At 66.4% G+C, this 115,343-nt stretch carries 98 protein-coding genes and 3 pseudogenes (2 of these 101 running past the window's edge); 60 read left to right on the top strand and 41 right to left on the bottom strand.

Annotation, left to right across the window (positions count from 1 at the left end; all coding sequences use genetic code 11):
* The 8 genes from dnaB to IPG63_19450 form a co-directional block, all read left to right on the top strand.
* Positions 1-878 carry the end of a replicative DNA helicase gene (gene dnaB, locus IPG63_19485; protein ID MBK6729340.1) on the top strand. Its footprint begins 1,987 nt before the window's first position, so only the last 878 of its 2,865 coding nucleotides appear in the window; its start codon lies off the left edge, out of view; it ends in the stop codon at positions 876-878.
* The gene (alr, locus tag IPG63_19480) at positions 875-1,957 is read left to right on the top strand and encodes an alanine racemase (GenBank protein ID MBK6729339.1); all 1,083 of its coding nucleotides are present in this window, start codon (positions 875-877) and stop codon (positions 1,955-1,957) included. The genes dnaB and alr overlap by 4 nt, the downstream gene beginning before the upstream one ends.
* A gap of 143 nt (positions 1,958-2,100) precedes the next feature.
* A complete protein-coding gene (locus IPG63_19475) occupies positions 2,101-3,408 on the top strand; it encodes an AAA family ATPase (protein MBK6729338.1) in 1,308 nt (435 codons plus the stop codon).
* Between the two features lie 2 nt (positions 3,409-3,410).
* On the top strand, positions 3,411-4,145 hold the full coding sequence (locus IPG63_19470) for a hypothetical protein (protein MBK6729337.1): 735 nt from the start codon (positions 3,411-3,413) through the stop codon (positions 4,143-4,145).
* Positions 4,146-4,189: 44 nt separating this feature from the next.
* Positions 4,190-5,557, top strand: a complete 1,368-nt coding sequence (gene radA / locus IPG63_19465; GenBank protein ID MBK6729336.1) for a DNA repair protein RadA — start codon at positions 4,190-4,192, stop codon at positions 5,555-5,557.
* A gap of 118 nt (positions 5,558-5,675) precedes the next feature.
* Positions 5,676-6,074: a pilus assembly protein PilP gene (locus IPG63_19460; GenBank protein ID MBK6729335.1), complete on the top strand. Its 399-nt coding sequence runs from the start codon at positions 5,676-5,678 to the stop codon at positions 6,072-6,074.
* A 138-nt stretch (positions 6,075-6,212) separates the two neighbouring features.
* Positions 6,213-6,692 (top strand): hypothetical protein, encoded by a 480-nt coding sequence (locus tag IPG63_19455; GenBank protein MBK6729334.1) that lies wholly within the window; start codon positions 6,213-6,215, stop codon positions 6,690-6,692.
* The gene (locus IPG63_19450; GenBank protein ID MBK6729333.1) at positions 6,689-7,645 is read left to right on the top strand and encodes a calcium/sodium antiporter; all 957 of its coding nucleotides are present in this window, start codon (positions 6,689-6,691) and stop codon (positions 7,643-7,645) included. Before IPG63_19455 ends, IPG63_19450 begins: the two co-directional genes overlap by 4 nt.
* Here IPG63_19450 and IPG63_19445 read toward each other — a convergent pair.
* Positions 7,612-8,130, bottom strand: a complete 519-nt coding sequence (locus IPG63_19445; protein MBK6729332.1) for a nuclear transport factor 2 family protein — start codon at positions 8,128-8,130, stop codon at positions 7,612-7,614. The two genes, IPG63_19450 and IPG63_19445, sit on opposite strands and share 34 nt — an antisense overlap.
* A gap of 95 nt (positions 8,131-8,225) precedes the next feature.
* Between IPG63_19445 and IPG63_19440 the strand changes: the two genes are divergently transcribed.
* The 3 genes from IPG63_19440 (at position 8,226) to IPG63_19430 (ending at position 11,750) form a co-directional block, all read left to right on the top strand.
* Positions 8,226-9,347 carry a PQQ-dependent sugar dehydrogenase gene (locus IPG63_19440; protein MBK6729331.1) on the top strand — a complete coding sequence of 374 codons (1,122 nt, stop codon included), beginning with the start codon at positions 8,226-8,228 and terminating at the stop codon, positions 9,345-9,347.
* A 306-nt stretch (positions 9,348-9,653) separates the two neighbouring features.
* Positions 9,654-10,505: a hypothetical protein gene (locus tag IPG63_19435; protein ID MBK6729330.1), complete on the top strand. Its 852-nt coding sequence runs from the start codon at positions 9,654-9,656 to the stop codon at positions 10,503-10,505.
* 15 nt (positions 10,506-10,520) lie between these two features.
* The gene (locus IPG63_19430) at positions 10,521-11,750 is read left to right on the top strand and encodes a DUF4785 family protein (GenBank protein MBK6729329.1); all 1,230 of its coding nucleotides are present in this window, start codon (positions 10,521-10,523) and stop codon (positions 11,748-11,750) included.
* A 92-nt stretch (positions 11,751-11,842) separates the two neighbouring features.
* Here the strand turns inward: IPG63_19430 and folP are convergent, their stop codons facing one another.
* Positions 11,843-12,760 carry a dihydropteroate synthase gene (gene folP / locus IPG63_19425; GenBank protein MBK6729328.1) on the bottom strand — a complete coding sequence of 306 codons (918 nt, stop codon included), beginning with the start codon at positions 12,758-12,760 and terminating at the stop codon, positions 11,843-11,845.
* Positions 12,761-12,889: 129 nt separating this feature from the next.
* Between folP and IPG63_19420 the strand changes: the two genes are divergently transcribed.
* The 21 genes from IPG63_19420 to IPG63_19320 all read left to right on the top strand — a co-directional run bounded on the left by IPG63_19420 (position 12,890) and on the right by IPG63_19320 (position 34,029).
* A complete protein-coding gene (locus IPG63_19420; protein MBK6729327.1) occupies positions 12,890-13,432 on the top strand; it encodes a hypothetical protein in 543 nt (180 codons plus the stop codon).
* 249 nt (positions 13,433-13,681) lie between these two features.
* Positions 13,682-14,623: a 30S ribosomal protein S2 gene (gene rpsB, locus IPG63_19415; protein MBK6729326.1), complete on the top strand. Its 942-nt coding sequence runs from the start codon at positions 13,682-13,684 to the stop codon at positions 14,621-14,623.
* A 93-nt stretch (positions 14,624-14,716) separates the two neighbouring features.
* On the top strand, positions 14,717-15,592 hold the full coding sequence (locus IPG63_19410; GenBank protein ID MBK6729325.1) for an elongation factor Ts: 876 nt from the start codon (positions 14,717-14,719) through the stop codon (positions 15,590-15,592).
* An 85-nt stretch (positions 15,593-15,677) separates the two neighbouring features.
* On the top strand, positions 15,678-16,406 hold the full coding sequence (pyrH, locus tag IPG63_19405; GenBank protein MBK6729324.1) for a UMP kinase: 729 nt from the start codon (positions 15,678-15,680) through the stop codon (positions 16,404-16,406).
* The gene (locus IPG63_19400) at positions 16,403-16,933 is read left to right on the top strand and encodes a GNAT family N-acetyltransferase (protein ID MBK6729323.1); all 531 of its coding nucleotides are present in this window, start codon (positions 16,403-16,405) and stop codon (positions 16,931-16,933) included. The genes pyrH and IPG63_19400 overlap by 4 nt, the downstream gene beginning before the upstream one ends.
* A gap of 53 nt (positions 16,934-16,986) precedes the next feature.
* Positions 16,987-17,544: a ribosome recycling factor gene (gene frr / locus IPG63_19395; protein MBK6729322.1), complete on the top strand. Its 558-nt coding sequence runs from the start codon at positions 16,987-16,989 to the stop codon at positions 17,542-17,544.
* A 19-nt stretch (positions 17,545-17,563) separates the two neighbouring features.
* On the top strand, positions 17,564-18,316 hold the full coding sequence (gene uppS, locus IPG63_19390) for a di-trans,poly-cis-decaprenylcistransferase (protein MBK6729321.1): 753 nt from the start codon (positions 17,564-17,566) through the stop codon (positions 18,314-18,316).
* A gap of 32 nt (positions 18,317-18,348) precedes the next feature.
* A complete protein-coding gene (locus IPG63_19385; GenBank protein MBK6729320.1) occupies positions 18,349-19,161 on the top strand; it encodes a phosphatidate cytidylyltransferase in 813 nt (270 codons plus the stop codon).
* Complete coding sequence (locus tag IPG63_19380; GenBank protein ID MBK6729319.1) at positions 19,158-20,339, top strand: 1-deoxy-D-xylulose-5-phosphate reductoisomerase; 1,182 nt, start codon at positions 19,158-19,160, stop codon at positions 20,337-20,339. The genes IPG63_19385 and IPG63_19380 overlap by 4 nt, the downstream gene beginning before the upstream one ends.
* The gene (gene rseP, locus IPG63_19375; protein MBK6729318.1) at positions 20,336-21,667 is read left to right on the top strand and encodes an RIP metalloprotease RseP; all 1,332 of its coding nucleotides are present in this window, start codon (positions 20,336-20,338) and stop codon (positions 21,665-21,667) included. Before IPG63_19380 ends, rseP begins: the two co-directional genes overlap by 4 nt.
* Before the next feature lie 125 nt (positions 21,668-21,792).
* On the top strand, positions 21,793-24,225 hold the full coding sequence (gene bamA / locus IPG63_19370; protein ID MBK6729317.1) for an outer membrane protein assembly factor BamA: 2,433 nt from the start codon (positions 21,793-21,795) through the stop codon (positions 24,223-24,225).
* Between the two features lie 73 nt (positions 24,226-24,298).
* Positions 24,299-24,793: an OmpH family outer membrane protein gene (locus tag IPG63_19365; protein ID MBK6729316.1), complete on the top strand. Its 495-nt coding sequence runs from the start codon at positions 24,299-24,301 to the stop codon at positions 24,791-24,793.
* The gene (lpxD, locus tag IPG63_19360; protein ID MBK6729315.1) at positions 24,790-25,809 is read left to right on the top strand and encodes a UDP-3-O-(3-hydroxymyristoyl)glucosamine N-acyltransferase; all 1,020 of its coding nucleotides are present in this window, start codon (positions 24,790-24,792) and stop codon (positions 25,807-25,809) included. The genes IPG63_19365 and lpxD overlap by 4 nt, the downstream gene beginning before the upstream one ends.
* Complete coding sequence (gene fabZ / locus IPG63_19355) at positions 25,802-26,275, top strand: 3-hydroxyacyl-ACP dehydratase FabZ (GenBank protein MBK6729314.1); 474 nt, start codon at positions 25,802-25,804, stop codon at positions 26,273-26,275. The genes lpxD and fabZ overlap by 8 nt, the downstream gene beginning before the upstream one ends.
* Entirely contained in the window at positions 26,272-27,042 is a 771-nt protein-coding gene (gene lpxA / locus IPG63_19350; GenBank protein MBK6729313.1) for an acyl-ACP--UDP-N-acetylglucosamine O-acyltransferase, read from the top strand. Before fabZ ends, lpxA begins: the two co-directional genes overlap by 4 nt.
* Positions 27,043-27,052: 10 nt before the next feature.
* Entirely contained in the window at positions 27,053-28,204 is a 1,152-nt protein-coding gene (gene lpxB, locus IPG63_19345) for a lipid-A-disaccharide synthase (GenBank protein ID MBK6729312.1), read from the top strand.
* On the top strand, positions 28,201-28,767 hold the full coding sequence (gene rnhB / locus IPG63_19340) for a ribonuclease HII (GenBank protein MBK6729311.1): 567 nt from the start codon (positions 28,201-28,203) through the stop codon (positions 28,765-28,767). Before lpxB ends, rnhB begins: the two co-directional genes overlap by 4 nt.
* A 47-nt stretch (positions 28,768-28,814) precedes the next feature.
* Positions 28,815-32,291, top strand: a complete 3,477-nt coding sequence (gene dnaE / locus IPG63_19335; protein ID MBK6729310.1) for a DNA polymerase III subunit alpha — start codon at positions 28,815-28,817, stop codon at positions 32,289-32,291.
* Between the two features lie 36 nt (positions 32,292-32,327).
* The gene (locus IPG63_19330; protein ID MBK6729309.1) at positions 32,328-33,287 is read left to right on the top strand and encodes an acetyl-CoA carboxylase carboxyltransferase subunit alpha; all 960 of its coding nucleotides are present in this window, start codon (positions 32,328-32,330) and stop codon (positions 33,285-33,287) included.
* A 98-nt stretch (positions 33,288-33,385) separates the two neighbouring features.
* The gene (locus IPG63_19325) at positions 33,386-33,637 is read left to right on the top strand and encodes an AbrB/MazE/SpoVT family DNA-binding domain-containing protein (GenBank protein MBK6729308.1); all 252 of its coding nucleotides are present in this window, start codon (positions 33,386-33,388) and stop codon (positions 33,635-33,637) included.
* The gene (locus IPG63_19320; protein MBK6729307.1) at positions 33,634-34,029 is read left to right on the top strand and encodes a type II toxin-antitoxin system VapC family toxin; all 396 of its coding nucleotides are present in this window, start codon (positions 33,634-33,636) and stop codon (positions 34,027-34,029) included. Before IPG63_19325 ends, IPG63_19320 begins: the two co-directional genes overlap by 4 nt.
* A 65-nt stretch (positions 34,030-34,094) precedes the next feature.
* On the opposite strand, the gene IPG63_19315 is transcribed toward IPG63_19320, so the two are convergent.
* The 3 genes from IPG63_19315 to alaS form a co-directional block, all read right to left on the bottom strand.
* Positions 34,095-35,204 (bottom strand): OmpA family protein, encoded by a 1,110-nt coding sequence (locus IPG63_19315; protein ID MBK6729306.1) that lies wholly within the window; start codon positions 35,202-35,204, stop codon positions 34,095-34,097.
* A gap of 100 nt (positions 35,205-35,304) precedes the next feature.
* On the bottom strand, positions 35,305-36,201 hold the full coding sequence (locus IPG63_19310) for a LysR family transcriptional regulator (protein MBK6729305.1): 897 nt from the start codon (positions 36,199-36,201) through the stop codon (positions 35,305-35,307).
* Between the two features lie 22 nt (positions 36,202-36,223).
* Positions 36,224-38,857, bottom strand: a complete 2,634-nt coding sequence (gene alaS / locus IPG63_19305; protein MBK6729304.1) for an alanine--tRNA ligase — start codon at positions 38,855-38,857, stop codon at positions 36,224-36,226.
* Between the two features lie 70 nt (positions 38,858-38,927).
* Between alaS and IPG63_19300 the strand changes: the two genes are divergently transcribed.
* Positions 38,928-41,012 (top strand): diguanylate cyclase, encoded by a 2,085-nt coding sequence (locus tag IPG63_19300; GenBank protein ID MBK6729303.1) that lies wholly within the window; start codon positions 38,928-38,930, stop codon positions 41,010-41,012.
* A gap of 50 nt (positions 41,013-41,062) precedes the next feature.
* On the opposite strand, the pseudogene IPG63_19295 reads toward IPG63_19300, so the two are convergent.
* The 7 genes and pseudogenes from IPG63_19295 to IPG63_19265 all read right to left on the bottom strand — a co-directional run bounded on the left by IPG63_19295 (position 41,063) and on the right by IPG63_19265 (position 47,775).
* Positions 41,063-42,710: pseudogene (locus tag IPG63_19295) on the bottom strand (IS1634 family transposase).
* Between the two features lie 192 nt (positions 42,711-42,902).
* A complete protein-coding gene (locus tag IPG63_19290; GenBank protein ID MBK6729302.1) occupies positions 42,903-43,367 on the bottom strand; it encodes a regulatory protein RecX in 465 nt (154 codons plus the stop codon).
* Between the two features lie 22 nt (positions 43,368-43,389).
* Entirely contained in the window at positions 43,390-44,088 is a 699-nt protein-coding gene (locus IPG63_19285; GenBank protein MBK6729301.1) for a type II restriction endonuclease, read from the bottom strand.
* Positions 44,088-45,227 (bottom strand): DNA adenine methylase, encoded by a 1,140-nt coding sequence (locus IPG63_19280; GenBank protein ID MBK6729300.1) that lies wholly within the window; start codon positions 45,225-45,227, stop codon positions 44,088-44,090. Before IPG63_19280 ends, IPG63_19285 begins: the two co-directional genes overlap by 1 nt.
* A gap of 59 nt (positions 45,228-45,286) precedes the next feature.
* A complete protein-coding gene (gene recA / locus IPG63_19275) occupies positions 45,287-46,324 on the bottom strand; it encodes a recombinase RecA (GenBank protein MBK6729299.1) in 1,038 nt (345 codons plus the stop codon).
* A gap of 179 nt (positions 46,325-46,503) precedes the next feature.
* Entirely contained in the window at positions 46,504-47,016 is a 513-nt protein-coding gene (locus IPG63_19270) for a CinA family protein (GenBank protein ID MBK6729298.1), read from the bottom strand.
* Between the two features lie 63 nt (positions 47,017-47,079).
* Positions 47,080-47,775 carry a thioredoxin fold domain-containing protein gene (locus IPG63_19265; GenBank protein ID MBK6729297.1) on the bottom strand — a complete coding sequence of 232 codons (696 nt, stop codon included), beginning with the start codon at positions 47,773-47,775 and terminating at the stop codon, positions 47,080-47,082.
* A 90-nt stretch (positions 47,776-47,865) separates the two neighbouring features.
* Between IPG63_19265 and mutS the strand changes: the two genes are divergently transcribed.
* From mutS to IPG63_19250, 3 genes are all read left to right on the top strand, one after another.
* Positions 47,866-50,487, top strand: a complete 2,622-nt coding sequence (gene mutS, locus IPG63_19260) for a DNA mismatch repair protein MutS (GenBank protein MBK6729296.1) — start codon at positions 47,866-47,868, stop codon at positions 50,485-50,487.
* Positions 50,488-50,513: 26 nt separating this feature from the next.
* Positions 50,514-51,638, top strand: a complete 1,125-nt coding sequence (gene tyrA, locus IPG63_19255; GenBank protein MBK6729295.1) for a bifunctional chorismate mutase/prephenate dehydrogenase — start codon at positions 50,514-50,516, stop codon at positions 51,636-51,638.
* Positions 51,639-51,784: 146 nt separating this feature from the next.
* Positions 51,785-53,473: a cation:proton antiporter gene (locus tag IPG63_19250; GenBank protein ID MBK6729294.1), complete on the top strand. Its 1,689-nt coding sequence runs from the start codon at positions 51,785-51,787 to the stop codon at positions 53,471-53,473.
* Positions 53,474-53,842: 369 nt separating this feature from the next.
* On the opposite strand, the gene IPG63_19245 is transcribed toward IPG63_19250, so the two are convergent.
* Positions 53,843-54,316, bottom strand: coding sequence for a transposase (locus tag IPG63_19245; GenBank protein ID MBK6729293.1), 474 nt, complete (start codon positions 54,314-54,316; stop codon positions 53,843-53,845).
* Here IPG63_19245 and IPG63_19240 point away from each other — a divergent pair.
* Complete coding sequence (locus IPG63_19240; protein ID MBK6729292.1) at positions 54,287-54,490, top strand: hypothetical protein; 204 nt, start codon at positions 54,287-54,289, stop codon at positions 54,488-54,490. The two genes, IPG63_19245 and IPG63_19240, sit on opposite strands and share 30 nt — an antisense overlap.
* A 176-nt stretch (positions 54,491-54,666) precedes the next feature.
* Here the strand turns inward: IPG63_19240 and IPG63_19235 are convergent, their stop codons facing one another.
* The 8 genes from IPG63_19235 to IPG63_19200 all read right to left on the bottom strand — a co-directional run bounded on the left by IPG63_19235 (position 54,667) and on the right by IPG63_19200 (position 68,147).
* Complete coding sequence (locus tag IPG63_19235) at positions 54,667-56,040, bottom strand: PAS domain-containing sensor histidine kinase (protein ID MBK6729291.1); 1,374 nt, start codon at positions 56,038-56,040, stop codon at positions 54,667-54,669.
* Position 56,041: 1 nt separating this feature from the next.
* A complete protein-coding gene (locus tag IPG63_19230; protein MBK6729290.1) occupies positions 56,042-57,418 on the bottom strand; it encodes a sigma-54-dependent Fis family transcriptional regulator in 1,377 nt (458 codons plus the stop codon).
* 435 nt (positions 57,419-57,853) lie between these two features.
* Positions 57,854-60,943: an ABC transporter permease gene (locus IPG63_19225; GenBank protein MBK6729289.1), complete on the bottom strand. Its 3,090-nt coding sequence runs from the start codon at positions 60,941-60,943 to the stop codon at positions 57,854-57,856.
* 14 nt (positions 60,944-60,957) lie between these two features.
* Positions 60,958-63,384, bottom strand: coding sequence for an ABC transporter permease (locus IPG63_19220; protein MBK6729288.1), 2,427 nt, complete (start codon positions 63,382-63,384; stop codon positions 60,958-60,960).
* Positions 63,381-65,828 carry an ABC transporter permease gene (locus IPG63_19215; GenBank protein ID MBK6729287.1) on the bottom strand — a complete coding sequence of 816 codons (2,448 nt, stop codon included), beginning with the start codon at positions 65,826-65,828 and terminating at the stop codon, positions 63,381-63,383. Before IPG63_19215 ends, IPG63_19220 begins: the two co-directional genes overlap by 4 nt.
* 9 nt (positions 65,829-65,837) lie before the next feature.
* Entirely contained in the window at positions 65,838-66,023 is a 186-nt protein-coding gene (locus IPG63_19210) for a hypothetical protein (GenBank protein MBK6729286.1), read from the bottom strand.
* Between the two features lie 11 nt (positions 66,024-66,034).
* Positions 66,035-66,802 (bottom strand): ABC transporter ATP-binding protein, encoded by a 768-nt coding sequence (locus IPG63_19205; GenBank protein ID MBK6729285.1) that lies wholly within the window; start codon positions 66,800-66,802, stop codon positions 66,035-66,037.
* A gap of 91 nt (positions 66,803-66,893) precedes the next feature.
* On the bottom strand, positions 66,894-68,147 hold the full coding sequence (locus IPG63_19200) for an HlyD family efflux transporter periplasmic adaptor subunit (protein ID MBK6729284.1): 1,254 nt from the start codon (positions 68,145-68,147) through the stop codon (positions 66,894-66,896).
* 273 nt (positions 68,148-68,420) lie between these two features.
* On the opposite strand from IPG63_19200, the gene IPG63_19195 reads away from it, so the two are divergent.
* Positions 68,421-70,979: an EAL domain-containing protein gene (locus tag IPG63_19195; protein MBK6729283.1), complete on the top strand. Its 2,559-nt coding sequence runs from the start codon at positions 68,421-68,423 to the stop codon at positions 70,977-70,979.
* A gap of 490 nt (positions 70,980-71,469) precedes the next feature.
* On the opposite strand, the gene IPG63_19190 is transcribed toward IPG63_19195, so the two are convergent.
* Together IPG63_19190 and IPG63_19185 are read right to left on the bottom strand one after the other, a co-directional pair.
* A complete protein-coding gene (locus IPG63_19190; protein ID MBK6729282.1) occupies positions 71,470-72,900 on the bottom strand; it encodes a hypothetical protein in 1,431 nt (476 codons plus the stop codon).
* A gap of 859 nt (positions 72,901-73,759) precedes the next feature.
* A complete protein-coding gene (locus IPG63_19185) occupies positions 73,760-74,266 on the bottom strand; it encodes a hypothetical protein (GenBank protein ID MBK6729281.1) in 507 nt (168 codons plus the stop codon).
* A gap of 142 nt (positions 74,267-74,408) precedes the next feature.
* Between IPG63_19185 and IPG63_19180 the strand changes: the two genes are divergently transcribed.
* From IPG63_19180 to IPG63_19165, 4 genes are all read left to right on the top strand, one after another.
* Positions 74,409-76,670: a hypothetical protein gene (locus tag IPG63_19180; protein ID MBK6729280.1), complete on the top strand. Its 2,262-nt coding sequence runs from the start codon at positions 74,409-74,411 to the stop codon at positions 76,668-76,670.
* A 4-nt stretch (positions 76,671-76,674) separates the two neighbouring features.
* Complete coding sequence (gene sbcB / locus IPG63_19175) at positions 76,675-78,126, top strand: exodeoxyribonuclease I (GenBank protein ID MBK6729279.1); 1,452 nt, start codon at positions 76,675-76,677, stop codon at positions 78,124-78,126.
* 85 nt (positions 78,127-78,211) lie between these two features.
* Positions 78,212-78,541: a type II toxin-antitoxin system PrlF family antitoxin gene (locus IPG63_19170; protein MBK6729278.1), complete on the top strand. Its 330-nt coding sequence runs from the start codon at positions 78,212-78,214 to the stop codon at positions 78,539-78,541.
* Positions 78,538-79,044 (top strand): type II toxin-antitoxin system YhaV family toxin, encoded by a 507-nt coding sequence (locus IPG63_19165; protein ID MBK6729277.1) that lies wholly within the window; start codon positions 78,538-78,540, stop codon positions 79,042-79,044. Before IPG63_19170 ends, IPG63_19165 begins: the two co-directional genes overlap by 4 nt.
* Before the next feature lie 42 nt (positions 79,045-79,086).
* On the opposite strand, the gene IPG63_19160 is transcribed toward IPG63_19165, so the two are convergent.
* The 10 genes and pseudogenes from IPG63_19160 to IPG63_19115 form a co-directional block, all read right to left on the bottom strand.
* Positions 79,087-80,196 (bottom strand): YncE family protein, encoded by a 1,110-nt coding sequence (locus IPG63_19160; GenBank protein ID MBK6729276.1) that lies wholly within the window; start codon positions 80,194-80,196, stop codon positions 79,087-79,089.
* Between the two features lie 267 nt (positions 80,197-80,463).
* Positions 80,464-81,039 (bottom strand): annotated as a pseudogene (locus IPG63_19155) (PIN domain-containing protein).
* The gene (locus IPG63_19150; protein MBK6729275.1) at positions 81,036-81,494 is read right to left on the bottom strand and encodes a helix-turn-helix domain-containing protein; all 459 of its coding nucleotides are present in this window, start codon (positions 81,492-81,494) and stop codon (positions 81,036-81,038) included. Before IPG63_19150 ends, IPG63_19155 begins: the two are co-directional and overlap by 4 nt.
* A 201-nt stretch (positions 81,495-81,695) precedes the next feature.
* Entirely contained in the window at positions 81,696-81,920 is a 225-nt protein-coding gene (locus IPG63_19145) for a hypothetical protein (GenBank protein ID MBK6729274.1), read from the bottom strand.
* A 45-nt stretch (positions 81,921-81,965) separates the two neighbouring features.
* On the bottom strand, positions 81,966-82,502 hold the full coding sequence (locus IPG63_19140) for a nitrous oxide reductase accessory protein NosL (protein ID MBK6729273.1): 537 nt from the start codon (positions 82,500-82,502) through the stop codon (positions 81,966-81,968).
* Positions 82,499-83,314, bottom strand: coding sequence for an ABC transporter permease (locus IPG63_19135; protein MBK6729272.1), 816 nt, complete (start codon positions 83,312-83,314; stop codon positions 82,499-82,501). The genes IPG63_19140 and IPG63_19135 overlap by 4 nt, the downstream gene beginning before the upstream one ends.
* The gene (locus IPG63_19130) at positions 83,311-84,255 is read right to left on the bottom strand and encodes an ABC transporter ATP-binding protein (GenBank protein ID MBK6729271.1); all 945 of its coding nucleotides are present in this window, start codon (positions 84,253-84,255) and stop codon (positions 83,311-83,313) included. The genes IPG63_19135 and IPG63_19130 overlap by 4 nt, the downstream gene beginning before the upstream one ends.
* Complete coding sequence (locus IPG63_19125) at positions 84,230-85,507, bottom strand: nitrous oxide reductase family maturation protein NosD (protein MBK6729270.1); 1,278 nt, start codon at positions 85,505-85,507, stop codon at positions 84,230-84,232. The genes IPG63_19130 and IPG63_19125 overlap by 26 nt, the downstream gene beginning before the upstream one ends.
* Positions 85,492-88,125: a regulatory protein NosR gene (locus IPG63_19120; protein MBK6729269.1), complete on the bottom strand. Its 2,634-nt coding sequence runs from the start codon at positions 88,123-88,125 to the stop codon at positions 85,492-85,494. Before IPG63_19120 ends, IPG63_19125 begins: the two co-directional genes overlap by 16 nt.
* A 91-nt stretch (positions 88,126-88,216) precedes the next feature.
* Entirely contained in the window at positions 88,217-90,136 is a 1,920-nt protein-coding gene (locus tag IPG63_19115) for a nitrous-oxide reductase (GenBank protein MBK6729268.1), read from the bottom strand.
* Between the two features lie 202 nt (positions 90,137-90,338).
* On the opposite strand from IPG63_19115, the gene IPG63_19110 reads away from it, so the two are divergent.
* The 11 genes and pseudogenes from IPG63_19110 (at position 90,339) to IPG63_19060 (ending at position 102,213) form a co-directional block, all read left to right on the top strand.
* Positions 90,339-91,376 carry an FAD:protein FMN transferase gene (locus tag IPG63_19110; protein MBK6729267.1) on the top strand — a complete coding sequence of 346 codons (1,038 nt, stop codon included), beginning with the start codon at positions 90,339-90,341 and terminating at the stop codon, positions 91,374-91,376.
* 122 nt (positions 91,377-91,498) lie between these two features.
* Positions 91,499-91,600: pseudogene (locus IPG63_19105) on the top strand (type II toxin-antitoxin system HigB family toxin).
* Positions 91,600-91,959, top strand: a complete 360-nt coding sequence (locus IPG63_19100; protein MBK6729266.1) for a transcriptional regulator — start codon at positions 91,600-91,602, stop codon at positions 91,957-91,959. Before IPG63_19105 ends, IPG63_19100 begins: the two are co-directional and overlap by 1 nt.
* 88 nt (positions 91,960-92,047) lie before the next feature.
* Positions 92,048-93,775, top strand: coding sequence for an STAS domain-containing protein (locus tag IPG63_19095; protein ID MBK6729265.1), 1,728 nt, complete (start codon positions 92,048-92,050; stop codon positions 93,773-93,775).
* A gap of 70 nt (positions 93,776-93,845) precedes the next feature.
* Positions 93,846-95,210 (top strand): hypothetical protein, encoded by a 1,365-nt coding sequence (locus IPG63_19090; GenBank protein MBK6729264.1) that lies wholly within the window; start codon positions 93,846-93,848, stop codon positions 95,208-95,210.
* Positions 95,211-95,295: 85 nt separating this feature from the next.
* A complete protein-coding gene (cysD, locus tag IPG63_19085; GenBank protein ID MBK6729263.1) occupies positions 95,296-96,195 on the top strand; it encodes a sulfate adenylyltransferase subunit CysD in 900 nt (299 codons plus the stop codon).
* The gene (gene cysN / locus IPG63_19080) at positions 96,195-98,162 is read left to right on the top strand and encodes a sulfate adenylyltransferase subunit CysN (GenBank protein MBK6729262.1); all 1,968 of its coding nucleotides are present in this window, start codon (positions 96,195-96,197) and stop codon (positions 98,160-98,162) included. Before cysD ends, cysN begins: the two co-directional genes overlap by 1 nt.
* Before the next feature lie 218 nt (positions 98,163-98,380).
* Positions 98,381-98,935, top strand: coding sequence for an RNA polymerase sigma factor (locus IPG63_19075; GenBank protein ID MBK6729261.1), 555 nt, complete (start codon positions 98,381-98,383; stop codon positions 98,933-98,935).
* Positions 98,932-99,801, top strand: coding sequence for a hypothetical protein (locus IPG63_19070; protein MBK6729260.1), 870 nt, complete (start codon positions 98,932-98,934; stop codon positions 99,799-99,801). The genes IPG63_19075 and IPG63_19070 overlap by 4 nt, the downstream gene beginning before the upstream one ends.
* A complete protein-coding gene (locus tag IPG63_19065) occupies positions 99,798-100,391 on the top strand; it encodes a YigZ family protein (protein MBK6729259.1) in 594 nt (197 codons plus the stop codon). Before IPG63_19070 ends, IPG63_19065 begins: the two co-directional genes overlap by 4 nt.
* A gap of 49 nt (positions 100,392-100,440) precedes the next feature.
* Entirely contained in the window at positions 100,441-102,213 is a 1,773-nt protein-coding gene (locus IPG63_19060; GenBank protein MBK6729258.1) for an ATP-binding cassette domain-containing protein, read from the top strand.
* A 92-nt stretch (positions 102,214-102,305) separates the two neighbouring features.
* Here IPG63_19060 and IPG63_19055 read toward each other — a convergent pair whose 3' ends face one another.
* The 4 genes from IPG63_19055 to IPG63_19040 form a co-directional block, all read right to left on the bottom strand.
* The gene (locus IPG63_19055; protein MBK6729257.1) at positions 102,306-103,007 is read right to left on the bottom strand and encodes a histidine phosphatase family protein; all 702 of its coding nucleotides are present in this window, start codon (positions 103,005-103,007) and stop codon (positions 102,306-102,308) included.
* Positions 103,008-103,065: 58 nt separating this feature from the next.
* Positions 103,066-104,586 (bottom strand): right-handed parallel beta-helix repeat-containing protein, encoded by a 1,521-nt coding sequence (locus IPG63_19050; GenBank protein ID MBK6729256.1) that lies wholly within the window; start codon positions 104,584-104,586, stop codon positions 103,066-103,068.
* A 107-nt stretch (positions 104,587-104,693) separates the two neighbouring features.
* Positions 104,694-105,011, bottom strand: a complete 318-nt coding sequence (locus tag IPG63_19045) for a BrnA antitoxin family protein (GenBank protein MBK6729255.1) — start codon at positions 105,009-105,011, stop codon at positions 104,694-104,696.
* On the bottom strand, positions 104,974-105,249 hold the full coding sequence (locus IPG63_19040) for a BrnT family toxin (GenBank protein MBK6729254.1): 276 nt from the start codon (positions 105,247-105,249) through the stop codon (positions 104,974-104,976). Before IPG63_19040 ends, IPG63_19045 begins: the two co-directional genes overlap by 38 nt.
* A gap of 200 nt (positions 105,250-105,449) precedes the next feature.
* On the opposite strand from IPG63_19040, the gene IPG63_19035 reads away from it, so the two are divergent.
* The gene (locus IPG63_19035) at positions 105,450-106,190 is read left to right on the top strand and encodes a hypothetical protein (protein MBK6729253.1); all 741 of its coding nucleotides are present in this window, start codon (positions 105,450-105,452) and stop codon (positions 106,188-106,190) included.
* A gap of 146 nt (positions 106,191-106,336) precedes the next feature.
* Here IPG63_19035 and IPG63_19030 read toward each other — a convergent pair whose 3' ends face one another.
* The 3 genes from IPG63_19030 to IPG63_19020 all read right to left on the bottom strand — a co-directional run bounded on the left by IPG63_19030 (position 106,337) and on the right by IPG63_19020 (position 108,410).
* Positions 106,337-106,549 (bottom strand): type II toxin-antitoxin system HicA family toxin, encoded by a 213-nt coding sequence (locus tag IPG63_19030; protein ID MBK6729252.1) that lies wholly within the window; start codon positions 106,547-106,549, stop codon positions 106,337-106,339.
* Positions 106,546-106,755 carry a type II toxin-antitoxin system HicB family antitoxin gene (locus IPG63_19025; protein MBK6729251.1) on the bottom strand — a complete coding sequence of 70 codons (210 nt, stop codon included), beginning with the start codon at positions 106,753-106,755 and terminating at the stop codon, positions 106,546-106,548. The genes IPG63_19030 and IPG63_19025 overlap by 4 nt, the downstream gene beginning before the upstream one ends.
* Before the next feature lie 74 nt (positions 106,756-106,829).
* On the bottom strand, positions 106,830-108,410 hold the full coding sequence (locus IPG63_19020; GenBank protein ID MBK6729250.1) for an MFS transporter: 1,581 nt from the start codon (positions 108,408-108,410) through the stop codon (positions 106,830-106,832).
* Between the two features lie 98 nt (positions 108,411-108,508).
* Between IPG63_19020 and IPG63_19015 the strand changes: the two genes are divergently transcribed.
* Positions 108,509-108,871, top strand: a complete 363-nt coding sequence (locus IPG63_19015) for a DUF861 domain-containing protein (GenBank protein ID MBK6729249.1) — start codon at positions 108,509-108,511, stop codon at positions 108,869-108,871.
* On the opposite strand, the gene IPG63_19010 is transcribed toward IPG63_19015, so the two are convergent.
* Positions 108,868-109,431 (bottom strand): DUF2062 domain-containing protein, encoded by a 564-nt coding sequence (locus tag IPG63_19010; protein MBK6729248.1) that lies wholly within the window; start codon positions 109,429-109,431, stop codon positions 108,868-108,870. The genes IPG63_19015 and IPG63_19010 overlap by 4 nt on opposite strands.
* Before the next feature lie 80 nt (positions 109,432-109,511).
* Here IPG63_19010 and IPG63_19005 point away from each other — a divergent pair, with 80 nt between their 5' ends.
* The 5 genes in view from IPG63_19005 to IPG63_18985 are tightly spaced (at most 9 nt apart) and all read left to right on the top strand, a layout consistent with a single transcriptional unit that may run on beyond the window.
* A complete protein-coding gene (locus IPG63_19005) occupies positions 109,512-112,097 on the top strand; it encodes a serine/threonine protein kinase (protein MBK6729247.1) in 2,586 nt (861 codons plus the stop codon).
* On the top strand, positions 112,069-112,674 hold the full coding sequence (locus IPG63_19000; protein MBK6729246.1) for a rhomboid family intramembrane serine protease: 606 nt from the start codon (positions 112,069-112,071) through the stop codon (positions 112,672-112,674). The genes IPG63_19005 and IPG63_19000 overlap by 29 nt, the downstream gene beginning before the upstream one ends.
* Before the next feature lie 9 nt (positions 112,675-112,683).
* Entirely contained in the window at positions 112,684-113,808 is a 1,125-nt protein-coding gene (locus IPG63_18995) for an ABC transporter permease (GenBank protein ID MBK6729245.1), read from the top strand.
* Positions 113,809-113,810: 2 nt separating this feature from the next.
* Positions 113,811-114,608, top strand: a complete 798-nt coding sequence (locus IPG63_18990) for an ABC transporter ATP-binding protein (protein ID MBK6729244.1) — start codon at positions 113,811-113,813, stop codon at positions 114,606-114,608.
* Between the two features lies 1 nt (position 114,609).
* A protein-coding gene (locus tag IPG63_18985; GenBank protein ID MBK6729243.1) for an MCE family protein crosses the window boundary here: on the top strand, positions 114,610-115,343 show its 5' portion. Its footprint extends 235 nt past the window's final position; the window shows 734 of its 969 coding nt (coding positions 1-734); the start codon lies at positions 114,610-114,612; its stop codon lies beyond the right edge, outside the window.

Raw genomic sequence — 115,343 nt, 5'->3', positions numbered from 1 at the left:
ACCTGGCCGCGATCGCGATGGTCCTCGACGCACCCGAACTGATGGCGCTCGCGCACTCCGACGTGTTCTGGGACCGCATCGAACGGATCACGCCGCTCGGCGACAAGCAGGTGTACGACTTGACCGTACCCGCCACCCACAACTTCGTCGCCAATGACATCTGCGTGCACAACACTGCCCTGGCGCTGAACATGGCCGAGTACGCGGCGATCAAGGGCAAGAAGGCGGTGGCGGTGTTTTCGATGGAAATGTCGGCGTCGCAGCTGGCGTTTCGTCTGATTTCCTCGCTCGGCCGCATCAACCAGCAGCATCTGCGCACCGGCGAACTCGAAGATGCCGACTGGCCACGGGTGAGTTCGGCGATCACCCTGCTCAAGGACGCCAAGATTTTCATCGACGACACGCCGTCGCTGTCGCCGGGCGAGCTGCGCGCCCGCGCGCGGCGCCTCAAGCGCGAACACGACCTCGGCTTGATCGTGATCGACTACCTGCAGCTGATGGCGGTGCCCGGCACGCGTGAAAACCGCGCCACCGAAATCTCGGAGATCTCGCGCAGCCTGAAGGCGCTGGCCAAGGAACTGAACGTGCCGGTGATCGCGCTGTCGCAGCTCAACCGCTCGCTTGAACAGCGCACCGACAAGCGCCCGGTGATGGCCGACCTGCGCGAGTCCGGCGCGATCGAGCAAGACGCCGACGTGATCGTGTTCATCTACCGCGACGATTACTACAACAAGGAATCGCCGGACAAGGGCCTCGCCGAAATCATCATCGGCAAGCAGCGCAACGGCCCTACCGGCAGCGTCAAGCTCACCTTCCTCGGTCACTACACCAAGTTCGAGAACCACGCCTCCGCCGGTTTCGCCGGGAGCTTCGAGTGAGTCGATCGGCCTTCGCGACGATCCACCTCGGCGCGTTGCAGCACAATCTGGCGCGGGTGCGCACACTGGCGCCGCACAGTCGGGTGATGGCCGTGATCAAGGCCGATGGCTACGGCCACGGGCTCGAGCGCGTGGCGCGCGCATTGTCCGGTGCCGATGCCTTCGGCGTCGCCGCCATCGCCGACGGCCAGCGCCTGCGCGCCGCCGGCATCCGCCACCGCATCGTCGTGCTGGCCGGCATCGATGAGGCCGGCGATCTGCTGGAAGTGCGCCGGCTCGACCTCGACATCGTCGTCCACCACGACCACCAACTGGCCCTGCTCCGCGCCGACCGCGACCCGCGTCCGTTGCGCGTCTGGCTCAAGCTCGACACCGGCATGCACCGGCTCGGCTTCGATCCGACGCGCACCGATGCCCTGCTCGCCGAACTGCGCGCGCTGCCGAACGTGCATGCCGAGATCGTGGTGATGAGCCACTTCGCCAGTTCCGACGAACCCGCGCAAGCGGCCACCGCGATCCAGCTCGGACACTTCCGGCTGGCCACCGCACATGCCCACGCGGCACGCTCGATCGCCAATTCCGCCGCCATCGTGCACTGCCCGGACGCGCACGCGGACTGGGTCCGCGCCGGCGGTGCGCTGTACGGACTCAGCGTCGAGCACGAGCGCTGCGGCGCCGACGACGGCCTGCGCCCGGCGATGAGCCTGTCGAGCAAGCTGATCGCGATCAATCGCGTCGGTCGCGGCGAACGCGTCGGCTATGGCGGCAGCTACGAATGCCCGGAAGACATGGACGTAGGCGTGGTCGCGATCGGCTACGGCGACGGCTACCCGCGCAGCGCGCCCGGCGGCACGCCCGTGCTCCTGCACGGCCGCAGCGCGCCGATCATCGGCCGCGTCTCGATGGACCTGATGACGATCGACCTGCGCCAGCACGCGGACGCGAAGATCAACGACCGCGTCCTGCTGTGGGGACCCGAACTCCCGGTCGAACGCATCGCCACCGCCGCCGGCACCATCAGCTATGAACTCACCTGCGGCGTCACCCGCCGCGTGATGTTTCTGGAAGACGAACACTGACCGTTTGCCCGCTCGATTCGTCGCCTTGCGCCGGCCAAATGCCACACTGAAAATTCCAATTTCGCCGCAGGATCAATGTCTGGTGGCGCTACTCTTGGCCCTAACGGCGATCGTTGAACATTGCTCTTCCGGAGGCTCGATCTGTGTACATCAGCAAAGCGACGCTAACGGACATCCGCGGATTCGCGGATCTCAGCTTTGATTTCACGCGCCCGGACGGCAGTTTCGCTGGCTGGACCGTTTTCACCGGCGACAACGGTTCTGGCAAGAGCACCCTGCTCAAGGCGATCGCCATCGGACTGACCGGCCGGGATACGGCGCGCTCGCTGCAGCCGAGCTTTCATCGCTGGATTCGGCATGGCCAGCACGAAGCTGCGGTAGAACTCGGAATCGTCCGCGTCGAGAAGGACGACTATCTGACCGAGGGCGGGCGCCTGCCCGAGAAGGCATTTCATGCCCGAATCGTGTTGAAGAACGGTCAGAAAGAGCCGCAGATCGAGGCTGAAACACCCAGCGGTGTCAGCCGCAAGAACTACTCCACCCCGCAACGCACGGTTTGGTCGCCGGAAGCCAAGGGATGGTTCTCCTGCGGTTATGGCCCGTTCCGGCGCGTATTTGGCGCTTCACCCGAGGCCATGCGCCAGATGGTCGCGCCGGCAACCGAGCGGTTCGTCACGATGTTCCAGGAGGCGGCCTCGCTGGCCGAGGTGGACCAATGGCTGCGCACGATCAGCCACAAGTCGCTGGAAGACCGATCTGGAGCCAAGGAGGCCAGGGAGCAGCGCGACCTCATCCTGGAGGTGCTACGTGATGAACTGATGCCGAACCAGATTACCGTGGACCGCATCGATTCCGATGGACTCTGGCTCAAGGATCGGAACGGGCTCCAGTTGTCCTGGGGCGAGATGAGCGACGGTTACCGCGCCGCGCTTGCCCTGATGGCAGACATCCTGCGCCACCTGATCAGCGTATACGGCCTATCTGACCTCACCGGACGCGACGCCGAAGGCAGACTGTTCTTCAAGCGGAGTGGCGTCGTCCTGATCGACGAAATCGACGCCCACCTGCATCCCGAGTGGCAACGTGAGATCGGCTTCTGGCTCAAGCAGCACTTCCCGAACGTCCAGTTTCTCGTGACTACGCACAGTCCCATCATCTGCCAGGCGGCCGACCCAAACGGGCTGTTCGTGCTGCCTGAACCGGGCAGCACCGACCGTCCACATGCCTTGAGTGATGACGAGTACCGCAAGGTCATTGCCTCACGGCCCGATACCATTCTGCTGACATCGGCATTCGGGCTGCAGAACACGCGCTCACCCCGCGCGGTGCATGCCCGGGCAAAATACGCGAAGCTCAAGTCGAAGGAGCGGTCCGGCGCAAAACTGAGCAAGGTCGAGCGTAACCTGGTGGCACAGCTGCAGCTGTTCGCTCAGGCCGACGAGGATCTGTAGCCGTGCGTCACGTGCAACGCCGTGAGTTGCCCGCTGGCACTCGCGCTTACCTTGAGCGCCGTCAATCGCTGGCAACTGAGCGCGGCGCGAATGCCGAAAACACATGGCGCGCTGCGCGTCAGACGAAAGCCATGGCCACGGTCTTTCGCACACTTCGGGAAATGGCGGGTGCAGGTGAACACTGCATGTATTGCGTGGACTCGCATGGCAGCGACATCGAACACTTCTGGCCCAAGTCCCGCTATCCGGATCGCACGTTCGCCTGGCCCAACATGCTGCTGTGCTGCACCGAGTGCGGGCGATTCAAGGGCGATCGGTTCCCGCTTTCAAGGGCCGGTGAGCCCTTGCTGGTGGACCCCAGTGCCGAAGATCCTTGGCAATGTCTGGACTTCGATCCGGACACGGGCAATCTCACTGCTCGATATGACGCGGCCAGCGGCGCGCCCTCGCCCAAGGGGGAGGTCACGGTGCAGGTGTTGCATCTTGACCGGCGCGAAGGCATGGCGGAAGGTTATCGTCGAGCCTATCGGCGGATCGTGGCATGCGTTCGCCAAGCGCTGGCCGCAGACGACTTCGACAAGCTCGTGATCGAACTGCCGCAGGCGGATACGCACGGCCTGATGGGCTGGTGTTTCGGGCCGATCGGTGCCCGACTTCAGCCCTTTGCGGAGTTGCGTCGCCGAGCATCGTCCACATGGGCGGCATGCATAACGGCAACCGAGCGAGGCCGCCAGTGACGGACGCGATAGCCCGACCCGCGCAACTCGAAGCGAGGTAACTGATGGCCAAAGCCAAGACCGCCTACGTCTGCAACGACTGCGGTGCCGAGTACTCGAAGTGGCAGGGCCAGTGCGGCGAATGCAATGCCTGGAACACGCTGTCCGAATTTCGACTGGCCGCGGGCAAGGCGTCGAAGCAGGAGGCGCGCGGCGGCTATGCGGGGGCAGGCAGCGCGCTGGTCACTGCGCTGGCGAAGGTGTCGGAGTCGGAAGAGCAACGCACCCTGATCGGCATCGGTGAACTCGACCGCGTGCTCGGCGGCGGGCTGGTGCGCGGCTCGGTGGTGCTGATCGGCGGCGATCCCGGCATCGGCAAGTCGACGCTGGTGCTGCAGGCATTGGCCTCGCTCGCCGGGCGCTCAAAGACGCTGTACGTGACCGGCGAGGAGAGCCTGGGCCAGGTCGCTGCACGCGCACGCCGACTTGGCCTGCCGCTCGCAGCGATCGACGCGCTCGCCGATACCGGCATCGAGCGCATCCTCGACACCGCGGTCGCGCAGAAGCCCGACTTCCTGGTGATCGACTCGATCCAGACCATGTACTCGGACCAGGTCGAGTCGGCGCCCGGTTCGGTGTCGCAGGTACGCGAATCGGCGGCACGCCTGGTGCGCTACGCCAAGGAAGTGGGCTGCGCGGTGTTCCTGATCGGCCACGTGACCAAGGAAGGCGGCATCGCCGGCCCGCGCGTGCTCGAGCACATGGTCGATGCGGTGCTGTATTTCGAGGGCGATTCCGGCAGCCGCTTCCGCGTGCTGCGCGCGTTCAAGAACCGCTTCGGCGCGGTCAACGAACTGGGCGTGTTCGCGATGGGCGACAAGGGCCTGCGCGAGGTGCCCAACCCGTCCGCGATCTTCCTCTCGAACCACGGCGAACCGACCCCGGGCAGCGCCATCATGGTCACGCGCGAAGGCACGCGGCCGTTGCTGGTCGAGGTGCAGGCGCTGGTCGACCAGTCGCCGCTCGCGAATCCGCGCCGCGTCGCGCTCGGCCTCGAGCAGAACCGCTTGGCGATGCTGCTCGCGGTGCTGCACAAGCACGGCGGCTTCGCGCTCTACGACCAGGACGTGTTCGTGAACGTGGTCGGCGGCATCCGCGTGCAGGAAACCGCGGCCGATCTGCCGGTGTTGCTGGCGGCGTTGTCGAGCTTCCGCAACCGCCCGCTCGGACCGCACCTCGCCGTCTTCGGCGAAGTCGGCCTCGCCGGCGAAATTCGCCCGGTCCCGAACGGCGAGGAACGCATCCGCGAAGCCGCCTCGCACGGCTTCGAGCGCATCGTCGTGCCGAAAGCCAACGCCCCGAAAAAACCGCCGGCCGGCATCCGCATCATCGCCGTCGAGCGTCTGTCCGAGGCGATCGCGGTGCTCGATTGAACGCGACCCACTCCAGACGGAAACCAAGTGGCCGCGGGCATTCTTGACCAGCTGCCGCGGCTCTCACAGACTCGCCACATCTGTTCCGCAGTTCTCCCCGGGTCGAGGTCAGACGTTCATGAAGGCTGCTGCCGTACTGCTCGCTCTTCTGTTGACCCGGACTTCGGCCGCGTCCGACGAAGCGTGCATGGTCCTGGTCGAGAATCAACCGCCTACGCGTGCAGACATCGATGGTCCCGGCTCTTTCGGGCCCTTGCACGAGACCATGAGCATCGGCTGTCTGGACTACGTGGAGTTCGAGAAGACATCAGACGGTAATCGTGCACGCCTCGTCGACCATACCGGCCGCGTACACATTATTCGCCCAGGCGAGTTCGTCGGCGAGAACTCTGGGCAAGTTGCGGAGATCACGCGGAACAGGATTGCCGTCGTACAGGTCGTGCGAGGTGCATCCGGCGAGTACGCGGAAGTTCGCCGCTATCTGTTCCGCCGAGATCGCGATGACGACTCCGAATGAACTGAAAGCGAACGCTGGAATCGGTCGTGCCGGGGCTGCGGCGAGGTCGGCAGTGCACCCCGTTTCGAGCGGTTGTCCAATGCGTTCGACCTGCCCTGCCGCAACCGCCGCGCGTCGTCACATGAACAAGCTGCTCTCATGACCGAACAGACTTTCCTCCACATGCTGATCATCGGATTGTTTCTCGTCGTGTTTCCGATGTTTTGGTGCGCAATCGTGCTGCTGCTGGCATTCGTCAGCGGCTGGCGGAAACTGGCGGAGAATTACGCAACCGAAAAAGAGCCGCGCGGCACGGTGTTTCGTTGGGTCAATGGTTCGGTCGGCATCGTCTCCTACAAGCACTGCCCGAATGCGCATGTCGCTGACGAGGGCCTCTATCTTTCGGTCCTGTTCTTCTTCCGGATTGGCCATGAGCAACTCCTCATACCGTGGGCAGAGATCCGGAGCGGAGATGCGGTCGCCTTCCTCTGGCATCGCGCCGTCTGCCTCGAAATCGGCAGTCCGCCAGTCGCGCGGATCAAGCTGCCGCAGAACGTAGTCGATGCCGCCGGCGACCGCATTGCGCAACGCGATGCAGCGTTACCGAACACTGACCGCCATCGGATGCGGAGCCCATGACACTGCAACTGTTCCTGTTCGCCATTGGCGTGGCCATCCTCGCGCTCGGCGCCGATTGGTTCGTGCGCGGCGCGTCGGGTCTGGCCGAGCGCTTCGGCATCAGCCATTTCATCATCGGTCTCGTGGTGGTCGGGTTCGGCACCTCGGCACCGGAACTGTCCGTCACGCTGGGTGCGGCGATCAAGGGCAACACCGACATCGCGCTCGGCAACGTGGTCGGTTCCAACATCGCCAACATCGGACTGATCCTCGGGCTGTCGGCGCTGGTCGCACCGCTCGCCATCCGCCTGCGGCTGCTGCAGGTGGAACTGCCGGCGATGATCGTGCTGCACCTGGCGCTGTTCGCAATGGTCTGGAACGGCGTCGTCAGTCGCATGGACGGCTTCGTGCTGCTCGCCGGTTTCGTCGGCTTCATGGCCTTCCTGATCCGCTCGGCGCGTGCCGAACCGGCGCTGGTGCAGCAGGAGTTCGCGGCAAACGAGCCGAAGCTGCCGCACGCACTCTGGCTCACCCTCGCGCTGGTGGTCGGCGGACTGGTCCTGTTGATGCTCGGCGCCAAGGTCGCGGTCGATGCAGCGGTGACACTGGCCAAACTGTGGGGACTGTCCGATCTGGTGATCGGTCTGACCGTGGTCGCCGTCGGCACCTCGGCACCCGAGATCGCTTCCTCGATCGCCGCCGCGCGTCGTGGCCAAAGCGACATCGCGATCGGCAACGTCATCGGCTCGAACCTCTACAACGTGCTGTTCATCCTCGGCGCCACGGCGCTGGTGCAGCCGATCCCGGCCACCGCGCCCACGCTGCGCGTGCTGGATCTGCCGGCGCTGATCGCGCTCTCGGTGCTGCTCTGGCCACTGGCCCTGTGGGACATGCGCCTGACCCGCGGCAATGGCGCCTTTCTGCTCGCCGCCTACGCCGGCTACCTGATCGCGCTGGTCGCGTTCGCGGGCTGAGCGGCGCGGAACCGCGCCAGATTGACGGCCGCCTGCGCGCGCACCTTGTTGCGCAACAGCGGCGACCAGCCGAGCAGCACGCCGGGTACCCCAAGCGCCTGGCGTGACCAGCGCCAGAAATCGAAGCGGTCGCGGTGCTTGAGGATCAGGCCGTCGCGGTCGAACGCGAACTCGGCGTCGATGATGTTGTGCACGATGCGACCGGTGGCACTGAAGCGATAGGTCGGTTCCCAGTGTGCGACGCCGACTTCGTCGTCGCAGTCGATGCCGTTGAACTCGAGCTTCCAGTCAGCGCGGCCCTTGTCGTCCACCGCCGTGCACAACATGCGCCACATCGCGCCGATTTCCTCACGACCGCGCAGCGTGAACACTTCGTCCTCGAACTCGGCATCGGCCGCGTAGGCCGCCTGCATCGCTGCGCCATCGAGATCCCGAAACGCCGCGTAGAAACGCGTGATCCGTTCGTTCTGTGGAAACCCGTTCATCGTCGCCCTCGCCTGATGCGGCGAGCATGGCGAGGCGCGGCGCGCGACGCAATCCGCCGCGGCTATGCTCGACACCTCGCGGAAGGAGACGGCGCATGCGCATTCTGATCCTGCTGTCGCTCGCGTCGCTGTCGGCGCACGCGGCGCCAGCCGAAATGATCGACAGCGAACTCGGCCCGGTCGAGATCCGCACCATCGCGCGCGGCCTGATCAGTCCCTGGGCGTTGGCGTTCCTGCCGGACGGCCGGTTCCTGATCACCGAACGCGGCGGCACGATGCGCATCATCGAGCCGGACGGACGCATCGGCGCGCCGCTGGCCGGTGTACCCGAGGTCTACGCCATCGGCCAGGGCGGCCTGCTCGACGTGGTGCTCGATCCCGACTTCGCCAGCAATCGCACGCTGTATTTCTCCTATGCCGCTCCGGCAGCGGATGGCGCGCACACCGCCATCGCCAGCGCGCGACTGGAACGGGGCACGCTGGCAAACCTGCGCGTACTGTTCCGGCAGCACCCGGGATACGACGGCGGCCAGCACTTCGGCTCGCGCATCGTCATCGGCCGCGATGGCTTCCTCTACGCCAGCGTCGGCGAACGCGGCGACCATCGCGATCGCGCCCAGCAACTCGACAAGACCTACGGCAAGATCATCCGCATCGCCCGCGACGGCACCGTGCCCAAGGACAACCCCTTCGTCGGCCGCGCCGGCGCCGATCCGTCGGTATGGAGCTACGGCCATCGCAACCCGCAGGGCCTGACGCGGCATCCCATCACCGGTGAATTGTTCGAACACGAACACGGCCCGCGCGGCGGCGACGAGATCAACCTCATCCGCAAGGGCGCGAACTACGGCTGGCCGGTGATCACCTACGGCCGCGAATACTACGGCCCGAAAATCGGCGAAGGCACGGCCAAGCCCGGCATGGAACAGCCGCTGCACCAGTGGACGCCCTCGATCGCACCGAGCGGCATGGCCTTCCTCACTACCCCGGCCGCTGGCGCCTGGAACGGCCACCTGTTCGTCGGCGCCCTGAAATTCACCCTGCTCGCCCGCCTCGAACTCAAGCACGGCAAGGTCGTCCACGAAGAACGCCTGCTCGCCAACCGCAAAGACCGCATCCGCGACGTCCGCCAAGGCCCCGACGGCGCCCTCTACCTCCTCACCGAAACCCAAGGCCTGCTGCTGCGCCTGCGCCCGCCCCCAGCACGCGCGCGGTGATGGACCCGGCAATCGTCTGCGATGCGACCACACAAAACGGGATGGGGCTGTTGTGTCATTCTTGCCTGTCTCAAGACAGGCCTGAAAAAAGGGCCGCGATCGCTCGCAGCCCTTCTCTGAAAATGGTGGCCAGGGAGGGAATCGAACCCCCGACACGGGGATTTTGTCTGCTTTCATTCGTGCCGCGGTGACAGGGGGAGGACCTCGCCGCACTCGAATCCGACGAACGCGACCGCGACGGGCGACAGGGACTGCCGACCCGCGACTGGTGACAGCGCGTCCACGCAATTCGAACGGGAGGACATCGTGCGAAAGCTTCTTGCCTGCATCTTGCTGGGCCTGTGCGCGCTCGCCGCGCAAGCCAATACCGGGGTCGCCTTTGTCCATGGCACCGGCAAGCAGACCAATGCGCTGGCCGACTACTGGACCTCGGAGATGGTCAATTCCGTGCGCCAGGGACTGCCGAATACCGCGAACTACACGGTCATCAACTGCGACTTCACCCAGTACATGTGGACTTCGGGTGCCGCTGGCTGCCTGGCCGGCCAGCTCAGCAGCTTCATCAGCAGCAAGGGCATCACCGACATGGTCGTGATCACGCACAGCAACGGCGGCAACGTCATGCGCTGGATCCTGTCGAACCCGACCTACGACAGCCGCTACCCGAACATCATCTCCAAGATCCGCTGGGTCAACGCGCTGGCGCCCTCGTCCGCGGGCACGCCGCTGGCCGACGCGGTGATGGCCGGCAACGTCTTCGAGTCTGCGCTCGGCTGGCTGATGGGCTACAAGAATGACGCAGTGCGCATGCAGCAGAGCAGCTGGATGGCGACTTACAACGCCAACAATTTGTATGGCACCTCGGGCCGTCCGGCGCTGCCGAAAGGCTTCTGGTCGGTGGTTGGCACCGATGTCGACTCCTCGCCCTTCGATGGCGATTCGTACTGCGGCGGCTACACCGAGAACCTCGGGCTGGAAACCACGCAGAACTGGCTGAACTCCTGTTCCGACGGGTTTCTCAACTGCACCAGCCAGGCCGCGGCCGGCCGCGTCTGGTTCTACGACACCAGCCGCATGGCCGGGTCGGAGCCGCTGTCGCACAACCAGAGCCGTCGCAAGTGCTTCGGCCTCGACGTGATCTTGCGCAACGACGTTTGAGCATCGGAGCAGCCCATGAACACCAAGACCATTCTCTCGATTGCCCTCGCCTTCGCGCTCAGCGGTACCGCCGCGGCCGCGCGCATGGAAACCGACCTCACCATCCAACCCGATGCGGGTGACATCATCGCGACCACGCTGGTCACCGCCAAGGCCGCGCCGCTCCCGGGCGCGCAGATGGAGACGCAGCCGGTGCACTTCAGCTGGGTGCTTCCGGCCGACCAGAAAATCGCGCCGCAGCAACCCTTCGTGCGCGAGAGCAAGGAATACTGGACGCGCGTGCCCGGCGCCGAACTGGCCAAGGGCACGACCCTGCACACGACTTCCCGCGGCGCACTGATCCGTCTGTCGCCGGTCGGCGCCGATGCCAAGGCCGCGCACCCGCTCAGCACCGACGACATCGTCATTACCGCAGCCGGCAAAGCGATCCAGGGCCGCGCCGCGATGGCCAATGCCGCCGACGACGCCGAACTGAAGATGGCCGGCACCGACTTCCCGGACGGCACGCTGGCATTCCAGCTCAAGAGCGACATCGCCCCGGGTACGATTTCGCTGTCGCTGCCGAAGGCGGCGCAGGATTACCTGGTGCATGTGTTCGAGCCGGACAGCAGCGAAATGCTGCGCCTCAGCATGGACCGTATCGTCGCCAGCCACGGACAGACCTACAAGGTGTTTGCCAGCCTCAATGCCAACGAGGCAGTCGATTCGATCGACGGCATGGTGACGGCTCCGAACGGTGCTTCGTTCGACCTCGCCTTCAAGCGCGGCAGCGACGGTCGCTATGTCGCCGAAGTCGCCCACGATGCGCTCGCCGGCGCCGGCCCGGGCCTGTGGGAAGTGCATGCCTTCGCCTCGGCCAAGGGCGCAAGCGTGCAGCGCGACGCCACGACCGCATTCGCCTCCAGCGTGCCGCGCGCGCAGTTCGCGGGTGGTGCCAAGGCCGTGCGCAGCGACGACGGATCACTGGCGATGAGCTTTCCGCTGCGCGTCGGTGCCGAGAGCCGCTTCGAGGTCCGCGGCACGCTCTACGGCATGGACGCCGGCAAGCTGCGCCCCGCCGCGCAGGCGAGCAGTGCGGCGGTGCTGAAGCCAGGTGCCGGAGATCTGCAACTGGTGTTCGATGCGGCGACCATGGCCAAGGCCGGGGTGACCGGTCCGTTCCAGATCCGCGACTTGACGCTGGTCGACCAGGCCGACCTGAGCACGGTCGAACTGCGTCGGACTGGGGTGCGGGTGGATCGGTAACCGATCGGTTTCGGTGCGCTACGCCGCTGCGCGGCTAGCGCACCCTACCAAAGCCACGTGAGCGGGGCGTTGCCCGGCTTTTTCGTTCCGGATCAGTCGTCATCCCAGGGCGTTTTCGGCTTGCCGGTAGCGCGTTTCGGCGCCTTCTCGAATGGCCGCAAGGCCTGGTACATCGCCAGCGCATCGCGGGTGGCGGCGACGTCGTGCACGCGCACGATGCACGCGCCGCGCTCGACCGCGAGCAGTGCCGCGGCCGCGGAGCCGGCGGCGCGCTGGTCCATCTCGCGCCCGGTGATGGCGCCGATCAAGCGCTTGCGCGACAGCCCCACCAACAGCGGCGCCTCGATGCTCGCGAATTGACCGAGCTGCGCCAGCAGCGCCAGATTGTGCTCCAGCGACTTGCCGAAACCGAAGCCGGGGTCGATCACGATGCGCTTCTTGTCGATGCCCGCCATCTGGCAAGACAGCACGCGATCGGCGAGGAATCGCTTCACCTCGCCGACCACGTCGTCGTAGTGCGGCGCATCCTGCATCGTGCGCGGCTCGCCCTGCATGTGCATCAGGCAGACTGAAACCTTGAGCGCAGCGGCGGCTTCCAGTGCCCCCTCGGCGCGCAGCGCGTTCACGTCGTTGATCAGGCCGGCGCCGGCCGCGACGGCGGCACGCATCACCTCGGGTTTCGAGGTGTCGATCGAAATCGGAAGATCGAAGCGGCTCGCGATCGCCTCGATGACCGGAACTACGCGCGCAATTTCCGCGTCGACCGAGACCTCGACTGCACCCGGGCGGGTCGACTCACCACCGATGTCGAGCAGATCGGCGCCCTCTTCGACCAGTCGCTGCGCCTGCGTCAGCGCGGCGTCCAGGCCGATGAAGCGACCGCCGTCGGAGAACGAATCCGGGGTCACGTTCAGCACCGCCATGATGCGGGCGCGATCGAGCTGCAGCGTGTGGCGGCCGATCTGCAGCCCGGGCAAGCTGCTGCCGCCGAAGAGTGCGTCGAGAGTCATGTGGTGGTCCGCAGTCGTGAGGCCGACACCATGCCGCGTGTCCGTCACCGGGGCAAGGCGACAGCGACAGGCGACAGCGAACCCTGCAATGCTAGGCTCCGGCAGTCCCCCGTTTGCGTAACCTCCGCCATGTCCGCATTGCGCAATGCCCTGATGCTCGCAGCGTTGACCCTGATCGGCGCCTGCAAACCGCAAACCGCGGCCTCCACGCTGAGCGTTGGCGAACCGTCGTTCAGCGCCCGCGTCGACGACCAGCCCTATCGGGCGCAAACCCGCGACGTCTGCATGCTCAACCACTTCAATCTCGACGAGCGGGCGCAGTTCATGTTCAGCTTCGCCCGCAGCGAGCACGACGATGCCCTGCATCTCGGTCTGGCTCGGGGCGACGACCAACCCGGCCCACGCGACATCACCTACGTGCTCGCCAATCTCGGCGATGCCAGCTTCAGCGGCGTGCGCGAGGGCAGTGCCGAGATCACCGGGCTGACCCGGGTCGCCGATGGCTGGCTCGTCTCTGGCCGCTTCGCGCTCGCGCTCAGCGGTTCCTCGATGGCCTCGGGTCAACCGGAAACCCGGCAACTGGCAGTCACCGACGCGCACTTCGAACACATTCACTGCCTGGACCCGGTCGCGATTGCCCCGCCCACCGGTGCCGGCCCGAGCGAGCACTGATCGGGCAATCGAGGCTTCGGCTTGCGGCGAGCCCTGCGGCGCGGCTAGAATCCCGCGGCTTTGTCGGATCGATCCGACGGCACACGGCAATCCCGCCGAATCCACACACGTTTCGTCACCCGGACTGGGGTGCCTTGGTCGCTCGCGACACAGGGTCGGTCCTGGCGGAAACGTGGAGGTCCAAACCCCGAAACACGATACGCAGGTCTCCCAGTGGAGACGGTTGTGTTTCAAGCAAAGGAGTTCACCATGCCTCAAGTCACCATGCGCCAGATGCTCGAAGCCGGCGTGCATTTCGGCCACCAGACCCGTTACTGGAATCCCAAGATGGCGCCCTACATTTTCGGCGCGCGCGGGAAGATCCACATCATCAATCTCGAAAAAACCATGCCGCTGTTCACGGACGCGATGAACTTCCTGTCCGGCATGGCCCAGAAGCGCGGCAGCGTGATGTTCGTCGGCACCAAGCGCTCGGCGCGCGAAGCGGTGAAGTCCGAAGCGGCGCGCTGCGGCATGCCGTTCGTGACGCACCGCTGGCTCGGCGGCATGCTCACCAATTTCCGCACGGTGCGCCAGTCGGTTGCGCGCCTGAAGGAAATCGAGGCAATGCACACCGACGGCAGCTTCGAGAAGCGCGTCAAGCACGAGGTGCTTTCGCTCAAGCGCGAGCAGGAGAAGCTGGAGCGTTCGCTCGGCGGCATCAAGAACATGAACGCGCTGCCGGACGCATTGTTCGTGATCGATGTCGGCCATGAGGAAATTGCGATCAAGGAAGCGCGCACGCTCGGCATTCCGGTCATCGCCGTGGTCGATACCAACTACGACCCGTCGCTCGCGGACTACATCATTCCCGGCAACGACGACGCGATCCGCGCGGTGCAACTGTACGCCGCCGCCGCTGCCGACGCCGTGCTCGAAGGCAAGGCGGCTGCTCCGGCGATTCCGGCCAATGCCAAGGACGAGTTCGTCGAACTCGATGCGGCTGGCAACCCGGTCGCCAAGGAAGACGCACCGCGCCGCCGCGATGACCGCGGTGGTCGCAATGACCGCAACGACCGTGATCGCAAGCCGGGCGGCCCGAACCGTCGCGGTCCGGGTGGCCCCGGTGGCAAGCCGGGCCCGGGTGGTCCGGGCGCCAAGCGCGCGCCCTCGCGCGGCCCGAAGCCGGCGGCGACACCGAGCGCCGAGTAAGGCAGGCAATGCCGTGGCTGCGGCCACGGCAGCGCAATGGATCCTGCGCGGCGGAGCTCCCGCCGCGCTTTTTTTGAGCATCGAGAGGTAGTCATGGAAATCACCGCAAGCATGGTCAAGGAACTGCGCGAGCGTTCCGGCGTCGGCATGATGGAGTGCAAGAAGGCGCTGACCGAAAACGGCGGCAGCATCGATTCGGCGATGGAATGGCTGCGCAAGCAGGGTCTGGCCAAGGCCGACAAGAAAGCCGGGCGCATCGCCGCCGAAGGTCGCATCTCGATGGCCGCCGGTGCCGGCCGCGCGGTCATGGTCGAGATCAATTCCGAAACCGACTTCGTCGCCAAGGACGAGAACTTCGTGCGTTTTTGCGAACTGGTGGCGCAAGCCGCGCTTGCCTCCGGCGCCAGCGATGTCGAGACGCTCAAGGGCGTCGCGGCGGAAGGCGGCAGCATCGAAGAACTGCGCTCGGCGCTGGTGCTGAAGCTGGGCGAGAACATCCAGCTGCGACGCATGGTCGCGTTGGCCTCGGACGGCAACATCGGCGCCTACGTGCATGGTGGCCGCATCGGCGTGCTGGTTGACTTGAAGGGTGGCAACGTCGAACTGGCGCGCGGCGTGGCCATGCACGTGGCCGCGATGAATCCGCCCTACAACAAGTCGAGCGACGTCCCGGCCGACTTCGTCGCCAAGGAAAAGGAAATCGAACTGGCGAAGATGTCGGACAAGGACAAAGCCAAGCCGGCCGAGATCCTGGAGAAGATCATTGGCGGCAAGGTTGCCAAGATCCTCAATGACAACACGCTGTATGGCCAGCCCTATGTCGTCGACACCAACATGACGGTCGAAGCGGCACTCAAGGCTGCCAAGGCCGACGTCGTCGCCTACCACCGCATCGCGGTCGGCGAAGGCATCGAGAAGGTGGTCGAGGACTACGCCGCCGAAGTGATGAAACAGGCCGGTCTGGCCTGAACCGGGGGGAGCGGCGACGCTCCCCTTTTTTTTGCCCGCGCGCACCGCGCTTGATCCCGCCACCGCATGATTCAAGGAACCGACCATGACTGACGCGCCGATCCGCTATTCCCGCATCCTGCTCAAGCTCAGCGGTGAAGCACTGCTTGGCGAGGAACCCTATGGCATCGACCCGAAGGTGCTTGGTCGGCTCGCCGACGAAATCATCGAAGTCGTCCGCGCTGGCGTCCAGGTCGGCGTGGTGATCGGCGGCGGCAACATCTTCCGCGGCGCCGGCCTCGCCGCCACCGGCATGGACCGGGTCACCGGCGACCACATGGGCATGCTGGCCACGGTAATGAACGCGCTGGCAATGCAGGATGCGATCGAGAAGCGCGGCGTCGTGGCGCGGGTGATGAGCGCGATCAAGATCAACGAAGTGTGCGAGGACTACATTCGTCGTCGCGCCATCCGCCATCTCGAAAAGAGCCGTGTCGCCCTGTTCGCGGCCGGCACCGGCAACCCGTTCTTCACTACCGACTCGGCCGCCGCCCTGCGCGCAGTCGAGGTCGGCGCCGAACTGCTGCTCAAGGGCACCAAGGTCGACGGCGTCTACAGCGCCGATCCGAACAAGGACGCCGCCGCGACCCGCTTTGACACGCTGAGCTACGAGGACGTGATCACGCGCAACCTCGGCGTCATGGACACCGCCGCCATCGCGCTGTGCCGCGACCACGGCATGCCGCTGCGCATTTACGACATGAAGCGACCGGGCAACCTGATGCGCATCGTGCGCGGCGAACCAATCGGCACCCTGGTCACGCGCGGCGGATGAGCGACGCCGTCCGCCTGCGCCCCGCGCGGCCCGCCGACGCGTCGGCGCTGGCCGCGTTCGCGCGCGCCAGCTTTGCCGAAACCTACGCGCCAAGCCACGACGCGGCCCGCATCCAGACCCACTGCCAGACCGTACTCGCGGATGCCGCCGTGCACGCATGGCTGACCGATCCTGCGCAGTCCTTGCTGCTGGCCGAGGATGCCGGGCAGCTGGTCGGATTCGTGCAGTGGCAGCGCGCGCCGGCACCGCTGCCGGCGCGCCATGCGGTGGAGGTCAAGCGCCTGTACGTCGCCGCACGCGCCCATGGCCGCGGTCTCGGGCGGCGCCTGCTCGATGCCGTGCGTGCCACGGCCATCACCGACCGGGCCGACCTGCTCTGGCTCTGCGTCTACGCCGGCAATGCGCGCGCGCTGCGCTTTTATTCCAGCTACGGCTTCACCGAAATCGGGCGCGTGCCCTATACCTTCGTCGACCAGACCGAAGACGATCTGGCGCTGGGCTTGCGGCTGGCGGACGCGCCGCCCTGAAGGCGCGGTGCGCGGCTATACTCAGCGCCGTTCCCACGATTCGAAGCCTGGCCATGATCGCGACCATCAAGACCGAAGCCGAAAGCCGCATGAAGAAGCTGATCGAGTCGCTGCGCGGCGACCTCGCCAAGCTGCGCACCGGGCGCGCCAGCACCGCACTGGTCGAACATCTGAAGGTGAACTACTACGGTTCGGACATGCCGCTGAATCAGTGTGCCGCAGTGGCCGTGGTCGACTCGCGCTCGCTCACCATCACCCCATGGGAGAAGCAGATGGTGGCGCCGATCGAAAAGGCGATCATGACCTCCGACCTCGGCCTGACCCCGAACACCGCCGGCACCGTGATCCGCATCAACCTGCCGCCGCTCACCGAGCAGCGACGCAAGGAACTGGCCAAGCACGTCTCCCACGAAGGCGAGAACTGCAAGGTCGCGATCCGCGGCGCGCGCCGCGACGCCATGCACGAGGTCAAGGAATTGCTCAAGGACAAGCAGATCAGCGAGGACGAGGAGCGCAAGGCCGAGCAGGACGTGCAGAAGCTCACCGACAAGCATGTCGCCGAGGTGGACCACGTCTGCAAGGTCAAGGAACAGGAACTGATGTCGCTGTAAGCGGCCGCAGTCGCGCCGCATGAGCATCATCGACCCGGCGATCAGCGTCCAGCGCCTGCCCCGGCATGTCGCCATCGTCATGGATGGCAACGGCCGCTGGGCCGCAGCCCGGCATCGCCCGCGCAGTTTCGGCCACCACGAAGGCGTCAAGGCCGTGCGCGCCAGCGTCGAGGCCTGCATCCGTCGCCATGTCCCGACGCTGACCCTGTTCGCATTTTCGAGCGAGAACTGGAAGCGGCCCGAAGACGAAGTCGGCACGCTGATGGAGCTGTTCATGAAAGCGATGGACCGCGAGGTCGACGAACTGGTCGCCAACGGCGTCCGTCTGCGCTTCATCGGCGAGCGAGCGGCGTTTGCCGCACCCATCCGCGAGCGCATGGATCGCTGCGAAGCTCGAACCCCGGCGACGACGCGGCTGCATCTGAACATCGCCGCCAACTACGGCGGTCGCTGGGATATCGTACAGGCGGCGCGCAGCATCGCCCGTGATGTCGCGAATGGCGAGCTGGCCATCGACCGCGTCGACGAGTCGGTATTCGATGCCTACACCTGCCTCGCCGACCTGCCACCGCTGGATCTGTTCATCCGCACCGGCGGCGAAACCCGCATCAGCAATTTACTGTTGTGGCAACTGGCCTACGCCGAACTCTGGTTCAGCGATGTACTGTGGCCCGACTTCGACGCCAGCACCCTCGACGCCGCACTGGCCGACTACGCGCGCCGCGAGCGTCGCTTCGGTGGCACCGGCGCCGCAGCGGGACCGCGCGCTTGAACGCCCCGGCCGCACCGAAGCCCGTCGGCGGTCTGCGCGAGCGCGCGCTGACCGCGGTGGTGCTGGCGCCAGCGGCGATCGCCGGAGTGCTGATGCTGCCACCAGTGTGGTTCGCATCCGCGCTCGGCTTGTTGTTCCTGATCGGCGTCTGGGAGTGGAGCCAACTGGCGGGCTGGCAGTCGCCGTTCGCACGCGCGTTGTTGCTCGCGGCCCACATCGCGCTCGGCGTCAGCGTCTGGTTTGCGAGCGACCTGGCGCGCATGCAGACGGTCTGGTGCGGCGTCGCATTCTGGTTGCTCGCGCCGTGGTGGCTGCGTCATTACCACTTCGGCGAACAGGCGCGGAAGCGCTCACTCGCAATCAAGACCATGGCCTGCGCACTGGCCATAGTGCCGGCGTGGTGCGCGGCGATTCTGCTCGACGAGCGCGCCGGCGGGCCGCTGTGGCTGCTGTTCGTGCTGTTGCTGGTCTGGTGCGCAGACTCCTGCGCCTACTTCGCCGGGCGCCGCTTCGGCACCACCAAGCTGGCGCCCAGCATCAGTCCGGGCAAGACCACCGCTGGCGTCTACGGCGCCCTCGCCGGCTGCGCGTTGTTCGCCCTCGCCTTCGGCCATTTCGCCCTGGAGGTACCGGCATCGAACCTGCTCGTGTTCGTCGCACTGTGCATCGTCACCGTAGTCTTCTCGATCATCGGCGATCTGCTCGAGAGCCTGATCAAGCGCCATTCGCATGCGAAAGACTCGGGCACGCTGTTTCCCGGCCATGGCGGCGCGCTCGACCGCTTCGATTCGCTGTTCGCGGCACTGCCGATCTTCGTCGCCGGGCGCCAAGTCCTCGGGCTATGAAGTACGTCGCCATCCTCGGTGCGACCGGCTCGATCGGCGCCAGCACGCTCGATGTCATCGCCCGTCATCCGCAGCACTTCCGCGCCGCGGCGCTGAGCGCCCACCGCGACGTGCCCGCGCTGGTGGAGTTGTGTGCACGATTCCGGCCCGAGGTGGCAGTGATCGCCGACCCGACGCTGCTCGATGCACTCGCCCAGTCGCTGCGCGAACGCGGGCTTTCTACCCAGCCGATGGCGGGCGCCGACGCGCTCGACGCGATTGCCGCCGACGTGCGCTTCGACACTGTGGTCGCCGCCATCGTCGGGGCCGCCGGTCTGGCTTCGACGCTCGCAGCCGCTGCCGCGGGCAAACGCCTGCTGCTCGCGAACAAGGAAGCGGTGGTGATGTCGGGCGAACTGCTGGTGCGCACCGCCAGCGCCCACGGCGCGACCATCATTCCGCTCGACAGCGAACACAACGCCATCTTCCAATGCCTGCCGCGCGGCTATGCGCGCGACCCGGTGGCGCTCGGCATCACGCGACTGATCCTGACCGCTTCCGGCGGCCCGTTCCGAGGTTGGACGCGGAAGCAACTGCGCGATGTATCCGTGGCCCAGGCCTGCGCCCACCCGCGCTGGAAGATGGGCCGCAAGATCTCGGTCGACTCGGCAACGCTGATGAACAAGGGCCTCGAAGTGATCGAAGCCCAGCGTCTGTTCGGCATCGACCCGGAGAAGATCGAGGTGCTGGTGCATGCGCAGAGCGTCGTGCATTCGCTGGTCGAATACGCCGACGGCTCGCAACTGGCGCAGCTCGGGTCACCGGACATGCGCACGCCGATCGCGCACGCATTGGCCTGGCCGCAGCGCATCGGCGCCGGCGTCTCCCGACTCGATCTGGCGGCGATCGCCCAACTCGACTTCGAACTACCCGACCCGATCGCCTTTCCCTGCCTCGGCCATGCCCACGCGGCGTTGCGCGCCGGCGGCAGCGCACCGATCGTGCTGAACGCGGCCAACGAAGTCGCCGTCGCCGGGTTCCTTGCCGGCCGCATCGGCTTTCTCGACATCGAGCGCGTGATCGACCACGGCCTTCAGCATTCTGTTAACGAAGCCGCCGATACACTCGCACACATCATCGAAGTCGATCGCGCCGCGCGTGCCGCTGCCGTCGGCCTGCTGCAGGATTGGAAGGCATGATTGAAGTCGTCGGTTCGCTGTTCTGGTACGTCGTCACCATCGGCCTGCTGGTGACCTTTCACGAGTTTGGCCATTTCTGGGTGGCGCGTCGCTGCGGCGTGAAGGTGCACCGATTCTCGATTGGCTTCGGCAAACCGCTGTGGTCGCGCTTCGGCCGCGACGGCACCGAATACGTGCTCGCCGCGATTCCGCTCGGAGGCTACGTCTCGATGCTCGACGAACGCGCCGAGGAAGTGCCACCGGAACAAATGGGCGCAGCGCTCAACCGCAAACCGATCTGGCAGAAGATCGCCGTCGCCGCAGCCGGCCCGGCCGCCAATGTGCTGCTGGCGCTGCTGGTGTTCTGGATCATGTTCATGGTCGGCAAGCCCGACTACCAGCCGGTCCTGGGCACGACCACCGGCATGGCGGCGGAAGCTGGTCTGAAATCGGGCATGCGGGTCACCGCCATCGACGGCGAGGCGGTGGACGCATGGTCAGCAGTGGGACGCGCCGTGTTCGAAGCTGCACTCTATCGCCGCGACGCGAAACTGAGCACGCGCGATGCCGAAGGCGACGAAAGCGCGCATACGCTGCGCCTCAGCGCAATCGGCCACGACGTCGCCGACGAGGTACTGTGGGAACGGATCGGCCTGCATCGCGTGCAATCGGCATTGGTCGGCCAGATCGTTGCTGAAGGAGCTGGTGCAGCTGCTGGATTGCAACCCGGCGATCTGGTGCTGCGCGTCGATGGCGAGTCGATCGCGGATTTTGAGGGCCTGCGCGCGGCCTTGCAGCGCCACGCTGGCGACGGTGAAGTCGCGCTGCTGGTCGAACGCGACCACGATGAGTTGACGTTGCTCGCCAAGCCACGCGCCGAGCTGGAAGCCGGCAAGACCGTCTACCGTCTCGGCGTCGGCCCGGGCGACCGCTACGACCACATCCGCATCCACGGACCGCTGGCCGCGGTTCCGGAAGCCATCCGTGAGGCCTGGGATGTGTCCACCAAGTCGCTGCAATTCCTGAAAGACATGGTGCTCGGCGCGCTATCGACCAAACACCTGTCCGGCCCTATCACCATCGCCCAGGTCGCGAATCTCAGCGCCAGCGAGGGGCTGCCGTGGTTCCTCGGATTCCTCGGCGCGGTTTCGCTGGGCCTGGCGATCCTGAACCTGCTGCCGATCCCGATCTTGGACGGGGGTCATATCCTGTATTACCTTATCGAGCTGATCAAAGGCAGTCCGGTCAGCGATCGCGGGCTGGTCGCTGGCCAATACGTCGGTCTGGTGATGCTGGCCGGACTGATCGGACTGGCCTTCTTCAACGACCTTTCCGGATTTTTCCGCTGAGGTCCGCTTTTCGGCACGGCGCGCACCAAGCATGTGCGCCGGCCTGCGCCCAAACCCGCCGGGGTCCAAGGACCCGGGCACCGCTGCCGCGCGCAAGCGTCGCTGCGGCCATTGATGGAGTGATGATGAAACGTATTGCTGCGCTGGTCCTGGTTGCTTCGTTGTGCGCGCAGAATGCCGCCGCCTTCGATTCCTTCGTGGTTTCCGACATTCGCCTGGAAGGACTGACGCGCATCCCCGCGGGCACCGTGTTCAGCGCCCTGCCGATCGAGAAAGGGGACGCGATCAACCAGGCCCGCGCCTCGGAAGCGGTGCGCGCCTTGTTCAAGACCGGTTTCTTCAACGACATCGAACTGAGCCGCCAGGGCGACATCCTGGTGGTCAAGCTGGCCGAGCGACCGGCCATCTCCAAGCTCGAGATCACTGGCAACAAGGACATCAAGACCGAAGACCTGATGAAGGGCCTGCGCGAGATCGGCCTGACCGAAGGCGAGACCTTCAACCGTCTCGAACTTGACCGTCTCACCCAGGAACTGGTGCGCCAGTACAACAACCGTGGCAAGTACAACGTCAGCATCAAGCCGGAGGTCGAGAATCTCGACCGCAACCGCGTCGCCATCAAGATCACCGTGAGCGAAGGCAAGGCGGCCAAGATCCGCCACCTGAACATCGTCGGCAATGATGCCTTCGCCGACGAGGACATCATCGAGGACTTCGAGTCCAGTTCCTCGAACTGGCTCAGCTGGTACAAGCGCGACGACCAGTATTCGCGAGAGAAGCTCTCCGGCGACATGGAGAAGCTCGCGTCCTACTACCAGGACCGCGGCTACGTCGACTTCGCGGTCGAATCGACCCAGGTCTCGATCACCCCGGACCGCAAGGAGCTGTTCATCACCGCCAATGTCCGCGAAGGCGAGATCTACAAGCTCACCGACATCAAGCTGACCGGCGACCTGGTGGTCAACGAAGATGTTCTGCGCCGTTTCGTTTCCTCGAAAACCGGTGACACGTATTCGCGCGGCAAGCTCGAACGCGCTGCCGAGGGCATGACCCGCGTGCTCTCGAACATCGGCTACGCCTTCGCCGAAGTGACCCCGGTACCAACGGTTGATCGCGAGAAGCGCGAAGTCGCAGTCACCTTCTTCGTCAACCCGGGCAAGCGCGCCTACGTGCGCCGCATCAACTTCATCGGCAACCAGCGCACCCAGGACGAAGTGCTGCGGCGCGAAATGCGCCAGCTCGAGGGCGCGTGGTTTTCGCAGGTCGCGATCGACCGCTCCAAGGCCCGCCTGCAGCGCCTCGGCTACTTCAAGGAAGTCACCGTCGAAACGCCGAAGGTGCCGGGCAGCGAGGATCAGGTCGACGTCAACTTCACGGTCGAGGAACAGAGCGCCGGCAGCTTCCAGTTCGGCGTCGGCTATTCCGAGGTTCAGGGCGTCATCACTTCGGTCTCGCTGACCCAACGCAACTTCCTTGGCAGCGGCAATACCGTCGGCACCACGATCCAGAACAATTCCTACACCAAGCGCTTCGACTTCAACTTCTTCGATCCCTATTTCACCGATGACGGCCTCAGCATCGGCTACAACTTGAGCCTGCGCGAACTCGACCAGGGTGACGCCAATCTTGCCGCCTACACCTCGGACACCGCCTCCGGTGAAGTGCTGTTCGGGCTGCCGCTGACCGAAGTCGACACGCTGTCGCTGTCGCTCGGCATCGACAAGAACGACATCACCACGGTCGATGGCTCGACCCCGGCCTCGCTGATCCAGAACCTGGTCGACGAACTCGGCGACCGCGCGCGCAGCACCTACAGCTATGTTTGCGACGGTCCCGACACCGACACCGACGGTGCTGGCCCCGATACCGACACCGATGCCAACCGGATCTGTGATGACGGCATCGGCCCCTACCGCCAGTGGACGATCAATACCTGGTCGATGCAGGCCGGCTGGCAGCGCGACTCGCGCAACAAGTTCTTCGCGCCGACCCGCGGCACCTACCAGCGCATCGGTGCCGAGATCGCATTGCCGGGTTCGGACCTCGAGTACTACAAGATCGGCTACGAAATCGGCCGCTACTTCCCGCTGTGGGGCGACTACGCGCTGCTGGCCAAGGCCGAACTCGGCTACGGAGACGGCTATGGCGACACCGATGCGCTGCCGTTCTATCAGAACTTCTACGCCGGTGGCGTACGCTCGGTGCGCGGCTTCGAGGACAACACCCTCGGTCCGAGCGAGACTTCGAGCGTCAATTCCACCTACCGGCAACCGCTCGGCGGCGCCTTCAAGACCGTCGGCTCGCTGGAGATGATCATCCCGACGCCGATGACCAAGGGCGATTCGGACACCGCGCAGCTGTCGGCCTTCCTCGACGTCGGCAACGTCTTCCGCGATTTCGACGCGTTCGATGCGGATGAATTGCGTGCCTCGGCCGGTCTGTCGCTGAAATGGCAGGCCCCGGTCGGACCGATCGTGATCAACATCGCCACACCGATCAAGAAGCAGGACGGCGACCGCACCGAGGGCATCCAGTTCTCGTTCGGGCAGCAGTTCTGAGGCAGGCTGCGGACCCATGGCCGCCAGCGCAGCGCCCAGGTCCATCGTCCACGTCGGAAGGATGCTCGCCGGCGTGGTTCTGTTCGCGTGCGCGACGGCGGTCGCGGCGCAGGCCGCGCGCATCGGCTATGTCGACATGAAGCGACTGATCGACAGCGCGCCGCAGGTGATCGAGTCGCGGCGCAAGCTGGAAGCCGAGTTTCGGCAACGCGACGCGACGCTGCAGACCGAACAGGCGCGGCTGGTCGAGCTGGAAGCTCGCGAGCGTCGCGATTCGGCAATCCTGCCCAAGACCGCAGCGGATTCGCTGAAGCGCGAAATCGATGCGCTACGCAAGTCGATCGAGCGCACGCGCAAGCGCCTGGCCGAGGAACTGAAGGCGCGCCAGGACGAAGAGTTCAACCGCCAGTGGCCGCGCTTGGAAGCCGCCGTGATCGAGCATGCGCGCGAGAGCCAACTCGACCTGGTGGTGCAGGCGCCGGTGCTGTACGCGAGCGCCCGCATCGACATCACCGACGCCGTGCTCGCGCGCCTCAAGCGCGAGGCGGCACTCGAACCGGCACGCTGATGCCCACGATCGCCGCCATCGCACAGCGCTTCGCACTCGAACTCCGCGGCGATGGCACGGTGCAAGTGAGCGGCGTCGCGACGCTGGCCGACGCCGGGCCCGCGCAGATCGCCTTCCTCGCCAACCCGGCCTATCGCAACCAACTCGCCGACACCGCCGCAGCGGCGGTGGTGCTCGCGCGCAAGGACGCCCAGGGCGCACGCGGCACCGTACTGATCAGCGCCAACCCCTACGCCGATTTCGCGCGCATCGCCGCCTTGTTCGAGGCGCGTGCCTCGGCTGCCGTCGGCGTCCATGCGACCGCTGTGGTGGCCACCGACGCGGTGGTCGATGCCAGCGCCTTGGTCGGGCCGCTGACGGTGATCGGGGCGCGCAGCCAGGTCGGCGCGGGGGCGGACATCGGTCCCGGATGCGTGATCGGAGAGGATTGCGTGGTCGGCCCCGGCGTGCGCCTGGTCGCGCGCGTGACCTTGGTGACGCGCGTGCGTCTCGGGGCGCGGGTGCTGGTCCACCCCGGCGCAGTGCTCGGCGCCGACGGCTTCGGGCTCGCCTTCGACCAAGGGGCCTGGCTCAAGGTGCCGCAGCTCGGGGGCGTCGTGATCGGCGACGACTGCGAAGTCGGCGCCAACACCACGATCGATCGTGGCGCGCTGGGCGACACCGTGCTCGAAGAAGACGTGCGCCTCGACAACCAGATCCAGATCGGCCACAACGTTCACATCGGCGCGCACACCGCAATTGCCGGCTGTACCGCGATCGCCGGCAGCACCCGAGTCGGTCGCCACTGCCTGATCGCCGGCGGTGCCGGTATCATCGGCCACCTGGAGATCGCCGACCGCGTGACGGTGGGCGCGATGAGCCTGGTCACGCACCACCTGCGCGAACCCGGCGAATACGTTTCCGGTACACCGATCCAGCCAAAACGCGAGTGGCGCAGGAATGCGGCACGTTTCGGCCAGCTCGACCAGCTCGCAAGACGCGTGCGCAAACTGCTTGGGGAAGGGACTGATGAATGACCTGTCCGGCGCCGTGAAGCTGCCGATCGAAGTCACCGAGATCATGACGATGCTGCCGCATCGCTATCCGTTCCTGCTGGTCGACCGGGTGATCGAGTTCGTGCCGCACCAGCGCGTGCTCGCGATCAAGAACGTCACTGTCAACGAACCCTGTTTCACCGGGCACTTCCCGGGCCATCCGGTGATGCCGGGCGTGCTGGTGATCGAGGCGATGGCGCAGGCTTCGGGCATCCTGACGCAGCTCTCGAACGGCATCGAGCGCAGCAAGAACCAGCTCTACTATCTGGTCCGCGTCGACAAGGCGCGCTTCTCGCGCACCGTAGTCCCCGGCGACCAGTTGCTGCTCGACGTGCGCCAGAAGCGCCTGATCCGGCGCATGGGCCTGTACGAGTGCCGCGCCTTGGTCGGCGAACGCGAAGTCGCCAGCGCCGAGATCCTGTGCGCGGCCCCGGAAGCCGGCGCATGATCCACCCGAGTGCCGTCATCGACGCGACCGCCCGCCTCGGCGCGAACGTGTCGGTCGGTGCATTCTCGATCATCGGCGCCGATGTCGAGATCGCAGAAGATTGCGTGATCGGACCGCACGTCGTGATCGAAGGTCCGACGCGCATCGGTCCACGCAATCAGTTCTTCCAGTTCAGTTCGATCGGCGCCGCGCCGCAGGACAAGAAGTACCGGGGCGAGGACTCGCGCCTCGAGATCGGCGCCGACAACATGGTCCGCGAGTTCGTCACGCTCAATCGCGGCACCGCAGATGGCGGTGGCGTGACCCGCATCGGCGATCGCAACTGGATCATGGCCTACGTGCACCTGGCACACGACTGCATCGTCGGCAACGACTGCATCTTCGCCAATGCCGCGTCGCTGGCCGGGCACGTGCGCGTCGACGACTTCGTGATCCTCGGCGGCTTTTCGCTGGTGCACCAGTTCTGCCAGATCGGTGCACACGCCTTCACCGCGATGGGCGCCGTGATCAACCGCGACGTGCCGCCCTACACCGTGGTCTCCGGCAGCTATGCCGAGCCTCGCGGCATCAACGCCGAAGGGCTGAAGCGTCGCGGCTTCTCGCCGGAGTCGATCGCGGCGATCAAGCGCGCCTATCGCACCCTGTATCTCTCCGGCATGCCACTCGCCGAGGCGCGCAGCGAGATTGAAAAGGCTGCAGCGGACACTGCCGAACTGCGCATCCTGGCCGAGTTCATCGGGCGTTCCGAACGCTCGCTGATCCGCTGAGGGCGCGAGCATGCGTACTCCACGAATCGCGGTGATTGCCGGTGAAACTTCCGGCGACCAGATCGGCGCCGAACTCATCGCGCAGCTCAAGCAACGCTATCCGGGCGCCAGCTTCGCCGGCATCGGCGGGCATCGCATGCGCCGCGCCGGCTGCGACACCTGGCACGATGCCTCCGAACTCGCGGTAATGGGTCTGGTCGAGGTGCTCCGTCACCTGCCGCGCCTGCTTGGCTTGCGTCGAGTCGTGGTGCGGCGCCTGCGCGACTGGCAGCCGGACGTGTTCGTCGGCATCGACGCCCCCGACTTCAACCTCGGCGTAGAACGCAAGTTGAAGCGTTCCGGCTTCCGCACCGTGCACTATGTCAGTCCCTCGATCTGGGCATGGCGGCCGGGGCGCGCCAAGAAGATCGGTGCCTGCGCCGACCGCGTGCTCTGCCTGTTCCCGATGGAGCCGCCGATCTATGCGCGCTTCGGGGTCGATGCTCGTTTCGTCGGACATCCGCTGGCCGAACGCTTCGAGCACCGATTGCCCCAGGGCGAAGCCCGTGCCGCGCTGGAACTGGCGCAGAAGGGGCGCGTGCTGGCGATCCTGCCGGGCAGCCGCATCGGCGAGATCGAACGCCTCGGCGAGATCTTCGTGCAGGCGGCGCTGCAATGCGCGAATGCGATCAGCGGGCTGCGCCTGATCGCGCCGATGGCCGACAGCGAATGCGCCAGGGCCTTCGATGCCATCCTCGCGCGGCTGCGCGTGCGCGGACAGATCCAATGCTTCGAGGGACGTGCCCACGAAGTGCTGTGGGCCGCGGACGCGGTGCTGACGGCCTCGGGCACCGCAGCGCTCGAAGCCGGTCTCGCCGAGACGCCGATGGTGGTCGCGCACCGCATCCACCCGATGAGCTATCGCCTGGTGCGCTGGTTCGGCCTGCTGAAGTCGAAGCACGTGTCGCTGCCGAACATCCTGCTCAACCAATCCGTGGTGCCGGAACTGCTGCAGGACGACTGCACCGTCGAGAAGATCACCAACGCACTGTTGGCGCTGTTCCGCGACGAGGCCGGCATGGAACTGATGCAGACGCAACTCTCGACCCTCCTGCCCCTGCTCGCAGGCGGCGGTTCGGAAGCGGCTGCCGAAGCCATCGCTGACCTCATCGAGCAACGATGAAGCGCATTGCCGGGGTCGATGAGGCCGGGCGTGGACCGCTCGCGGGGCCCGTCGTGGTCGCCGCGGTGATTCTCGATCCGGCGCGACCGATCGCGGGACTCGCGGATTCCAAGCAAATCGGCGACCGTCGGCGCGAGGCGCTCGAGTGCGAAATCCGCGCGCGGGCGCTGGCCTTTCAGATCGTCGAAGTCGACGCCGCGACGATCGACCGCATCAACATCCTGCAAGCCACGCTGCAGGGCATGCGCGAAGCCCTGCTCCGCCTCACGATCTCGCCCGACGAGGCGCTGCTCGATGGCAACCACTTGCCCCGCGACCTGCCCTGCGCGGCGCGCGCGATCGTCGACGGCGACGCGCTGATTGCGGAAATCAGCGCCGCCTCGATCCTCGCCAAAGTGCATCGCGACCGTTTGCTGGTCGAACTCGACGCCGCTTACCCGGGCTACGGTTTCGCCACGCACAAGGGCTACCCGACCGCCGCCCACCTCGCTGCGCTGGAACGCCTTGGTCCCTGCCCCGCGCATCGCCGCAGCTTCGCGCCGGTGCGGCGCGTCTGCGGCTGATGCTGTCAAGCCTTGAGCGGTGCCTGGGCCACGGCTAAGGTGCAGCGATGACGTCCACTTTTGTCCACCTGCACCTGCACACCGAGTATTCGCTGGTCGATTCGACCATCCGCATCGAGCGGCTGGTGAAGGCCTGCGCCGGAGCCGGCATGCCGGCGGTGGCGATGACCGACGACTCCAACCTGTTCGCGCTGGTGAAGTTCTACAACGCCGCCGAGAAAGCCGGCCTGAAACCGATCATCGGCTGCGACCTGTGGGTTGGCGAGCGCGGCGACGATCTCGCGCGCGCCACCATGCTCTGCCAGAACCGCGACGGCTACCTGCGCCTGTCGCGGCTGCTGTCGGCGGCGTATCGCGCGCGCGGCAAGGCCGAGCGGGTATTCGTGCCACGCGCACAGCTGCTCGCCGACAACGCCGGCATCATCGCCCTGCTCGGACGCCAGTCCGAATTGCTCGCGGCGGCCGATCTCGAGACCGCGCAACGCCAGCTGGAAGACTGGCGCAATGCCTTCGGCGACCGGCTCTATCTCGAGCTGACGCGCTGCGGACGCATCGGCGAGGACGCGCAGCAGACACGCTTGCTGCAACTGGCGGGCCTGCGCGACCTGCCGGTGGTCGCGACCAACGACACGCGCTTCCTTGCGCGCGAGGACTTCGAGGCACACGAGGCGCGCGTGTGCATCGCCAGCGGCCGCGTGCTCAACGATCCGAAACGCCCGCACGCCTACAGCGACCAGCAATACCTGAAGACCCCAGCAGAAATGCGCGAGGCCTTCGCCGACTGCCCGCAAGCGATCGAGAACGCCATCGAACTCGCCAAGCGGCTCAACATCGAGATGAGCTTCGGCAAGTACTACCTGCCGGCGTTTCCGGTGCCGACGACGCACACGCTCGACAGCTACATTCGCGAACGCGCGCACGCCGGTCTCGATGAGCGCTTCACCAGCTATCGCGGCGAACTGCCATTCCCGCGCGCCAGTTATGTCGCACGCCTGGACATCGAACTGGACGTCATCGTGAAGATGGGTTTCCCCGGCTACTTCCTGATCGTCGCCGATTTCATCAACTGGTCCAAGCAGAACGGCATTCCGGTCGGACCCGGGCGTGGCTCGGGTGCGGGTTCGCTGGTCGCCTATGCGCTGCGCATCACCGATCTCGATCCGCTGCCGCAGGACCTGCTGTTCGAGCGCTTCCTCAATCCGGAGCGCGTGTCGATGCCCGACTTCGACGTCGACTTCTGCATGGAGGGCCGTGACCGCGTCATCGACTACGTCAGCCACAAGTATGGCGCCGACAAGGTCAGCCAGATCATCACCTACGGCACCATGGCCGCCAAGGCCGTGGTGCGCGACACCGGGCGCGTGCTCGGCATGGGCTACGGCCACGTCGATTCGATCGCAAAACTCATCCCGACCACGCTCGGCATCACCCTCGACGACGCCATCGCGGAATCCGCCGAACTGCGCGAGCGCATGGCCAACGAGGACGAAGTCGCGACCCTGATCGAGCTCGCGCGCAAGCTCGAAGACCTGACCCGCAACGCCGGCAAGCACGCCGGCGGCGTGGTGATCGCGCCGACGCCGCTGCCCGACTTCGCCCCGCTGTACTGCGAAGAGGGCGGCGACGGCGTGGTCACGCAGTTCGACAAGGACGATGTCGAGAAGGCCGGCCTGGTCAAGTTCGACTTCCTCGGCCTGCGCACGCTGACCATCATCGACTGGACGGTGAAGGCGATCAATGCAGGCCGCGCAGGAAGCGGCGAAGCAGCGCTCGACATCACCCAACTGCCGATGGATGACGCCGCGACCTACGCGCTGCTGTCACGTGGCGACACTACCGCGGTATTCCAGTTCGAATCGCGCGGCATGAAGGACTACATCCGCAAGCTGCAGCCGCAAGGTTTCGACGACCTGGTCGCGCTCGCCGCGCTGTTCCGCCCGGGCCCGCTGGGCGCAGGCATGGTCGACAACTACATCGACCGCCGCCACGGCCGCGCCGAGGTCGACTACCCGCACCCGCGCCTCGAACCCGTGCTGAAGCCGACCTATGGCGTCATCGTCTATCAGGAACAGGTGATGCAGATCGCGCAACTGCTGGCCGGCTACAGCCTCGGCGGCGCCGACCTGCTGCGCCGTGCCATGGGCAAGAAGGACGCTGCCGAGATGGCTCGGCATCGCGCGATCTTCGAGACCGGAGCCGCCGACAACGGCGTCGCCCCGGGCGTTGCCCGCTCCATCTTCGACCTGATGGAAAAATTTGCCGAGTACGGTTTCAACAAGTCGCACTCGGCGGCCTATGCCCTGATCGCCTACCAGACCGCGTGGTTGAAGGCGCACTATCCGGCCGAGTTCATGGCCGCGACCCTGTCTTCGGACATGGACAACACCGACAAACTGGTCGCCATGCTCGACGACGCGCGCGAGGTCTGCGGGCTCGATGTGCTGCGGCCAGACATCAACGAATCGACCTACCAGTTCGAAGCGCTCGATGGCAAACGCATCCGCTACGGCCTCGGTGCGATCAAGGGCGTCGGCCGTGCCGTCTGCGAGGCAATCACGGAAGAACGCCGCAGCCGCGGCCGCTACGCATCACTCGACGATCTCGCGCAACGAGTCGATGGCAACCGTCTGAACAAGCGCGTGCTCGAAGCTCTGCTGCTCTCCGGTGCACTCGACGGTTTCGGGGAGAACCGCGCGACCCTGATGCACCAGCTACCCGAAGCCATGCGCGGTGCCGAGCAGCAGGCGCGCAACCGCGACGCTGGGCAGATCGACATCTTCGGCAATGCCGCGATCCGTGCCGCCCCGGCCGTGGTCGTGCGCAGTTTGCCGGAGTGGCCGTTGCTGCAGCGTCTGCACGGGGAACGCGAGACGCTCGGGCACTACCTTTCCGGGCATCCCGCCGATGCCTACCGCGATTGGCTGCGACAACTGGTGACCGGCCCGATCGGCCGCGCTGAGGAGTTGTACCGCAGCCTGCAGGGCACCGCCGAAAAACGCCGCGGCCAGATCGAGGTGCCGATCGTGTTCGGCGGCGTGGTCCCGGCCGGTCTGCGTCGTCGCGGCGACAGCATGGGCTTCGCCGCAATCGAGGACGCCAGTGGCCGCATTGAAGTGGGCCTGTTCCGCGAAGCGCTGACCGAATACGCGGCCTTGTTCGCCAAGGACCAGATGGTCATCGTCGCCGGCGGACTCAGCATCGACGAATACTCCGGCGGCTTCCAGCTCAAGCTGCGCCAGGCCTGGACGCTCGCCCAGGCCTGCGAGCGCTTTGCCCGCGGCCTGCGCATCCATGTCGCCGGTGCGGCGCCGCAGTGGCTGGACCCGATGACGCGGGCGCTGAAGCCGGCGCTTGGCGGGGGCGTGCCGGTACGCATCGCCTACCAGGGCGCTGGCGCGCGCACCGAGCTGCAACTGGGCGATGCCTGGCGCGTGCGCGTCCTGCCCGAGGTGGTCGACGAACTGCGCCGCCTGGACGGGGTCGGCGAAGTCCAGCTGTCGCTGGCGCGGGCCAGCGGCAACTGACGCTATCATTGCCCTCCCGCTGTCCGGACGCGACCGATGAACCAGAACATCCTCGAATTCGAAAAGCCGATCGCCGAGCTGGAAGGCAAGCTGCGCGAACTTCGCGCCAGTTCGCAAGGGCAGTCGCTCGACTTCGACGCCGAAATCCGCAAGCTCGACGGCAAGCTGCGCGAGAAAACCGTCGAGATCTTCCAGAGCCTGAGTGCGTGGCAGATTGCGCAGCTGGCGCGCCATCCGCTGCGCCCGTACACGCTCGACTACATCGGCCACATCTGCGAGGAGTTCCACGAACTCGCCGGCGACCGCGCCTTCGCTGACGACGCCGCGATCGTCGGCGGCCTCGGCCGCATCGACGGCAAGAGCTTCGTCATCATCGGCCACCAGAAGGGCCGCGACACGCGCCAGAAGATCCGCCGCAATTTCGGCATGCCACGCCCAGAAGGTTACCGAAAGGCGCTGCGCCTGATGCACATGGCCGAACGCTTCAATCTGCCACTGCTGTCCCTGATCGACACCCCGGGCGCCTACCCCGGTGTCGGCGCCGAAGAGCGCGGCCAGTCCGAAGCGATCGCGCGCAATCTGCTCGAAATGTCTAAGCTGCGTGTGCCGGTGGTGTGCACGGTGATCGGCGAAGGCGGCTCCGGCGGCGCGCTCGCGATCGGCGTCGGCGACCGCGTCAACATGCTGCAGTTCAGCACCTACTCGGTGATCACCCCCGAAGGCTGCGCCTCGATCCTCTGGCGCAGCGCCGAGCGCGCGCGCGACGCCGCCGAAGCCATGGGCTTGACCGCCGCGCGCCTGATCGAGCACGGTCTGATCGACCAGATCATCCCGGAACCACTCGGCGGCGCCCACCGCGACCCCAAGACCACCGCCGAAAACCTCAAGGCCGTCGTGCTCGACCAGATCGCCGAACTCGAAAAACTCGACACCGATGTACTGCTGACACAACGCTACGAGAAGCTCCGCGGCATGGGGCAGTATCAGGCGGCGTGAGGGCCACTGCTTCGTCCAAGGCTTCTGTCCAAGGCTTCTTGGATGGTAATGCATTCTTGCATTACCATCCCGGCGACGAAGTCACCGGATGCACCCTCATGAGCACCCTCACCGTCACCACCCGTGGTCAGGTCACGTTCCGCAAGGAAGTGCTGCAGCACCTCGGCATCCAGCCGGGTGAGAAGATCGAACTCGACTTGCTGCCCGACGGTCGGGCGCAACTGCGCGCGGCGCGCCCGAGCGGAAGCATCGATGCCTTCCTCGGCCTGCTCGCAGGCAAGAGTGGCAAGGTCGCCACGCAGGAGGAAATTGCCGCCGCAGCCGCCACCGGCTGGGCCGGAAAGCGATGAAGCTGTCGGTCGACACCAACGTGCTGGTGCGCAGCGTGGTGCGCGACGATGCGCGCCAAGCGCGTGCGGCCGAGAAGGCGCTCACCGAGGCCGCGCTGATCGCGGTATCCCTGCCCTGCCTGTGCGAATTCGTCTGGGTGTTGCGCAAGGTCTACCGCTTTGCCGACGCGGAGATCGCTGCGGCCATCCGCGCACTCGCGGCAGCCGAGAAAGTCGCCATGAACCGGTCGGCGGTGGAAGCCGGATTGGCGCTACTGGAAGCCGGGGGCGACTTCGCCGACGCGATCATTGCCCACGAAGGTCAATGGCTGGGTGCCGAGGTCTTCGTCTCCTTCGACCAGCAAGCGGTGTCCCTGCTCAACCGTCAGGGACAAGCCGCGCGCCTGCCCTGAGGCGTCGTCAAAACAAGAAACCCCGCCGAAGCGGGGTTTCCTGTTTTCTGGAAGCGAGCTTTCGATTACTGCTGCTTGACGAGTTCGGTGCGGCGGTTGCGGGCGCGGCCTTCCGAGGTGTCGTTGGTGTCGATCGGCTTGGCTTCACCGTAGCCATTCGGGCCAGACAGACGATCGGCGGCGATGCCCTTGCCGGTCAGGTAGTCATACACGGCCTTGGCGCGACGTTCCGACAGACCCTGGTTGTAGCTGTCGGTACCGATCGAGTCGGTATGGCCGGCGACTTCCACCTTGAGTGCGGGATAGCGGTTCAGCACATCGACCGCCTGGTCCAGGATCGCAACCGATTCCGCGCTCAGGTCGGACTTGTCGAACGCGAAGTTGACACCGCGCAGGTCGATCACGATGGCGGCTGCGCAACCATCCGCACCGACCGCTTCGCCAGCAGCCGAGGCCGGGCATTGGTCATCGCAGTTGTTGACGCCGTCCTTGTCATCGTCGAGCGTGCTGCAATCCGCAGCCGGCGTTTCGGTCACGGCGACCGGCGTCTCGGTGCCCGGATCGGCAGCTGCCGCGGCTGCCGGGGCAGCGCGCTCGCCGAGCTTGATGGTCATGCCGACGCTGGCAATCCAATCACCGAAGTGGTCTTCGCCCGGAATCGATTCGTCGTCCATGTCATAGCGATAGGTCAGCTCAGAACGCAGGGCGATCGCGTCGTTGATGTCGTGGCCGAGGCCAAAGCCGCCATCGAAAACGGCGTTCGTGGACGCATCGTTGTCGGGACTGTAGTCATTCCCCGTCAATTGGTTGGTGACATGGGCTCGCGACAGCCCGAGTCCGGCCTTCACGTAGGGTCGCCATGCCCAGTTGGCCAAGTAATGACGCGCAGCGACGGAGAGTGCGTAGTTGTCGAAATCACCATACATCGCCTCGTTGTTGTCGAAACTACGGGAGGTGTAGTCCAGCGTGAAATCCAACGACGAGTTCTCGCTCACGAACCGGCCGATTCCGATCGAACCGAGTACAGACAGGTCTGAATCGACCATGCGGTCGTCATCGTGGACCGACATACCCAATGCCGGTGCGATATACCAGCGGTTGTCGTAGTCCTGCGCCGAAACGGCGCCGGCGCCGATCGCGAGTGCGACCAGGACGCAAAGTTGCTTACGGTTCATCGGAGTCTCCTTGTTGGTATGGCGCTGCCCCGGGGCCCCAGGGCAACAGCGCGCGATTATAGGGGAAGGTTCCACGGCGGGGGCGTGAAGCCTGAACGGATCACGAGCCCGGCGCCGGTTCGGTCAGGCGCGGATCGCTACGCAGGCGCTCGGCCAGGAACTCCATGAAGGTGCGGATGCGCGCGACCTGGCGCAGGTCGGGATGGGTCAGCAGCCACAACTGGCCGCTGAAACGTGGTTCGACCGCAAACAGCCGCTGCAGGCGCGGCGTGTGCTGATCGCTCGGTAGCAATGCCAGGCCAACCGCTTCGCAGGCCAGCGCCGCCATCGTCTCGAGATCGCCGGCGCGGGCGATGATCGCGTCGTCAGCGAGGTTGCGGGCCAACCAGGCGAACACCGGCAGCCGCTGGAACGCGGCATCGGCGCCGATCACGCGGTGCTGGGCCAGTGCATCCATGCCGACCGGACGACCCATGCGCTCGAGATAGGCAGGGCTCGCGTACACCCACCAGCACAGCGAGGCCACCTGGCGCCCGACCAGATGCTCGGGCGGCTGCGTGGTGGCACGCAGGGCGACGTCGGCCTCGCGCCGGCTCAAGTCGAAATCGGAATCCGAAGCGGCGATCTCGATGCGGATGCCGGGATAGCGGGCGATGAAGTCGGGCAGATACTGGGCGAGGAATCCGGTCGCCAGGCCATGCGGCGCGGTGACGCGGATGTCGCCACGCAGGGCGAAGTCGCGCCCGGCGATCTTGCGTCCGAGCGCGATCACATTGCCCTCGACCGCCTCGGCCTCGGTACGGATGGAGTCACCCTCGGGTGTCAATGCGTAGCCGCTCGGCAGGCGTTCGAACAGGCGCACGCCCAGCGCCTCTTCGAACGCATTCAAGCGCCGGAACACCGTCGAGTGATTGACCTTGAGTGTGCGCGCGGCGGCTGCGAGCGAACCGCCGCGAGCAATCGCGAGGTAGACCTGCACGTCATTCCAGTCAAACATGCGGTGTGCCTCGCATCGTGGCTCAGTCGATCTTGGCCCGGGCGAACTCCACGACACTGGCCAGCGCGGGAATCAACGCGGGCGAATCGTCGCCGCCGCCCTGGGCCATGTCCGGACGACCGCCGCCCTTGCCATTCACCTGGCTGGCGACATGGCTGATCAACTCGCCCGCCTTCAGTTTGGCCAGCCCGGCGCCGTTGACGCCGGCGACCAGCGAAGCCTTGCCATCCGCCGCTGCGGCCAATACCACCGCGCAATCACCGAGCTGGTTGCGCAGCGCGTCGACAGCCTCGCGCAGGGTCTTCGCATCCATACCCTCGATGCGGCCGGTGACGATGCGGATGCCTCCGATACTCGGCGCAGCTGCCGCCAGTTCGTTCAACAGCGCATTCGCATTTTTCGCCTTCAGCGCATCGATCTCACGCTCCAGCTTCTTCTGGCGGTCGAGCAGCTGCTTGAGCTTGGCGACAACTTCGGCTTCGCCAGCACCGACCAGTTCCGCCACTTCGCCCAGCCGGGACTCGCGGGTGTCGACCAGGGCCATTGCATCGGCACCGGTCACCGCTTCGATGCGACGCACGCCGGAAGCGATACCGCCTTCCGAAGTGATCTTCATCAGGCCGATGTCGCCAGTACGCGACACATGCGTGCCGCCGCACAGTTCGGTCGAGAATTCGCCCATCTTCAGCACGCGCACACGTTCGCCGTATTTCTCGCCGAACAGGGCCATGGCGCCGAACTCGATCGCTTCCTGCATGCCCATCTGGTGCACCTCGGCGGCGACGTTGCGGCGCACCTCGGTGTTGACGATCGACTCGACCTGCTTCAATTCGGCGTCGCTCACCGGCTGGAAGTGCGAGAAGTCGAAGCGCAGGCGATCCGGCGCGACCATCGAGCCCTTCTGCTGCACATGCTCTCCCAATACCTGGCGCAGCGCAGCATGCAGCAGATGCGTGGCCGAGTGGTTGAGCACGATCGCGCCACGGCGACCGCCATCGATCTCGCCAATCACACGATCACCCAGTTTCAGCGTGCCGCTCGACAGCGTGCCGACATGGCCGTGGTAGACGCCGGCCAGCTTGATCGTGTCCTCGACCACGAACTCGGCATTGCCGAGGCGCAGGACACCGGTGTCTCCGACCTGCCCGCCGGACTCGGCGTAGAACGGCGTGCGATCGAGGATGACCACGGCGCGCTCGCCGCTCGCGATCGACTCGCGCGTCTGGTTCGCGACCAGCAGCCGTTCGACCTTCAGATCCTTGACGACCAGCTCCTCGTAGCCCAGGAAGCCGGTGGCCGCCAGTCCCGCCGACTGTTCGGCCGAGATCGCGAAGCCCTGGTCGAACTTGCTGGCCGCGCGTGCACGTTCGCGCTGCACATCCATCGCCTTTTCGAAGCCGGCCAGGTCGACGGTCAAGCCACGCTCGCGCGCGACATCGGCGGTCAGATCAAGCGGGAAGCCATAGGTGTCATACAGCTTGAAGGCATCGTCACCGGCGATTGTCTTGGCTCCCTTGGCAGCGAGTTCCTCGAACACCTTCATGCCCTGGTCGAGGGTTTCGGCGAAGCGTTCTTCCTCGTTCTTCAGCACGCGCTCGACCTGGGCCTGCTTGTGCGCGAGTTCGGGATAGGCGGCGCCCATCTCGGCGACCAGCGTCTTCACCAGGGTCGAGAAGAACAGCGACTTGCAGCCGAGCTTGTGGCCGTGGCGCAAGGCGCGGCGGATGATGCGGCGGAGCACGTAGCCGCGGCCCTCGTTCGAAGGCAACACGCCGTCGACGATCATGAAGCTGGTGGCACGGATGTGGTCGGCGATCACGCGCAGCGACGGATTCGCCAGGTCGCTCGTTCCGGTCGCCCTGGCCGCGGCCTCGACCAGGTGCTTCATCAGATCGATGTCGTAGTTCGAGTTCACGTGCTGCAGCACCGCGGTCAGGCGCTCCAGGCCCATGCCGGTGTCGACGCAAGGCTTCGGCAGCGGCGTCAGCGTGCCGTCGGACGAACGCTCGAACTGCATGAACACCAGGTTCCAGATCTCGATGTAGCGATCGCCGTCCTGCTCTTCCGAACCCGGCGGGCCACCGGCCACGGACGGCCCGTGGTCGTAGAAGATCTCCGAGCAGGGGCCGCAGGGACCGGTGTCGGCCATCTGCCAGAAATTGTCGGACGCATAAGGCGCGCCCTTGTTGTCGCCGATACGCACGATGCGCTCGGCCGGCACGCCGACTTCTTCGTTCCAGATCGCGTAGGCCTCGTCGTCGGTGTGGTAGACGGTGACCCAGAGCTTGTCGGCCGGCAACGCGTAGACATGGGTCAGCAGCTGCCACGCGTAGTGGATCGCGTCGCGCTTGAAGTAATCGCCGAAACTGAAATTGCCGAGCATCTCGAAAAAGGTGTGGTGACGCGCGGTGTAACCGACATTTTCGAGGTCATTGTGCTTGCCGCCGGCGCGCACGCAGCGTTGTGCCGTGACCGCACGGCTGTAGCTGCGCTTCTCGGCGCCAAGGAACATGTCCTTGAACTGGACCATGCCCGAGTTGGTGAACAGCAGGGTCGGGTCGTTGCCCGGCACCAGCGGGCTCGAAGGGACGTGTTCATGGCCCTTCGACTGGAAGAACTCGATGAATGCGGAACGGATTTCGGCGCTGGACTTCATGGGGGCCCTGAGGGAGTAACCGGGGAACGAAAGACCGGTGATTCTAGCGGAGCCGGAGCCGAGTCCACGCATGCAGGCCGACATCGGCAACCCGGCAGCGGCGGCGGCTCGCTTGCTCTACCATCCCGCCATGACCTTCCGCCTCGCCCTGGTCTTGCTGCTGCTGTGCTTCGGCGCCGGGGCGACCCGCGCCGAGGCATCGCGGCCGAGCACGGAACCGCCGGAGGTTGCCAGCTTGCGCAGCGATCGCACGCGTTCGGCCGAAGCGCTGCTGGTGGAAGCCGAGCGCTGGGGAGAATCCGCGGCAAACCGCCTGGCGAGTGGCTGGAGCAAGCTCGCGATGGGCGAGTTCTGCGACGAAACCGAGCAGCCCGAGCGCGCCTATGCGCTGCTCGACGAAGCCGCTGCCATCGCCGCCAGCGAACACGCCGACGATCTCGCTATCGCGGCGCGCAGCCGCCTCGCGTCGATGTACGCCAACCGCGGAGACGCAGCTCGCGCGGCGGTGGTGCTCGGCGAGATGGAGACGGTCGCGAAGGCGGCCGGCCGCGTGGATTGGCAGGCACTGTGGACGTACAACCGCGGCGTGCTGGAGCGCAAGCTCGGCCATTTCGACGCCGCCATCGGCTACTTCGACCAGTCTGCAGCGCTGGCGCTCGCTGGTCAGGATCGCCACCAGCAAGCGCGTTCACTGAACGCTCTGGGCCTGGTGCTGGCGCGCATGGGCAAGTTCGCCGACGCACTGGCGCACCACCACCAGGCGCTTGACCTCGCACGTGCCACCGGCGACTCATCGGAACTGGCACGCACCTACCGCATGCTCGGCTTCCTGCACCGCAACCTCGACGACGAGGAACTGGCCGCGCAGAACATCCGCGAGGCGCTCAAGCACCTCGGCCCGCGCGACGTGCGCGAAGGCATCGCATTGCGAGGCGAATTGTCGCGAGCGCTGCTGGAGTTGGGCCAGGTCGAGGAGGCAGCACGCTACGGCGAGGAGGCGGCCGATGCCTCGATCCAGCTTGGCAGCCCGCCGAACAAGGTCAATTCGTTCACCGCGCTGTCGGACGCGCGCCTCGCGCAGGGTCGCATCGACGAAGCCGCGGACTGGTCGCGGCGTGCGTTCGAGTTGTACGGCTCGGTCGCCATTCGCGACCAGGTGCAGATCCACGCCAATCGCATGCGCGTGGCGCGCGTGCGCGGCGCATTGGCCGACGCGCTGACGGAGGGGCGCGCGACAGTGGACGGCGCGCGCAAACTCGGCGACAAAGTGCTGGAACGCACCGCGCTCGACGAACTCTCCGATATCGAACTGGCCAACGGCGAGGTGGCTGCGGCGATGGCCACGCGCAAGGCCTTCCAGGAACTCGACAAGACCCTGGCAATCGATATCGCCGGGCGCCGCGTTGCCATTCTGGAAGGATCGCTGGCGGCGCAGCGCGCCGAGACCGAGCGCACCCTGCTGGCACGCGACAATCAGATCCAGGCGCTGCGCATCACCCGCCAGCGCATCGTCGGCGTCGGACTGATCGTGCTGCTCCTGCTGCTGGCCGGATTTGCCCTGCTGTCGCACCGGCGCTACCAGGAAACGCGCCGCCTGCATGCCGCCCTTGCCGAGAGTTCGGTCGAGCTGCAGCGCGTCGCCAACACCGACGCCCTCACCGGCATCGCCAACCGCGGCGCCATCGTCGCGCGCTTCGAGCAGGTGCTCGCGGCCATCCAGTCGCATCCGCAATCGCTGGCGGTGCTGCTCATCGACATCGACCATTTCAAGCGCATCAACGACCAGCACGGGCATCTCGCCGGCGACGTGGTATTGCGCGAGGCCGCCCAGCGCATGCGCGCGGCATTGCCGCCGGAAGCCCACTTCGGCCGCTGGGGCGGCGAAGAATTCATCGTCCTGCTCGAAGGCACCGAACCCAAGCGTGCCGCCGAGGTCGCCGAAGCGGTTCGCTCCTCGATCGACGGCGCACCGTTCCCGTACGGCGATGTTCGCATCCGCGCCAGCGTCAGCATCGGCGTGGCCGCCGCCGAATGTCCGGAACGCCGCGGCATCGACCGCCTGGTCGCCACCGCCGATGCCGCGCTGTACCGGGCCAAGAACGCCGGCCGCAATCGTGTGGAACGCGCCTCCCAAGTTCCGCAGCTAATCGCGTAAGTCCTTGATTTGCCTGTGGTGAGACAGGCAAAAATGACACAACATGGGCGTCAGGAAGGTTTCTTGATGCCGAGGGCGGCGAACAGTTCGAGTTGCTGGGGTGTGGTCGTGCCGATGCCGGTGAGGCTCTGTTTGCCGATGCGCACGCGATGCGTTTGCAGACGGCGCAGGAGTTCGAGAGTGGTCTTCGGGCTGTTGGTGTTGCCGTTCGCCTTCAGGCGCATGCGCATGACGCGGTAGAGGACGAGCGCGAGGAAGCAGATCAACGCGTGCGCGCGGATGCGATCTGGCAGTCGGTGGAAGACCGGTGCGATGTCGAGGTCGCTCTTGAGCACGCGGAAGCCGCGCTCGATGTCGGCGAGACTCTTGTAGCGGCTGACGACTTGTTCGGCGCTGAAGTCGCTGACGTTGGTCAGCAGCACCAGCTTGCCGTCGAAACGCTCGGCGTCGCTGATCGCGTGTTCGTCGACGCCGTAGCTGAAGCAATCGGCCTGATAGTCGGCCTTGATGTAGCGCGTCAGTTCGGCGTCCGCGACCGCCTGCTGGAAGCGCGTGTAGGCGCCGCGATCGCTGGCTTTGCGGCCGCGCGCGGTCTTGCCCTGATCCTGCGCATCGAGCTTGCTCACCAGTTTCTCGGCGAACGCCTCGATCTCGGTGATCCGCGCGCGGCGCTTCGCCGATTGCTCGGCCGCGCGTGCCGGATCGTGCGCGACCACCAGGCGATGACCCGCGAACTCGCCTTCGGCCAGACTGGCACGGTCGCGATCGAACGCGAGGGCATCCAGAGTCCCGCCGAGTTCGCGATAGCGCCGCGCCGGCACCGCCAGGATGAACTGCAACTTGCGCTGCGTGGCGTTGGCAACGGCGGCCAGTTCGGCAACGTTGTCCAAGCTCAGCAGGCCGCGGTCGGCAACGATGATCACGCGCTCGACATCGAAGCGCTTGAGCACCGAGTCCAGCATCGCCTTCAGCGTCTTGGTCTCCGACACGTTGCCGGCGTGCACGGTATGCATCAGCGGCAGACCTTCGGCCGACTGCACCACGCCGAGCACGAACTGGCGCTCGATGCCGCCAGTTTCCTTGTTCATGCCGAACGCGCGGAGATCGTTTGCGACCTCGCCCTCACCGTGAATGCGGATCGTGGTCAGGTCGTAGAACACCACCGACAGCTGTTGGTCGAGCATCGGCCGCAACTGCGCCGCAACGCGCGCTTCGACGGCCTCCGCCCGATCCATCAGTGCATCCATCGTGCGCAGCAGTTGATCGTGGGTGATGTCCTCGGGCATGCCGGGAATCGAGACGGTCTCAAGCCATTCCAGGCAGCCTAGCTTCGAGTCCGGCGCGCACAAGCGGTTGAACACCATCGCACGCACCATCGCCTCGGCATCGAAGGCTCGGCGCGATGAGCGCAACGCGCGCGTGATCGCCTCGCCGAACCCAAGCTCCGACCACAGCGCGTTCAACGCATAGACATCACCGAACGCCAGCGCCGTGTCGTACTCCGGCACCGGCGCCGAACTCGGCACACGGCCCAGCGCGCTGCAAGCCGTGGATCAAGGGATCCAGCTTCTTGTCCGACAACTGATCGAGGCGACCCAGATTCGCGACCACGCGCTGCCGCACTCCAGCTTCCGAGCGGAAGCCTTCGACGATCTGCAGATAACTGCGGCCACCGGAGCGAGTGATGCGCGTGTACATGTGCCAACCCTAACACAGTCAGAACCGCTTCGTAAGCCACTATCGCGCTCCGACGTGACACAACACGACCCTTCCGAAAACCCTCCCAAAATCGCGCCAAGTCGTTGACTCTATTGACCCTCACCGCCGAGCAAGGGCGAAATTTTTGGGTCCAACTGCGGAACTTGGGGCGCCTGAGACGGAAGCCCGCCCTCAGTCTTCGACTTCGGCGCGGGTGACGGCGCGGATCACCGCCGCGTCAAACCCGCGCGCGCCGAGCCAGGCGGCGCGCTTCTGACGCTCCTTGTAGTCGGCGGCCTCGGTGCCACGGAACTTGCTGGCGAATACGCGGCGCGCGATGGCGATCCAGTCGATTTCCGCCGTATCCAGCGCCGCGCTGGCGGCCTCGCGTACGATGCCATGGGTCGCCAGCTCGGCGCGGATTCGCAGTGGCCCGTAGCCATCGAGCGCTCGCCTGCGCACCAGCGACGCGGCGAAACGCTCGTCGCTCTGGTAGTTACGTTCGCCCATGTCGCCGACCACGTCGCCGGCCTCCTCGGCAGCGACGCCCTTCTGCTGCAGCTTGCGCTTCAATTCGCGCGCCGAATGCTCGCGCCGCGCCAGCAGGCCGAGCGCACGCTCACGAGGCGACTGGTCCGGGCGATGCTTGCCGGGCATCAATGTCACCCCCGCAAGCGATTCATTTGAATTGCCCTTCGCCATACTTGGAGAAGTAGTAATACACGCTCTTCTCAGCAATTGAGTAGCAGCGCTCCTTCATCTCGTCGCCACTCCAGACACGCTCTCGGAAAAAAAACGAGCCGCGATTGAATCGATCGCTGCAGCTGTTATGCAAATACTCCTTGTTCAACTGCCCAAACATCGCGATAGTAACAACGCGATCCAAAATGCTAGAATTGGCAGCAAAATCACAACCGTCGCCAAAACAAACAAAAGGAAATATCGACTGCTCTAGCATCGCTGTACGAAATCCAATAGCGTTCTTGCCTAGGCGCTCGATAGCATTACCTTTGGCCTGCTTGCCCTTTCCTTCTGCAGCTCGTAGATCATTTGTACCCTGATTCTTCTTCTCCGCAATCAAAATTGGGTACTTCTTCTTGTCCGCTGATACTAAAGAGAGAATCCCGCCATCCGGGCGCATGGCGGAAGAAGCGTGCGCACAGAAAAAATCAACATCCGGAAATGCTTGGCTAAGCCCCTCCACAACCGACTTTAGCAGCCATTGTCGCTCGTGATCAAATTCAACTCCAGGAAACTTCTCACGAAGTCTATCTCTGACGCCGCTAATGGCGATATCGAGCGACTTCTCTTGAATCTTAGATCGAGTATTAATTACCGTTCCAACACGTTGCTTTCTCAGCTCCTGCTTCTTCGCCACTAGCGCTTCTCCAGCAAGTACAGGAACTCTGTCACGTGCAACGACCGCCCCGACAAGTTTCTGCTACCGCGAAATGTGTTGTAGGCAGTTTCAAGCGTGGTCGTCGCACCCAAGGCAGAGAGTTTTTCCAAGAAACTACCGTGCGCAACAAATCCCTCAGAGTTGTACGAGATCAATACGAATTTGGACTTGCAACGCTCCACTGCATCGAATAGCGCTTCCTGAGCGAAGCCGCGCTTGTTGTATGCGGATCGGTTCCAGTTGACGGGTATTCCAGATACTTCACTGATTTCTTCTGGCCGCCTATAATCAGCCAACAAGTTCAACATAAAATAGTTGGAACCATATGGATGCTGGTTATACGGAGGGTCAAAATACGCGAGATCAAACTCGGTGGAAACACTATCTACCAGTGCGTTAGCGTCCTCTCGATGAATCGCCACGTCGCACTCGAAGCGCGAAAAAACCGGCATTGGCAATTCGATATCTCGCATAATTCTACTAAGTGCGTCCTGTCCGTTTCCACCGAACTGACCAATCCCGTTCCGAGATTTATAAAACCCCTTAAACACCCCCGACGTATTCGCGTGCACCGACGCCTTTGCCAGCAGCGGCGCTAGGAAGTATGGTTGCAGACTTCCCGGTAGAGCTGATATTTTTTGCCGCGCGGTATCGAGGTAACAAGCATTGCGGCGCGTATAAAACACTCTTTCGTCTGGCGCAATACAGTGGTCTTGGCTTGGAGCGTAGAGTTCTGCAATAAACCCGGGAGCGAAATCGCGTCTTATTTCGCTCGTCAACCAATTCAACGCATCTGCCAGATCATATCCATCAAGCTGTTTGCGATTACTGAGATAGCACGAATTGGTGACAAAACTGTAACGCTCCAAATCGTTGGCGGTGATGTGTTCCGCGTGCTGTTTGAAGTATCTGGAGACCACGCCGGTTCCGGAAAAAAGGTCCAGCAGCACCAATTTCTGCTTGGCCAACCGCCGCTTCACCTCCTCGACAGCGCGCCCAATGAACGGCAACAGCGCGCGCTTGTTGCCGATGTAGGTGATGATCTGGTCTTGGAGGAACTTCGAGTCCTCGATATCCAGTCCATCACCATTCAATGCTAACTGCTGCGGAACCGCCATTTCCTAACTCCCTACTTGACTCGCTCACGTCCTTCCGTTGCGCAGAACGCATTGTCTGATCAGGCTTCCTCGGTTTCCTCGGCGTCGGCGCCGCCGCTGATCGCGATCTTCGCGGTGAGCATCTTCGCGCGCAGCTTGGCGTCGATGTCGTTGGCCATGTCCGGATGCTCCTTCAGGAACAGCCGCACATTGTCCTTGCCCTGGCCGATGCGTTCGCCGTTGTAGGAATACCAGGCGCCGGATTTCTCGATCAGATTGTTGGCCACGCCCATCTCGATGATCTCGCCCTCGCGCGAAGTGCCTTCGCCGTACAGAATCTCGAACTCGGCCTGGCGGAATGGCGGTGCCATCTTGTTCTTGACCACCTTGACGCGGGTTTCTGCGCCGATCACTTCTTCGCCGCGCTTGACCGAACCGATGCGGCGGATATCCAGCCGAACCGAGGCGTAGAACTTGAGCGCATTGCCGCCGGTGGTGGTTTCCGGGCTGCCGAACATCACCCCGATCTTCATGCGGATCTGGTTGATGAAGATGACCATGCAATTGGACTTCTTGATGTTCGCGGTCAGCTTGCGCAGCGCCTGGCTCATCAACCGCGCATGCAGGCCGACGTGCGAGTCGCCCATCTCGCCCTCGATCTCGGCCTTCGGCGTCAGCGCCGCAACCGAGTCGACGACGACGATGTCGACCGCGTTCGAGCGCACCAGCATGTCGGCGATTTCGAGCGCCTGTTCGCCGGTGTCCGGCTGCGATACCAGCAGGTCCTCGATCTTGACGCCGAGCTTCTCGGCATAACCCGGATCGAGCGCGTGCTCGGCGTCGATGAACGCCGCAACGCCACCGGCGCGCTGGGCATTGGCGATCACCTGCAACGTCAACGTGGTCTTGCCGGAAGACTCGGGGCCGTAGATCTCGATCACCCGCCCGCGCGGCAAACCACCGATGCCAAGCGCGACATCGAGCCCGAGCGAACCGGTCGAGATTGCGTCGATCGCATCCGACTGGCGATCACCCATGCGCATGACCGTGCCCTTGCCGAACTGCTTGTCGATCTGCGCCAGGGCGGATTGCAGGGCGCGCTTCTTGTTGTCATCCATGGGGATGTCCTCGGGTCGAAGTGGAAGGGATGGATGCAGCCTCACACCCCGCATTCTCAGATCGCGAGACGGCCGCCCAATGATGCGCAAAGTATCCCACAGCCCGACGTGCCGCTTCGGTGATGATCTGACTTGGGCCTGCGAAATTTCGGGAATGTGGCCGGGGCGCACCGCCCCGCTCACCGCCCCGCCACCAACCGCTCCAAGCCTTCGAATGCCGCGGCGACGGTGGCGCGGCGGATGGCGTCGCGGTCGCCTTCGAAGTGGAACACCTGCGCGGTGGGCGGGTGGTGGCCGAAGCCCCAGGCGATCCAGACGGTGCCGACCGGTTTGTCGCGGGTGCCGCCGGTGGGCCCGGCAATGCCGGTGATGGCGACGGCCATGTCGGCGCGCGAGCGCGAGAGCGCGCCGCGCACCATCTCGACCACGGTCTCGCTGCTGACTGCGCCGTGCTGTTCCAGGGTCTGGCGCGGCACGCCGAGCATGGCTTCCTTGGCGTCGTAGCTGTAGGCGACGAAGGCGCAGTCGAACCAGGCGGAACTGCCGGGCACTTCGGTCACGACCTTGGCCACCCAGCCGCCAGTGCAGGACTCGGCGGTGGCAAGTTTCAAGCGTGCTTCGAGCAGGCGCGCACCGAATTCGGCGGCACGCGCATGCAGTTCGGCATCGGCAAGTTCGGCAGCGGGCTTCATCGGCGCAGTATGCCAGCCACGCGCGCGGCGATCACGGCCGGGCCGCTGCAGCCGGTATCGCCGTCAGGCGCTGCGCCAGTTGCACCGGATCGAGATAGCCACCGAGCACCGAGCCGTCGCTGGCGATGATCGTCGGCGTACCGAGCCTGGCGAGCTTCTGCCCGAGCTGCATGGTTTCGGTGATCGGATGCGCGCATGCCTTGCGCTGGTCGGCCGGCAACTCCCTGCCGACATGCTCGCCGTCAACGCGTCCTGGCGATCGACCGCGCACCAGACATAGCCGGCCTTGTCATACGAAGCCGACGGCTGGCCGGCACGCGGGAACATCAGGTAGTCGACGGTGATGCCGGCGGCGTTGATCGCCGACATCTCCTTGTGCAGCTTGCGGCAGTAGCCGCAGTCGACGTCGGTGAAAATGGTAATGCGATGCTTCTCCTCGGCGGCAGCAAAGCGGATGCGCTTCTCCTCGCCCACCTTGGCCAGCGCCGCGCGACGCAACCCGTTCTCGGTGCTCGCGGTCAGGTCGGCGCGCCGTTGTGCGTCATACAAGCGCCCCTGCAGCAGGTGCTGGCCATCGGCGCCGACGTAGAGCACCTCGCCATTGGCCACCACTTCGAACACGTCCGCCATCGCCGCCGGTTGCACCGACTCGATCACCGCATTCGGCAGCAGCCGTTGCACTGCGGCGCGCACCGCCGCCTCGTCCGCCTGCGCTGCGCCCGTGACCAGCGCCAGGGCCAGCATCGTCCACTGCTTCATGATTTGCTCCGTGCACCGCCTTCCAATCGAGGCCAGCCTGCGACTCGGCACGCGCGCACAAGTTCCGCGTGCGCCACGGTATCGAGGTCGATGCACCCGCCCCGGCGCGGCTACACTGCGCGGCCCCGTTCCCTGACCGCGTCTCCCGTGTCCGACGATTACTCCCAGCACACCCCGCTGATGCGCCAGTACTTCCGCGCCAAGGCGGAATTCCCGGACACGCTGGTGTTCTTCCGCATGGGCGACTTCTACGAGTTGTTCTACGACGACGCGCGCAAGGCGGCGCGCCTGCTCGATGTCACCCTGACCCAGCGCGGCCAGTCGGCCGGTCAGCCGATCCCGATGGCCGGTGTGCCCTACCACGCGGTCGAGGGTTATCTCGCCAAGCTGGTGAAGCTCGGCGAATCGGCGGCGATCTGCGAGCAGATCGGCGACCCTGCACTCGCCAAGGGCCTGGTCGAACGCAAGGTGGTGCGCGTGATCACGCCAGGCACGCTCACCGACGAGGCTCTGCTCGAAGAACGTCGCGACAACCTGCTGGTGTCGCTGACTCGCGCTGGCGAGCGCACCGGCCTGGCCTGTGTCGATGTCGCCGGTGGCCGCTTCACGCTCGGCGAGATCGACGGTGAAGCGGCGCTGCTCGCCGAACTGGCACGCCTGGCACCGGCCGAGACCCTGCTCGACGAGAACGTGCGCTGGCCAGACACCGTGATCGCGATGACCGGCACGCGCCGACGCCCGCCCTGGCACTACGAACACGACAGCGCCGAGCGCGCGCTCTGCGAATTCTTCGCCACCCGCGACCTGCGTGGCTTCGGTTGCGCCGACTTGAAACTCGCGGTCGGCGCCGCCGGCGCATTGCTCGCGTATCTGAAGGACACCCAGCGATCGGCCCTGCCGCACCTGACCCGGCTCGCGGTCGAATCCAGCGACGACACCATCGCGATGGATGCGGCCACGCGCCGCAACCTCGAACTCGATGCACAGACCAGCGGTCGCAGCGGCGCGACGCTGTTCTCGGTGATCGACAGCACGGTCACGCCGATGGGTGGTCGCATGCTGCGGCGCTGGCTGCATCGGCCGCTGCGCACTCGCACCGTACTGCAACTGCGTCACCAAGCCATCGCGGCGCTGATCGAATCCGGCCAATTGCACGCACTGCGCGAACTGCTGCGCAGTATCGGCGACATCGAACGCATCCTCACCCGCGTCGCGTTGCGTTCGGCGCGGCCGCGCGACCTGTCCACGCTGCGCGACGCACTGCGTCTGGCACCCAATCTGCAGCGGCAATTGGCGGCGATCGACAGCCCGCGCCTGCATGCGCTCGGCACGCAACTCGGCCGCCATGACGACAGCGCCGACCTGCTCACCCGCGCCATCCTCGAACAGCCACCGGTGCTGCTGCGCGACGGCGGTGTGCTGCGCGAAGGCTTCGATGCCGAACTCGACGAACTGCGCCTGCTGTCGACGAACGCCGACCAGTTCCTGATCGACCTCGAAGCGCGCGAGCGCGCCGCCAGCGGCATCGCGACCCTGAAGGTCGGCTACAACCGCGTGCACGGCTACTACATCGAGATCAGCCACGCGCACGCCGAGCGCGCGCCGACGCATTACACGCGCCGACAGACGATCAAGGGCGCCGAGCGCTACATCACCGAGGAGCTGAAACAGTTCGAGGACAAGGTGCTCTCCGCCAAGGAACGTGCGTTGATGCGCGAGAAGGCGCTGTACGAGCAAATCCTCGACGCGCTGAACACGCGTCTGGAAGCGCTGCGCGAAGCCGCGGCCGCGTTCAGCGAAGTCGATGTGCTGGCCGCGCTCGCCGAGCGCGCGCAGGCATTGAATTGGACGATGCCGGAACTAATCGACGCTCCGGGCATCGACATCACGCGCGGCCGCCATCCCGTCGTCGAATCGGTGCGCAGCGACCCATTCGAACCGAACGGGCTGCAGCTTGATCCGTCGCGGCGCATGCTGGTCATCACCGGTCCGAACATGGGCGGCAAGAGCACCTACATGCGCCAGGCCGCGTTGATCGTGCTGCTCGCGCATATCGGCAGCTTCGTGCCGGCCGATGCGGCGCGCATCGGGCCGATCGACCGCATCTTCACCCGCATCGGCGCCGGTGACGACCTCACCGCCGGGCAATCGACCTTCATGGTCGAGATGAGCGAGACCGCGAACATCCTGCACAACGCCAGCGAACACAGCCTGGTGCTGATGGACGAAGTCGGGCGCGGCACCAGCACCTACGACGGCCTCGCGCTCGCGTTCGCCTGCGCGGTGCACCTGGCCAGCACGAACCGCGCCTACACCCTGTTCGCGACGCACTACTTCGAGCTCACTGCGCTCGCCGGCGAAATCGACGGCGTCGCCAATGTGCATCTGGATGCGGTCGAACACGGTGACTCGCTGGTGTTCCTGCACGCGGTGAAGGACGGTCCGGCTAATCGCAGCTTCGGCCTGCAAGTTGCGGCACTCGCCGGCGTGCCGAAGCCGGTGATCAACGCCGCGCGTGCGCGCCTGCTGGCGTTGGAAGCGAGACCGCCGGAGCAGCACGCGCCCGCCGTTGCGGCCGAGCAACCGCGGCAGTTCGGCTTGTTCGATGCCACGCCGCCGGCGCTCGACGCGTTGCGCGCGCTCGATCCGGACAGCATGAGCCCGCGCGATGCGCTCGAAGCGCTGTATCGACTGAAGTCCCTGGTGCGCTGACGCCGCGCCGATTCCCGGAACCCGCCATGAGCCTCGACGAACTCCGACTACAGATCGACTCGATCGACCAGCAACTGGTCGAGCTGCTGGTCGCGCGCAGCCGCGTCACCGCCGCGATCGGTGCCTACAAGCGCGAACGCGGACTGGCGCTGTATGTGCCCGAACGCGAGTCGGAACTGCTCGGCGCGCGCCGCGAACAGGCGCGCGCGGCCGGCGCCGATCCAGACCTGGTCGAGGACGTGTTGCGCCGGGTGATGCGCGGCTCGTACAGCTCGCAGGAGACCTCATTGCCGGCGGTGGGCGATGTGCGCACACCGGTGGTGATCATCGGCGGCCGCGGCGCCATGGGTCGGCTGATGGCGAGTCTGTTCGAGCGCGCCGGCTACGTCGTGCGCGTGATCGACACCGACAACCTCGACGAACTCGCGGAGGCGGTCGCCGACGCCGGAATGGTGGTGGTCTCGGTGCCGATCGACCGCACCGCACAGGTGATCGCCGCGTTGCCGAAACTCCCGCCCGACTGCGTGCTCTGCGACATCACCTCGGTCAAGCAGATTCCGCTCGCGGCGATGCTCGAAGCGCATGCCGGGCCGGTGGTTGGCCTGCACCCAATGTTCGGCCCGGACGTGCGCAGCCTGGTCAAGCAGGTGATCGTCGTCTGCCCGGGCCGCGACGCGACGCGCTGCGACTGGCTGCTGCGTCAGCTCGAAGCCTGGGGCGGCCTGCTGCGTGATGAGTCCCCCGCCGCGCACGACCAGGCGATGCAGATGATCCAGGCGATGCGCCACTTCACCACGATCGCCTATGGCGTGTTCCTGAGTCGGCAGCCTGCGGACCTGGAACAACTGCTGCGCCTCAGTTCGCCGATCTACCGGCTCGAACTGGCGATGGTCGGGCGCCTGTTCGCGCAGAGCCCGATGCTTTACACCGACATCATGCTGCAGGCCGAACACCTGCCCGACCTGATTTCCGAATACCGCCACGCGCTCGATGAATTGCTCGCGCTGGTGCGCAATGAGGATCGCGACGGGCTGATCGCGCGCTTCCGCGACGTGCAGTCCTACTTCGGCGAACTCGCGCCAAGGCTGCTGGCCGAGAGCGCCGAGCTGCTGCGCAAGATGCATGATGCCCAGGGGGCGAAGGCGGTTTGAATCGCGGCCAGTTCGGAATCGCGGCTTGGAAGCCGCTCCCACTGGCGGAGAAATAGTGGGAGCGGCTTCCAAGCCGCGATGCCTGACAGCCGCTCCTACTGGCGCTGCGATGCGCTACCGTTGCCCCGGCCGAGCCAGGAGGGCCGATGCCGCACGACATCAACCTGATCACGACGATCGCCGCCAGCCTTGGCCTGGCGACCCTGCTCGGGCTTGGCGCGGCGCGGCTGCGGATGCCGCCGATGATCGGCTACCTGCTCGCTGGCGTGATTCTCGGCCCGGCCACGCCCGGGTTCGATGCCGATCTCAAGCTCGCGTCGCAGCTGGCCGACATCGGCATCATGCTGATGATGTTCGGCGTCGGCCTGCACTTCTCGATCGACGATCTGCTCGAAGTGAAGCGCATCGCCATCCCCGGCGCGCTGGTGCAGATCAGCGTGTCGGGCGCGCTCGCCACCCTCGCCGGCCATGCCTTCGGTTTGCCCTGGCTCTCGGCCGCCGTGTTCGGGCTGTCGCTGTCGGTGGCGAGCACGGTGGTGGTGCTGCGCGCGCTCGAGTCACGGCATCTGCTCGACACCCACACCGGCCGCATCGCGGTCGGCTGGCTGGTAGTCGAGGACGTGGTCATGATCCTGGCGCTGGTGCTGCTGCCGCATCTCGGCTCCATCTTCGGCGAGGGCAGCAGCGCCGGGCTCGGTACGGCGCTGGCGTGGACCCTGCTGAAGCTGGTCGCGTTCGTGCTCTCGATGCTGGTGATCGGTAAGCGCGTGCTGCCGCGCTTGTTGTGGATGATCGGCGGCACCGGTTCCCGCGAGCTGTTCACCCTGAGCGTGATCGCGATCGCGCTCGGTGTGGCGTTTGGCGCGTCGAAGCTGTTCGATGTCAGCTTCGCGCTCGGCGCGTTCTTTGCCGGCATGATGATGCGCGAATCGGAGTTCAGCCATCGCGCCGCGGACGAATCGCTGCCACTGCGCGACGCCTTCGCCGTGCTGTTCTTCGTTTCGGTCGGCATGCTGCTCAACCCGGCCACGCTGGTCGAGCAACCATTGCACATCGCAGTCGTGGTCGCGCTGATCGTGTTCGGCAAGTTCGCGGTGGCGACGATCACCGTGCGCGCGCTCGGTTATCCGCTGAACACCGCGCTCACCATCGGCGCGGTCGATGCGCAGATCGGCGAGTTCTCGTTCATCCTGTGTGCCATCGCGATCAGCGCCGGCCTGCTGCCGGAAAGCGCGCGGCAACTGGTGGTCGCTGGCGCGCTCATCACCATCGCGTTGAACCCGCTGTTGCTGCGCGGCATCGCGCCCTTGCAGGAATGGGTGCGCTCGAAGTCGCGACTGGCGCGCTTCATGGAACAAAGCGCCGACCCGCTGGCCGAACTGCCGATGAGCACCGACCAGCGCCTGCTCAGCGGCCAGGTGGTGATCGTCGGCTTCGGCCGCGTCGGCCGCCGTCTGGCCGAGCGACTGCGCGCGGAGGGCATCCCGTTCGTGGTCGCCGACCAGAACCGCGAACGCATCGAAGCGCTGCGCGCGCAAGGGCTGCCGGCGGTTTCCGGCGACGCCACCGAACCAGCCACCCTGATCCAGGCCCACGTCGCGCGCGCCGCGATGATGGTGGTGGCGCTGCCCGATGCCATCGATGCGCGCAAGATGATCGAGGTCGCCAAACTGCTGAACCCGAAGATCCTGTGCGTGGTGCGCACGCATAGCGACGACGAAGCCGAACTGCTGCGCGCCGAGCGCGTCGGCGAGGTATTCATGGGCGAACAGGAACTCGCGCGCGCCATCGGTGAGCATGTGGTTGGGGAGATGCAGCGGCTCCGGCCGTTGTAGGAGCGACCCCGGTCGCGACCGGAGACGCCGTCCACCCGATGTTCGCGACGCAGCGTGATCGCGTTGATCGCGCGTTGCGGCGGGTGGATCGCGCCGTGATGGTCGCGCGTCGCGGCGTGGTTATCGCGCCGTGATGGTGGCGCGTCGCGGCGTGGTTATCGCGCCGTGATGGTGGCGCGTCGCGGCGGGTTGATCGCGCCGTGATGATGGCGCGTCGCGGCGGGTTGATCGCGCCGTGATGATGGCCGTTGATCGCGCCGTTGCCGGCGCTCCTACAAACGGCCCCGATGCCGCGCGCTGTTTGTAGGAGCGCCGGCAACGGCGCGATCCGGGGTCACGATATGCGGCGACACCCCGTCCGCGCCGCGATCATCGGTCGCCACCCGTCCCCATCCATCGGTACGCGCGCCCATCGACACACAAACCCGCACGTTCCGGATTGCGTCGCACGTATTCGACCGCGGCATCCAGCTCGTGATCATTGCGCAACGCGCGATCATGAAAGCCGCGCGCCCAGAATTTGCCGCGGCGCTGCATGACCCGGTTGGCATCGATGCCGGTGCTGGTCTTGAAATGGTTCATCAGCGACGACAGCGACGTGTGGTCACCCAGCTGGACCACCCCGTGCCAGTGATCCGGCATCAGTACCCACGCGAGCAGCACGGCATCGCGAAATAGCGCGTCATCCCCGTGCCGTGCAGCAACCGCAGCGGCCACCTGTGGCCCGCTGAACCAAGGCTCCCGGTCGGCGGTCACCGTCGTCACCAGATAACACCAGCCGCTCATCGAGGAACGGCCGCGTCGCAAGGCGGCATGGCCGCGTCGTTCGAAATATGGGTTCATGCCGCCAATGTCGCCGACCTGGACCGCGCCCGGCATCAGGCGATGGCGGAATGGCGCATGCGAAATTTCGGATGGCGCATTGCGGTGGGTGGATCGCGCCGTGATGATCGCGCGTTGCGGCGGGTTGATCGCGCCGTGATGGTGGCGCGTCGCGGCGTGGTTATCGCGCCGTGATGGTGGCACGTCGCGGCGTGGTTATCGCGCCGTTGCCGGCGCTCCTACAAACGGCCCCGACGCCGCGCGCTGTTTGTAGGAGCGCCGGCAACGGCGCGATCCGGGTCGCGACAATCCCCCATCCACGCCGCGATCCGGGTTCGCGACACCCCCCCATCACCGCCGCGATGTCGCGATCAAACCCCCACCACCAACCGCGCCACACAGCCCTTTGCATCGCGGCGATTTTCCAGCGTGAGCGAGCCGCCGTGGCCTTCGGCGATCTGGCGGGCGAGCACGAGTCCGATGCCGCTGCCCCCAGGTTTGGTGGTGAAGAACGGCACGAACAGGTTGTCGGTGGCGGCGAGGCCGGGGCCGCTGTCGATGATCTCGATGGCGAGCAGGCGCTCGCCGGCGGCAGAGGCTTCGGCGTCAAGGCGCGCGACCAGTTGCACTTCGCCCTGCTGCTGCATCGCCTCGGCGGCGTTCTTGAGCAGGTTGATCAGCGCCTGTTCGATCTGATCGGGATCGATCGACACGCTGAGATCGTGCACGGCGTCGCAGTCACAGCGAACGCGGCTGCCCTGCTGCAATTGCGCGACCCGCTGCAGCAGCGCGCCGATGTCGGTATCGCGCTTGGCCGGCGGCGGCAGCCGCGCCAGTGTCGTGTAACCGAGCATGAAGCGCGTCAAGGCCTCGGCGCGATCCTCGATCAGGGCGAGGCCGGTAGCGAGATCCTCGCGCCAGTCCTCGGGCAATTGCTCGCGCGAGGTCATGCCGCGCAGCGTGCCGGCCATCGACTTGATCGGCGCCAGCGAATTGTTGAGTTCATGCCCGAGCACGCGGATCAGGCGTTGCCAGGCCTGGCGTTCCTCTTCGCGCAGTGCGCGGCTGAGGTCGGTCACCACGATCAACTCATGCGGCAGGCCGCCTTCGCGGAAGGTGCTGCGGCGCACGTCGAAGCGGCCCTCACCACCGGGGAAGCTGCGGCGCAGGGTCTGCGCGCCTTCGACCGCCAGGCAATCGGCGAGGTCGAGCTCTTCGGCGCTGCGGCCTTCGGCATCGCGCGGGTGCCGGCACAGCAGGCGCGCGCCGGCGGGGTTGATCAGGCGCAGGTTGCGGTGCACGTCGAACGCGAACACCGCGATGTCGATTTCGGCAACGACCTTGGACAACAGGGCCATCGTCTCCTCGACGCGCAGGCGCTGCTCGCGCAGCGTCTGCGACAGCGCGTTCACCTCCCAGATCACTTCGCCGATGGCATCGCCGCGTCGCCCGCGCGAACCGCGCAGCGAGTAGTCGCCCTCGCGCAGCGCTTCGAGCAGGTTCGACAGCGTGTACAGCGGGAACACCACGCGCGCGCGCAGCCGCAGGGCCAGCAGCAGCGAGATCAGCACCAGCGGAATCAGCAGCATCAGCCAGTGCTCGCGCGCAGTCGCTGAGCCAACCAGCAGCAGCGCAGCCACCAATGGCGGCAGCAGGATCGCGAGACCGGAGAGCAGGACCTCGCTCTCGTAGCTCAGTCGCGGCTTGCGCCCTGCTTCGTGGTTGACGCCAGGCACCAGGCGCATGTCAGTCGCCGCGCAGGCCGTACTTTTCGAGGCGCCGATAGAGCGCGCCGCGGCTGAGTCCGAGCAGGCCGGCGGCCTTCAGCACGTTGCCGCCGGTGCGATCGAGCGCGTTGCGGATCATCGCCTCCTCGGCCTGTTCGATGGTCGCGTCGTCCGCAGCCACCGCGCCTGCAGCCTTCGCCACCGGCGGCAGGCTCGGATCGAGCGCGAAGTCCTCGATGGTGTCGCCGACGGTCATCAGCACCGCGCGTTCGACCAGATGCCCGAGTTCGCGCACATTGCCCGGCCAGTGGTAGGCCTCGAGCTGACGCAGGGCCGAGGGCGCGACACGCAGTTCGGGCCGGCCGTAACGTTCGCCGAAACGAGCGAGGTAGTGCGCGGTCAGCGCAGCGATGTCCTCGCGGCGCTCACGCAACGGCGGCAAGCGAATTTCGACGGTGTTGAGCCGAAACAGCAAGTCCTTGCGGAAACCGCCCGAGTTCACCAGCGCGGCGAGATCGGCATTGGTCGCCGACACCACGCGCACGTCGACCTGGACTGTGCGCGAGGAGCCGACGCGTTCCAGTTCGCGGTCCTCGAGCACGCGCAGCAGCTTGGGCTGCTGCGAGGGCGGGATGTTGCCGATCTCGTCGAGGAACAGCGTGCCGCCGTCGGCGACTTCAAAGCGGCCGACGCGATCGGACTTGGCATCGGTAAACGCGCCCTTGACGTGGCCGAACATCTCGGCCTCGAACAGGTGCTCGGGCACGCCGCCCATGTTGACCTTGATGAAGGGGCGGTCGCTGCGCCGCGAGGCCTCGTGCAGGTGCTTGGCGATCACGCCCTTGCCGGTGCCATTGTCGCCGGTGATCAGCACGTTCGCATCCGACGGCCCAACGCGGCGGATCATCTCCAGCACCGGCTGCATCGCTTTCGACTGCGCGATGAACCCTTCCGCCTCGTCGCCGCGCAGATAACTGTTTTCGGCATCGAGCTGGGCGACGCGCCGCTGCGCCTGGCCGAGCGCGATCTGGTTGCGCAGGATGGTCAGCAGGCGGTGATTGTCCCAGGGCTTCTCGACGAAGTCGGCGGCGCCGTGACGCATCGCCTGCACCGCCAGATCGATCGTGCCCCAGGCGGTCATCACCACGATCGGCAGTTGCGCTTCGAGCGTGCGCAACTGCTGGATCAGATCGATGCCTTCGCGGCCCGAGGTGGTGTCGCGGCTGTAATTCAAATCAAGCAGCGCGCAGGCGAAATGCTGGCGCCTCACTGCCGCGACCGCGGCCTCGGGGTCGGACACGGTCACGCAGGCCAGGCCCTCGGCCTTGAGCATCATGCGCAGGGCCTCGAGCACATCGCGCTGGTCGTCGGCGATCAGGATGGGGAGTTGGGACATGGCGGGATGTTATGCGATTGGCAGCTTGCGCGCGGTGTTCCGTTCGCCCTGAGCCTGTCGAAGGGCGCCTGCGGAAGATCCGCAATCTGCGGGTTCGAAGCCTCGGTCTTCGACAAGCTCAGACCGAACGGGCCTGTTGGGCATTCTGCACACTCGCATTGAGCGCGGTGTTCCGTTCGCCCTGAGCCTGTCGAAGGGCGCCTGCGGAAGATCCGCAATCTGCGGGTTCGAGGACTCGGTCTTCGACAAGCTCAGACCGAACGGGCCTGTTGCGCATTCTGCACACTCGCATTGAGCGCGGTGTTCCGTTCGCCCTGAGCCTGTCGAAGGGCGCCTGCGGAAGATCCGCAATCTGCGGGCTCGAGGACTCGGCCTTCGACAAGCTCAGACCGAACGGGCCTGTTGGGCACGCTGCACACCCGCACCGTGCTCACTTCACGCCTCCGTCAACCAGCCATCGAACAGACTCACCACCCGCTTGGCCATCTTTGCGTAGGCCTCGTTGTGGGTGACCTGCACGATGGTGGTGCCCTCGCGATTCAACTGCTGCAGCAGGTCCATGATCATCTGGCCCTGGCTGGAATGCAGCGCACCGGTCGGTTCGTCGGCGAGCAGCAGGCGCGGGCGCGCGATCACCGCGCGCGCCACCGCAACCAGTTGCTGCTGGCCGCCGGAGAGCTGGTTCGGATACAGGTCCTTCTTGCCGACGATCTGGAAACGATCGAGCGCGTCGCCGACACGCGCCGCGCGCTCCTTGGCCGGCACGTCGCGGTATTGCAGCGGCAGATCGAGGTTCTCGGCGACGGTCAGGTCATCGATCAGGTGATAGTGCTGGAAGATGAAGCCGACCTTGTCGCGCGCGAACGCCTGGCGCTGCTTCGCAGCCATCGCGTGCACCTGCTGGCCGTCGAAGCGGAACTCGCCGCTCCAGTCGTGATCCATCATGCCGAGCACGTTGAGCAGGCTGGTCTTGCCCGAGCCGGAGGGACCGGTGATGCTGACGAAATCACCCTCGCCGATGTCGAGCTTGATGTTGCGCAGCACCCAGCTGCGCCCGGTCGCGATCGGATAGGAACGTTCGAGATTGCGCAGTTCGATCATGGGGATACTCATTCGTAACGCAGCGCCGCCATCGGCGATGCGCGCAGCCCGGCGCGCCGGGAACCAGCTCGCGGAGAAGATTGCCAGCGCCAGCACCAGTGCGGCGGCGACGAAGGCGGTGACATCACCGACCTGCAGGCCGAACACCAGCCCCGACACCGCCATCGCCAGCGCGATCGAGGCCACCAGGCCGATGAACAGGCCAATGCCGCCGAGGCGCAGACCGCGACCCAGCACGTCGCGTTCGATGCGCGCCGGGGTGGCGCCCATCGACAGGCGCACGCCGATCTCGCGCGTGCGGCTGGCCACGAAATACGCAATCAGGCCATAGGTGCCGATGCCGGCCAGCAGCAGGCCGAGCACGCCAAGCGAACCGGCGACGCCGCTGGCGATGCGCTGCGGCAAAAGGTTCAATGCGACCGTATCGCTCAGCGCGTGCACGCTCGGCTTGGGCAGGTTGGCATCGACGCGTGCGAACGCATCGCGGACGATGCGCGCCACTTCGTTGTGTGCCAGCGTCGAATGCACCAGCAGTGAATACTGCGCGAACTCGTGCTGGCTGGCCGGCAGGTACATGAATGGTCGCTCGTCCTCGCTCAGATTGGTGTAGCGGCTGTTCGCGGCGACACCGATGATGCGCAGCTGCCCGCCTTCGACACCGTCGAACTTGACGCTGCGCCCGATCGCACTTTCGGCACCGAACAGCGACTGGGCGAGCAGTTCGTTGACGATCACCACCTTGTCGCTGGTGCGGGTGTGGGCGTCACCGAACGACTCGCCGCTGACGCGGAGATCAAGCGTGCGGAAATAGTCGGCGGAGACCACATTGGCCGCGGCATACCGCACCGGCTCGGGCAGGCTCTCGTCGCCAAGTGCACCGAGCACCATGGTCGAGCCGGACAACGGCACCATGCGCGCGTGGCTGGCACTGTCGACGCCCGGGCTCGCGCGCACGGCGGCGGCGATCTCGTTCGCAACCTGCTGCTGCTTCGCGCTGTCGTAGCCGGTCGGCTCCAGATCCATGTCGGCGGTGTACACACCGTCTACGCGGAAGCCGAGTTCGACCGCGTGTGCGCGATCGAGCGCGCGCAGGAACAGCGCCGAAGCGACCAGCAGCACGAGCGTCAGCGCCACCTGCGCGACCACCAGCAGTTCACGCGTGCGGCTGCGCGAGGCGACGATGCCACGCGAGGCTTCGGCCATGCGCGAACGCACGCTGCGCCAGGCCGGCCACATGCCGAACACCAGGGCGGCAACCACCGCCGCCGCGGTCGACGCCAGTAACGGCCGCAGGCCGAGATCGAACGACACCTCGATCGGGAACGGCGTCGGCAGCGCGCCGAGATCGACCGCGCCGAGCAGGACGCGCGCGATCAGCACGCCGAACCCGGTTGCGATCACCGCCAGCAGCAAGGATTCGTTGAACAGCATCTGCATCAGCCGCCAGCGACCGGCGCCGAGCGCGCTGCGCACCGACAGTTCTCCGGCGCGCACCTCGCCGCGGGCGAGCATCATGCTGGCGACGTTTACGCAGGCGATCAGCATGACCAGCCCGACCAGCGCCAGCATCACACCACTGAACAGAGCAAGCCTGGCGGCGCCCTCCGCAGGCAACGGACCCAGCGGTAATGCGTTCATGGTCTGCTCCTCTCGCCGCGGGTTCGGATGCAGCTTGTTGAAGGCCACGTAACGCGCGCGCAGCTCGGCCTCGGCCTGCGCCAGTGTGATGCCCGGCTTCAGTCGCGCTGCGGAGAGCAACCAGCTGGCATTGACGGCATCGAGCAGGTCGCCGTTGGAGGGCTGCACCTGGCGCTGCATCGACAGCGGCACGTAGACATCCGGCAGGAGCGGAGAAACGTGGCTGCGGAATTCGGGCACGGTCACGCCGATCACGGTGAAGGCCTGGCCATTCAGCGTGACCGCGCGTCCGACGATGCCGGGGTCGCCACCGAAATGCTTCTGCCAGGCAGCATGGGTGATCACCGCATGCGGACTGGCGCCGCGCTTGCCATCAGCCTGCGCCGAGAACAGCCGACCCAGCTGCGCCTGCACGCCGAGCAACTCGAAGTAGTTCTCGCTGACGATGAAGCCGAAGGCCCGCGTCGGCTCCTTGCCCGCCACCAGGTTCACCGGCAGCAGGGTCCAGCCGAACATGCCTTCGATCGTCGGCGAAGGTTCGTTGAACACGCGCAGCAACGGCGCCGAGAGGGTGTCGAGGCCGCCGTCGCTGCCGCGCCCGGTCTCGATCATCCGCTGCGGTTCATGGATGCCGCGCACGGGTTCGAGCAGCAAGGCGTTGGCGGCGGCGAACAAGGCGGTGATCGCACCGATCGACACCGCCAGCGCGCCGATCGCAAACGCGCTCGACCACGGTTGCTTGAGGATCTGGCGCAGGCCGGAACGCAGGTCGTTCATCAGGTTCATGAGAAGGCTCCGGTTCATTCGCTGCGCAGCGCTTCGCTCGGCGCGATGCCGAGGGCGCGGCGGGTGGGGACCAGGACCGACACCACGCCGGCCAGGGCGACCAGTGCAATGACGCTGCCGAATATCAGGGGATCGAAGGGATCGAGGCCGAGTGAGGTCCGCGCCAGCAGCATCGCCCACGGCACGCCGAGACCCACGCCGAGCGCAAGTCCGAACAGCAACAGGCGCGCACTGTCGCCGGCCACCGCGGTCACGACCTGGTGCGCATTGGCACCGATGGCGCGACGCACGCCGATCTCGCGAGTGCGCGCCTGCACGACCTGGGCGAGCACGCCGAACAGCCCGGCGCCGGCCAGCAACAAGCCGACGGCACCGAACACGCCGAACAGACCTGTCAGGAAGCGATCGCCGACGCGATCGGCAGCCAATGCCGCATCGAGCGTGCGCACCCAGTACACCGGCGTGTCGGCATCGACCTCGCGCACGATTTCGGCCAGTCGCGGCGCGAAGGCCTCGGCGGCACCCGCGGTCTTGACGGCCACGGTCGCGAACCGCACCGGCGACTGCCGCATCGGCAACAGCACGCTCGGCTGCGGGTCGTCATCGACATCCTCGAGGGTCAGGTTGCGCACCACGCCGATCACGGTGATCCACGGTGCGGCCGGGTCCTGGCCGAGCTTGAAGCGACGCTGCAGCGGATCAAGGCCGGGCCAGTAGCGGTCCGCGAATCGCTGGTCGACCGCCGCAACGGGCAGGCTGTCGGCGGTATCGCGTGCATCCGGCAAACGCCCGGACAGCGTTCGCTGGCCATAGGTCGCGCCAAAGCCGTCATCGATCGCGGCGCGCGCCACTTCGTCGCGCGTCGCCTCCGGATCCTGGCCTTCGATCAGGACTTCGGTGTGGCCGCTCATCAGGCCCGGCATCGCTTCGGCAACCGTGGCCGCGTCGACGCCGGGTTCGGCGCGCAGGCGCTCGCCGATGCGTTCGAAGAAGGCCGCCTGTTCGCTCCCGCCAGGGTATTGCTCGGGAAAAATGCCGACACGAGCGGTCAACAGGGCGGTTGCCGGCGTATCGAGGCCAAGATCGGCACGCGAATGTGCATCCAATTGCCGCCATGCCATGCCGGCGCCAATCAGCAACACGCATGAGAACGCGACCTGGGCGACGATCAGGGTGCGCGCAATCCGGGACGCGCCGCCACCGGCACGTCCGTGTTCGTTCATGGTCCGATGCAGTTCGAAGCCGGAGGCGCGCAGGCCGGGCATCAGCCCGGACAGCACCGTCGTCAGCGCAGCGATGGCGACCCCGAACCCGGCGACGCGTGGCGTCATCGTGAAGTCGACCCAATACGCGGGACCGTCGCCGGCCTCGACAAACATGCGCATCGCGTACACCCCGGCCCAATGCGCGATCACCAGCGCGATCACGGTGGCGACCGCCGACAGCACCAGGGTCTCCGCCAGCAAGGCCGTCATCAGTCGCAGGCGGCCGGCGCCGATGGCAGCACGCAGTGCCAGTTCGCGGCTGCGCTGGCTGAGCAGCGCGATTTGCAGGTTGGCGACGTTGGCGCAGGCGACCAGCAGCACCGACAGCGCCGCCAGCAACAGGATCGAAGCGATCGTGCGCGTGTGCGGATTGACGAAACGGTAGGTCGCCGGCTGCGAAGCAAGATGCACGTCGCGCCGCGTTTCCGGCGCCTGCGCCTGCAGGCGCTGCCAGACCGTCTGCAGTTCCAGCGCGGCCTCATCCAGGGTCGCCCCCGGACGCAGGCGCGCGATCACGTCGGGCTCGCCCTGCTGTTCGATCGGCTGGCCGTGTGCGTAACGCGCCGCGGTCCAGACCTCGCTGGTGAAGGGAAAGGTGAACCCGGGCGGCATCACGCCGACGATTTCCGCCGGTTGCAGGTTGACGCGCACGGCCCGGCCGAGCACGTCCGGCGTGGCACCGAAGCGCTGGCGCCAGACGCGGTCGCTGATGACCACGCGCAGCGGTCCGCCCGGCCGATCGTCGTCGGCATTCAGGGTGCGGCCCAGCTGCGCATCGACCCCGATCAGACCGAACAGGCCGCCGCTGACGTGCTGGCCATCGTACCGCTCGACCCAGGTGCCGTCGGCGAGATTCAGGGTCGCGCCGGCATAGGTCTCGACTGCGTCGAAACGGGTCAGGCCGGCGCGCAATTCGAGCACGTCCTGCGAGTTCATCGGATCGAGGAAGCCCGGCGCGTTGTGGTCGGACTCGCCGATCTGCACCAGGCGCTCACCGTCCGGGAACGGCATCGGGCGCAGCACCAGGGCATCGATCACCACCAGCACGAACAAGGTGGCACCGAGGCCGGTGGCGAGCACCGCGACGATCAGCGCGCTGTGCGCGGCGCGTCGCGTCAACTGGCGCAGGCCATTGCGCAATTCCTGCCCGAGCACATGCCACAGGGCACGCATCATTCACTCCTCAGCGCGTCGATCGGATCCACCGCAGCGGCGCGGCGCGCCGGCGCGATGCAGGCCACCAGCGCCGCGAGCAGCAGCACTGCGGCCACGCCCGCGAAAGTCACCGGATCGAACACGCTGATGCCGAACAGTTGCGACGACAGCACGCTGCCGCCGAGGGAAGCGAGCACCAGACCAAGCGCGAGACCGACGCCGACCAGGCGCACGCCCTGCCCGACCACCATGCGCACGACATCGCGGGCACGCGCGCCGATCGCCATGCGCAGGCCGATCTCGCCGCTGCGGCTGCCGACCACGAATGCGAGCACGCCGTACAGGCCGACCACCGCGAGCAGCAGGGCCGTGCTCGCAAACGCCCCGACCAGTGCCAGCGGCGCGCGGCGCAGGCCGAGCGAAGCGTCGATGCGCGCGTCCAGCGTCTGCACGTCGTACAGCGCCAGCTGCGGATCGAGCTCGCGCAGGGTGCGGCGCAAGGTTGCCGCCATCGTGTCCGGGTCGATACTGGTTCTCAGCACCAACGTGGACATTCCGATCGGGAAACTGCCGACCGGCGCGTAGATCGTTTCCTTGTTCGGCGTCTCCGCCAGCGACTGGCCGCGTACGGTGCCGACCACGCCGATCACGCGCATCCACACCGTGTCCTTGGCCTGGCCATCGCCCCGCGCGAGATAGCCGCCGACCGGGTCGCGATCAGCGAAGTACTTTTTCGCCAGCAGCTCGTCGATCACCACGACCGGCTCGCCATTGCGGTCGGCCTCGTTGAACACGCGCCCACGCAGCACCGGAATGTCCATCGCCTTGAAGTAGTCGCCGTCGGCAAGGCGGATCTGCGCATGCGGCAACACCCCGGGCGCCAGTTTCAAGCCGCGCACCGCATAGGACGCGCCGAAGCCGAACGGCGTGAATGGCAGGCCGGTGATCCAGCCGGTGCGCTCGACGCCGGGAATGGCGGCGGCCGCGGCACGGGCGCGATCGAAGAAGGCGCCCTGCGCCACCGGTTCGGGATAGCGACTCTCGGGCAGTTCGACGAATGCGGTCAACACGCCCTGCGCGGAGAACCCCGGCGACTCTGCCGTGACCCGCAGGTAGCTGCGCATCAGCAAACCGGCGGCCACCAGCAGCGCCGAGGACAGCGCCAGCTGCAGCACCACCAGGCCGCTGCGCGCGCGACCGGCGGCGACACCGCCGCTGCCGCTGCGCCCGGCATCGCGCAGGCGCAGCGCCGGCGCGGTGCGACCGGCGAACGCGATCGGCAGCGCCGCGATCAGCGGCACCAGCACCAGCGCCGCGACCACAGTCAGCGCCTGCGTCGCCCACGGCAACACCGGGTCGATATCGCGCAACAGCAGCGCGTTGCCAGCCAGCGCCGACATCGCCGCCAGCACCGCGTGCGCGACCAGCAGGCCGACCGCGGCGCCGACCAGCGCGGCCAGCACCGCTTCCGCCAGCGCTTGCCGCATCAGATCGCCGGAGCGCGCGCCGATGGCGCTGCGCACGGCGTATTCCCGGGTGCGCGCGATGTGCTGCGCCAGCAGCAGGTTGGCGACGTTGGCGCAGGCGATCAGCAGCACCAGCAGGGTCGCCGCCTGCAGCATGCGCAGGGTGCCGGCGACGTCGCCGACGATCGCCTGACGCAGCGGCTTGGCGCGGCCGGTGAAGCCGCTGGCATCGAAGAAGGTGCGGTAGTCCTCGGGCAGGCGTTCGGCGTTGCGCTTGACGATGGCATCGAGCTCGGCATTGAGCTGGCTGATCTGCGCGCCCGCGCGCAGGCGTCCGACCGAGGCCGAGAATTCATTGCCACGCGAGGCGTCGGAGGCCTGCTCCGGAGTGAACACCGCCGGCACGATCGCGTCGGATTCCTCCAGTGGCACTGCGAACCCGGGCGGCAGCACCCCGATCACGCGCCAACTGCCGCCATCGAGCTTGAGCTCGCGCCCGAGCACGTCGCGGCTGCCACCGAAGGCGGTTTGCCACAGGCCATGCGTGATCACCACCACCGACTCGCCGCTGCCACTGGCCTCGGCCTCGCCGAACACGGCGCCGAGCGCCGGCTGGACCCCGAGCGTGGTGAAGAACGAAGGCGTGGCGCGGGTGATCTGCACCCGCCGCGGCTCGTCGCCGCCGAGCAGGGTCATGCCGCGGGTAAAGAACAGGCCGAGGTCTTCCAGCGACGGCGCCTGGGTCTTGCGATCGAGGTAGTCCGGCACCGAGGTGCCAGCGTATTCGAGGTCGTTCTTCGGATAAGTGTTGTAGACCAGCACCAGGCGCTCGTCGTTGGCATAGGGCAGTGGCGCCAGCAGCAGCCGCTCGAATACATGGAACACCGCGGCGTTGGCGCCGATGCCGAGCGCCAGCGTCAGCACCACCGCGGCCCACAGACCGGGTCGGTGGCGGAACTGGCGCAGCGCCAGGCGCAGGTCGTGCAGGAATGCGTTCATGGTCGCTCCTCAGTGCGTGCGGCGCGCGGCCAGCGCGGCGGCGAACTCGACCGCGCGCGAGCGTGCGTCGTGCAGCGGTCGCGGTGCGCCGAGCGCAATCGTCGGCAGGGCGCGCACCAGTTCGGTCACCAGACGGCAGACTTCGCCATCGTGCGGGCGACGGTTGCGATCATTCGATTGGCAAGTGGCGTTCATGGTCATGCTCCTCAGGCGGCCTGGCCGGACACGGGCGCGACGCGCTTGAACAGGCGCGCGTCCTCTTCCTTGCGCAGGCGATGCAGGGTTTCTTCGTCGACGACGCGACCGTCGAACATGAAGATCTTGCGGTCGGCGAATTCGGCGTAACGCGGATCGTGGGTGACCATGCAGATGGTTGCCCCGCCCTTGTGCAGCTCGGCGAGCAGTTCCATCACCGCCTCGCCGTTCTTCGAGTCGAGGTTTCCGGTCGGCTCGTCGGCGAGCAGGATGGAAGGCTTGCCGACCAGCGCGCGGGCGACCGCGACGCGCTGTTGTTGGCCGCCCGAGAGCTGCGCCGGGTAATGCTTCAGGCGATGCGCCATGCCGACGCGCTCGAGCGCTTCCTGCACGCGCTCGCGACGCTCGGCCTTGCCCATGCCATCGCGATAGGTCAGCGGCAGTTCGACGTTCTCGAACACGCTGAGATCACCGATCAGGTTGAAGGCCTGGAAGATGAAACCGATCTCGCGATTGCGGATGCGCGCGCGCTCGTTGGCATTGATCGACTCGACCGAAGTGCCGTTCAGCGTGTAGCTGCCGCCGGTCGGCGTATCGAGCAGGCCGAGGATCGACAGCAGCGTCGACTTGCCGCAGCCCGAGGGCCCGGAGATCGACACGTACTCGCCGCGCGCCAGGTCGAAGTGCACGCCGGCCAGCGCATGCGTCTCGACCTCGTCGGTGAAGAACACCTTCTGGATGTCGCGGAGCTGGATCAGGGAGGAAGTGGCTGCGGTCATGGCGTCGGCTCGTGTCGTGTTGAGATTTCGGAATGGTCTGCTGCTGACTGGTGCATTGTGTGGGTTCGGATTCATCCGAACGCTTTCGCACCTACTGCAATTTCAATCGGTCGTACTTGTCCCATTGCGCAGTGTCGGAGAGCACTACTTGATCGCCCTCAGCCAGCCCGCGGCTGACTTCGATCACGGTGACCGAAGCGCGTCCGAGCTTCACCGGCACGCGCGTCGCGATGCCGCTCTTGGCGTCGAGGCGGAACAGCGTGGTGTCGGACTCCGGCTGGCCGTAGGCGGGGCGACCGACATAGAGCACGTCGGCCAGGCGCTCGATCTCGATGGTGCCGTCGATCGACAGGTCCGGGCGCGCACCGGCGGGCAACGCGCCGACCAGATCGACATCGACCTGCACGGTGCCGTTCAACACCGCCGGATCGATGCGCGCGACCAGGCCCTCGACGATGCCGTTGCGGGTATCGACCGCAACCTTCTGGCCGATGACCACATCCTTGGCCTGGGTCTCGGCGACGCGCAGTTCGGCGATCAGCACGTCCGGCCGCGCCACGCGCGCCAGGTTGGTGCCGGGCGCAACCTGCTGGCCGACTTCGACCGGAACCTGCTGCAGCACGCCGTCGATGCCGGCCTTGAGCTTGAGCGAATCGACCTGACGTTCGCGCAGCGCCAGCGTGTTGCGCAACTGCTCGATGCGCGCACGCCCGGCGGCGAGCTGCGCCGCCATGGTGTCCTTGAACTTGGCGATGCGCTCCTGCTCGATGTCGAGGCGCACCTTCAGTCGTTCTGCGGTGAGCTCGGAGCGGCGGAAATTGATGTCGGAGATGATGCCCTTCTGGTTCAGCTCATCCTCGGCCTCGGCCTGCAATCGCGCCGACTCGTAGTCGGCCTCGATGCCGGCCATGTTCGCGCGCTGGTCGAGCACCTGCGACTCCAGGCTCATGCGCAATGCGGCGTGGTCGGCCTCGGCTGCGGTCACTTCCGAACGCGCCGCCAGCAACTGGTCCATGACCTCCGGATTGGACAGCTCCATGATCACCGTGTCGGCGCTCACCAGTGCACCCGGCTTGACCAGGAAACGATCGACTCGCGCCGCCGTTTCCGCGGCGATCCAGCGCACTTCCTTCGGCACCAGCGTGCCCGGCCCGCGCACCTCGCGCTTCATCTCGCCGCGCTTCACCGCGTCGATCCACACCTGTGCCCGCGCCACCTTCGGCGCCGCCGGCTCGATCGCGGACAGCCCGAAGGCAATCGCGATCAGGGTGAGGATTCCGGCGCCCACGTACACGAACTGGCGGCGGCGCTTCTTCAGTTTCAGGTCGGGGCGGGAGATGTCCATGGCCCATCAGGCGCAATCAGCGTGCCAACACCTGGGCAATGCAAGTCATTGATGCCATTGGCTGATCACACCGATCATCGAAGCAGCATCGTCCGCCTGTCCGTTAGCGGACAGTCGCGTGTTCCGGCAGCGAACACCGCGCTGCGTCGCCGAAGCGTTGACCATTCCTTGCATCAACTCGTGTCGGACCGATGGTTCCAGCGCCCGCACCGCATGGAAACCCGCCAACGAAGGGTTTAGTCTCGGCTGACCGAGGGATCCGAGAGCAATGCCTTGACTGCAGTCCTGCTCGCCGAAACATCCACCACGCGTCGTCGCGCGATGTCGTCGGTGCTGACCGGTGCCGGGTTCACCGTACAGACGATGGCGAACTTCTCGGAGACGATGGCGTTGTTGCAGCGCATGCCGCGTTCGTCGAGCGAGATCATGGCCTGCGCGGTGGGCTGGCCGGACTACGGCGAGCCGATGGCGGACGAGGTGTTCGACCTGCTCAGCCGCGACCAGTACGAACACTTGCCGGTGCTGGTGCTGGCCGACTCGTCGAGCCCGGGCGCGGTCAACTGGATGATGAAGCGGCCGCGCTCGGCGCTGCTCAATTGGGGCGACTACAACGAGGCCGGCGAGGCCCTGCTGCGGCTGATGCGACCGGCCACATCGAGCACGATCTCGCTCGACGCCACCACCCACGCCAACCTGCGCGTGCTGCTGGTCGATGACTCGGCCACAGTGCGCATGGCCTTCCAGAAATTGTTGGCCAAACAGGGCTACCAGGTCGAGATCGCGTCCAGCGTCGCTGAAGGAAAGGCCAAGTTCGCGGCGCAGGCGTCCGACATCGTGGTCACCGACTACTTCATGCCGGGCGAAAACGGCACCGAACTGATCCGCGCGCTGAAAGCCGACGAAGCTACCCGTGGCGCGATCTGCGCGGTGATCACCGGCACCTATTCCGACCAGGTGATCAACGACTCGCTCGCCTCCGGCGCGATCGAGTGCATGTTCAAGAGCGAGGCCAAGGAGCTGTTCCTGGCACGGCTGCATTCACTCGCGCGCATGGTCAGCGACCGCAAGGCGATGGATGCCGAACGCCGCCGCTTGCAGGGCATCCTCGCCTCGGTCGGCGACGGCGTCTACGGCGTCGATCGCAGCGGCATCATCCAGTTCGTCAACCCGGCCGCGGTCGATCTGCTCGGCCATGCCGACAGCGCCGATCTGGTCGGCCAGTCCGCCTACGAGAAGTTCCACCATGCCTTCGAGAACGGCGCGCCGATGCCGCGCTCGGCCTGCTTCCTGAGCCAGTGCTACCAGGCCGGATCGCAGGTGCCGAACTGGCAGACGGTATTCATCAGCGCCGCGCGCCGCCAGGTACCGGTCGAGTGCACGGTGTTCCCGATGAACGTCGATGGCGTGCGCGAAGGCTCGGTGGTCGCGTTCCGCGATGTCTCGCAGCGCCGCGTTCTGGAGGAGGAACTGCGCTGGCAGGCCAGCCACGATGCACTGACCAAGCTGCACAACCGCGGCTTCTTCGAGAGCCAGTTGGAGCAGGAAATCTCGCGACTGAAGCGCTCCGAGCAGATCTCGCTGCTGCTGTTCATCGACGTCGACCGCTTCAAGTACATCAACGACACCGCCGGCCACAGCGCTGGCGACCAGTTGCTGGTCGAAGTCAGCGCGCGGCTGAAGTCGCGGCTGCGCCAGTCCGACCATCTCGCGCGCATGGGCGGCGACGAGTACGCGATCATCCTGCGCAATGTCACCAGCGGCGACCTCGACTCGATCTCCGACGAGTTTCGCCGCGCGCTCACCTCGCACCCGTTCGTCTACGCCGGCAAGAGCTACCGAATCACCGTCTCGATCGGCGTCTCCAGGATGGACCGCCACACCGAGTCCGCTGCCGAGGCCATGGCCAACGCCGACATCGCCTGCCATCTGGCCAAGAACGGCGGCCGCAACCAGACGCACGTGTTCTCGCAGGACTCCGACGAACGCGCCAGCATGGACTTGGAGCTGGGCTGGTCGACGCGGCTCGAAGAGGCCTTGCGCAGCGACGGCTTCGTGCTCAGCTACCAGCCGATCGTGCCGCTCGCCGACTTCGGCGAGCACGGCGCCAACAGCCCGACCCGGCTCGAACCCTACTTCGAGGTGCTGCTGAGGCTGCGCGACGCCCAGGGCCGGTTGCTGGCGCCGGACGCCTTCCTGCCGACCGCGGAGCGTTTCGGCATGATGCTCGACATCGACCGCTGGGTGATCCACAACGCCATGCGCGCGATGCACGAAACCGCGCGCCAGGGCCAGCGTGTGCGGCTGTCGCTCAACCTCTCGGCGCAGTCGCTGATCAACCCGGCGACGGCCAGCTACGTCACCGACAAGCTGGTCGAGTTTGATGTCGATGCCAAGCAACTGGTGTTCGAGATCACCGAGTCGCGCGCGGTCAGCAACCTCGAATCGGCGCGCGCGCTGATCGGCCACCTGCGCGCGCTCGGCTGCCAGTTTGCGCTCGATGATTTCGGCGTTGGTTTCTCCACCTTCTCGCACCTCAAGCACCTCGACGTCGATTTCCTGAAGATCGACGGTTCCTTCATCCAGGGCATCGTCGACGACAAGATCGACCAGGCCGTGGTCAAGGCGATCACCGGCATCGCGCACTCGGTCGGCAAGCTCACCGTGGCCGAGTTCGTCGATCGCCCGCAGATCCTGCCGCTGCTGCGCGACTGCGCGGTCGACTACATCCAGGGCTATTTCATCGGCGAGCCGCAGGTGGGTCTGGAGCGCGCGCTGCCCTTCGCGCAGGTCGAGCGCAGCGCCGCGCAACCGCCGCTGCGCGCCGCCAGCTGAAATGCTCGCCGAGTTTCAATGCGGATGCTGCGGGCAACTCACCCCCGAGCAGTACTACGGCGGCTGCTGCTCGCTGTGCCAGCGCATCCGCTGCGACCAGTGCATGCGCCACTGCACACAGTGCGGCCTCGAACTCTGCCCGGACTGCATGGCCCGCACCGACCACCCCGGCAAACCCTGCGGCCATGCCACGGCGGCGCCATGGCGTCAATCGACTGAGCTCTGACGCTTAGCCCATTCTGGATCAGCGTCTCACCTGTTGCCGACCGGACATCCCGCGTGATCAACGGTAGGCGAGCCTACGCGGAAGCGTCGGCACTCGGGATCAGGGTTATTTCGCGGCTCAATGGCTGGCCTACCGACACCCCTGTCAACGCTTCGCCGCTCACCTCGCGATGACCAACGCATGACTCGGGGACATTCATGGATCGCTACTCCTTTGATGTCAGGGACTTTCACCCTTTACGCTTCACCGGTTTCGCCGGCGCACCTATTCGAATCCGTTGTTGAACAGTCCGCCGGGCGCATAGATCTCGGGTGGGATCGGATGGCCGAGCATTTCCCAGATGTAACGGGTCAAGGTCGGTGCCGCGCAGAAACCGGTATTGACGCCGGCTTGTTGACACAGCGCGATCTTGATCGCAGCTTCGTTCGGCCACGGCCAGAGTGCCTCGGCGCTTGCGACATCGAAGCCGGTCTCACCGTACAAGGATCCGGACACACCGAGTCTTTGCAGGACTTGCGCCCCGACCCGCGTACCACCAGCGCCAGCGCTGGCCAAGGCGGAACCGACTTCGATGCGCGGCAGATGCAGCAATCCGGAATTCGCCGGATTCAGCGCTGTTTCGCCGCTGCAAGTCGGGTTGAAACAGACATTGCCAGCGTGCGCGATCTGCGACAGATTGCTGCCGCCGATCGTCCACAGAATGGACCCGCCGAGGTTGAAATTGCCACCGCCATTCCAGTCGTTGATGCCGCCATCGCTGGCCTGACCGGCGGTGATGCGGTTCAGCACGCCGCCATGTGCGTCGCCGTTGCTGCTCAGCGCATAGCGGGTGCCCCAGATCACGCTGTCTTCGATCAGATTCGCTGTCGACGCCTCTGATCCATCGAAGCCGATGCCGTTGTTGCCGATGTTGACGATGATCGCGCCGATGTTGCGGATGTTGTTGCTGGTGACGTTGGTCGTGCGATTGCTCGGGTGATACAACGCGGCCTCGTAGTAGTCGTCCACGCCGGGATGGCTGTCGAGCAGGAAGAGATTCTGCGTCAGCACGTTCGTCGAGTCGTACAGTGCGACGTTTGCCTGCGGATCGCCGACCGTGTCGCTCCAGCCGAAGTCGTGTCGCACCAGCACGCGCCGCAAAACCACGCGATCGGCATTGTAGACGATGATGTTGTAACGTCCGCCCGGACCCCAGGCGTAAACATCTTCGAGCAGCACATGCTGCGCGCCTGGTGTCACGTCATTCGTGCCGATGGCGAGGTTCATCGCATTGCCGGTCGCCGGCCCGCCGCGAAAGCCGCTGCGCAGGACCTTCACATAGCGGCCGCTGATCGTCTTCTGTTGCGCAGAGTCAAAGACCAGCCCTTCGAATTGCAGCCAATGATCTGCGACCGGCAAGTCGAAGCCGGCTGAGATTCGCACCGTGCCATCCGTCGACGCGCGTACAATATTCCACGATCCGGCCTGGCCATTGCCATCGCCATCGCCATCGATCCGATTGTTCGCACCCGAATAATTCCCCGCTGCAATCTGCAATACATCACCGCCGAGCGGAGACAGCAACGCCATCCCGCTGGCAATGAATTTTTTCGGTGCTGCAAGCGTGCCGTTGCCGGAGTCGTCCACGCGCGAGCCGTCAACGTAGTACGTGGTGGCACTCGCCGAGCCCAACCACGTGAAGCAGATCAGCAGCACGCAGCGGGCTCGATTCCTGATCGCAAGATGCATCGCCTGACTCCGCGTAGCCTCATGAATCGTAGCGGATCAGCGTCGGAGCTCCACTACATGTACCTGCACACTGGCGATTCACAGCCGGTTCCGCCAATCGGCACAAGGATAGGAATTCCAAAGCCACTTTTTGCGCCTTGCGCGGCGCAGTGTACGCCGCGCGATCATGCCGCCAAGCGTCCCACATACATGCCGGCCGGCCCTCTATTGCGCAGCGGGTCCGTGCCCTCCAGGCAATGACCGGAAGAGCAATTCCAGTCTCTCCCGAAGGCATTCCAGGACATCCGCTAGCGTCCGAATCCCAGCACCGTCGATCTCGCCAACGGTGTTGGTTAACCATGTCGCAATATCCAAGTTGGCCATCTGGGCAAGGCCAGTGAACGCGAGAGCCACTCTCGCGTCGTGGCAGCACAGAACAACCAACTTGTTGTATTCGTCATCGATCAGCCTCCCATTGCTCGATATCCGCCGATCGGCCAACAGGACCGCGATCTCGCGATTCGCAAAGGCAAGAATGAGTGTCATTGGACTCCTTCATGAAGACCCGCCGTGCCTTCGAGTTCGGCATTCTCGAACCCTAAACTCGCAGGACTCCACATCCGATCAACTTATCGGCCCCTTGGCCTTGGCTCATCGGCTACAAGGTAGCCGATACCGAAACCGCTCTTGGCCTGCCCGTTGCCGGGATTGACCCCACCGATCCCTCCGCGGAGATCACATCCAGAAGCACGATTCCAGCTTGCCCCGCAGTCCATCGGTCGACGAGCCTTCAGGTGCAATGCGTGGCACATGGATGGTGCAGTCTCTGCCGACTCGTTCGGCAGCGCTAATCGCCCGGAATCGTCAGCGCCGCACCGTAGAGCTCGCGAAACTGATCGCGGGTCAGCCAACGCGTCGCACCAGCCTTGCCGGCGCCGTAGTCATCCACCACCACTGCGCCGCAGTCGGCGCACAGCATCGCTGCGGCCATGGAGTTCGACCAGAACGGCGGGACCGGAGGGGTCGCGAGATCGAAACGCCAGGACAGGCAGGTCTTGCAGCGCGGCGCCCACTGCGAAATCGGCAGCTCCCACGGAAACCACTCGTAGAAACCGCCGCACAGCCGATCGAGAAAGGCGGTACGATTGATGTCCACCGGGTGCGGATAGAGCAAGACTCCCCCGGCGTTGATCTGCGCCACGTGGACCGCTGCATCGCGCTCGGCGGCGGGCAGCACGGCGGCATCGAGTGCGGGCCGCAAGGCGGCAAACCACTCGCCTGCATCGAGCGGAGGCCTGCGCGAACCGAAGAAGCGCAGACGGGCAAGACGAACCGGATAGACGATGCGGGCCAAGCGGGCGATCTCGGTGCGGACGGCTGCGCCAGCCTACTGCGAACCACGCCGATGCGACGACGTTCGCGCAACGCCGTTGCCGACGCGCCGCCGGCTTGACATGCTCGCGGCCCGCCCACGCTTCGCCATCGAGTCCACCGCCATGTCGCAAGCCCGAACTGCGCTCGTTCCTGCCGCCACGCTTGCGCTGCTGCTCGCCGGCTGCGCGCTCACGCCGACCGCGGACGCGCCGCGCGGCGACGCCGAGCCGCCGGACCCGGCCGAGTACCGCGAGCCGGTGTTGCCGCCGGCGCGTCCCGAGGGCATTGCTCGCAGCGGCGATGCGGTGCTCACCGCGTGGGTCGAACGCGGACCGGCGCCGACGCGCGACGCCCAGGTCAACGTGCCGCCGAACGATGAGGTCTGCGGTGCGATCCAGGCGCTGGCGCCACACCCGAGCAACGCCAACGTGCTGTACATCGGCGCAGTGAACGGGGGCGTTTGGCGTACCAACGACGCGCTCGCCGCCTCGCCGTCGTGGGTGCCGCTGACCGATGCCCTGCCCTCGCAGTCGATCGGCGCGGTCGCGTTCGATCCGACCGACGCCAGTCACCAGACCCTGGTCGCCGGCACCGGTCGCTGGAGCAACTTCGCCCAGCGCGGCGACGACCAGGTCGGCGTCTACCGCACCGTCAACGGTGGCGTCAGCTGGACCCAACTCGGCGCGTCGCCGCTGCTCGACCGCAAGCTGGTTGCGGTGCTGCCACGCGGCGCCACGATCCTGGCCGCGGCGCGCAGTCAGGGGCTGTACCGCAGCATCGACACCGGCGCCACCTGGCCGCTCGCGTCGGGCAGCGGCGGACTGCCCACCGGCGGCATCGGCGACCTGGCCAGCCATCGCGATGCCCCGGCAGGCATCTACGTCTCGGTGCTCGGCGCCACGCCCAAGGTGCTACGCAGCGACAACACCGGCGCCAGCTGGAACGACGTCACCACCGGCATCGGCGGTTTGTCCGCCAGCACCGGCAACATCCGTCTCGCGGTCGGGCCCGGCGCCGCCGGCGTGGTCTTCGCGGCGGTGGTCAACGGCGGCAGCCTCGCCGGCGTGTACCGCTCGCCCGACCAGGGCGCGACCTGGCAGTCGATGGACGTGCCGACGATCCATCCCGGTGGCCAAGGCACGAGCAACACCTCGATCGCCGCCGATCCCGCCAACAGCAACCTCGTGTACCTGGGCGGCGACCGCATCAGCGGGCCTCCGTACACCGGCAATCTCGTGCGCGGCAACGCCAGCCTGGGCGCGGGCACGCAATTCACCACGCTGATGGACGCCAACGGCGGCAATACCGCGCCCCACGCCGACAGCCGCAATCTCGCCTTTGACGCCAACGGCAACTTGCTGGAAGTCGATGATGGCTGCGTGTATCGGCGCAGCAGCCCGACCTCGACGGCCGGCAGTTGGACTTCGGTTGCGGGCAATCTCAACGTCATCGAAGTGCATGACCTCGACCACGACGGCGTCGCCAACATCCTATTGATCGGCACCCAGGACAATGGCACGCACATGCAGCAGACCTCCGCCGGCAGCGTCTGGACCGCGGTCTACGGCGGCGACGGCGGCGATGTTGCGGTCGAGGACAGCGGCAGCAATGGCCTGCGTTTCATGGCCTCACAGAACCTCGGCGGCTTCCGTCGCAATGCCTACAACGCCGCCAACGGCTACGTCAGCGGCACCTCGATCTCCACCGCCGTCGTCACCGACGCGCAGTTCGTGACGCCGACTGAACTCAATCGCGTCGACCCGACGCGCATGCTGGTCGCCGGCACGGGAACGCTGTACGAGTCCACCAACGCCAACGGCGCCGGGCCGACGCTGGTCTCGATCGGCGGTCCCGGCGCCAATCGCAGTGCCATCGCCTACGGTGCCAACGGTGATGCCGCTGCCGCCTATGTCGGCAAGGGTGGACAGGTGCATCGCCGCGTCGGCGCTGCGTTCGTGCCGACCACGACGCAACCTGCGGCCGCCGCGACGCTGACCGACCTCGCGCTCGACCCCGACGATGCAGCGCGGGTGTTCGCGATCGACGACAACCAGGTGTTCTATTCGAGCGACAGCGGCGGCATCTGGACCGAGGTCACCGGCAATCTGCCGTCGATCGCATCGCGCGACTTCCGCACCATCGAGTTCATCCCCGGCACGCCGGACCGTGTCGCGCTCGGCACCCGCTCGGGGGTGTATTTCGCCGACGCCGGCAGCAGCGTCTGGAGCCTGGCCGGCAGCGCGCTGCCCGACGTACTGGTGTTCGACCTGCGCTACGTTGCCGCGCAGCAGACGCTGTACGCCGGCACGCTCGGCCGCGGCGTCTGGTCGCTGAATCTGGCCGCAGCGGCCGACGCCATCTTCAGCGACAGCTTCGGTCCCTGAGCCCGTGTCCGACGCACCCGCCAGCTTCCTGTTCCACGACTACGAGAGCTTCGGCGCGCGGCCGCGGATCGACCGGCCGGCGCAGTTCGCGGCGATTCGCACCGATGCCGATTTGATCGAGATCGACGCGCCGATCGCGTTCCATTGCCAGCCAACGCTTGACTTGCTGCCCGAACCCGAGGCCTGCCTGATCACCGGCATCACGCCGCAACTGGCGGCGCGCGAAGGCGTTCCGGAACCGGAGTTCTTCGCGCGCGTGCACGAAGCCATGACCGTGCCCGGCAGCTGCGTGCTCGGCTACAACTCGATCCGCTTCGACGACGAACTCACCCGCCACGGCCTGTGGCGCAACTTCTTTCCGCCCTACGACCGCGAGTGGCGCAATGGCTGCTCGCGCTGGGACCTGATCGACCCGCTGCGCGCAGCCTATGCGCTGCGCCCGCAGGGACTGCACTGGCCACTGCGCGAAGACGGCGCGCCCTCGTTCCGGCTGGAGCACCTGACCGCGGCCAACGGCATCGCCCACAGCGACGCCCACGATGCGCTCGCCGACGTGCGCGCGACGATCGCATTGGCGCGCAAGTTCCGCGCGGCGCAGCCAAAGCTGTGGCAGTTCTTGTTGACGCATCGCGACAAGCGCTCGGCCGCGCGCCTGCTCGATCTGGCCAAGCCGGCGATGGTCTTGCACACCTCGACGCGCTATCCGGCACAGCGCGGCTGCACCACGCTGGTCGCACCGCTGGCGATGGACCCGAGTAGTCCGCAGGGCGTGATTGTGTTCGATCTGATGTCCGACCCGGCGCCGCTGTTCGAGCTCGACGTCGACGAACTGCGCGACCGCTTGTTCGTCGCGCGCGCCGACCTGCCCAAAGACGTCGAGCGCGTGCCGCTCAAGACCGTGCACCGCAATCGCTGCCCGGTGCTGGCGCCAATATCCGCGCTGGCCGGCGTCGATCTCGCGCGCATCGCGCTCGACCCGGAACGCTGCGCACGCCACTTCGACCTGCTGATGGCCGAGCGCGGCCTGCTCGCGACCAAGCTCGGCCTGGTCTTCGATCGCGATCGCGACTTCAGCGGCGCCGACCCGGAAGCCGATCTCTACGGCGGCCTGCCGCCCGAGTCCGACCTGGCGCTGCTGCCACGCATCCGCCGCGCCGCCGCGGCCGACCTCGCCGGATTCGCCAGCAAGCTGCACGACCGACGCTATCGCGAACTGCTGTTCCGCTACCGCGCCCGCCACCACCCGCAAACCCTCGACGCCACCGAGAGCGAGCGCTTCCGCGACTGGGTGCGGCAGCGACTGATCGACGGCCGCGACGACAGCATCCCGACCATCGCCGCCCGCCGCGAACAACTCGTGCAACTGCGCCTGCACCACGCCGCCGATGGCGCACGCCTCGCCGTGCTCGATCAGCTGGAAGCGTGGATCGACGAGGTAGCGGCACGCTTTGGTTGAGCCGGCGAGCGAGTGAGGCGCCTGCGTGCGCATGGCAAGGCAATTGCATTACCATGCATCAACCCTGCCTGCCACGGAGCGAACCATGGCCTCCACCCTCGAAGCCGAATCCACGCTCACCGACCGCTACCAGACGACGGTTCCGGAAACCGTGCGCCGCGCGCTGCGCTTGGGCAAGCGCGACAAGATCCACTACACGATCCGACCAGGCGGTGAGGTCGTGCTGGCGCGCGCCGAGGCCTCCACCGGCGACGACCCGGTGCTCGGCCAATTTCTGGGCTTTCTGGCTCGTGATCTTGTCCGCCATCCGGAGCGGCTTCACTCCATCGATAGCGCCCTGGTTCAACGGCTTCAGTCGCTCGTCGGCGACATCAGTGTCGATCTCGATTCCACCCTGTCCGCGGAAGATGAATGAACATGCGCAAGGCGTTTTCCCAGCCCATTCACGGCTGGACCGTCTTCGCGCACCCGTTGTTTCTGGACCAGATTGAGGCGCTGGCCCGGGAGGTCGAGTCGCTCCGCAAGCACGACCCGAGCGGGTACGTGAACAAGAACGCCAGCAAACGGCTGGCCGCGATCACCAAACTGGCGTTCGATGTCATCCCGCAAGATCCGACGCGACCGGAGTACCGCCAGGGTGGGACGCTCGGTGACGATCACAAGCACTGGTTCCGGGCCAAGTTCTTCCAGCAGTACCGACTGTTCTTTCGCTACCACGCCCCAAGCAAGGTGATCGTGCTGGCCTGGGTCAATGACGCGGACAGCAAGCGCGCCTACCAAAGCAACGAGGACGCCTACCGGGTGTTCCGCAGAATGCTGGCCAACGGTCATCCTCCAGATGACTGGAATCAGTTGCTGGCCGAAGCACGCGCCGAGATCCAACGACTGCAGCATTTTGCGCCGGACATCTCGCAGTGACGCCCGCCCCATCCCGGTGCGCTTCCTGCCTGGCCTGAGCCCTCACTCCTCGAACCCGTCGACCAGCAGCGGCAGGTCGATTTCCTCGATCACGAAGTCGCCGAACAGGGCGCGGTTGAAGCCGAGGCGCAGGCTCCACTGCAGTTGGCCGGTGCTGGCCTCGAACACGCTCATGCGGCCGTCGTTCGGAACCGCCGGCGTGCCGAGGCCGAGCGTGAGCACGCGGCTGCCGGTGCGGTCCACGGCGATGCCATAGGGTTCGGTGCCGGCCACCGCCGGCGCGTACGGGGTCAGGATCGGCCACACCGCGTAGTTCAGGTACTGCACCACATTGCTGCCCTTCGCCGCGGCGTAGGCCAGCGCCGAGTTTGGATTCGAGGCAACGCCGATCGGTGTGCTGAACGAAGCCACGTCGGCGACGTAGACCGGCAACAGCGCGGTGGTGTTCAGCACCGCGATCGCACTGGCGTTGGACAACGCGACGAAGGCGGCGCCGCCGTCCATCGACAGCGTGATGCCGAGCGGGTTCGGCGTGCCGTGGCTGCCATTCGCCAACGACGTGTGCACCACCACCGGTGGATCCTCGCGCACGTCGACGGCGCTGACCGAATGGCTGCCGGGATTGGTCACGTAGACCACGGTGCCGGCCGGATGCACCACCACGCCGAACGGGCGGTCGCCGACCGGCACCGTACGCATCGGGCCGGCGGCGAGGTTGGCGGTGTCGAAGATCGCCAGCGTGTCGTCCGCGTACTGTGCGATGTAGACGCGGCTGCCATCGGGGCTGACCGCGATGCCGTGCGGGTCGCCGCCGACGATGTAGCGCTGCACAACGCCGGTGCGGAGATCGAGTTCGACCAGCCGGTCGAGCGATTCCTCGATGAAGTACATGCGCTGCAGCGGCGTGTTCGCGGCGACGTAGGGCATGCCGTTCTCGATCACGTCGAAGCGCTGCTCGACCACACCGGTAGCGACATTGACGCGCACCAGATAGTCCTTCGCCTCCTTCAGGTCCTCCTGCACCACGTAGGCGTATTGCTTGCCCCACACTGCTTGCGGCTGGTCTGGACCGGTCGCGGCCGCGACCGGCGCGACCACGGCGGACAGGGCGAAGGCGAACGGAATCAGGTTTGGGATCGGGTATCGCGACATGGCAGGCTCCTTGGGGGTTCGCCTGTTCCACGCAATCCGGAGACGGCGCGGATCAACCCTTGAAGCCTTTCGACCTTTGGCACGCGATGACCTGCGCGCGGCGGGAACTGCACCCGTGCGTCATGCCCTATTTCAGAAGAACGGGCTTAAGTACAGCGCAATGGAGGCTCCGGCAGCACTTCGGGCGCGAACGCATGGCGATTGTCCGGACCAGCTGCAGCGTCTCGACCAGTCGGTTTCGCGCTTTGAAGTTGGTCGAGACTTCACTCACAGCAGGTTCTCCATGGTCTCAAGCAGGCTCACCGTCTCCGGCAATCCGGACTTCAGCAGGTCGTCCAGCAGCTCACGCACGGTCTTCGGTGGATTCGCCAGACAAGCGCGCATCTCCCGCGCTGCACTACACACGACAGCGGGCTTCAGATCGAACAGATGCGCCAGGAACTCGTCGGGATGCTGCACCGAGATCCCTTAGCGCGCCACGACCTCATCGGGGAAATCGCGCAAGTTCAAGGTGACGATGACCCCCGCCTGGCAGCGGATAGCCGCAGCCAGCACATGACGATCATCCGGGTCGGGCAGGGTCAGTTGAGCAATGAAGGGCTCGTACTCTGTGACGAGGCAGTCCGGCACCGAGCGGTTCATCTGTTCGCGTGTACGCGCCAACCGCTCCGGCGGGATATCCGGTCTATCGCGCAAGAGGCTGCGGATCCACTCGTCGTGGATCTGGTCCGTCCAACGCGCCTTGAACGCATCCGAGCAGGCTACGCGCAGCAAGAGGTCGCGCAGTTGTGCGGGGTAGAAAACGCAAGCATCGAACAGCGCGACGAAGTTCGCCACGCTCAGTAACCCATGCCGAGCTCTTGTGCTTCGCGAGCCAATTCATCGAGCGCGGCCTTGCGGTTGACCTGCGAACGGGCGCGGTACTCCATCAGGTCTTTGAACATCACCCGGCGATGCGTACCGACCTTGCGGAACGGCAACTCGCCCGCCTCCAACAGTCCGACCAGGAACGGGCGCGAGACGTTTAGGAAGTCAGCCGCCTCCTGGGTGGTCAACTCGGCATGGATGGGAACGATGCTGACTGCGTTGCCACGCGCCATTTGCGCCAGGATATCGACCAGCATCCGCAGCGCCGAAACCGGCACCTCGATCTCCTGGTCGCCATCGATCACCCGCAGTCGGGCAGCAGCGCCGTGGCCAATGCAGGCCGCCAGCAATCGACTGCTCTCGCCGGCAAGGCGGGCTTCCTGCTCGGTGGGCAGCTGGGAGGGAATAGGTGGGGTGACTACAGCGCTCATGGATCTTGCCCCGGCCGGGATGTGGAAGAAGACGCTAACACACAACCGAAATACTCGAAACAACTGAACTTAACGAAAGAGCGCCGGGCGCGTCGGGACCCCGCCAGTGTCTGTCTTCTTCTTCATGGCTCCATCCTCTGAAAGGTCGGGGCCTACGGAAAAGCCGGGGCGGTTCACCTTCTCGCGGGCCTGCAAGCCGTTCTACAAGTCATGCGGACGCAGGGTGCCGCGCTTGTTGCTCTTGGCGCGATTGACCGCGGCTTCGAGCATCACGTGGACCCGGTCGGACAGGGCCTGCACGAACTCGCCGTCGCTGCGGTACCCGGCGTAGCGGATCACGTCCTTGACTTTGCTGCCGACGACGAGGATCTCGCGGGCTTTCTTGGCGGGCTGCTTGACGGTGGTCTTCTTCTTGGCTGCGGCCATGTTCTGGGTCTCCTGGGTGGTGGTTGGGAACGGGATTCGGACGGTTCACATGTGCTGGTCGTGCAGCGCGCCGCCGCTCAGATCGACCATCTCCGCATCGATCTCGGCGAAGGGCAGCACGCGGCCGCCATGCTCGCCGGCGAATTTCCTGGCGTCGGTCTCCAGCGCGAAGCTGGCGATGGTCGGGCCCATCGAGCCATGACGTTTGCTGCCGAGCACGTAGAACGCGCTGCGCGCGTCGATCCAGTGGCCGCGCGGGCGTTCCCAGTCGGCCTGCCCCATGTCCTGCACCCAGGCGGCATCGACCTTGCGCACCTGCTCCGGCACCAGCAGGGTGTTGAGCAATTCCACGGTGTCGCAGAAGAACGCCGGCGCGTCCTGGTCGGCGTAGCGGATCTGCGCCTTCGGACCCGGGTAATCGGCAAGCAGCATGCCGTCGAGTTCGCACACCGACTGCGCGTCGATCTCGGCCGCGACCGGCGCCTGGTCCGGTGTCGCCGGTTCGCAACCGCCAAGCAGACCGGCAGTGAGCCCGAGCGCAAACGCCGCGAACGCGACGCGGGAATGACGATGAATCTTCATGCACGAAATCTCCAGCGAGCCAAGAGCAGTGGCGCCACGATCCAACCCAGCATCACCAGCATCATCAGCCACGGCTTGGCCAGCGCCGGCGGCACGATGCTGTCGAGCCCATACAGGCTGCGCAGGTCGTCGAGCGAAAACACGTTGAGGATGCGGAACACATCGGCCGGATTCAGCAGCAGCAGGTAGGCGAAGGCATCGCCGCCATAGCGCCCGCCGGTCGCGACCAGACCGCCGAGCAGCAGCAGGTCGAACACCAGCACGAAGAAGAACCACAGCGCGATCGCCAGACCCGAGGCACGGGTGCGCTCGCGCGCCAGCACCGAGACCAGCACCGCCAGGCTCAGAAACGCCAGCCCGAGCAGCACCGAACTGAACATGAAGCCGCCGTAGGGCAGCAGCCCGGGCCAGCCGAATTGCCGGTACAGCAACAACGCGACCAGGGCGAACCCGGCCAGTGTTGACAAAGTCAGCGCCGCCGCGAGCCCGAGGTACTTGCCGAGCAGCAGTTCCAGGCGACTGATCGGCAGCGCCAGCAACAGGTCCAGCGAGCCGCGCTCGCGCTCGCCGACGATGGCGTCGAAACCGAGCAGCAGCGCGATCAGCGGGATCAGGTAGATGACCAGACTGACCAGGCTGGCGATGGTGAACTCGAGCGAGCGCAGGCCGATCTGGCCCTGCTGGGCGGCGCCGAAATAGGTGATCACCAGCGAGAACACGGTGAACACCAGCGCAACCGCCAGCACCCAGCGGTTGCGCATGCGGTCGCGAAATTCCTTGGCCGCCAGCGTGAGAATTTGGCTGAAGATCATGCGAGATCCTGGTTCGAGAGGCCGAAGAACACGTCTTCCAGCGAAGGCTCGCGAATGCCCAGATCGCGAAGCCCCGCGCCGAAACCGGCGAGCACCGCGAGCACCGCCATCTTGTGCGGTCGCGGGCAGTGCACGCGCAGGCCTTCGGCTTCGAGCATCACTTCCACACCGGCCAGGGCGGCGAGCTGCTGCCGCGCCGCCAGCGCATCGGCGGCACAAAGTCGCGCGCTGATCGTCAACGGCATCGGCACCTGCGCGCGCAGTGCTTCGACGCTGCCGGTCGCGACGATGCGGCCATTGGCAATGATCGCCAGCCGATCCACGCGTTCCTGCAATTCGGCCAGAATGTGCGAGGTGATCAGCACGGTCACGCCCTGCGCGCGTTGCTCGTCGAGCAGCGCGTACAGGTCGCGAATCGCCTGCGGATCGAGGCCGTTGCCGGGTTCGTCGAGGAACAGCACCCGCGGCGTGCCGAGCAGCGACTGCGCCAGCCCGAGACGTTGACGCATGCCCTTGGAAAACTCGCGCAGCGGGCGTTGCGCCGCCGACGCCAGCCCGACCCGTTGCAGCAGCGGCTCGCACTGTTCGCGCGCGGCGCCCTTGAGTCGGGCGAAGAAGTGCAGCGTTTCCAGGCCGCTGAGGTTGTCGTACAGCGCCACGTTTTCCGGCAGGTAGCCAATGCGCCGCCGCACCGCGCGGAAGTCGCGGCCGTGCACCGCGCAGCCATCGACGAACACCTCGCCGCGAGTCGGCTCGATCAGGCCCAGCATCATCTTGAACAGCGTGCTCTTGCCGGCGCCGTTGTGGCCGATCAGACCGAAGATCTCGCCGCGACGCACCGTCAGATCCACGCCGTCGACGGCGCGCAGCGCGCCGAAATGGCGCGACGCGGCGCGTACCTCGATCGCCGCCGACTCACTCACCGTGATAGCTCCTGCCACGCCATTGGCTCCATTGCTTGTGCTCGGGTTGCATGCGCGGGCGCGCGTCGACCACGCTCGGCACGCGCAGCACCGGGAACTGCCGACCGACCACGCGCAGTGCCTGCACCGCCGGGCTCGCCAGCAGCAGCTTGACACCGGGATGGCGCCAACTCAGGCGATCGACCATGTCGTTGGCTTCGTAGGGCAGGTCGCCGATGCCATCGCCATCGCGATCCCAACCCAGATAATTGCTCCAGTGGTTGCCGACCTCGCCGCCCCAGCGCTCGTCGCGCGCGCCGACATAGCGCACCTGTTCGCGGTTGGCGACGAAATCGTTGCGCTCGACGTGGTTGCGCGTCGAGCCCGCAGCCAGGTGCACGCCGACCTGGTTGTCGACCAGCAGGTTGTCGCGCAGGGTCACGTACTCGACGTCGTAGATGAACAGGCCGCGGTGATTGCCGGCAATCAGATTGCCCTCGATCAGCGAGTCCTGCATCGTGCGCAGCATCAGGCCATGGTCGGAGTTGCCCCACAAGCGGTTGTTGCGCACCACCTGGTCGCGCACCTCCATCAGCGCCAGCCCGCCGCGGTTGCGGTAGCTGTCGTTGCCCTCCCACAGGTTGCGGTAGGAGTTCATGTAGTGGCTGCCGTAGCGGCTGTGGTGCAGGCGATTGCCGCGGAACACGGCGTCGTGCGACACGTCCACATACAACGCGTCGCGCACGAAGCTGATGTTGTTGTCGAGGATGCGCGCGCGCTGCGTGTTGTACAGCTGGATGCCGTTGCCGCGCTGCGGCGAGTGGTATTCGCGCTTGCCGGTGATCAGATTGCCGGCGATGAGCACGTCGTCGGACTTCTCGATCCACAGCCCGAACAGGTTGTAGACCAGGTCGCAGTTGCGCACCACCGCGCGGTGCGCGCCCGGCTGCAGGTAAATGCCGGCGTTCTGGTCCACCAGGCTGTCGCCGGAGTCGCGCACGATCAGGCCTTCGAGGGTGACATCGGCGGCGGTGACGCGCACGGTGTCGCCGACCAGGCCGCCACTCAGCCGCGGCCGACCGATACCGCGCAGGGTCAGCGCTTGCTCGATGCGGAAGTTGCCGCGGTACTCGCCGCGCTCGATCAGGAGCACATCACCCGACGCAGCGCGGTCGATCGCGTCCTGCAACGATGTGCCCGCGGCCACGCGCCAGGTCGCCGCTGCACCACCACCCGCACCAAGGCCTAGTAGCAGGGCGAGCAGCAGGCGCATGCTCATACCCACATCCATCCCAGCCATTTCAGCGCCAGGAACAAGGCCGCGCCGATCAGCAGGTTCTTGAAGCAGACATAGCTCAGCATGTCCATCACGCCGGCCTCGCGGTAGTTGTCCTGCCACCACGGACCGTCCTTGACGTAGCGCCGCCCGGAGAGGCGGATCAATACCTCGTACACGCTCCAGCCGAACCACCAGCCGATGATCGCGCCCGAGGACAGACGCCCGCTCGCGGCCAGCACCCAGGCCACGGTCGCGGCGATCGCGAGCGAGAAGCCGGCGACCTGCAGCGCGCGCTGCGAACGCCAGCCTTCGCGGCTCCACGGCCACAGGTGATCGCGGATCTCCAGCCAGATCCACTCGATGCGGCCGACGTCGATCTTGTGCGGCGGCATCACCGGGTCGCTCGGCATGCGCGGATCCGGGCCCGCCGCGTAGCGTGCAGCCGCAGCCTCCGGCTCCGAAGCCGGCAGGTAGTAGCCGTCGTCACCGATCAGCGTGATCGCGATGCCGGCGCGCTCGCGGCGTTTGCGTTCCTTCGCCAGCGGCGGACAAGCCGTGGGTTCGGTGTACAGCACCAGGCAGTCCAGACAGTGCAGGCACTCGCGATGGTCGATGCGGCCATCGGCGTCGATCGCCTGCGAACCGCAACCGGCCGCGCAGGCCTTGCAGGTGTTGCACTCCTGCTTGCGCGGCAAGCCATACCAGCGGAACGTGCTCGGCATCGCCAGCGCCGCACCGAGCGGGCACAGGTATTTGCAATACGGCCGTTCGATGAAGATCGACAGGCCGAGCAGCACCGCCACGAACAGTCCGTAGGGCCAGGCTCGATGGCCGATGCCGACCAGGAAGGTGGTCTTGAACGGCTCGACCTCGGCCAGCACTTCGGCCAGGCCCATCGAGAACATCGACACCGCCAGCAGACCGAAGAACACCGCGTACTTGAGCCACTTCAGCCGGTCGTGCCAGCGTTGCGGCAACGAGAACTGGAAGCGCTTCAGACCGATCGCACCGGCGATCTTGTAGAGCGCTTCCGAGAGCGATCCGAACGGGCACATCCAGCCGCAGAACAGGCCGCGCCCGTACAGGAACACGGTGGCGATGATGAAGATCCAGAACAGGAAGATGAACGGATCGGACAGGAACAGCGACCAGGTCCACTGGAACAGCAGCGAGTGGAACCAGGTCAGCACCTGGGTGATCGACGGTTGCGCCATCGCAGCGAAGCCGACCAGCACGATGCTGATCGCCCAGGCGCTGTACTTGAACGCATTCACCGGCCACTTGTTGCGGCGCGTGGCGCGTCGGGTCAGGCGCTCGCGCTGCGAGTACACGAGGGTCACCGCGAGCAGCAGCAGCACGAACGCGACGATCGCCGGCGCCTTCGACTTCCAGATGCGCACCCACGGCGCCGCCGCTTCCTGCACTTCGGGGCGCCCGCCTTCGAGCAATTCCGCGGCCAGCCAGTACGGCGCGTCGAAGTTGGCGAAGCTGCGCGCACCGGTGGCGCGATCGACGCGGTTGCCGAGGAAACTCAGCTTCCACGGATAGGCCGGCGAGAACGACTCGGAGCGCAGGATAAAGATCGCCGACTCGGTGAAGGCCGGCGCGCCGACGGCTTCGAGGCCGTAGAGATTGAGGTAGTCGAGGTCGCGGAAGGTGAAGGCATCCGCCCCCTGCTTGGCCTGGATGCGGTCGTAGATGCCGCCGCGCACGAAGCCCGAGCCCTTGAACGATTCGCGCCCGCCGCTGCGGATGATGAACAGTGCGTGCTCGTGTTCGCCAAGACGCGCGCGCAGATTGGCCCAGCCGTTATCGCCGAGCAGGCTGGCGCCGACATCGGGATGATTCAGGTCGCCGAACCAGAGCTCGATGAACGGCTCGCCGTCCGGCACGACACCTACCTGTTCCGGGCGCACCAGCAGGCGCTGCACGCTGCCCTGCTCGACCAGTTCGTTCCAACCGTAGCGCCGCCCGCTGACCGCGAAACGCGCCGGCGCGCGCACGGTCGGTTCGAGGATGCCGACCTGGCGCGCGATCGCGCTGCCGGAGGCGAGCATCACCTGGTTCTGCGCAATCACGGTGACGGTGGCGCCCGAGATCGCGTCGACGCCAAGCACCTCTTCCTCCGGCCGCGACTGGCCGACCTCGATCCGGTCGCGCACCGACTTGCCGAGGTACTGGTCGTTGAAGCGCAGCAGCGCCGACTCGGGGATGCCGAGCAGCAGGATCGGCTCGGAATGCTTGAGCACCTTGACGCCGACGAAGCGGCCGTCGCGGTCCATGCCGATCAGCGTCACCACCGGCTTGCCCGAGTAGGCCGGGGTGTCGGTGATGTCGGTCGACAGCATGACGTAGCCGAGCAGCTCCTTGCCGCCCGCGCCATCGCTGCGGTGGGCCTCGACATAGGGCGGCCGCCCCTTGCGTTCGGAAAAGCTCTCGGCGCCGGGGAACACCTCGGCACAGGGCACCAGCGCGCACAGGTCGGGCGCCGTGGCGAGCGTGTCCGGCAACTCGGCCTCGTAGGCGCCGTTGCCGGCGCGCGCGGGCCCGACTGCAGCCAGCAATGCAACGAACAGCAGGCAGAGGCAGGCCGCGAAACGGCCCGCCCTGCATTGGTCAATCGGAATCATCCACCCATCCTTCATCGGCCAACGCCGAGGCGCGAGCCAGATCCGTCCGGCAGCGGCAGACCCCCGCCGCTGCCGCCTCGCCGCACGTCGACTAGCCTTCGACGATCATGCGCGAACGCATTTCCAGATGCAGCGCGTGGCAGAAGTGCGTGCAATAGCACCAGAACACGCCCGCCTTGTCGGCGGTGAAGGTCACCGACGCGGTCTCCTGCGGATTGACGATGAAGTTGACGTTGTGGTTCGGGATGGCGAAGCCGTGGGTCAGGTCCTCGACCTTGTCCAGGTTGGTCAGGATCAACGTGACCTCATCACCCTTCTTGAGCTTGAAGTCGCGCAGGCTGAACGCCGGCGCCTGCGAGGTCATCTTGACGGTGACCTTGCGGCCGTCGCGGAACACACCGGACTCCTTCGGGTCCTTGATCGCATTCGGGAACTCTTCGAGCGTGTACACCTGCTTCGGGCGCAGCAGGTCGCGCTTGAAGATGATGAAGTCGTGCGGTTCGCCACGCACCGGATGGTCGGCGAGCAGCACCATCTTGTCGCCGGAGATGTCGATCAACTGCTCGTTCTCCGGGTGCAACGGCCCCACCGGCAGGAAACGGTCCTTGGAGAACTTGCAACCGACCGCCAGGTACTTGCCGTCGGCAGCGCGCGTCTCCGACTGCGACGCGTTCAGGTGCCCGGGCTGGTACGACAGGTCGAGACGATCGAGCACGTACTGCGCGGTCTTGTCGCCGGCGTGGAACTTGATCGCGGCATCCACGTTCCATTTCACCACCTGGCTGTCGAGGAACAGCGTGGTGTAGGCGTTGCCACGGCCATCGAACGCCGTGTGCAACGGGCCCAAACCCAGCTCGACCTCGGCGACGATGGCGTCGTCGAGCTTGGCCAGCTTGCCGTCGAAATAGTCGAGCACGCGCGACAGCTCGATCACCGTACCGGTCGGCGACAGCTTGCCGGCGCAGATGAAATACTTGCCGTCCGGGCTGGCATTCACGCCGTGCGGGTTCTTCGGTACCGGCACATAGGCGGTCAGCGCCGTGGCCGGGTCCTGGTTGGCGGCGCGGGTGCCATCGACCACCGGCACCTTGGAATCGCCGTAGGTCTTGAAGCTGCCGGCCTTCACCGCCGCCTCGATGCGCGCGATGTTGAAGAACACGCAGGCGTCGCGTTCGGCCGCCATCATCTCTTCGTAGAGCGCGCCCATCTCGATGTTGTACTGGTTGGTCGCGGCGAGCTTGCCGTCGTAGGAGGTGGCGACCAGATCGCAGTTGCCATCGAGCAGCACCTGCCAGCGCACTTCCATGGTCTCGGCATCGACGCAGCTGAACAGCGAGCGGTACTGGCTGGCGTCGTCGCTGCCGGTGTTCGGCAGCGGGATCGAGAACTCGCCGCCGCAGAACACGCGCGTGGTGTAGTTGATCGCCGCATCGACCGGATCGGCTTTGTCCGGGAAGATGCCGTGGAAACCCTGCACGTTGGGCAGGTCGGTGATCTTGTCGCAGACGAAGTAGTCGAGGCGGATGCGGGCCACGCGGGCGTTGATCTTGTCGTTGATCCAGGCGTAGCGGCCGTCGTAGTTGCCGTCCTTGTACGAGGCATGGGTGTGATGGGTGTCGGCGACGTGGTAGCGCAGGCTGCCGTCGGCCTTGGTGCCCATCACCTTCTTCGATTCATTGGTGATGCCCCAGCCGACCAACGCGTCCGGCACGAAGCAGGGAATGCGCGTGATCTCGCGCCCGGAAGGCAGGCCGAGCACGCGCATGTCGCCGGTGTGTCCGCCACTCCACAGGCCGTAGTAGGTGTCGAGTTCGCCGGGCTTGAGGTGGACGCTGGCGGCGTGGTCACTGCCGCCTGCGGCGGCTACCGGCGCCACTGGCGGCGCCGCGCTGTTCGGCTTTTCCGAACAGGCGGCCACGCCAGCCAGACCGGCGAGCGCGGTGTAGTTGATGAACTTGCGGCGGCCAAGCATCGCGGAGGCCGAATCTTCCTGCACTTTGTTGTCGCTCATGTCTTGATCCTCGTCAGCGCCCTGTCCGGATCTCGGACTCGCGGGCGGGTTGGAAACGTCGTTCTGCCGCCGAGCATGTTGATCCTGTCGACTTCGTGCGCGATTGACATCGGTCAATCCTGCACATGCGATCGTGATTGGCCATGCACGCCGTGCTCTATAGACTGCAAGGTCAGCCCACGCCCAGGCGCGACACCGCAGCATGAAGCCCGAAATTCTCGATGCCCGACAACGCGCCCGCCGTCGCCTGAGCCAGGCGCTGCCGCTGCTGGCGTGCGGGCTGGTGCTGCCGCCGGTGCGGGCGCGCAGCGGCGTCTATCAGGGCTCGCGACCATTGATGGGCACCCGCCTCGATCTCACCCTGCAGGGCGATGGCGACGCCGCACTCGCCCGCGCCGCCGAGATCGCCTTTGCCGAGATGGCGCGCCTCGCCGACCTGATGAGCCGCTACCGCGCTACCGGCGCGCTCAATGCCATTCACCTTGCCGCCGGGCTGCAACCGGTGCGCGTGCCGCCGGAGCTGATGCAGGTGCTGCGCATGGCACAGGCGGCGGCACGAGCCAGCGGTGGCGCCTTCGACGCCACCGTCGGTTCGCTGCGCAGCTGGGACTTCAATCCGCAGCAACCCTCGATCGCCAGCGCCGAACAAGTAGCAGCGGAGTTGCCACTGGTCGGCTTCGATGCGCTCGTGCTCGACGAGCGCGCCGGCACCGCCTATCTCGCGCGCCGCGGCGTTCGCCTTGACCTCGGCGGCATCGCCAAGCTGCCGATCCTGGAGGCGGGCATGCAGGTGCTGAATCGCGCAGGCGTGACCAACGCCATGATCAATGGCGGCGGCGATGTACTGGTGCACGGCCAACTCGACGGCCACGACTGGCGCATCGGCCTGCGCGATCCGCGCCGACCGCAGCAACTGCTCGGCACGGTCGCGCTGAGCCGCGGTTTCGTCGCCGCCTCGGGCGACTACGAACGCTTCGTGATGCACCAGGGCCAACGCCTGCACCACGTCCTCGACCCGAAGACCGGCTACCCGACCCGCGGCCCCCACGGCGTCGCCCTGATCAGCGAACACCTCGAAGCCATCAACGGCCTCGGCACCGCCATCATGGTCACCGGCGCCAAAGCCGGCCGCGAACGCCTGCAAGCCCTGCCCGCCGTAGACGCCCTGATCGTCGACGCCGACAACGAACTCTGGCTCTCCCCCGGCATGACCAAGCGCCTGCCGGCAACGACCGGCTGAGGCGCTCGCGGTCGCGCACCGCTCGGGCCCGCCCGGTTCACCTGGAGCGCCGAAATCCTCACGCTTCGACAGGAAAAAGGCGGGGCGCGTGAACTTGTCGCGGTCAGCCCGATGTGTTGTCGTACCGAGTGGTGCTGGCCATCGACTACCAACGACAGTTGGCGAGGGTGCGCTTTGTCGGCACCCATGCGCAGTACGACCGGATCGACGCGGAGAACATCTGATGAACATCAAACCCATCCGCAACAAGACCGACTACAAGCGGGCAATGATTCGGATCGACGAACTTTGGGGCGCGCGTATCGGCAGCCCGGATGGGGACGAACTCGAAGTGCTGGCCGTCCTGGTGGAGCGCTACGAGGCCCAGCACCAGCCGATGCCACCCTCCCATCCCATCGAGGCAATCAAGTTCCGCATGGAACAGCTTGGCCTGACGGCACGCCAGCTGGAGCCATACATTGGCCCCAGCGGGCGCGTGTCGGAGGTGTTGAGTGGCAAGCGCCACCTGAGCCTGACCATGGTGAAGCGGCTGCACGAGGGGCTGCGCATTCCCTACGAAAGCCTGCTGTCGAATACGGCCTGATCCGCAGGCGGCGACGCGATGCGTCAGCGCGCCAGCCTGTCGACTCGCCAACCTCGCGCATCCGGCCACGGTTTGCTAACGTCGGGTGATGCAGCCTGCGAACAGGATCGCCCCGCGACGACCATGGCACCTCTTTGTGCCGAAGCTGGTCAGCGTGCTGCGGCGGGGGTATGGGCTGGGGGACTTTCGCCATGATGTGGTCGCCGGGCTCACGGTCGCGGTGGTCGCGCTGCCGCTGGCGATGGCGCTTGCGATCGCGTCTGGCACGACGCCGGAAAAGGGGTTGCATACGGCGATCATCGCCGGGTTCCTGATCTCGTTCCTCGGTGGCTCGCGCGTGCAAATCGGCGGGCCGACTGCGGCGTTCATTCCGGTGGTGTTCGGGATCATCGAGAAGTTCGGCTATGAAGGGCTGATTCTGTGCACGCTGTTGGCGGGCGTGATGCTGATCGGCGCCGGGCTGCTGCGCCTTGGCACGCTGATGCGCTACATGCCGCAGCCGGTGATCGTCGGCTTCACCGCCGGCATCGCGGTCAGCATCTTTTCGAGCCAGATCAAGGACGCGCTCGGCCTCGACATCGCGAAGTTGCCGGCCGAGTTCCTGCCGCGCTGGCGCACCTATTTCGCTTCGTTCGACAGCTTCGACGCGGCCACCGCCCTGCTCTGCGTCGTCGGCATCGTGAGCCTGGTGCTGATGCGACGCTGGCGGCCGAAGTGGCCGGGGTTCCTGATCGTGGTCGCGCTGGCGGCGGTCGTGGTCACGCTGGGCGGCGTTCCGGTCGACACCATCGCGACGCGCTTCGGCGGCATCCCGTCGAGCTTGCCGAGCTTCGACTTCCCGGTCATTCCCTGGGAGCGCAGCTTCGAGATGCTGCCGGCCAGTTTCACCATCGCCTTTCTCGCCGGGGTCGAGTCGCTGCTCTCGGCGGTGGTCGCCGACGGCATGATCGGCGGACGCCATCGCTCGAATGCGGAACTGGTGGCGCAAGGCGTCGCCAACTGCGGTTCGGCGCTGTTTGGCGGCCTGCCCGCGACCGGCGCCATCGCGCGCACCGCAACCAATGTCCGCGCCGGCGCGCGTTCGCCGATCGCCGGCATCCTGCATGCACTGTTCATCCTCGCGTTCATGCTGGTCGCGGCGCCGCTGATGGGCTACGTGCCGCTGGCGATCCTGGCTTCGGTGCTGCTGGTCGTGGCCTGGAACATGGCCGAAATCCAGCACGTGAAGCACCTGCTGCACGGCCCGGTCGGCGACCGCGTGGTGCTGGTCGTCACCTTCACCCTCACCGTGGTGGCCGATCTCACCGTCGCCATCGAAGTCGGCGTGGTGCTGGCGGCGTTCCTGTTCATGCACCGCATGAGCGAGGTGGTCGAGATCGAATCCGGGCGCAAGCTGATCGAGGACGACGAGGAAGACGCCGGCGCCCCGACGCAACCGGATCAGCGCGCGCAGCTCCCCGCGGGGGTCGAGGCGTTCCAGATCTCCGGGCCGTTGTTCTTCGCCGTCGCCAACCGCCTCGACGACGTGCTCGACCAGTTCGCCGAGCGACCGCAGCTGTTCATTTTGCGCCTGCGCCGGGTGCCGCTGATGGATGCTTCCGGGGCCCAGGCGGTGCGCCAGTTCCTCGACCGTGCCGACAAGCTCGGCATCAAGGTGTTCTTCTCCGGCCTGCAACCACAGCCGCACAAGGTGCTGATGTCGATGAACATCCTGGAGCACCCGAACCTGCTGATGCTGGCCGAGAACTTCGAGATCGCGGTGGAAACCGCACGCGACTTCCTGGAGCAACTGGCGCAACGCAAGGCGCGCGCCTGATCGCGACGGGGCGCGAAGAATCTGCGCGGATTCTGCGTACTGCGAGGCAACCCCAACCTCGGAGTACCCGATGAACTACCTGATGCGCGGCGCCCATGCCGCCCTGTTCGGCCTGGCATCGCTGACGGCGAGCGCGTCGCCGGTGCTCGACCCGGCCTTCGATGGCGATGGCCTGCGGGTGGTGTCTGGGCTCGGCAACGGGGTCAGTTCGGTCGGCTCCTGCCCGGTCGAGGGCGGCAGCCTGGCGGTGGTGGCCTACGACGAACAGGCGACCCAGTTCGTGATCCTGCGCCTGCGACCGGACGGCGATCTCGACACCGCGTTTTCCGGCGACGGCATCGCGCGCGAAACCGCGCCGCCGAGCTGGAATGCAAAAAGCAGCGTGATGGCCTGCAGCGGCGTCAACAACGGCAATGCCTCAGACGACGAGATGGCACTGGCCTTCGTGCAGCGGGGCAACCCCGACCTGACTCGCCTCGCCCGCCTGAATCTGCAAACCGGGCAATTCGCGGCGGACTATTTCGGCCAGACCTCCAGCTACGACATCAGTACGCTCGCCACCGGATCGGCGATGCTGGGCGACACCCGCCTCGGCTCGCTGCTGCGACTGGGGAGCGGCGAATGGCTGCTTGTGGGCCAACTGCAAGGCTTCGGAACAACGCTCGGCTTTGCAGCGCGCTTCAATGCCGCGATGACCTGGGCGAGCGCCGCGGCCACACCCACCTCGGCCGAAGCCAATCCGCAGCACCTGGCCGCGGCGCGCGTCGGCGGCGATGGCCGCATCCACGCGTTGGCACACGGCACCAGCAGCGGCGGCGTCCCCGCGCTGCTGCTGCTGCGTCTGAACAGCACCACGCTGCAGCTCGACTCGGCCACCGCCTACTCGCGCCCTGCCGACTTTCGCGTGCACCGCGGGCGCTCGATCAGCGGCACCACGATGGTGGCCGCCGGCAGCCAACCCCTTGCGCAAGGTGGCGGGCAACCGCTGCTGCTGGTCGCCCACGACAGCGGCGTCCAGGAGCTGGCACTGCCGCTGCCCGAAGCGCTCGGCGGACTGCCGACCAACATCAACGCCTCGACCGCAGCGCTGCCCACGGCCACCGCGGCGGCCGGCGGACGCGCGATCTTCGCGGCCAACCTCGAAGCCGACAACGGCGCAGCGATCGGGTTCTACGTGGCCGTCATCCGGCCGCTGCCCGACCCGTCGGAATACGAGGTGGATACGCGGTTCGGCAACCACGGCGGCGGCAGCTTCCGCTACACCGGCAACGGCGGCTGCTGGGGTTCGCAGGGCCTTGGCAACATCAGTTCCTGGGGCAATGCCACCGCGCTGGTGGCCACTACGTCACCCACCTGCAATTCCGGGGTCGAGCACCCGCTGATCGCACGCATCGACACCCATCCAAACCCCTTGCTCTCCGACTCGTTCGAATAGCCGCTACACGGCATATTCCGGGGCGGCATGGCCACTGCGCATCGCGTCATATCCGTCGCGGCACGCTTTCGCGGACAATGGGCGAATGACGCTGACCCATCTGGACCGGCTCGAAGCCGAGAGCCTGCACATCCTGCGCGAAGTCGCCGCCGAGTTCGCGCGGCCGGTGATGCTGTATTCGATCGGCAAGGACAGCTCGGTGCTGCTGCACCTGTTGCGCAAGGCCTTCCATCCGGCGCCGCCGCCGATCCCGCTGCTGCATGTCGATACCGGCTGGAAGTTCCGCGACATGTACGCGCTGCGCGACCAAGTGCCGGCGCGCTATGGCGTCGAGCTGCGCGTGCACATCAATCCCGACGGGCAGCGCGACGGTGTCGGGCCGATCAGCCACGGCTCGGCCGAGCACACCCGCATCATGAAGACCGAAGGGCTGAAACAGGCGCTGGAGGCCGGCCGTTACGATGCCGCCATCGGCGGAGCACGCCGCGACGAGGAAGCCTCGCGCGCCAAGGAGCGGGTGTTCTCGTTCCGCAGCAGCGCGCATCGCTGGGACCCCAAGCAACAGCGTCCGGAGCCATGGAACCTTTACAACACCCGCATCGCCCCGGGCGAGAGCGTGCGCGTGTTCCCGCTCTCGAACTGGACCGAACTCGACATCTGGCTGTACATCCTGCGCGAACGCATCCCGGTGGTGCCCTTGTACTTCGCGGCCGAGCGGCCGGTGGTCGAACGCGACGGCGCCCTGATCCTAGTCGATGACGAGCGTCTGCCGATGCGGCCCGGGGAGACACCGCAGCTGCGCCGCATCCGCTTCCGCACACTCGGCTGCTATCCGTTGTCGGGCGCGATCGAGTCCGCCGCCGATCGTCTGGAGGCGGTGATAGCGGAGATGCTGGTCGCGCGCCAGTCCGAGCGTCAGGGCCGGCTGATCGACGGCGATGCCGGGGCGTCGATGGAGCAGAAGAAGCAGGAGGGGTATTTCTGATGGTGGGTGTCGGGAAAGCGTCCGGGAGAATCCCGGACCCACAGGAGCTTGGGAAAGCGTCCGGGAGAATCCCGGACCCACAAGAGCCTGGCCTGGAGCTGCAGGCAGGGGCAATTTCGGCGTATCTAGCGCGGCATGAGCGCAAGCCGTTGCTGCGTTTCATCACCTGCGGCAGCGTCGACGACGGCAAGAGCACCCTGATCGGGCGTCTGCTGTACGAGAGCAAGCAGCTCTACGACGACCAGCTTGCGCGCCTCGAACGCGACAGCGCCCGCCACGGCACCCAGGGCGAAGCGATCGACTACGCGCTGCTGCTCGATGGGCTCGCCGCCGAACGCGAGCAAGGCATCACCATCGACGTCGCCTACCGCTTCTTCGGCACCGACCGCCGCCAGTTCATCGTCGCCGACTGCCCCGGGCACGAGCAATACACCCGCAACATGGCCACCGGCGCATCCACTGCGGATGTCGCCGTGGTCCTGGTCGACGCACGCAAGGGCCTGCTCACGCAGACGCGCCGACACAGCTACATCGTCGCCCTGCTCGGCATCCGCGATGTCGTGCTCGCGGTGAACAAGATGGACCTGGTCGGCTACGACCAGTCGCGCTTCGATGCCATCGCCACCGAATACCGCGAGCTTGCGGCCACGCTCGGCATCGCCCGGGTACAGGCGATTCCGCTCTCGGGCCTGGTCGGCGACAACGTGATCGCGCGCTCGACCGCCACGCCGTGGTACGCCGGGCCGCCCCTGCTCGAACACCTGGAAATACAGCCGCTACCCGACGACGACACCGCGACGCCACTGCGCATGCCGGTGCAGTGGGTGTGCCGACCGCACGCCGATTTCCGCGGCTATGCCGGGCTGATCGCAAGCGGTCGCGTGCAGCTCGGCGACGAACTGGTGTCGCTGCCTTCGGGCCGCCATGCGCGCGTCGCCAGCATCGCCGTCGGCGACGCTGCACGCGAATCCGCACAGGCCGGCGAGTCGGCATTGATCGCGCTCGATCACGAGATCGACGTCAGCCGCGGCGACGTGCTCGCGTCCGCCGCCGCGCCGTGTGCGATCGCCGACCAGTTCGCGGTGCAGCTGCTGTGGCTCGACGACGCGCCGCTGATGCCGGGCCGGCGCTATCTGCTGAAGTCCGCTGCGCGCACGGTGACGGCGCAGGTCACCGCGATCAAGCACAAGGTCGATGTGAACACCCAGGAGCACCTGGCCGCGACGCGGCTGCTGCTGAACGAGGTCGCGGTGTGCAACCTGTCGCTGGACCAGGACATCGCGTTCGCGCCCTACGCCGAGAATCGCGCGCTCGGCGCCTTCATCCTGATCGACCGCAGCAGCAACGCCACCGTCGCGATGGGGCGCATCGAGTTCGCGCTGCGCCGCGCCAGCAACGTGCACTGGCAGGCGCTCGATGTGGGCAAGCAGGCGCGCGCCGCGATCAAGGGCCAGGTGCCGCGCTGCCTGTGGTTCACCGGGCTGTCGGGCTCGGGCAAGTCGACCATCGCGAACCTGGTCGAGAAGCGCCTGCTCGCCAGCGGCCACCACACCTACCTGCTCGATGGCGACAACGTGCGCCACGGCCTCAACCGCGATCTCGGCTTCAGCGCCGAGGATCGCGTCGAGAACATCCGCCGTGTCTCCGAAGTCGCGCGCCTGATGGTCGATGCCGGGCTGATCGTGATCGTGTCCTTCATCTCGCCCTTCCGCGATGAGCGGCGAATGGCGCGCGAGCGCTTTGCCGACGGCGAGTTCATCGAAGTGTTCGTCGACACCCCGCTCGAAGTCTGCGAGCAACGCGACGTCAAAGGCCTGTACGCGAAGGCCCGCGCCGGCCTGATCCCGAACTTCACCGGCATCGACTCGCCCTACGAGCGTCCCGAGCAGGCCGAGTTGGTGCTCGATACCACGGCGGCGAGCTCGGACCAGTTGGCCATGCGGGTGGTGGAGGCGGTGCTGGGGTAGTCGGAATCGCGGGCCGGAGCCCGCTCCCACAGGTGCTCCAGGAGGGTTTGTCTGTGCACCCGTGGGAGCGGGCTCCGGCCCGCGATGCTCCTGCAAAACCCCGATGCCCCGGCCGCCGCGTTCCACCCCCCATGACCGCCGCCATCGCCCTGTCCCCGCTTCACTTCCCTGCCGCCGAGGCTATGCCGGATGCAGCGCATCGTTTACGCTCGTGGACGATGACCGAACGCAGCGACGAGGAACTGATGCTGGCCTACGCAAGCGGCGACGCGCGTGCGTTCGAGACGCTGTACACGCGTCATCGCGGGCCGTTGTTCCGGTTCCTGTTGCGTGGTCTGAAGCGCCGCGAACTCGCCGACGAGATGTTCCAGGAAGTGTGGGGGCGTGTGATCCAGGCGCGTGCGCGCTATCGCGTCGAGGCCAAGTTCTCGACCTGGCTGCTGCAGATCGCGCACAACCTGGTGATCGACCAGTATCGCCGCGAGCGCCCCGAGGACAACGGCGAAACCGCCGAGAACGCCTTCCGTGTTGCCGAGAACGACGAGCGTGAACGTCCCGAACGCGTGCTCAGCGACTTCGAGCAGTCGCGCCGCCTGCAAGATGCCCTCGCGGAGTTGCCGGCCGAACAACGCGGCGCCTTCCTGCTGCGCGTCGAGAACGGCCTCGGCATCGAGGAAATCGCCGAAGTGATGGCGGTTGGGCGTGAAACCGCGAAATCGCGGCTGCGCTATGCCCTTGAAAAACTGCGATCCAGCTTGAGGTCATGCGCATGAACGACCGCGAGCTCGAAGACCTGATGCGCGACTACGAGGCCGAAGTGGCCGCGTACAAGCGGCTGCCGCAGTCGGAGCCGACCGCGTTGCTCGACCGCGCGGTGCTGACCAAAGCGCGCGCTGCGGTCAGCCACACCTACCGGCCGCCGCGCTGGATCGCGCTGGCCGCGAGCTTTGCCGGCGTCGCCATCGCCGCCGGCATCGGCTGGCGCGTGTACGAGGCACAGGAATCCGCGCGCGGCGAAGCCATGCTCGATGGCGCACGGGCGCGCGAGGAGACCTTTGAGGTCGAGGTGTTGCCGAGTTCCAGCCGCGACCGTGCCAAGGCACTGGAGATGGCGCAATTGCCACCGCCGCCGCCCGCAAAGCCAGAGCCGCAGGCGTTCAACGAAGCCAAGAGCGAGCAGCAATCCCAGCCGGCTGCAGAAGAGGTGGTCCTGGCCGACCGGGCGGAACCAACAGCGAGCGAAGCGCTCTCCGCAGCCGCTGCGCCGGCGCCGCAACGACGTGGCGCGATCGAAGCCGACAAGCGCGCCGATCACGCCACGCGTTCGGCGATGCCGGAGCAGCGCCAGAATCTGGCTGCTCCGGCCACCCCGGCTCCAGCAGCACCGGTCATCGCGCTCGGCAGTGCTGCCGAGGATGCCAAGGACGCCTCAAGCGAACGCATCGACGCCGACCAGGAATCAGGCGCCGGCCGCGCCCAGGAAAAGCAGGATCTGCACGCGCGCGATGAATGGCTGGAGCGCATCCGCCGACTGGTGCGCGAGCGCCGCCACAGCGAAGCGCGCGCCGAACTGCTGCGCTTCCGTGCGGCTTATCCGGATGCCGTGATCCCCCCGGACCTGCGCCGCTTCCAGCCATGAGCCTGCTGCCGACGCTGGCGGCGGCGCATCGCTTCGACATCGAGATCAAGAAGAGCCGCTTCATCGCCCAGGCCGCGCACGCCGACAGCTTGGCCGCGGCGATGGCCTTCATCGCCAGCGCCAGCGACGAGGACGCCCGCCACAACTGCTGGGCCTATCGCATCGGCGAGCTCTATCGATCGGACGATGCCGACGAGCCGGCCGGAACCGCGGGCCGTCCCATTCTGGCTGCGATCGACGGCCAGGGGCTGGACCAGGTCGTGGTCGTGGTCACGCGCTGGTTCGGCGGAATCAAGCTCGGCGCGGGCGGACTGGTACGCGCCTATGGCGGTGCTGCGGCCGAATGCCTGCGCACCGCGCCGCGGCAACTGCGTGAGCGCATGTGCGAGATCGAAATCAGTCTTGGTTTTGCGCATCTGGGTGCCGCCCATGCGCTGATCGACAGCAGCAGCGCCGAGAAACTGGAGGAACGCTTCAACGCCGACGGCGTGCAGCTGCGCCTGCGCGTGCGTGCCGACCAGGTCGAACGATTCGGCCAGCAACTGCGCGACGCCAGCCGCGGCCAGGCGACCATGCGCCTGATCGATTGAGGCTGCGCGACGCGCTTGCGTCGGCCATCGCCGCCCCCACATCGCAGCGATGTCCACGCCCGAAGCAAGTCCCAAGCCCGGCCTGAAGCCGCTGCGCGCAGTGTTGCCGTTCCTGCGCCCCTATCGTCCGCTGGCCGCCGGCTGGCTGCTGTTTCTGATGCTGTCCTCGGGCGCATCGCTGACACTGCCCTGGGCGGTCGGGCAGATGATCGACCACGGTTTCTCCGGCGGTGACCCGGCAGCGATCGACCGCAGCTTCCTCGGACTGTTCCTCGTTGCCGGCGTACTCGCGATCGCCACCGCGATGCGCTTCTGGTTCGTCTCGATGCTCGGCGAATCCGTGGTCGCCGACCTGCGGCGTCGGCTCTACGCCCACTTGCTGACGCTCGACGCCGCGTTCTTCGAGCGCAGTCGCAGCGGCGAACTGTTGTCGCGCATCACCGCAGACGCGGAATTGGTACAGACAGTGATTGGCTCGTCGGTATCGGTGGCCCTGCGCAGCGTGGTCATGTTGATCGGCGCCAGCGTGCTGCTCGCGATCACCAGCCCCAAGCTCGCCGGCCTGGCGGCACTGGTGATTCCACTCGCGATCCTGCCGATCGTGTTCTTCGGTCGCCGCGTGCGCGGCTTGTCGAAGGAGTCGCAGGAACGCATCGCCGATGCCACCGCACAAGCCGCGGAGTCGCTTGGCGCGATCCAGACGTTGCAGGCGTACACGCGCGAAGTCGCGGAGTCGCGGCGTTTCGACGGTGCCATCCTGCGTGCGCTCGGCACGGCGCGCCGGCGCATCTCGACGCGGGCATGGCTGACGCTGATGGTGATCCTGCTGGTGTTCGGCGCGATCACCCTGGTGCTGTGGGTCGGCGCCAAGGACGTGCTTGCCGGCGCGATGACCGCCGGAACCCTGGGCCAGTTCGTGTTCTACGCGGTCACCGCTGCCGCTTCGGTCGGCGCACTCACCGAAGTCTGGGGCGAGGTGCAGCGCGCCGCCGGCGCGATGGAGCGCATCGCCGAACTGCTCGCCACCGTGCCCGCAGTGCGCGATCGCGCCGATGCCAAGGCAAGGTCCAATACACCGCGCGGCGCGATCCGCTTCGAGCACGTGCGCTTTCGCTACCCGAGCCGACCCGGGCAGATCGCGCTCGACGACTTCTCGCTCGACATCCGCCCCGGCGAAACCATCGCCCTGGTCGGCCCAAGCGGCGCTGGCAAGAGCACCCTTTTCCAGCTGTTGCTGCGCTTCCATGAGGCCGAATCCGGCCGCATCCTGATCGACGACCACGCCATCGATCAGATGCCACTCGCCGACTTGCGCAACGGCATCGCGCTGGTGCCTCAGCACCCGGTGATCTTCGCGATGGATGCCGCCGCCAACATCGCGCTCGGCGGTGACGGTGCCGACCAGGCCGCGATCGAACGGGCCGCGCGCGCAGCGCAGGCACACGAGTTCATTCTCGCCCAACCCGGCGGCTACGCCGCCGAACTCGGCGAACGCGGCGTGCGCCTCTCCGGCGGCCAGCGCCAGCGCATCGCGATCGCACGCGCGCTACTGCGCGACGCCCCGATCCTGCTGCTCGACGAAGCCACCAGCGCGCTCGACGCGCAATCCGAAGCGGCGATCCAGCAAGCGATCGACGCCGTGGTCGGCAGCCGCACCACGATCATCATCGCCCACCGCCTCGCCACCGTGCAGAAAGCCGACCGCATCGTCGTCCTCGACCACGGCCGCATCCAGGCCATCGGCAGTCACGCCGAACTGATCCAGGCCGGTGGCCTCTACGCCGAGTTGGCGCGGCTGCAGTTTTCGATGCCCGCCGACTAAGAAACCTGCATCGCAACGCTACTGCCGATGCGCCTCGCTGCGCTCGGCACATCCTACGGGGAATGGCTTGGCGTGCGAGTTGGCTCGGGGGCCTACTTGGCGGGGACTGCGAGCTTGCGTTCGGGGTCGCCAAGTGCGCCGGTCTGGAGGTTGGCGGGGAGGTGGCCAATGTCACCGGAGCCGACCAAGCGGATGCTGCCGTCGGCTTCGATGCGGATCGTGGTCAGGCTGGTGTGGCCGACCGAGAGATCGAGCCAGGCGCCGGCATCGACGGCCAGTGCCTTGGTCGTCAGGTAGCGGATCACGTTGCCGTGACAGACCAGCAACTCGCGGCGCGGCGCGCCGGTGGCGGGCTTGACGTGTTCGGCGAACAGGCGGTCGAGTTGTTCAGTGCAGGCCTTCAGCGCTTCCGCGGGCACGCCGGCCACGGCTTGCGGGCGGCGCGTCGGTGGCGTGCACTCGGCGAGGTCGGCGATGGTGGACATAGGCACGCCGGGGAGATCGTCGGCGATGACGCGCGCGGTTTCCTGGGCGCGGGTCAACGGGCTCGCGAGGATGGCATCGAAGCGCTGTGGCAGGCCGGCCAGGCGCGCGCCGAGCAATTGCGCCTGCGCGATGCCGAGCGATGACAGGCCCGGGCCGAGCTTGGGATCGGCAGCGGGATCGGCTTCGTAGTGCCCGTGTCGCGCCAGCACCAGGATGCGCGCGGCGGCGGGTGCGGCAGGCACCGACTCGGCGTGCGCGGCGGCGGCGAACGACAGCAGTGCAAGGCAGACGACGAAGGATCGGAACATGGCGCTTCCCGTGGTTGCGAGGGCCCCGATTGTGGCGCGAATCGGCGTGGCGGCGCAGCTACTCGAACTGGTTGCGGAAGATCGCGTCGACGATGGTGCTCTCGACCGCGCCGATGTCGCAGCGGGCGATGCCGTCGCCGTCGCCATCGACCGGGCGCATGACGTAGCGCGCGTCGAAGGGTGCGCAGCCATTCGGGTCGCCGCCATCGATCGCGGGGCTGCCATAGGCCGGCATCAGTGTCGGCACGTAGCCGCCGCTGAGCGTGGGCGCCTGCAGCCAGTTCATGTAGTCGACATGTTGGCTGCCGCTGTCGTTCGCAATCAGGCAGCTGCCGCCGAAATACAGGTTGTAGCCCGCTACGCCACCCTGGCTCGCGGCCAGACTTGAGTCGCAGGCCGGTATGCCGCCGTTGATCAGGTTATGCTGCAACGACGGCAAGGCGTTGACCATCAACGCGAGCTGGTCGGGCAGACCGGTCGATCCGGAAACATTGTCGTGGAAGGTGTTGTGCTCGACCGTCGCCGTGCAGCAGTTGACGAAGGCCAGGCCACCGCCGGTGGCGTTGGCATGGTTTGCGAAAAACGTGTTGTTGCGCGCAATCACGTTGGTCGTCAATGACTGGATGAAGCCGACCGCGCCGCCACGATTGCCGCGGTTGTCGTGGAAGTAATTGTTCTCCAGCAGCACGTTGTTGGGGCCATTGCCGTAGTAGACGATGGCGCCACCGTCACCGGTGCCGTCGATGTCCTGGCTCACGGTCGGGTTGCGGCACGAATTGCGGTTGCCCTCGAACTGTGTATCACGGACCGTCACCGCGATGCCGCTGCCCGGCATGTTCAGCGCCAGCGCACCGCCGTGGCCGCTGCTGCAGAAACTCGGCAGCGAGTTGTTGAGGTAGACGCGGTTGTTCTGGAACACGCTGCGCTCGATGCTGACCGCGTGTGCGCCTTCCTTGTATACGGCGCCGCCGAGCGCGTCATTGGCGGCGACCGGGATCACGGCCTCGCTCAGAATGCTGTTGTTGCTGAAGACCGAGTCGTTGATGACCAGCGCCCCGGCCGCGAACAATGCGCCGCCGCGCACGCCGGGCGTCGCTGATTGATAGTAGACGTGGCAGTCCTCGACGCGGACCGCGTTCAAGGTCAGCGCGGTGTTTGCGTTGCGCACGCGGATGCAGCCGCCGGCATCGATGCGCCCGCCGCGGCGCAGGGTGATTGCCCGCAGTTCCAGCGATTGCACCGTCGATCCGCTCGCCACCGAAATCTGGCCATGGCCGTTGCCATCGACGACCACGCCGCCGCTCATGTCCGAAGCGTCGATGCGCACCTGCGCACCAACGATGTCCGGCATCGGCTGGTTCAACCAGATCACGTTGCTGCCCGCCGGCAGCGCGAAACGGATCTCCTGCACGCCGGCATACCCCGACTGCAACCCCTGCACCGCCGCCAGCAACGAACCCGGCCCGAAGGCGGCCGTGGTCGTCACCCACGTCGTCAGCGTCTGCGCCGACACCGCTTGGGCGAACAACGTCAGCAGCAGCGCAATCACGCCACCCCATCCACGAATCACGCGCACCATCCGGCCATCTCCTCGGGAACCGGAGACAGCTACGCAACAAGGCGATCGCGATTGTCACGCTTACGTGGGTTCGGCTTTGGCCGGATGCGCTCCCCCGCCCAGCAAACTCAACCGCGCAGCTCTTCCCGAATCGTCTTGCGGATGGCCGCCTCGATCCGATCTCCGAGCAGCGCATTGCGCAGCGCCTGATTGATGAGCGTCTGGTAGCCGCGCGCACCGGCCCTAGCCTTGTACGCGGCCAGCACGTCGGTATCGATCATGATGGTGATGCGCTCCTTGCCGACGCGCTCGCGCACCGCGGCTTGCCACTCGGTGCGTTCGACCTGCTTGCCGGCAACGCGAAACTTCGCGCGCGCGAAGTCGGAGGCCTTCAGCTTGGGCGCCTCGTCAGAGCCCGACTTCCTGGTAGTAGATGTGCGTTTCATCTCGGTCTGCCTTGCGCATCGAAATCAAGCGAATGGTGTCGGTGCTCTCCACGTGCACGATCAGCACAATCAGCGCATCGAGAACCCCAACTCCGATCATGCGCTGCTCGCCGTAATCTTCTCGATCATCCTCGAACAGCACCATCGGGCCCGCAAACACCCGATGGGCGTCGGCGAAGTCCAATCCGTGCTTCTTCAGGTTGGCTTTCCGCTTGGACTCGTCCCATACGAAGCGCATGAGCCGATGATACGCATACGAATGCATATAGCAAGCGCGAGGTGGGCCGTGCCGAATCGCTCTCCAAACCGATCCGACCAAGGCATTTGGTGGTCGGCGATGCGGGCCATTGGGCAGAACTGCGCATCGTCTCCGGCAGCGGTTCCTGGTGAAGTTCGGGTAGGGTCGCACCATCCTCCCCGCCGCCAGAACCCCTCGCGATGAACTCGACCATGGAATCCGACTTGCCCGCGACGCCTGCGCCCGCACCGCCACCGTTTTCGTTCGCGCTGCTGTTGGCGGATGTCGGGCGTTTCCTGAGCTTCCGCCAGCCGAGCCCGGCGCTGCTGCAGTATTGGCCGGAGTCGCTCGGGTTCGGCCTGGTCGTCACCTGGCTGGCCGGCATCGGTCGCTACTGGGACAACCCGCGCGCCGAGCTTTGGCAACTGGCCGGACTGGGGTCGGTCGCCTATGTGCTGGTGCTGTCCCTGATGCTGTGGCTGCTGATCGCGCCGCTGCGACCGCAGCACTGGTCGTTTCGCAACGTGCTGCTGTTCGTCACGCTGACATCGCCACCGGCCCTGCTCTATGCGATTCCGGTGGAGCGCTTCACCAGCATGGACACCGCGGCGACCCTCAACGCCGGTTTCCTCGCGGTGGTCGCGGTGTGGCGGCTTGCACTCTACGCGGTGTTCCTCCAGCGCGTCGGCCAGCTGTCGGCCTTCGCCGTCGTCATCGGCACACTGCTGCCGATGGCCCTGATCGTATTCGCGCTGACCGTGCTGAACCTGGAACACGTCGTTTTCAGCATCATGTCCGGCATCCGCGATTCGGAGCGCGGCCCCAACGACACCGCCTACGTGGTCGTGCTGGTGACCACCGTGCTCGCGTTCTACGCCTCCCCGTTCCTGCTGCTGGGCTACATCGGCGGCATCTATCACGCGTGGCTGCAGCGGCACTGAGCACGTCGCTCGATCGTCAATGAAAGCGCGGCGCCGACGCCAGATCGGGCCTGCGCCGCACGGATGCACCGTCGCTGCGCCCTTCCGATCCGAAGTGCGTACGCCGCCAAGCGAATGCGCACGCGCGCTCCCGATTGCATCGACTCCTACAGGTCGTTGGGCCGCAAGCCGGTGTGCTTGGCAATGCGCGCAAGCATGCGCGGACCGATCTCGTCGCCGTCGTGAAACGCGAATACGAAATCCGGCCAGTCAGTCCTGGACAACGTCCGGTGAGAACCGGTCTGACGCTTCGGCTGCCATCCGATGCAGATCAGTGCCGCAAGTACTCGCCTCGCCTTGCAGGAAGGCCACTCACTCATGCCGCAACAGGAAGCGAGATGCTGATTTCCAGCGCCCGAACCTCGCCGTGCTCGAGTTGTTCCGCAAGGGCACGCAGCGCCAGTGCTTCGGCGCGACCCATGGCCTCATCGGCGCTGGTGCCATAGGCCATCGCGCCGGGTAGACCGGTCACCTCAGCCAGCCATCGTCCGTCCAGTTCGCGCTCGCACTCGATATTGAACTTCATGGCGATTCTCCGATTTCCCGTTTGATTCTAGCGCCGGTCTTGCGGGTAGACCGACCCCCGCGCCGGTGCTTGCCTCACCCCACCTTGCGGTAGTGGTCCTGCATCGGATAGACGCGGGCGTAGAGCGCGAACAGGGCTGCGCAGACGAGTGCGAAGGCGGCGAAGAAGAACATCAGAAAAGCGTTCGCACTCAAGCCCATCGCGGCGACCTTCTCGAGCACGGCGGGTTGCTTGATCGTGGTGTTGGCAAGCAGCACCCAGAGATTGCCGATGGTCACCGCGAGGTACCAGAAGGCCATGATCACGCCCTTCATCCGCGCCGGCGCCTGGCTGTAGGCGAACTCGAGGCCGGTGGCCGAGACCAGCACTTCGCCAAAGGTCAGCAACGCATACGGCGCGATCTGCCAGGCGAGCGACACCGAATCACCCTGGTCGAGCCAGAGCTGCAGCACGCCGGCGACGATCCAGGCCACGCCCGAAAACGCGATGCCGAAGCCCATGCGCCGCAGCGCCGTCACCTGCAAACCAATGCGGTTCAGCAGCGGATACAGCACGATGTTGTTGAACGGAATCAGCAGCATCACCAGGATCGGATTCAGCGCCTGCATCTGCGCCGCGTCCTTGACCAGCATGCTCGGCCACCACCACAAGTGATCGGGCATCAGCATCGCATTGCCCTGGATCACCCAGGTCGAGGCCTTCTGGTCGAACAGCGACCAGAACGGCGTGGTCAGCGCAAACACGATCAAGATGCGCAGCACGGCGCTGACGCCGTCGACAGCTTCGTCCGGATGCCTGCCGCGCGCGCGTTCGATCTGCAACGAGGTGCCGATGCCGCCGAACGCGATGATGCAGACGATGGCGAGGCAGAACGACGAGACGAGACCGAGCTGGCCGAAGAACGCGAGCGCGACGAACGCCAGCGCGACACCAAGCCAGGCAAGCATCAGTCCGGGATTGGGGACGCCGGCCCGCTGCGTCTTCAGCGCCGTCAGCGACACATTGAGGAAGGAATGCGGGTCGCGCGGCGCTGGCGCCACGTGCACGTACTGGTGACGACCGAGCCAGAAGAAGAAGGTCGCGATCACCATCAGCACGCCGGGCACGCCGAAAGCGACGCTCGGCCCGTAATTTCGCAAGATGATCGGCATGAACAACGACGCGAAGAACGAACCAAAATTGATGATCCAGTAGAACGCGTCGAAGACCAGCTTGGCCTTGTGCTTGTTGCTCTGGTCGAACTGGTCACCCATGAAACTCGCGACCAGCGGCTTGATGCCGCCGGAACCGAGCGCAATCAGCAACAGCCCGCCATAGAAGCCGATGCGGTTCTCGACGAACAGCGCCAGCGAGAACTGGCCGACGCAGTACAGGATCGAGAACCAGAAGATGGTGCGGTACTTGCCGAACACGCGGTCGGCGAGCCAGCCGCCGAGCAGCGGGAAGAAGTACACGCCGATCACGAAGGTGTGGAACACCTCCTTCGACATCGCCGCGCGTTCCGACTCCGGCAGATAGGCAAGCAGGACGCTGCTGATCAGGAAGTTGGTGAGGATGTTGCGCATGCCGTAGAAGCTGAAGCGTTCGCAGGCTTCGTTGGCGATGATGTAGGGAATCTGGCGCGGCATCCGGCCGCTGTTGGCGCTTGCGCTCATCGGGTCACTTCGGTGATCGGAAAGGCGGCAGTGTAGCGACTTGCCAGGCCGCCTCCGGCCATGTTCCGATGCCGCCGCATCGACCACGGAAGCACGCCATGACCCCGCACGCACTGCGCTTCGATCTGCACCCGGTCGAACCCGAGACCGACCACCCGCGCGCCGAGCGACGCATCGACGGCAACCCGCAGCGCACCACCTGGAACCACTACACCAATGCCAGCGGCGAAGTGTTCGCCGGCATCTGGTCGAGCGAGGTCGGCAGTTGGCGCATCGAGATGGGCGAGCGCGAAGACGAGTTGTTCTTCGTCACGCACGGGCGCTGCCGCCTCACCGCCGATGATGGCCACAGCATCGACTGCACTGCGGGTCATTCGCTGCTGATTCCGGCTGGCTTTCGCGGCACCTTCGAAGTGCTCGCGGCGATGACCAAGCATTACCTGATCGTGGATCGCTCCTAAGCCCGATCTGGAACTGCGGTGTGGCGCGCGTGCCACTCTCGATAGCGGCGCAGAAACCGTTCAGCCTCCCAGGCCAGGAAGCGCCAGGCGAGATCGAGCAACACCGCGACCACGACGCCGACCACGAGGCCGCCGAGGATCAAGGCGTTGACGCTACTGCCGATGCCAGCCTGGGCAGCGCCGTAGCCGGTCCGCTCGATCAGCCACTGCCCGATCGCATGCGTGACCAGATACACCGGGGCTGCGGTGAGCGGGTTGGTCAGCATCTGCAGACCGATCATGATGGTCAGGTTGGCGCGCACCACGAATGCCGCGAGCAAACCGAGCAACACCTGCAGCCCATAGGTCGGCATGAACGCCAGCACGCTGCCGACATAGAGCGCCGGCAGCACGTTTGCGCGCTTGAACGACCACAGGTAGGGGCGCGTGCGCGCCGCCTCGGCGAAACGCCGGATCACCGGATAGCGGCCGACGTTGGCCCGCCGCGGCAGCATGCGCAGAATCCACCGCAGGCGCTTGCGGCGACGCAGCCATTGCAGGCGCAGGGGATGCTTGCTCACGGTCGGTCGCGGTGGGAGGGTGCGCCATCGTAGCCGAGGCCGCACCCGCGGCGACCACGGGCGCGCAATAATCCGGACCGATGAACGCCTCGCTCCCTGGCACGCCCACCGCGACACCTGAAGACCAGCAACCCGCGCCCGCCGGCGCAGGCCTGGACGAACATGTCACTGCGCCAGGCATTTCCGGTCCGGCCCTGCAGCCGGCGGAGCCGCAACTTGGACCGCGTTATCGCGTCGAACGCCTGCTTGGCAGCGGCGGCATGGGGGCGGTGTGGCTCGCGCGCTGGCGCCAGGACGACATCGAGCGCGCGGTCGCGGTCAAGGTGTTGCTCGCGGGTCGCGATTCCAGCGTCGCCGCGCAACGCTTCCAGCGCGAGCGCCGCATCCTCGCGCGCCTGCAGCACCCGGGCATCGCGCGCCTGCTGGACGTCGGCACCACCGCCGATGGGCGCATGTTCCTGACGATGGAGTACATCGCTGGGCACATGCTGCTGGAGCACGTGCGCGCCGAACGTCCGGACATCGCCACGCGCCTGCGCCTGCTGATCGAGATCGCCGAAGCAGTCGCATTCGCGCACCGAAGCTTCGTCGTGCACCGCGACCTCAAGCCGCAGAACGTGCTCGTCGACCGCGAAGGCCATCCGCACCTGCTCGACTTCGGCATCGCGCGCCTGCTCGACGATTCCGACGAAGAGACGCTGACCCGCACCGGGGTGCGGCCACTGTCGCCCGGCTACGCGGCGCCGGAACAGCTGCGCGGCGACGATGTCGGCACCGCCGCCGATGTGTACGCGCTCGGCGTGATCGGCTACGAACTGCTGTGCGGCGCGCGTCCTTTCGAGCGCCAGGGCGGACTGGAACGCATCCTGCGCGACCTCGTCAGCGAGCGCCTGCGCACGCCGAGCGAGGTGGTCGCGACCACGCTCGGCGACGAGGCGCTGCGGCCACCGCTGCAACGCAAGCGCCTTGCCCGCGAGTTGCAAGGCGACCTCGACACCATCCTCGTGCGTGCGCTGGCCGCACAACCGGAACGTCGCTATGCGACCGCGTCGGACTTCGCCGACGATATCGCGCGCTATCTCGATGGCCAACCAATCCGGGCGCGCCCCGACACCGGCTGGTATCGCCTGCGCAAGTTCGCGCTGCGCCATCGAACCGTGGTCGCGATTTCGGGCAGTGCGCTGCTCGCGCTGGTGCTCGGCCTGCTGGTCGCGCTGGCGCAGGCGCGGCGCGCCAACGTCGAGCGCGACCGCGCGCTGGCCGCGCGCGATTTCATGCTCGGCATGGTGCAGAGCGCCAACCCCTACCAGGCGCCCAACCCGGCGCTCCGGGTCGATGTCATGTTCGAGCATGCTGCGCGCGATCTGGTCGGGCGTTTTCCCGACGATCCGGAAATGGAGGCGACGCTGCTGCAGCAGTTCGGCCGCAGCCTGCTGGTGCTGGAACGCGGCGACGCGGCGGCCGAGGCGCTGGAGCGCGCCGAGCGCCTGCTTGCCGGGCACGTTCCGGACACCCACGCGCTGCTGGTGGAAGTGCGTGGGCGGCTGGTGGACCTGTACCGCTTGCAACGCAACTTCGCCCGATCCGGCGCGCTGGCCGAAGCCCAGTTCGCCTTGTGCGACGACGACACCGTGCTGAAGCCGCTGCAGTGCCTTGGCATCCGCAACGACCGCATCGAGACCAGCCTGTTCAGCGGACATCCGGCGCGGGCGCTGCTGCAGGTGCAGGAAGCGCGCGCGTTCGCGACTGCCGCGCAGCTGGATGACGACTACGAATCGGTGTTCGTCGACTATCTCGATGGCATGGCACGACGCCAACTGGGCGATACCGGCGCCGCGGCCGATGCCCTTCTGCGCCTCGCCGAACGCACCCTGGCCACGGTGCCGGCGCAGCACCCGGGCCTGCTCACCGACATGATGTGGCTCGGCGCGATCGCACTCGATCTTGGCAACACCGAACTCGCCGAGCGCTGCGTTGAACACGCGCTGGCCGGGCGCAGCGCGCTGTATGCGCCCGGCTCGCGTTATGTCCACGAGGCGCGCCTGCTGCGCGCGCAGGTGGCGGTGGCGGCGGACGATCCGGTGCGCGCGCGCTCCGAGCTGTCGACGATCCTGGCGTTCCGCGATGCCCAGCACGGCAGCGAAAGCACGCCGATGACACTGGCCGCCACCTGGCTGGCGCTGCTCGACGCGGTTCCCCCCGCGGACTCGCGCACAGCGGCGGGTGCTGGCGGCGCCGTGCTCAACGTCGACGACAATTCCGCGCGCGCCACCGAGTTGCGGCTGCTGCAGGCAATGATCACGATCACGCGCGGCGACCTCGCCACGGCGCGCAGGTTGCGCGATGAGGTCGGCAATGACGCCGAAGGTACGCCGACACCGCATTGGCGGCCGCTGGCCGATCTGGTCGCTGCACGCATCGCAGAGGCCGCGGGCGACACCGTCACCGCGCGCGCTGCGCGCACGCATCGATACCGAACTGGGACGACAGTGCCGGCGCCTGTTCGATCCGGTGGCCGGGCGTTGGCTGGGGGCAGAACCCGCCGCCGCAGACGCCATCGCCGCGCGCCTGCAGGCCGTCGCCACCCGCATCGCCACCGCCCGCCAGCAGCCGCTCTGAGCGCGAAACGCCGCCGACATGTCCAACTCTCCGTTCCCCCTTCATGAACCCGTGGTCAGCCGCTCCCTGATCGGCAGCTGCGTGGTGGTGTTCCTGGTGCAGTCGCAGATCGGCGACCGCGCATTGATCCTGGCCGCGTTGTGGCCGCTGGGCCCGCACTTCGAGCTCTGGCAGGCGTTGAGCTATGCCTTCCTGCACGGCGGCCTGACACACCTGGTGTTCAACATGCTTGGCCTGCACATGTTCGGCGGCGACGTCGAGCGCATCATCGGACCGCGCCGCTTTGCCCTGCTCTACTTCGCCAGCGTGCTGTGCGCGGCCGCGGCACAGTTGCTGGTCAATGACTTGACCGGATCGCCCTACCCGACCGTCGGCGCATCCGGCGGCCTGTTCGGGGTGATGCTGGTGTTCGCGGCTCTGTTCCCGAAAGCGACGATCGTGCCGCTGATCCCGCCGATCCCGATGCCGGCCTGGCTGTTCGTCACCCTCTACGCCGGCATCGAGCTGTGGCTGGGCGTGACCGGATCGGCTCAGGGCATCGCCCATTTCGCCCACCTCGGCGGGCTGGTCGGCGGCGCGCTGGTGTGGCTGCGCTGGCGTGCCAGATCCCGGCAGAGGCACTAGGATTCGCCCATGACGACGGCGCAACTGGACTGGCGCGAAACGACGGAGACGGGCGCAGTGCTGGCGATCCGCGGCGCCTGCACGATGCAGGGGCTGCCGGCTTTGCTGGCGCAACTCGCCGCACTCAAGCGCAAGCCGGCCACACTCGATCTCTCCGGGCTCGACGCCCTCGATTCGGCCGGCGCCTTGGTGCTGCTGCGCCTGCTCGATGGCCGTCGCCGTTACCGCGATGCGCTGGCCCGCATCGCCGATGCGCGCCCCGAACACCAGGCGCTGCTGCAACTGGTCGCCGACCGCGCCAGCGTCGAACCTGCCGTCGCCGCGCGCCACAGCAGCTGGCGCGAGTGGCTGGTCAAACTCGGCGAGGCGGTGCACGGCTTCGGCGCGCATGCGCTGCAACTGGCAACGTTCTTCGGCGCGATCAACCACTGCTTCTGGGCGATCCTGCACGGCCGACGCAAACTGCGCATGACTTCGGTGGTGCACCACATGGAACGCACCGGGCTCGACGCGGTGCCAATCGTATCGCTGCTGTGCTTCCTGGTTGGCGCCGTGGTCGCGTTCCTGTCGGCGACCGCACTGCGCGACTTCGGCGCCTCGATCCTCACCGTCGAGATCGTCGCGGTCAGCTTCCTGCGCGAGTTCGGCGTGCTGCTCTCGGCGATCCTGGTCGCTGGCCGCTCGGGCAGCGCCTTCACTGCCGAGATCGGCTCGATGCGCAGCCGCGAGGAGATCGACGCGATCCAGGCGCTGGCGCTCGACCCGATCGAACTGCTGGTGATCCCGCGCCTGGTCGCGCTTCTGGTCATGCTGCCGGTGCTGGCCTTCCTCGCGATGCTCTCGGGCATCGTCGGCGGCGCCCTGGTCGGGGCGATGGCGCTGGATATTTCGTGGACCATGTTCCTGGTGCGCATGCAGGACACCACCGAGCTGTACTACCTCTGGCTCGGGCTGCTCAAGGCACCGGTGTTTGCGTTTTTGATCGCCTCGATCGGCTGCCTGGAAGGACTCAAGGTCTCCGGCAGCGCCGAGTCGGTCGGTCGCCACACCACGTCCTCGGTGGTGCAATCGATCTTCCTGGTGATCGTGTTCGACGCGCTGTTCGCGGTGCTGTACATGCAACTGGACCTGTGAGCATGGCCACCGACGACAACGCCGCCGTGATCGAAGTGCGCGGGCTGCGCAACCGCTTCGGCGCCCAGGTCGTGCACGAGGGTCTCGACCTCGACGTGCGCCGCGGCGAAGTGCTGGCGGTGATCGGCGGCTCCGGTGCCGGCAAGTCGGTGCTGCTGCGCTCGATCATCGGCTTGCAGGAACCGGCAGCCGGCACGGTGCGCGTGTTCGGCACCGACCTGCGTGCCAGCGATGCCGCCACCCGAGCCGCGATCGAACGGCGCTGGGGGGTGATGTTCCAGGACGGCGCGCTGTTTTCCTCGCTGACCGTGATCGAGAACATCCAGGTGCCGATGATCGAGCACCAGAAATTGCCGGCCGACCTGATGGACGAACTGGCGCGACTCAAGATCGCGCTGGTCGGCCTGCCCGCCGACGCCGCGCACAAGGTGCCGGCGCAGTTGTCCGGGGGCATGCGCAAGCGCGCCGGCATCGCGCGCGCGCTCGCGCTCGATCCCGAGATCCTGTTTCTGGACGAACCGACTTCGGGTCTCGACCCGCTCGGCGCCGCCGCCTTCGACGAGCTGATCGTGACGCTGAAGCAGAGCCTCGACCTGACCGTGTTCCTGGTCACCCACGACCTCGACTCGATCTTTACCTGCTGCGACCGCGTCGCCGTGCTGGTCGACCGGCACGTGGTCGCCATCGACACGCCAGCGCGGATCAGTGAGCATCCGCACCCATGGATTCAACAGTGCTTCCGCGGCCCGCGCGGTCGCAGTGCCGAAAGTGCGCTGACGCTGCGCACGCAAGGAACCTGAGATGGAAACCCACGCCCGCTTCTTCCTGATCGGACTGTTCTCGCTGGTGGTCACAACGGCGCTGGTGCTGTTCGTGCTCTGGCTCGGCAAGCTGCAGCTCGACCGCGAATACCAGGAATACGATGTGCTGTTCCACGAGTCGGTGAGCGGCCTCAGCGTCGGCGGCCTGGTGCAATACCACGGCATCCAGATCGGCGAAGTGCGCAAGTTGCGACTCGATCCGGAAGACCCGCGCGAGGTGCGCGTGCGCGTGCGCGTGACCGCGAGCACGCCGATCAAGACCGACACCAAGGCGCAACTCAGCTACACCGGCCTGACCGGGGTCGCGGTGGTGGAACTGTTCGGCGGCACGCCCGCCGCGAAGTTGCTGCGCGAGGCCGGCACCCAGCCGGTGCCCGAGATCGATTCGGTGCCGTCCACGCTGAGCCAGTTGATGAGCGGTGGCAGCGGCGCCATGCACAGCGCGCAGGAAGTGATGGCGCGCGTCGGCGAGGTGCTGAGCGACGAGAACATCGGCCGCGTCTCGACCCTGCTCGACAATCTCGCGACGGTGAGCAGCGAAGTGAAGGATGACTACCCGACCCTGCGCACTGCGCTCGCGGATGCGCGCGAGCTCGAGCATCGCCTCAGTTCCGCGGCGAAACGGGCCGATGAATTGCTGGCGCAGCTGCAACGCGACATCGCCGCGCGCGAAGGCGATCCCGACGGCGGTCTGGTCGATCAGGCACGCGCCGC

The organism is Lysobacterales bacterium, assembly GCA_016703225.1.
GTDB lineage: Bacteria > Pseudomonadota > Gammaproteobacteria > Xanthomonadales > Ahniellaceae > JADKHK01.
Note: the sequence above shows the minus strand (reverse complement) of the source record. Positions and strands in the feature narration are given on the sequence as shown.

Coding starts and splice junctions, on each gene's coding strand:
- radA (MBK6729336.1), top strand. CDS start 4,190: ATGGCCAAAGCCAAGACCGCCTACGTCTGCAACGACTGCGGTGCCGAG.
- IPG63_19460 (MBK6729335.1), top strand. CDS start 5,676: ATGAAGGCTGCTGCCGTACTGCTCGCTCTTCTGTTGACCCGGACTTCG.
- IPG63_19455 (MBK6729334.1), top strand. CDS start 6,213: ATGACCGAACAGACTTTCCTCCACATGCTGATCATCGGATTGTTTCTC.
- IPG63_19450 (MBK6729333.1), top strand. CDS start 6,689: ATGACACTGCAACTGTTCCTGTTCGCCATTGGCGTGGCCATCCTCGCG.
- IPG63_19445 (MBK6729332.1), bottom strand. CDS start 8,130: ATGAACGGGTTTCCACAGAACGAACGGATCACGCGTTTCTACGCGGCG.
- IPG63_19440 (MBK6729331.1), top strand. CDS start 8,226: ATGCGCATTCTGATCCTGCTGTCGCTCGCGTCGCTGTCGGCGCACGCG.
- IPG63_19430 (MBK6729329.1), top strand. CDS start 10,521: ATGAACACCAAGACCATTCTCTCGATTGCCCTCGCCTTCGCGCTCAGC.
- folP (MBK6729328.1), bottom strand. CDS start 12,760: ATGACTCTCGACGCACTCTTCGGCGGCAGCAGCTTGCCCGGGCTGCAG.
- IPG63_19420 (MBK6729327.1), top strand. CDS start 12,890: ATGTCCGCATTGCGCAATGCCCTGATGCTCGCAGCGTTGACCCTGATC.
- rpsB (MBK6729326.1), top strand. CDS start 13,682: ATGCCTCAAGTCACCATGCGCCAGATGCTCGAAGCCGGCGTGCATTTC.
- IPG63_19410 (MBK6729325.1), top strand. CDS start 14,717: ATGGAAATCACCGCAAGCATGGTCAAGGAACTGCGCGAGCGTTCCGGC.
- pyrH (MBK6729324.1), top strand. CDS start 15,678: ATGACTGACGCGCCGATCCGCTATTCCCGCATCCTGCTCAAGCTCAGC.
- IPG63_19400 (MBK6729323.1), top strand. CDS start 16,403: ATGAGCGACGCCGTCCGCCTGCGCCCCGCGCGGCCCGCCGACGCGTCG.
- frr (MBK6729322.1), top strand. CDS start 16,987: ATGATCGCGACCATCAAGACCGAAGCCGAAAGCCGCATGAAGAAGCTG.
- uppS (MBK6729321.1), top strand. CDS start 17,564: ATGAGCATCATCGACCCGGCGATCAGCGTCCAGCGCCTGCCCCGGCAT.
- IPG63_19380 (MBK6729319.1), top strand. CDS start 19,158: ATGAAGTACGTCGCCATCCTCGGTGCGACCGGCTCGATCGGCGCCAGC.
- rseP (MBK6729318.1), top strand. CDS start 20,336: ATGATTGAAGTCGTCGGTTCGCTGTTCTGGTACGTCGTCACCATCGGC.
- bamA (MBK6729317.1), top strand. CDS start 21,793: ATGAAACGTATTGCTGCGCTGGTCCTGGTTGCTTCGTTGTGCGCGCAG.
- fabZ (MBK6729314.1), top strand. CDS start 25,802: ATGAATGACCTGTCCGGCGCCGTGAAGCTGCCGATCGAAGTCACCGAG.
- lpxA (MBK6729313.1), top strand. CDS start 26,272: ATGATCCACCCGAGTGCCGTCATCGACGCGACCGCCCGCCTCGGCGCG.
- lpxB (MBK6729312.1), top strand. CDS start 27,053: ATGCGTACTCCACGAATCGCGGTGATTGCCGGTGAAACTTCCGGCGAC.
- rnhB (MBK6729311.1), top strand. CDS start 28,201: ATGAAGCGCATTGCCGGGGTCGATGAGGCCGGGCGTGGACCGCTCGCG.
- dnaE (MBK6729310.1), top strand. CDS start 28,815: ATGACGTCCACTTTTGTCCACCTGCACCTGCACACCGAGTATTCGCTG.
- IPG63_19330 (MBK6729309.1), top strand. CDS start 32,328: ATGAACCAGAACATCCTCGAATTCGAAAAGCCGATCGCCGAGCTGGAA.
- IPG63_19325 (MBK6729308.1), top strand. CDS start 33,386: ATGAGCACCCTCACCGTCACCACCCGTGGTCAGGTCACGTTCCGCAAG.
- IPG63_19320 (MBK6729307.1), top strand. CDS start 33,634: ATGAAGCTGTCGGTCGACACCAACGTGCTGGTGCGCAGCGTGGTGCGC.
- IPG63_19315 (MBK6729306.1), bottom strand. CDS start 35,204: ATGAACCGTAAGCAACTTTGCGTCCTGGTCGCACTCGCGATCGGCGCC.
- IPG63_19310 (MBK6729305.1), bottom strand. CDS start 36,201: ATGTTTGACTGGAATGACGTGCAGGTCTACCTCGCGATTGCTCGCGGC.
- alaS (MBK6729304.1), bottom strand. CDS start 38,857: ATGAAGTCCAGCGCCGAAATCCGTTCCGCATTCATCGAGTTCTTCCAG.
- IPG63_19300 (MBK6729303.1), top strand. CDS start 38,928: ATGCAGGCCGACATCGGCAACCCGGCAGCGGCGGCGGCTCGCTTGCTC.
- IPG63_19290 (MBK6729302.1), bottom strand. CDS start 43,367: ATGCCCGGCAAGCATCGCCCGGACCAGTCGCCTCGTGAGCGTGCGCTC.
- IPG63_19280 (MBK6729300.1), bottom strand. CDS start 45,227: ATGGCGGTTCCGCAGCAGTTAGCATTGAATGGTGATGGACTGGATATC.
- recA (MBK6729299.1), bottom strand. CDS start 46,324: ATGGATGACAACAAGAAGCGCGCCCTGCAATCCGCCCTGGCGCAGATC.
- IPG63_19270 (MBK6729298.1), bottom strand. CDS start 47,016: ATGAAGCCCGCTGCCGAACTTGCCGATGCCGAACTGCATGCGCGTGCC.
- IPG63_19265 (MBK6729297.1), bottom strand. CDS start 47,775: ATGAAGCAGTGGACGATGCTGGCCCTGGCGCTGGTCACGGGCGCAGCG.
- mutS (MBK6729296.1), top strand. CDS start 47,866: ATGCACCCGCCCCGGCGCGGCTACACTGCGCGGCCCCGTTCCCTGACC.
- tyrA (MBK6729295.1), top strand. CDS start 50,514: ATGAGCCTCGACGAACTCCGACTACAGATCGACTCGATCGACCAGCAA.
- IPG63_19250 (MBK6729294.1), top strand. CDS start 51,785: ATGCCGCACGACATCAACCTGATCACGACGATCGCCGCCAGCCTTGGC.
- IPG63_19240 (MBK6729292.1), top strand. CDS start 54,287: ATGGCCGCGTCGTTCGAAATATGGGTTCATGCCGCCAATGTCGCCGAC.
- IPG63_19245 (MBK6729293.1), bottom strand. CDS start 54,316: ATGAACCCATATTTCGAACGACGCGGCCATGCCGCCTTGCGACGCGGC.
- IPG63_19235 (MBK6729291.1), bottom strand. CDS start 56,040: ATGCGCCTGGTGCCTGGCGTCAACCACGAAGCAGGGCGCAAGCCGCGA.
- IPG63_19230 (MBK6729290.1), bottom strand. CDS start 57,418: ATGTCCCAACTCCCCATCCTGATCGCCGACGACCAGCGCGATGTGCTC.
- IPG63_19225 (MBK6729289.1), bottom strand. CDS start 60,943: ATGAACCTGATGAACGACCTGCGTTCCGGCCTGCGCCAGATCCTCAAG.
- IPG63_19220 (MBK6729288.1), bottom strand. CDS start 63,384: ATGATGCGTGCCCTGTGGCATGTGCTCGGGCAGGAATTGCGCAATGGC.
- IPG63_19215 (MBK6729287.1), bottom strand. CDS start 65,828: ATGAACGCATTCCTGCACGACCTGCGCCTGGCGCTGCGCCAGTTCCGC.
- IPG63_19210 (MBK6729286.1), bottom strand. CDS start 66,023: ATGAACGCCACTTGCCAATCGAATGATCGCAACCGTCGCCCGCACGAT.
- IPG63_19205 (MBK6729285.1), bottom strand. CDS start 66,802: ATGACCGCAGCCACTTCCTCCCTGATCCAGCTCCGCGACATCCAGAAG.
- IPG63_19200 (MBK6729284.1), bottom strand. CDS start 68,147: ATGGACATCTCCCGCCCCGACCTGAAACTGAAGAAGCGCCGCCGCCAG.
- IPG63_19180 (MBK6729280.1), top strand. CDS start 74,409: ATGTCGCAAGCCCGAACTGCGCTCGTTCCTGCCGCCACGCTTGCGCTG.
- IPG63_19170 (MBK6729278.1), top strand. CDS start 78,212: ATGGCCTCCACCCTCGAAGCCGAATCCACGCTCACCGACCGCTACCAG.
- IPG63_19165 (MBK6729277.1), top strand. CDS start 78,538: ATGAACATGCGCAAGGCGTTTTCCCAGCCCATTCACGGCTGGACCGTC.
- IPG63_19160 (MBK6729276.1), bottom strand. CDS start 80,196: ATGTCGCGATACCCGATCCCAAACCTGATTCCGTTCGCCTTCGCCCTG.
- IPG63_19150 (MBK6729275.1), bottom strand. CDS start 81,494: ATGAGCGCTGTAGTCACCCCACCTATTCCCTCCCAGCTGCCCACCGAG.
- IPG63_19145 (MBK6729274.1), bottom strand. CDS start 81,920: ATGGCCGCAGCCAAGAAGAAGACCACCGTCAAGCAGCCCGCCAAGAAA.
- IPG63_19140 (MBK6729273.1), bottom strand. CDS start 82,502: ATGAAGATTCATCGTCATTCCCGCGTCGCGTTCGCGGCGTTTGCGCTC.
- IPG63_19135 (MBK6729272.1), bottom strand. CDS start 83,314: ATGATCTTCAGCCAAATTCTCACGCTGGCGGCCAAGGAATTTCGCGAC.
- IPG63_19125 (MBK6729270.1), bottom strand. CDS start 85,507: ATGGATGTGGGTATGAGCATGCGCCTGCTGCTCGCCCTGCTACTAGGC.
- IPG63_19120 (MBK6729269.1), bottom strand. CDS start 88,125: ATGATTCCGATTGACCAATGCAGGGCGGGCCGTTTCGCGGCCTGCCTC.
- IPG63_19115 (MBK6729268.1), bottom strand. CDS start 90,136: ATGAGCGACAACAAAGTGCAGGAAGATTCGGCCTCCGCGATGCTTGGC.
- IPG63_19110 (MBK6729267.1), top strand. CDS start 90,339: ATGAAGCCCGAAATTCTCGATGCCCGACAACGCGCCCGCCGTCGCCTG.
- IPG63_19100 (MBK6729266.1), top strand. CDS start 91,600: ATGAACATCAAACCCATCCGCAACAAGACCGACTACAAGCGGGCAATG.
- IPG63_19095 (MBK6729265.1), top strand. CDS start 92,048: ATGCAGCCTGCGAACAGGATCGCCCCGCGACGACCATGGCACCTCTTT.
- IPG63_19090 (MBK6729264.1), top strand. CDS start 93,846: ATGAACTACCTGATGCGCGGCGCCCATGCCGCCCTGTTCGGCCTGGCA.
- cysD (MBK6729263.1), top strand. CDS start 95,296: ATGACGCTGACCCATCTGGACCGGCTCGAAGCCGAGAGCCTGCACATC.
- cysN (MBK6729262.1), top strand. CDS start 96,195: ATGGTGGGTGTCGGGAAAGCGTCCGGGAGAATCCCGGACCCACAGGAG.
- IPG63_19075 (MBK6729261.1), top strand. CDS start 98,381: ATGACCGAACGCAGCGACGAGGAACTGATGCTGGCCTACGCAAGCGGC.
- IPG63_19070 (MBK6729260.1), top strand. CDS start 98,932: ATGAACGACCGCGAGCTCGAAGACCTGATGCGCGACTACGAGGCCGAA.
- IPG63_19065 (MBK6729259.1), top strand. CDS start 99,798: ATGAGCCTGCTGCCGACGCTGGCGGCGGCGCATCGCTTCGACATCGAG.
- IPG63_19060 (MBK6729258.1), top strand. CDS start 100,441: ATGTCCACGCCCGAAGCAAGTCCCAAGCCCGGCCTGAAGCCGCTGCGC.
- IPG63_19055 (MBK6729257.1), bottom strand. CDS start 103,007: ATGTTCCGATCCTTCGTCGTCTGCCTTGCACTGCTGTCGTTCGCCGCC.
- IPG63_19050 (MBK6729256.1), bottom strand. CDS start 104,586: ATGGTGCGCGTGATTCGTGGATGGGGTGGCGTGATTGCGCTGCTGCTG.
- IPG63_19045 (MBK6729255.1), bottom strand. CDS start 105,011: ATGAAACGCACATCTACTACCAGGAAGTCGGGCTCTGACGAGGCGCCC.
- IPG63_19040 (MBK6729254.1), bottom strand. CDS start 105,249: ATGCGCTTCGTATGGGACGAGTCCAAGCGGAAAGCCAACCTGAAGAAG.
- IPG63_19035 (MBK6729253.1), top strand. CDS start 105,450: ATGAACTCGACCATGGAATCCGACTTGCCCGCGACGCCTGCGCCCGCA.
- IPG63_19030 (MBK6729252.1), bottom strand. CDS start 106,549: ATGAGTGAGTGGCCTTCCTGCAAGGCGAGGCGAGTACTTGCGGCACTG.
- IPG63_19025 (MBK6729251.1), bottom strand. CDS start 106,755: ATGAAGTTCAATATCGAGTGCGAGCGCGAACTGGACGGACGATGGCTG.
- IPG63_19020 (MBK6729250.1), bottom strand. CDS start 108,410: ATGAGCGCAAGCGCCAACAGCGGCCGGATGCCGCGCCAGATTCCCTAC.
- IPG63_19015 (MBK6729249.1), top strand. CDS start 108,509: ATGACCCCGCACGCACTGCGCTTCGATCTGCACCCGGTCGAACCCGAG.
- IPG63_19005 (MBK6729247.1), top strand. CDS start 109,512: ATGAACGCCTCGCTCCCTGGCACGCCCACCGCGACACCTGAAGACCAG.
- IPG63_19000 (MBK6729246.1), top strand. CDS start 112,069: ATGTCCAACTCTCCGTTCCCCCTTCATGAACCCGTGGTCAGCCGCTCC.
- IPG63_18995 (MBK6729245.1), top strand. CDS start 112,684: ATGACGACGGCGCAACTGGACTGGCGCGAAACGACGGAGACGGGCGCA.
- IPG63_18990 (MBK6729244.1), top strand. CDS start 113,811: ATGGCCACCGACGACAACGCCGCCGTGATCGAAGTGCGCGGGCTGCGC.